Raw genomic sequence first — 115,343 nt, 5'->3', positions numbered from 1 at the left:
GCCGGGCCGCCAGGCGAACCGCACCTGCAGCTCCGGGATGTGCGCACGGCTGAACAGGTAGCGCAGCAGCCGGTCGCTCTCGTCGCGGTCGAGTCCGACGATGTGGGTCGTGAAGGCCTGGTTGACGAACAGCGTCCGCCTGCCGGTCTCCGGGTGCGTGCGGACGACGGGATGTTCGACCGGCGGGAAGGCATCCTGGTGGCGTGCCAGGAAATCCGGGTCGGAGAACCGCGCGAACCCGGGGATGAAGTCGTGCACGGCGGTCAGCCCGTCGATGCGCGCCCGGACGTCTTCGGGCAGGTTGTCGTAGGCGGCGGCCATGTCCGCCCACAGCGTGTCGCCGCCGAGCGGCGGAACCTCGATCAGCCGCAGCACCGAGCCGAGCGCGGGGTTCGGGCGGAACGTGACATCGACGTGCCAGATGTTCTCGAACGCGGGCGCGCTCGCCGAGCGCGCGAACCGGGTGACGTGCTCGGTGTCGCCCTGGGGGATGAACGGGTTCGTCTCCAGCTCACCCCAGTGCGCGGCGAACGCCCGCTGCTGCGCCGGCGTGATGTCCTGGTCGCGGAAGAACAGCACCTTCCACTCGAGCAGCGCGCGGTTGAGCTCCTCGCGCAGCGCGGGCGTGAGCGGCTCGGCGAGGTCGACGCCGCCGATCTCGGCGCCGATCACCCGGCCGAGCGGCCGCACGGTGAACAGCTCGTACGGCCGCTCTTCGACGCCGTCGGGCAGCCGCCGCAAGACACGCGTGCCTTCGAGGATTCCGTGCGAGGGCACGGTCGCCGACCGGAGGCGGGCGGGAAGTTCTACGGACACATCACCATGCTGAGAGCGGTCCAGTGCGTGGTCAAGCCGGTCCAGCAGCCGGGAACTTGATGAGCGGCGCGTCGCGCGAGAACTCCCGGAACCCCACGCCGTAGTACAGCCCGCGTGCGCTGGGGTGCCCCGGCGCGCCCAGGCAGGCGACCGTCATGTGGGTGGCGCCTGCGTCACGCGCCAGCAGCATCCCGTGCAGCAGCATCGCCCGCGCCAGCCCCCGCCGCCGATACCCCGGATGCGTCCCGACCGGCTCGAACTCGGCGGTCTTGTTCACCTCGTCGAGCCACATGATCGCCGAGCACGCCATGGTCCCGTCGGGCGCTTCGACCAGCACGTGCAGGTCGCCACGATAGCCCGCGGTGCGCCGGACTCCCTCGTACGCCTCGGCCGTGTAAGCCGAGGGGGCCCAAGCGTCCACATGCGCCTGAACGGCGGCCTCCGGCCCGGCCTCGCCGGCCGTGCGGAACCGGTATCCTGCGGGCAGGACCGGCTGTTCGACGTCAACGAGATCGCGCTCGTTGAGCTGGGTCCACGACCCTGTGTCGCCGAGCGCCTCGGGGTCGTCCTCGTAGCCCCGCGCCAGCCACCGCTTCAGCGCGAACTCGTCGGCGGCGCCCGCCAGCACGGTGCGCTCGAGGCCCTCGGTTTCGGCTTCGTACCAGTCGATCAGCTCGTCGACCAGCTCGCCGTGGCCGGGATGGACCTGGTGCGCGAGGTAGGCGCCGGTGATCTTCTTGACCACACCGTCGTTGCGCGTGATCGAGCGCGGAAGCTGAGCCCACCCCCAGGCCACGAGGCTGTCGCCGTCGAACCACAGCCGCTTGCGCCAGGCGGCGCCCTGGGCGGCATGGCCCTTGCCCCAGTTCCAGGCCAGCTCGCCGTACGATGCGTCGCCGTTCACCAGCTCGGGATGGGTCGCGGTGATCCGCTGCGCCAGATCCTGCATGAGTTCGACATCCGCGGCGGTCAGCAGCTCGGCGTTGGTCATAGTGCGTCACTGTGGCAGCACCCTGCGAGGCCGTCGAATCGTTTTCGGTCGTCAAGAGGGCGGAAGCGCCAATAGACGGACCCATGATCCTCTCTGGAGACTGGCGTTCCATGTCATTGGAGTGAACCAGGAGACGGAATGTCCTCATTGCGGAAGTTCGCGGCGCTCACCTTGCTCGCGGCGGGGATCACCCTGGCCGGTATCGGCGGCGTGGCTTCCGCGTCCGAGACCACGCCGTCCGACAGCGGCGCGACCACCTTGGGCGTCCTCTGCGCCGAGCCCTGGCACTCGGCCTGCTGGTGACCCCTCGTGAGTGCTCCGGCCGGTGCTAACCCAATGCCGGGTAGTTGAGGCTTGGCTTGCGTTGTCAATCGGCGCGTGAGCACGCGAAACCCGAGTTTGGGCCATCCAGTGGCCAAAACTCGGGTTTCGCGAAGTCCGGACCACCGTCGGCGCCCGAGCAGAACGTAATGAGCGGGGCGTATGCGTCGCTCAGCGTTGTGAACGCCCCGTTCACAACGTTCAACCGGCCCTTGCGGCACCCGCCGGGCGGCCGGTTCTAACCGGCCGGAACACTCACGACCTCGGTCAGCGGGGCGCCGCGCTCGACCAGGTCCGAGCCGCGCTCGTAGTCGTCGTCGGCTTCGTGGGTGAGCACGCCGACCGTCGTGCCGCCTCGGCCGTACCAGACGGTGAAACCGTTGTCGTGCTTGATAAAGCGGGCTTCGTCGAAGCCGTCGCCCCAGGCGGCGTACTTGAGCGTGCGGTCGCCGATGGTCGACCAGAAACCGGGCACGCTGTCCCAGGCCGCCGGTGCGCCCGCCGCGGTCCGCCCGGCGATCCCGCCCATCTTCTCGGCTTCGCCCCAGTGCTCGACCTTGAGCGCGCGGGCGGCCGCGGTGTTGTGCGCGAACGCCAGGTCGCCCGCCGCGAAGACGCCGCGGGCGCTCGCGCGGAGATGCTCGTCGGTGCGGACGCGGCCCTTGCCGATGTCCAATCCGGCTTTCTCGGCGAGTTCTACCCGAGGCTGTACACCGGTGGCGAGCAGGACGAAGCCGACGTCGAGCACGGGGATCAGGTCGGTGCGGATGCGGGTGCCGTCCTCGATTGCGAGCAGTTCGGTGCCGGTCAGGACGCTGACGCCCTCCAGCTTGAGCCAGCGCGCGAGCTCGCGCCCGGCGTCTTCGCCGAGCCGGGCGTGCTGCGGGAACGGCTCGGGGCAGATCATGGTCACCTGCAGGCCGAGACGGGACAGCGACGCGGCCGCCTCGCAGCCGATGAAGCCGGCGCCGACCACGACCGCGCTGCGCACTCCATCAGCGGCTTCGCGCAGGCGCCGCGAGTCGGCGGCCGTGCGCAGGGTCAGCACGTCAGGGTGATCCGCGCCGGGGATCGGCGGGCGTGCCGGCTCGGAACCGGTCGCCAGCAGGCACGTCGTGTAGTCGATGACCTCGCCGCCGGAGGTGGTGACGGTGCGCGCCTCGGTGTCGAGCGCGGTGACCTCGGTGCGCAGGCTCAGGTCGATCCGCTGGTCGCGGTAGAACTCGGGCGACTCGATCGGCAGGTCGTCGTCGGTGGCGTCGCCGCGCAGGAACTCTTTCGAAAGCGGGGGCCGGAAGTAGGGCGCTTCGGTGTCGGCCGAGAGGATCCGGACCTGCCCGGAGCCGCCTGCTTCACGGTAAGCGCGCGCGGCGGACAGGGCGGCGGGGCCGCCGCCGATCAGGACGAACCTTTCGTCGTTGCCAACCATGGTCTCGCGGGTACCCGGCGCGCCGGGCCGCGAAACGGCGTCAGGCGCCGAGAATGGCGTCCGCGAAGGCATGCGGATCCTGGTACGGGAACGCGTGCGCGCGCCCGTGGACGGTGACGAGCTTGCCGAGCGACGCCGCCCATTCGTCCGTGCACAAAGGATCCAAGGAACCCCGGACCACGGTGACCGGGTGGGGAACGGCCATGTCTTCGAGGTGGTGCTCCAGCATGGACCGGGTGAGCGTGAGAATCCGCCGCGGACCCGCGCGAAGCCATTCGCCGACTTGGACGCGCGTCATGACGGGCGACTCGTGGCGGCCGTCCTTGACCCAGTTGAGGAACATCCGGCCGATGCTCCGCGAACCCGGGTCCACGGTCGGGCTGCCCAGCACGACCCTGGACACCGGCAGACCGGGCGCGGTCGCCGCGAGTGCCGCGATCTGCGTGCCGGAGGAGTGCCCGGCCAGCACCACCTCTTCGTCCCGTCCGCGCAGGTAGTCGGCCACGACGGCGGCGAACCCGGGGATGTCCAGCGGCTTCGGCGGGTTCTCCGCCCGGCCGAAGCCGGGCAGTTCGAGCAGCTCACAGGCGGCGCCCGACGCGGCGAGTGCGTGCGCGGCGGGCCGCAGGTATTTCGAGACCGCCAGTCCTTGCACGAGCACCACCGGCGGCGCGGTCGCACGATCGGGCTCGGTCCGGTAGACGGCGGGCCTCATATCCCGAGCCCCTCGATCACGGCTTCGATCGAGGACTTCAAGGTGATGTCCCGGTCGGCCATCCGGCCGATGGCCGACCCGTACTCGGCCAGTGCCCGGAAGTCGGCAGGATAGGTTTTCCGGTCTGTGGCGGGGAAATTGACGCGCTCGGCGAGCGCGAGCCAGTCCTCGGGCTCGGCGATGCCCGCCGACCGGACGCCATGCGGGAACAGGAGCACCTCGAGTTCGGTGAACGGGCGATCGCGCAGGTACTCGGCCAGCCGGTCACGCGCGCGGCGCACGGGGAACGGTGTCCAGTACGGAACCAGCCCGGCACGGGCGGCGCCGACGGGATCGAGCAGGACGAACGACTCGACCAGCAGCCGGGTGGTGTGCACGCCTTCGCCGGTGAGCCACTCGCGGTGCAGGTCGGCGACCGGTCCCGAAAGGTCTTGCGGGTCCTCGAAAGCAAGCCGGTGCACGGGGTGCCCGTGCTCGGCCGCCCAGCGCTCGACGGCGGCGCCGAACTCGGGGGAGAGGCCCCACTCGGCCTCCGGCGCCGTGTCGTCGGCCTCGGGCGCGTCGAACGCGGTGAGCTCCGAGCCCTGTTCAGCGAGGAAACGCTCGACCTGCGGACTGCCTCGCAGGTACTCGTAGGGCTCCAAGCCGCCGTACGCCCCGGTTTGGAAGTAATGGCGTTCGGCCACCTTCGTCACCGGCCACCGCAGGGTGCAGTCGAGCAGCACGATAGGCGCGCCCGGAGCCAGGCGTTCACTCAGAAAGCGTTGGTACGCGGCCGGAAGCTCAAGCCACTTGAGCCGGAAGTAGCTCATCGCGCTGATCATCAGGCGGTCCTGGTTGCCGTCGTGCATGTGGTGCAGCGCCAGGTCAGGGTTGTTGTGCAGCAACGCGGTCGCGGTGTCACGGCCGAACTCCATGGCCGCGCGCGGCCGGTCGGGGTCGTTGTCCGGCCACTTCACCGGCACCAGGACGGTGTTCGGCAGCCACGGCACGCCCGCGACGGCGCCCAGATGCACGGCCGCGCCGTTCGACGAGCCGATCAGGACCCCGGGGTAGCGGTCGTGGCCGTCGTAGTGCCCGGCGAGCCACTCGGCGACCTCGGCGAGGTCGAGTTCGCCCAGTTCCTCGGGCTTGGCCCCCTCCGCCGCGCCCGCGATGCGGTAGATCCCGGTGCGCGCGGCTTCGGGCAACCAGCGCGAGAGCCGCAGCGGCGCCTCGGCCACCTTCGGCTGTCCCAGCGTCGTGAACCGCTCACCACGCAGTGCGGCGGCGAGCGCGCGGACCATGGCGGTGGCGGAGTCGAAACCCGCCACGGAATCTTGCGCCTGTCGCTTGGTCATGCTCGCGGGCTTCCCCGAACCCCGGAGGATCAATCGCGCCGGGGCGCGGGCTCCGGCGTGCGGGGCTCGGGAAGGTGGACATCTTCGACGCAGCCCTCGAAACGCCTGACGCCCGCCGGGTTTCCGCTGGAGTCCTCGGGTCCCATGTCTTGAAGGTGTTCATGCTTCGTCTCACTCATACACGATCGGGTTCCCACTCGGCGGCGAACTATGCACGCCGGATGTTTACCGCCGCGCCCGCCGGGTACCGGGTACTCGCCACGAACATGAGGGAGTCACCGATGGCCGACGCCGGGGATTTCTTGCCGGACACCAGGTCGCTGGACGCGCTGCGCGCCGCGGCCTCGGGGTGTCGCGGGTGCGATCTTTACCGCGACGCCACGCAGGTCGTCTTCGGCGAGGGCGCGCGGTCCGCCCAGGTCATGCTGGTCGGCGAACAACCCGGCGACAAGGAGGACCTCGCGGGTGAGCCGTTCGTCGGCCCGGCCGGGCGGCTGCTGGACAAGGCGCTGGAAGAGAGCGGTATCGGCCGCACCGGCGTGTACGTGACCAACGCCGTCAAGCACTTCAAGTTCACCGAGCGCGGCAAGCGGCGGATTCACCAGAAGCCTTCGCGTACCGAGGTGGTCTCGTGCCGCCCGTGGCTGGCGGCCGAACTCGACGCCGTCCACCCCGAGCTGGTCGTGCTGCTCGGCGCGACGGCGGCGCAAGCCTTGCTGGGCACCGGTTTCAAGGTCACTCAGCGGCGCGGCGAGGTGGTCGACCTGCCGGCGGAGTTCACCGGCACGCACGCGGTGGCGACGGTGCATCCGTCGTCGGTGCTGCGCGCGCCGGACCGCGACGAGGCCTACGACGCGTTCCTCAGTGACTTGAAATCCGCGCGCTCGGCGTTGTCTCGGTCTTCCGCATGATCAGCGCGGTCGCCGCGACCACGGCCAGCCCGCCGACGTAGCCGATCACCAGCTGCACGATCCGGCCGCTGAAGTTGCCCGCCAGCGGCGGGATGACCACGGCGAACACCACGCTCAGGCCCGCCAGCGCGATCCGTCCTCTGTGGACGTCCACGGCGCAGGCCAGCGGGATCACCGCCCACAGCAGGTACCACGGCTGGATGACCGGGCCGAGCACGGCGACCACGGCCAGCAGCGCGCCGAGCGCGGTCACCGGGCCGATCTGGCCCTTGAGCTGCCGCTGCACCAGCAGCACGCTCAGCACGGCGATGAAGACGTACCCGATGATCTTGCCGACGCCGATCATGGTCTGCGTGCCGGGCCCGAGCGGGCCGGTGAGGAAGCCGAACCAGTTGGTCGGCGCCATCCAGGAGTTGACCGAGCCGGAGGTCGTCATCGTCCGCAGCCAGCCGAACCCGAGGTCGCTGAGCCCCGAGACGACCACCGCGACCAGCACGAACACCCCGGCCGCCGCGGCGCCCATCCCGGCGAGCCGGGGGTAGGTCGCGCCCCGGCGCCGGAGGAGTGCGACGCCGACCACGGCGAGCGCGACGATCGCGGGGAACTTCACCAGCGCGCCGAGGCAGATCAGCAGCACGCCCGCGCCGAGCCGGACCGAGTCGAGCGACTCGCCGATCGCGGTGAGCGCGCAGGCCGTGCCCGCGAGCATCAGCCCGGCCATCAGCGCGTCGTTGTGCGCGCCGCCGAGGAAATGCCACAGCACCAACGGGTTCAGCACGCCGAGCCACAGCGCCACGCCTTCGGACACGCCCGCGAGCCGCGCCAGCCGGGGCACCGCCCAGACGGCCATGGCCAGCCCGGCGACCGCCGCCAGCCGGTAACCGAGCACGCCGAGCACCGGGTTCTCACCGGCCACACCGGCGATCCAGCGCTCGACCGCGCTGAACACCGGCCCGTACGGCGACGGCGCGTCCTGCCAGTACTCGCTGACCCGGCCCGTGATCGCGGACGCGGCGCCGAGCCCGGCTCGCGGACCGACCGAGTACACGTCGAGACCGCGCGCGGCGATCTCACCCTGCGCGAGGTAGCTGTAGACGTCCGAACTGAACAGCGGCGGCGCGGCCAGCAGCGGCGCGCCCCAGAGCACGAGCGTGCGGCGTGGCCAGCCCGCGCCGGCGTCGCCGGTGAGCAGGATCCGGCCCGCGAAGGCCCAGGCCAGCACCACCAGCCCGACCCCGGCCACCCCGGCGGCCAGCACCGCGGCGGCGGCGCCACCCGGCAGCGTGAGGAATTTCCCGGCCAGCGCGGCGGCCGTGAGCAGCACCGCCCCGGCGAACCCCACCCACTGGACTTGCTTCAAGTACCCCGATTGCACGTGAGACTCATTCTGCTCGGCGGAACGTCCCGATGATCCAGAGACGCTAGTCGGCCCGTTTCGTTGCCCGCGCGCACGGGTAGCCGGTTCCCACGCGCAGGTGAGGAGGCTTCATGAGGATCGGCTACACCTTGATGACCGAGCAGGCAGGCCCGTCGGACCTGGTCCGCCATTCGGCGGCCGCCGAGCAGGCGGGGTTCGACTTCGAGGTGATGAGCGACCACTATTCGCCCTGGCTCGCCTCCCAGGGCCACGCGCCGTACGCGTGGAGCGTGCTCGGGGCGGTCACCCAGGCGACCGAGCGCGTCGAGCTGATGACGTACGTGACCTGCCCGATCATGCGGTATCACCCGGCGGTGGTCGCGCAGAAGGCCGCGACCGTGCAGGCACTGTCCGGCGGCCGGTTCACCCTCGGCCTCGGCGCGGGGGAGAACCTGAACGAGCACGTCGTCGGCCGGGGCTGGCCTGGCGTCAACGTCCGCCACGACATGCTGGCCGAGGCCGTCCAGATCATCGCCGGGCTCTTCGACGGCGGCCATTTCGACTACGAGGGCAAGCACTTCCGCGTGGACTCGGCGAAACTCTGGGATCTGCCCGCGCTGCGGACGCCGATCGGCATCGCCGTCTCCGGCTCGCAGTCGGTCCGGCGGTTCGCCCCGGTCGCCGACGCCATGATCGCGGTCGAGCCGAACGCGTCGCTCTGCGAGGAGTGGGACGCGGCCCGCGTCGGCCCGCCCGCCCGCAAGATCGCCCAACTGCCGATCGCGTGGGACACCGACCGTGACGCGGCCGTGAAGCGCGCCCACGACCAGTTCCGCTGGTTCGCCGGCGGCTGGAAGGTCAACGCCGAGCTGCCCGGCCCAGCCGGGTTCGAGGGCGCGACCCAGTTCGTCACCGAGGACGACGTCGCGCAGCGGATCCCTTGTGGACCGGACGCCGAGCCGATCATCTCGGCGGTCCAGGAGTTCGGCAGGGCCGGGTTCACCGATCTCGCGCTGGTCCAGATCGGGGGAGACCGCCAGGACGAGTTCCTCGGCTTCGCGCGGAAGGAGCTGCTCCCCGCGCTGCAGGAAGCCCCCTAAGCCGTGCCTTAAGTCGTGCGCAGCGCCGCGACGGCCTCGACTTCGACGAGCTGGTCGCGGTAGCCGAGCACCGTCACCCCGAGCAAGGTGCTCGGCACGTCGTGCGCGCCGAAGTGCCCGCTGATGACCTCCCACGCGGTCGTGAGATCTTCGCGGTCGGTGGTGGCCACGTAGACCGTCGTCTTGACGACGTCGGTGAGGTCGGCGCCCGCGGCGGCCAGCGCGACACGAAGGTTCGCCATGACCTGCTCGGCCTGCGCCGCGACATCACCGGCGGCCACCGTTTCGCCGTGCTCGTCGAGCGGGCACGCGCCTGCCGTGAACACCAGCTTGCGCACGTCCGAGGCCACGGCGGCGTAGGCGTACGGGGCCCGATCGGTGAGCAGGGGTGTCCGGATGAGGTCGATGGCGTCACGCATGCGGCCGACAGTAGCCAGATCCTCAGCCGGGAGCGAACTCGAATCGCAGCGACGGGTCGTCGCGCAGGACGACCATGCGGTCGGCTTCCGTGTCGCTGTCGGCGCGTGACCAGGTCGTGGGCAACAGGAAGTACTTGTCGGCCGCGCGGATGAACAGCCTCAGTCCCTCGCAGCGGAACCGGTAAGCCTCACGCGGGCCGGTCAGCTCGGTGCAGGTGACCACGGCGGGCAAATGCAGATTCTCCTTGCTGTAGACGATCACGCCCTGCCGTTGTGCCAAAGTGGTGGTCATGTACGCGGCGTCCTTCTCGCCGAGCAATGTCACCCATTTGTCGGCACTCGAAAGGACGCCGAGGAACAAAAGGATCATCACCAGCGCGGTCGTGGTCCTGGCATGCCCGCCCGACACCAAAGAGAAGGAATAAACCAACAAGGCGACCGAGAAAGCCGTGATCGAGTAAACGGTCAGATAGGGCACGTCGTAAATGACGTCGGACAACCATCTGTCGACCGGTGGTATCAGCAAAGAAATGAGCATCACGATCAACACGAGGACGCTGATCACGGCAAGCACGCGGGCGATCTTGGGAATCGCGCGCTCCGAGCGTTTGATCACCAGATGCGCCCCGGCGACGATGATCGATCCGAGCACGAGCGTGAACACGACCTGCCCCGCGCTTTGCCAAGCGCGCAGGAGATAGTCCTGCGCGCTGTACTGCAGCAGCGTTTCGTCGATGCCGAGGTACTGGGTGTAGCTGTCGGTGCGGCGCCATCCGATGTACAGGCCGAGAGCGGTGAGGAGAGTGGCGGGCGCGATCACCGCGCCCACCGTCTCCAGCGCGTCCCGCGCCGCGTTTCCGGCCTTCGCGGGCGGTTTCGGCCGTGGCTTCAGCCCGGCGACCCGTTTGGCGGCGCTCACCTGGGCCGGGCGGCCGAGTCACAGACCCCTTGGACGACCCGGCCGGTCCCCTCCTGGCTGGTCGGCTGCATCATCGCGCGCAACGCCAGGCAGTCGCGCACCCGTTCATCGGCGGCCGCCCGCTCCTGCCGTTCCTTGTCGGCCGCGGCCGCCGCCGCGGCTCGTGCCCGCTCCTGTTCTTCCGCGAAGGCGCGTGCTTGCCGCTCGGCCTCGGCCCGTGCCTGGGCTTCCTGGATTTCGATCTGCTGGCGCTGTCGTTCGGCCTCGAGTCGTTTGGCTTCCTCGGCCGCGGCTTGAGCCCGCGCCGCCTGCGCTTTGGCCGCGTCGGCGGCGGCCTGCTGACGGCGAGCCTCGGCCTCCGCCACCTTCCGCTGCGCCTCCAGCTGGGCGGCCTGCGCCCTAGCCGCGTCCGCGGCCGCCTGCTGACGCCGCGCCTCGGCCTCCGAGGCCTGGCGCCGTGCCTCCGCCTGCGCGGCTTCCTTCCGCTGGGCTTCGGCACGGGCCTTCAGCGCGTCTGCCTGCGCCTTCTCCTCGTCGGCCTTCCGCTTTTCTTCCGCGACCCTGGCGTCGGCGGCGACCTGTTTCTGCTTCGCCTCCTCGGCGGCCCGCGCCTTTTCCATCCATTGTTCTTCGGACGCCACCGCCCGGTCGTACGCCGGCTTGGCCTGTTTCGGCACGTCCTGGGGTTTTATGTCTTTCCCCAGCGCCGGAACATGACTCTGCGGCAATCGTGATTCAGGTGTCGGCTCCACCGCGCATCCGGCGAGTGTCACCAAGATCGAGAAGCTCGCGAGCGCAGGACGAATTTTCATTCCCTCTCCCCTCGGACGCTCGGAATTGTACACAGCGTCCGCGCTCGCGCACTTCGCGTCGAATAGCGAAATGATCGTCCTGTTTTACGGCGTCACGCGCCGACCATCAGAACCTCGTAAGTCGGGCTGGTCGGCGGGTATCCGCTGAAGATATGCGAATTGATCACCGCGAGCTGATTTCCGACCTTGGCCGCCGAGACCGGCTGATCGAACAGATCGTCCTTGATCGTCCCGGCAGCGACACCGTGGCTGAGATCGCCGTCCAGGCACCAGCGGCTGATCGTGTTGTCGAGCTGCACCGCCCAGAGCCGTCGCCCTTCGAGCACCAGGCTGACCACACTGGGCGCGTTGACTCCGGCGATTTCCTTGCTGACCCCGGTGATCGGGTTGACCGTGTACACCTTGCCCGGCGTGGTGGCGGCCACGAGCAGGGTGTCTCCGGAAGGCGTGGCGATGACGTCGTTCATGAAAAAGTTCCCGGGGGAGCCGCCCGCGCCGGGACCGCTCAGCGCCAGCGTGCGCGGTGCACCGAGTACGCCCGCCACGACAGGCACGAAGAACAGCTGCGGGTGATACGAGTCGGTGAACCACGCGCCGTACGGGGTCACCGCGACGTCGTTGACATAGGTCGTCTGCGGGTCGCCGAACGTGTAGTCCGCGACCTTCGCCTTGGTGCGGGTGTTGTAGACGTACGCCTTGCCGTCCTTGCCACCCGCGACGAACAGCAGGTCGTGGCGCCGGTCGAGGTCCAGGCCCGCGGCGCCGGTGCCGGGCGGCACCTCGATGAACCGCTCCGCGGTGCCTTTACGCACGTCCTCGCGGAAGATCGTGCCCGCGACCAGGTCGCCGGTGTAGAACGTGCCGCCGCCGGCGTCGGTGATCCCCTCGGCGGAGGTGGCACCGGGCAGCACGATCACTTTGGTCGCCGCCACCGCAGGTCCTGATACGCCCAGTAAAAGCGCGGACACCACCAGTGGTATAGCCAGAATTTTGCGCATGGGAAAGTCCTCCAGTCGCCCCAGTCCCCCCGGCGACATCCTGCCCTACCGGTCAAGAGCGCGGAGCCCGATCAGCGCACAAATACACCCTGCTCCTTTGTGGACATTGGCTGGCTTGTGATTGGCCGCCGATCTTCGCGAAACCCGAGTTTGGGCCAGTGGATGGCCCAAACTCGGGTTTCGCGCGCTCACGCGTCGATCGACGACGCCAGCCAAGCCCTAGGAGGCGCCGCCGCCACCGGTCTGCGGCGCGCCCTTCGGCTTGACCGCGCGTGCCCCCAGACCGCAGATTTTGCTGTTGCCCGAAGAGACGCCGAAGGAATCCGGCGGTTGCCGCTGATGCCGGTTCGTGATCTTCGTGGCGAAGACAGCCGGATTGAAGGTGCGGACGGCGGGTGGTCGTCGCCAGGCTGGTGGCCGGAGGACGAACCGGGAGGAAGCCCACATGACGAACACCGACGGCCGTGTCTGGCTCATCACCGGCTGCTCGGCCGGTTTCGGCAGGGAGATCGCGCTGGCCGCGCTGGCGGCGGGGGACCGGGTGCTGGCCACCTCCCGGCGCCCGGAAACGCTGGCGGACCTCGAGGGCAAGGGCGGTGACCGGATCCGCACGGCGGCGCTCGACGTGACCGACGCCGGCCAGGTGGCGGCCGCGGTGAAGACCGCGATCGAGGCCTTCGGGCGCATCGACGTCGTGGTGAACAACGTCGGCCACGGCGCGCCCGGCGCGATCCACGAGCTCGCCATGAGCGAGTTGCGGACGCTGATGGACGTCATGTTCTTCGGCGCGGTCGAACTGACCAAAGCCGCGTTGCCGCACCTGCGCGCCCAGGGCGACGGGACGATCGTGCAGATCAGCTCGATCGGCGGCCAGGTGTCGTCGCCCGGCTTCGGTGCCCACAGTGCGGCGAAGTTCGCGCTGGAAGGCCTGTCGGAGGCACTGTCCGCGGAGGCCGCGGAGTTCGGGGTGCGGGTGCTGATCGTCGAGCCGGGGGAGTTCCGCACGGAGGCAGGCGGCACCCAGCCCGGTGACCCGGCGAAGGCCGCCGCGGCCGTCCTGCGCGCGGTCGGCTGCCCGAACCGGCCGCTGCGGCTCGCGCTCGGCGCCGACGCCGTCGACACCATCCGGGCGCATCACGAGGCGATCGCCACGGACCTCGCCAACTGGGAGAAAGTAAGCCGCGGCACGGACATCGAGTGAGCGTTCCCCGGATTTCGCCGACCCTGTAACGACTTCGGAGTACACCCGACTCGTTACAGCAGACGCGACAATCGAGGGGGCCGGCGTGACGGCAGAACTGCTGGCTGGCGAGAAGACCTATCCGCTGCGGCCGCTGGCGAACCGGCGGCTGCCGCAATGGCGGGTGGCCGGCGACTGTACCGAGCTGACCGGAGATCGCCGGCCGGGTGGCGTGCTGCCGCTGAACTACGTGCTGCTGCGGCACAATCAGACACCCGTCGCGTTCCGGGTTCCCTTGGCGGTGGCCGCGTCGGCGGTGCCGGACCTCGGCGCCAAGCTCGCGGGCGGTGGCGCGCCCGCGTTGCTGCCCCTGGTGCGCACCGAGGTGGAGGGCCTGTCCGCGCCGGGGTCGGACTTCGTGATCCTGTGGCCCGATCTCGCGCAGCTCGCCGTCTTGGACGAACCCGACCGGAAGCGCGTTGTGCTGCAAGGCGACCGTTTTCCGGTCGTCCTGCCATCGGGCGAGCGTCTGTCCCACTGTCACGCCTATGTCGACGAGACCGGGCTAGCCGACATGGAACCGGCTACAACGATCACCTGCTACGACGATGTGCTTCCCCTGCACGAGGTTCCCGGCGGCGCGCTGCGGGTACGGCGTTCGGAGGACGACTTCGACCGCGACGGCGAGCCGACCGTGCGCGTCGCGCGGGAAGTCGCCGAACGGCTCGGCGCGAAGCATGTGCTGGTCTCGGCCCACGGGGCGGACCCGGGCATTCAGGCGCTGGCACGGATCGTCGTCAACACCCGGTTGGAGAGCCCGGCCGAGCTGGAGGTCGACCAGCTGATCCGGAACTCCATCGGCGTCGAGATCGGCGAGGACGTGGTGGTGACCCCGGTCAAGGCCCGGCGCCACCGGCTGTCCAGGCTGATCGTCGGCAAGCCCAACTACGTGGTGTGCCGCGTGCAGGCCGCCGACCTCGCCACGGTCGAACAGGAGGTGTGCCTGCTCGACGAGCTGACACTCGGCCTGCTCGGCGTGCCCGCGGGCGACCAGGTGATCGTCGACGGCGTCGCCGAGCCCGGCGGGCGGGTGAAGCAGGTCCGGATGAAGGCGCTCAAGACGAGCGAGGCCGTGCAGCAGCGAAGGGAATCGCTGCACGGCGGCAATCTGTCGTGCCGGTTTCCGAGCGCGCGCGACGCGCTCGCCGTCTACCCGGATCTGCCGTGGATCTTCCTCGACAGCGCCACCCGCACCGCGCTCGGGCTCGCCGACCGGAAACTGTCCACAGTGCGCCTGCGCCCCAGCCGCGGATACCAGCTGCGCAAGGAACTCCGCGAAATGATGCTGCTGATCGGGGTGGCGTTCATCGGCGTGGTGTCGATCGTCAAGAGCGACACCACGCAGTGGGTCATGCTGGGTGCGCTGGTCCTGTTCGCTGGCGGGGTCGTGACGATGCGGATGCGGGGACGGCTGAAGCACGAGCTGCGGATTCCCCGTCGGCAGCGAGCGAAATGAGCTCCTCGTCCGACCAGAACCCGCTCACCCCCGGCAGTGGCGCGAGATACTCGGCGATCTCCCGCGACGACCAGTTCTGCGCCTCGCGCAGCCCGGCGATGAGCATCCGCAGGTAGGGCGCGGACGGCGGGTTCAGCTCGACGTCGCGCGCCGACCACGGCGCGGTGAACGTCAAGACGGGATGCCCGTCCAGGTCACCGATGTGCAGCAGCGTCTCGTACCGGCCGGGCCCGAGCCGGTCCCGCCCGGTCGCCAGCGCCACGCTCACATCCAAGTCCTGCGATGGCTCCCGATACATCTCCTGCGCCGCGACGTCGGAGAACTGCCCGAGCGTCACCAGATAGCACCGCATCGCGGCCATTCCGTCCATCGCCGGGTCGTAGAACGCCCGGCCGCCATGCCACACCGGCGATTCGGTGGCGAAATAAACCCCACCGGGGAATTCGCGGCCCGCCACCTCGAGGAACATGCCGCGGTCCCGGCACCCGGGGTACCGGCGCCCCGCACCGGGCGGAACGCCACCTTCGAGGTAGCAGCGAAACCGCTCGACGTGCATGTTCGACCCATAGCTGGCGTACCAGACCAGCCGCGGCGAAGCCTGACTCATCCCCACACGATATATCGCCCAGCCGCCCTTGACACACTGATCGCGTGTGGATGAACTCGCGAGCCTGGCCCTACCGCTTCGACGAGGTCCCGTGGGCCGAAATCGCCGGGTGGTTCCACGAGATGGCGGCGAAGCACCCGGAGTTCCGCCCCATGGCGGACATCGCCGACAGCGTGCTGGCCTGCGAAGGTGAGCAACGCCTGGCGGGGCTCACCTCGATGCATGATCTGGTGGTCACCGCCCGGCCAGTGCCGGAGCATCCGCCGGTCGAGGTCGTCATCGTCCGGTCGCCTTCGTCGGGTTACGTGGGCGCGGGCGGTGTCTTCATCGAGCACCGGTCGGTGACCGGCCACGATGATCGGATCTTCCGGACCGCCGACGAGGCGGTGCCGTTGTTCTGGCGGTTCATGATCGAGAAGTTCGGCGTGGCGCCTCATCGGCCCGAGTGACGCGGTAGGGGAGACGTTGTTACCGGTCACAACACCCGGCCCTCAAGTCTGAGTGTCGTCCCATGCCGCGGACGGCTGGTTGTGCCACATCATGAGCTACCAGACCTACTCACGGGTAAGCGGAGGCGAAGATGCGGGTTCGGGTCACCAACGGCGGTGCCACGAAGACCAGGCGGATCCTGACCACCCTGATCGCGGCGGTCACCGCCACGATCGCCGCGCCGGCGGTCGCGTCCGCCGCCACGCACAGTGGCTGGAACGACTGGTCGTGCACGCCGAGCGCGAGCCACCCGCGGCCGGTCGTCCTCGTGCACGGGCTCGGCGCCACCGACACCGTCAACTGGTTCTTCCACGCGCCGAAGATCGCGAACCAGGGCTACTGCGTGTTCTCGCTGACCTACGGCACCGGCGTGCTCGGGCCGTTCGCCGGCGGCCTCGCCTCCATGCGCGACAGCGCGGCCGAACTCAGCCGGTTCGTCGACCGGGTCCGCACCACGACCGGCGCGTCCAAAGTGGACATCGTCGGGCACTCCGAAGGCAGCACGATGCCCGCCTACTACCTGAAGTTCTTGGGCGGTGCCGAGAAAGTCGAGCACTTCGTCGGCTTCGGCGCCAACTATCGCGGCACCACGCTCGGCGGCCTTTCCGCGCTCGCCAACGCGTTGCTCGCGACCGTGCCGGGCCTGCGCGGGATTCTCCGCACGGCGTGCGGGGCCTGCGGCGAATACCTGGCGCCATCGGCGTTCCTGACGGATCTCGCCCGCGACGGCGTGAGCGTGCCGGGCCCGTCGTACACCAGCATCGTCAGCCGCTACGACGAGGTCGTCACGCCTTACACCAGCGGCGTTCTCGGTGAACCGGGAACGACCGACATCGTGCTGCAAGATGTGTGCGCCAACGACTTCGCCGGGCACCTGAGCCAGGCGATCGACCCGAACGTCACCGCCCTCATTCTCAAGGCACTCGACCCCGCGAACGCGCCCGCCCCGCGCTGCACGCCCTTCTATCTGCCGCTCTGATCAGTCGTTCGAGCCGGTGAGCTGCGAAGTGCCTGCGATGGCCAGTTTGGAGAACAACCGCCCGGAGAAGCCGAACAGCAACGCCAGGCTCAGCGCCAGCGCGGTGGTGGGGTGCTCCCATGAGTTGTCCCGGAGCACGGGGCCGAGCACGTTGACCTTGTCGTCGGAGAGCAGCCTGACCAGGAGCAGCCCGCCGATCGCGGTGAGCGCCCCGCCGACCGGGCTCAGCACCATCACGCCCCACGACGCCGCCCGCTGGCCGTTGTTGATTTTGACCAGAGGTGCCAGGAAACCGCCGATGGCGCCGAGCAGCAACGACGGCTGGTGGGCATGGGTGCCCAGGCTCAAGGTGAACACGAAGAGCAGCCCGACCCCGGCCAGCCAGAGCGCGATGCGCTGGTTTTCGAGTTCGGCGGCGAGTTCGTTCTCCGACTGGGCCTGGCAAAGCGCGTGCACCTGCCGGATGAGCATCCGCCTGCTGGCGTCGTCGTTGGCGCTCTTGAATTGTTCGCGCAGTGTCTTCGCCGCCTCCGGATCCACGGCGTCGAGCCGGAGAAAAAGCGGTTCCGCGTAGTCGTCCAGCGCGTCCGCGGGTATCAGTTCGACGAGTGTCCGCTTCGCTTCGTTCATGGCCTGCGTGTCCGGATACAGCGTGGTCAAGGGCGACTCGAACAGCCAAGACCGCTTCTTCTTTTTCCCGCTGGGTGTCGTCGGTGGCGGGGGCTTCGCAAGCAGGCTGTCAATCGAACTTTGAACCACAGTGGCCGTGGCTTGGTTACCGCAGTTCGCCACCAGGACCTTGAGATCGGCTCGACAGCGAGCTTCTTCCTTGTCGAGCACACGCCGAATGGGAGCGGCGATGAAACCGCGGCTCGTCACAATGACAATGGTGAAATACAACGCACACAATGTGAAAGGTATGGGAATCCACAACAGTTCCGTCATAGCCGCCTCCCACGCTCCGCTGCAGAAAGGTCGGCACCGGATCGGCGCTCGTTACACCGCGGCCGCCCGCGCGATGTCTTGGCGCCGCACCGCGTCCAAAACGAGATTGACCGCGGCCCTCGGCGGACCCCCGCGCCGCACGGCCGCAGTGATCGTCCGCGTGACCGGAGCGGTCAGTTCCCGCGTCACCACGCCATAGCGCGGATCGACGGCCAGCCCGGGCAGCAGCGCGACCGACAGCCCGGCCTCGACGTGCTGCAAGGTCATCAGGTAATTGCTGAACCGGCACACCACCCGCGGCTCGAACCCCGACTCCCGGCACAGCCGGATGGCCAGATTCGCCATATACGACTGCGGCATATCGAAAGCCCACGCGGCATCGGCATACGCGCCAAGGTCGACCGGCCCCCGCCCGGCATGGTCCCCTGGCAAGACGAGCACGACCGGATCGGTCCCCAGCTTCACCAGGTCGACGTCGGGTCCCAGCGGCAGCTCGACGAAGTCGGTGGTCGTGATGATGACGTCCGCGTCCCCGCCCCGCAGCGCGGGCATGCTCTCGTGCGGCTCGAGCTCCAGCAGCTCGACCTCCAGATGCGGATGCGACTCGCCAAGGCCGCGTACCGCGGGCACGGCCATGGTGTGAATCGCGCTCTGAAAAGCCCCGAGCCGCACCAGCCCGGCCGGCTCCCCGTTGAGCCCCCGCAGCTCGGCCTCCACCTCGGCCATATGGTCCAGAATCGCCCGTCCCCGCCGAGCGAGCACCAGCCCGGCGGGCGTCAGCCGCACCCGCCGCCCCCTGCGTTCCAGCAACCGCGTCCGCGTCTCGGCCTCGAGCACAGCCAGCTGCTGCGACACGCTCGAAGCGCTGAGGTTCGCATCAAGCGCGACCGCCCGGACGGTGCCCAGCGTATCCAGCCGGCTGAGCAGCTGAAGCCGCCAAGGATTGAGCGTCATAAGCCCATTCTTGTACGGCTCTGCCGAACAGCAACCCCAGATTTGTGAGCTGGACGCGCCCAGCCGCCCCGACTTAACGTCGATCGCATGACCACTCAGTTCTGGGCCGACGCCGACCGCCATCTGGTCCGCTACCTGGGCGCGGGCACGTTCACCCGCGAGATCATCGACAGGGCGTCCGGCAGCTTTCTCTACACCGAGGACGGCCGGAAGATCCTCGACTTCACCTCGGGTCAGATGAGCGCCATCCTCGGCCACTCCCACCCCGAGATCGTCGCCACGGTCCAGCGCCAGGTCGCCTCCCTGGACCACGTCTTCAGCGGCATGCTCACCCGCCCGGTCGTCGACCTGGCCCGCAAGCTCGCCCAAACCCAGCCCCTCGAGAAGGCCCTGCTTGTAACAACGGGCGCCGAGTCGAACGAGGCCGCGCTCCGCCTCGCCAAACTCGTCACCGGCAAGCACGAGATCGTCTCCTTCGCCAGGTCCTGGCACGGCATGACGCAGGCAGCGGCCTCCGCGACCTACAGCGCCGGCCGCAAGGGCTACGGCCCCGCGGTCCCCGGCAACTTCGCCATCCCGGTGCCTGCGGGCCCCGCCTGGCAAAACCAGCTCGACCTGGCCTTCGACCTCATCGACGCCCAGTCCGTAGGCAGCCTCGCCGCCTGCATCGTCGAGCCCATCCTCAGCTCAGGCGGAGTCATCGACCCACCCCTCGGCTACCTGGCGGCCCTGCGCGCCAAGTGTCGCGAGCGCGGCATGCTTTTAGTGCTCGACGAAGCCCAGACCGGCCTCTGCCGCACCGGCACCTGGTACGCCTTCCAGCGCGACAACGTCGTCCCCGACATCCTCACCCTGTCCAAGACACTGGGCGCCGGCCTCCCGTTGGCAGCGGTCCTCACCACCCCCGAGATCGAGCAGGAAGCCCACGACCGCGGCTTTCTTTTCCTGACGACCCACGTCTCAGACCCCCTGGTCGCAGCGGTGGGCAACACGGTCCTCGACGTCCTCACCCGCGACCACCTCGACGACCGCGCCACCCAGCTCGGAGCCACCCTCCGCACCGGCCTCGACACCATCGCCACCCGCCACCCGGCTGTAACCGACATCCGCGGCCGAGGCCTCCTCGCGGGCCTCGAACTGGCCGCCATCGGCGACCACAGCGCCGACCTCCTCGGCGCCACGGTCACTCAGCGCTGCCTCGAGCTCGGCCTCCACATGAACATCGTCCAGCTCCCCGGCATGGGCGGCGTCTTCCGCATCGCCCCACCCCTCACCGTCACCGACGAAGAACTGGCCCTGGGCCTGGCGATCCTCGACGAGGCCCTCACCGACGCCACCAAGCGCCTAGGCCTCTGAACTGCAAGATGCCAAACCGCAAGATCATGCCAGCCCCGGCTGCAGCGCGTAACTGGACCCCCATGAAAACGGCCTCGAAGCGGCGTATAGTCTTCTTACATCAAGTCCGGGTGGCGGAATGGCAGACGCGCTAGCTTGAGGTGCTAGTGTCCTTAACGGACGTGGGGGTTCAAGTCCCCCCTCGGACACCAACGTTAGACACACGCAAAGAGGCTCTCACATCGAGGGCCTCTTTCTTGTTGTTGTAGACCACTTGTAAGCCCAGGTCGCGGTAGACCTGCGTGATCCGCTCAGGGTTTCGCGAGTTGAGATGGCGTGCGACGTCGCCGAGCGAGTCGAGCATGGCGTAGACCTCGGCCGCGTCTACCGTCGCCGCCTCGGGCAGGTGCTCCAGTTCTGCTTGCGCGGCCTTCTTCTCCGCGTGGGCAAGGTTCATCGCGTCGACCAGCGCCGCTGGGTCTACTCCCGCTTCGATTGCTGCCTGATGCCGCCGCAGCCGGGCCTCTGCGTCCTTCAACTGCTTCGCGACCACGCTCCGGCCTGTATCCGGCTTGTCCTGCTGCGTGCCGACCAAGGCGGCCACCGTCTCATCACGGTTGGCCAGGTCGAAAACCTGACACAGCCACGCATTGACGGGTGGCGTTATGACGTCCTCGCGCAGGTTCACTGTCTTCGGGTGGTCGGCCAGCACCGCCGAGCCCGGCGCCAGCGTACGTGCGAGGCACCGGTAGTAGATGCCTGTCCGGATCTTCGCGCCCTGCATCTTCCGCGTGCAGATCTCACAGCGCACGAGCCCCTTCATCAGGTAGGTGTGCTTCGTGGCGGGTCGCTCCCGTTCCAGCTTCGCGATGCCACGCATCCCACCTGCCGCCCGCGATCGACGAACGAGCTGCGCCTGAGTGAAGGTCTCAACGGACACGATCTCCGGGTGCGCAGATCGTCGGGATCGCACAACCCGGTCAGGCTCCGCTCGCCGGAACCGGACGACGTGACCCGCACCCACGTCGTCCGGGTTCAGCAACGTCTCGTGCTTGGTCCACCGCCCGAAGATGGCGTACCCGGTATAACGCGGGTTCTCCAGGATCGACCGCACAGTCCCGCCTTGCCAGCCATCGGCAAGCCGATGCCGGTTCTGGTCCGGCCGCCGCTCAGACGGACACGGCACCCGATCCAGGTTGAGCCCCTTGGCGATCGCCCGGTCACCCCGACCTTCCAGGTACTCGGCGAAGATCCGCCGCACGACATCGGCCGACTCGTCCTCAACCACCAGCACCCGCAAGCGGAACCCTTCCGCAGCCTTACGCGGGTTCGGGTGCGGTCCGCCATCAGCCACGACGTACCCGTACGGCGCACGCCCACCCTGATGGCGTCCCTCGTTGATCACCTGCGCATCCATCGCCGCGCGAACGCGAGCCTGGACGTGCTGGCGCTCCGATTCGCTCATCCCGCCGAGCACGCTCATCAGCATCTTGTGCGACGGATTCCGCGCGTCGAACTTCCCGCCCAGTTCCGGCACCCAGAGGTCGACCCCGTAGGCCGCGAATCGTGGCGCAATAAGGGAGAACTGGTTACCGAACCAGCAACGCGTGCCCTCGCCGACCACCACGGCATTCCACCCTCGCCGCGGGTTCTTCAGCTCCGCAAGCAATCGCCCTGCCTCGGTCCTCCGCTCCCACGGCACAGAACGCGACTGCCCGACATCGAAGAACTCCGTGACGATCTGCCCGCCGAGCGGCTCGACGAACTTGCGTGCGTTCCCGACCTGCCAGCCGCGAGACGTCTCCGGGTCCTGGTTGTCCTCGGTCGAGCATCGCCCGTAGACCGCCAACGCCCCGATCCCGTCGTCGACCGGGTCGGCCACCTGGAGCCCCAGCATCTCGTCCAACGTCGACCAAGGGTCACTGCTGATTTCAGCGGTCACGGTTCACCTCCTCGACCGGTCCGTCCAAGACCGGCACCTCAGTAAGCTCGATCAGAATGGCCAGCAACCCCCGCGCAACAGCAGGCGTCAACTCGGGCAATCCCACAGGTAGCGTAACTCGAATCGAGTGCTTGTCCGAGCGATCGGTGCTCATCGGGCGCCGTCCCCGTCGACCAGCGACGAGCCGCTGGTCAGCCGCTCGACCGCACTTCTGATTTCAGCTGTCAGGTAGCCACGGACTTGCCGCGTCTCGCCTTCCTCGGTCGTCACCCGGTCCCGCGTCGGCCGAAATCCCAGCTCAGCCATCTGCTCGGCGAACGTTCGCGAATCGAGCCCGACCAACTCAAGCAGCTCCGCGGTCGGCACGAACTTCCGATCGTCGAGGTCGTCTCCCAAGTAATCGACGATCGCCAAGAGAGGTTCGGGCAGCGGCTGAGTCGGCCCGCCCGTCGCGCCAGCGCCGATCGCCTTCACCACGGCCGCATGGTCCAGCAGTGGCGCAGTGTCCTGTCCAGCGGCGTGCCCGGTCAGCGTCCCAGCGGCCTCGCGGAGAGCGCGGCCACGCTGACAGATGGTCTGCCAGTCCTCGTTCGGCATGTAGTACGTCCGCACGGTCATCGCCAGCACATCGGCACCGGCCGCCGTATCGCCGTCCGGCCGCAGGATGCCCACGCCCTTGTGCGACGGCAGCAGCCGACTGGAGTCGAACCCACGGGTGTTCATCTGCTCGCCGAGCACGATGTTCGAGTCACGCCAGTCCATTACCCGCAGCGCGAACCGCGACCCGAGCACCGCCCGCAGCCCGGACGGAATCGTCTTCGAGTCCGGCCGCTGCGTGGCCAGCACGAGCACAATCCCGGCCGCTGGCCCCTTCTTCGCCAGCCACGTCAACAACTCGCCGACATACTCACCCGCCATGAGCTTCTTTCCCTGCACCTCAACAGGAGTCCGGTCCTCCAACGGCACCTGGACCTCGTCGATGAAGATCGCGGTGATCGGCATGTTCAACGCCGAGTCGCGAGACATCTCCGGCGTGACCTTCGACTCCGGGCACGTCAGGTCGTCCAGGTCTCGCATCCGCCTGAACCGGCCCTGAACCTCCGCGACCAGCTCAACCAGCCAGCCGACCAGCGCCAAGACGTGTTCGGGTTCGTCGCCAGCCATGAACCGGTGCGCCACCTGACCCGCGGCGTCCCAATCCTTACCCGCCTTGAAGTCCGCCACATACAGCCGAACCCACGCGTCCAGAATCAGCCCAGCCGCCGCAAGCCTCGCGGCGAACGTCTTGCCCTGCCTAGGAATCGCGCCAACAAGCAGCGACGTCCACACCAACGGGAGATCGATCCGCCGATCACGCGCATCCCGTCCGAACGGCACCGGGCGCCACGCATCCCACCGCGTCACCCCGAGCAGGGGAGTAGGCAGCGGTGGTGAGGCGTACGGGTCTTCATCAGCAACCCACATCGCCACCCGTCCGGCATGACCGCCGTTGCCGCGGACGCGTTCGACGATCAGCTGGACTTCGTCCACCGCGAGCGCCGACGCGAGCGCTTCTCTGTTCTTGACCACGTCGGCCGCCTTGCGCGTCGCTGGCAGATCGACGGTGACAGCCCACCCATCACCGATGCGAGTCGCCCGCTCGACCAGCCGCAGAGTCTCGTCCTTGCCGATCAGCTTTGCGTCCCGGTAAGCGTCCACGAGCACTTGCGGGTCCATCGTCCACGTGAGCGTGCGCGGACCGGCCAAGGCAGGCTTTCGTCCCGGACTCCCGTCTTTCCTCCGACCGAGCACTGCCAGCGTGACCGACACAGCGGCTCCACCGATCCACAGTGGATCGGCGCCGTACACGAGGTGGACGACCGCGGTCACTATCGCAACGACCGCTAGCACAGCGCCCGTCACCTTCCAGCGGAACAACGTGAGCGCCCGGATCTCCGCGAACTTGTCAGCCAGCTTCTCCGACTCCTCGGCCGCCGTGCGGTAGTCCCGCACCGTGACCCAGCTACGCCACCACCGGGCACCAACCACGATCCCGCGCACCACCGCGCCGACGAACCGCCACGGCGACTTCACCAGCCACACGACCGCGTCCTTCGCCGCCTGCCTCGCGTGCGCCCCGTTCTTGAGCCAGAGCGGCACCCTCGGCGAGTGCCGCCACCACAACGTGAACCAACTCTTCTCGCGCGGACGCGGTTGCGGCAACGTGTCGTCGATCAGCTCGGCGCCCAGCACCGGGCCCGCCTTCACCGGCAAGGTGTTCTCAGGCATCGGTCACCTCCGCGACCAGTGCTCGCGCCACTCGCGGTGACAGTCCACGTGAGCAGCCCGTGACCTGCCGGACCCAAGCTGGCGTGACCTCAACTCCCGGCTTCCAGCTCGTCCTCGCGTCAGCCAAGTAGTCCGCGAACAGCTTGCGCCGCCCCGGCTTCACGGCTTCGACGTGAACGCTTCGCCGTTCACCGGCCGCCGCCATCACGGCATCGGTCAGCTTCTCCCGTAGATCGGTGATCGCCTCGACTGCGACGAACACGACCAGCGGCGGCACCGAGTGCAGCACGATCGCGGCAGGCGAACCGTCCGCATAGGACGTCCACGTGTTCATGACGTACGTAGCCGCGAGCGTGAACCACTTCGCGCGTCGCACCAATCCGCCGGTCCGCACCTGGTACCGAGCAGTCACCTGCTCGGCTCGCAGAATGGCCAGCAGCACGAGCGAGACCGTTGGGTCCAGCACCCAAGCCGCGAGCCATGGCAGCGACCACGGCCGAGTCCCGGCCGACGCGAAGGTCTGCACGTTGGTCATCGTGAAGGCCAGCCCGAGCACGATCCCCGACCAGCACATCCAGTCCACCTGCCGACGCACCCGCTCGACGCGCAGCGCCACGACGTCCGGATCGGTCTGGTACGCCCGCACCTCCGCGGCCTCGGCCGCATCCTTGGCCAGCTGTTGCGCCCGCGTCATCGCCGACCACCCCGCTTCGAGGTGTCGACCGTGGTCACAGTCATCGCCTTGGTCAGCGCGTACGAGGCGAACAGCGCAGGCAGCCCGAGAACGGCGAGTAGCAGCCACTGGTTGCCCGGATGCGTGATCACAACCCACTGAACAGCCACGATCAACCCGGCGTTGAACAACACCCGGCCGACCAGTGAGACCAGCCGCGCACCACTCCGCGTTGCCTCAGCGGCCGCCTTCGCACGGCACGCCCCGGCTCGCCAGACCCAGAACAGCACCAGCAGCACACCGACCCCGGCGAGAAGCTGCGTCGGCGTCACGTTGATGCCGTTCATCGGACACCCCGCTCGACTCGTTCGCCGCGCCGCAGCCAGTGCGGATGAAGCGCCCGACGATCGTCATCGGTCATCCCGCCCCAGACTCCGACCGTGTCCGTACCAGCCGTGCGCAACTCCAGCTCCAGGCACTCGTCCTGAACCGGGCACCCACCGCAAACCAACTTCGCCAGCTCGCAGTCAGTCCGCGCGTCGGGCGGTTCCTCCGCCGGTGACGGCGCCATACAGAGTCCGTCGCTGGTCACGACGTCGGACAGGACGTCCGAGGGAACCCACCGCAGGCGGTCCAGCCGCCATGCGATGCCAATCAGCCAGAGGTCGTCGGCGTACATGCCGCACCTCCGTCCCGCTTCGGGGCGCCGAGCTGTCGAGCAAGCTCGGTCGACGACACCCGCAGACCGGACCGGCATCGGGTAGCCCGCAGGTCGCCCATCCGGATCGCCCGGCTCACGGCGGACCGCGAGACACCCAAGATCCAGGCGGCTTCGTGAATGGTGTGGAAGGTCAATTGCGTGTTCATAAGTAAGACCAATCTGATGATTTCAAGACTATGTTGTTGATTTCAGCGCTCGTGAGAGCGCGTTTGTCCGACGCGCCGCCCGCAATGCACTAGGCGATGCCGCAAATGCTCGAAGAACCGCTAATCTCAGCGCTGAGGCGGAGCGCGGAGGAATACGTGACGGAAGATTGGGCGGCAGTCGCCAAGGCGATCAGCATGCGCGTGAACGAGCTCGGTTGGCGTCAACGCGAGCTGGCCGAGCGATCGCACGTCTCGCAGGCGATCGTCCGCGAGTTGCAGCACCACACCGTCGAGCGGCGCCGCAGCGCCCGCACGCTCGAAGCCTTGTCGTCGACCTTGGGCTGGCACCCGCAACATCTGTTGGCAGTGCTGCAAAACCGCACGCCCCCGCACCCCGACGAACCCGTCGACGACGGCCACGAACTGTGGTCCAGGCTCGACGCGCTCGAACAGCGCATGGTCGACATCTCGGACCGACTGGAGGACGTCCAGTCGAGCCTCGCGACCGTGGTCAAGCATGTTCAGTCGAAGCGATAGAGCCGGGCGATTCGACTTGGTGAACCAGGTGATTTCCATACCTGAAATTCAAGCCCGAATAGGCGCGCGTTCCCATGCATCACCAGTGCACAACCAGTGCACGACTACTGCATATCCGCTGCACACAGCCATTCCGGCGGCTCAATGAATCGGTCAGACGACTGGACCGGACAAACCGCATCAGCGCTCCAATCAGCGCTGCGCATGAGCAACGAGAAATTCGCGACGAAGCTAGGAATCGGCGTGCGAACAGTCGCGTCCTGGCGCCAGAAGCCAGACCTTCGCCAGCAATCCGACATGCAACAGATCCTGGACACGGTTTTCGAACAGGCGACAGACGCCGAGCGCGCACGCTTCGCCGAGCTGACCGGCGAAGCTCCAGCCGCAGACAGCTCGGCGACCACGGCCGCCGACGCACGCATGGCCGCCGACCCCCACATCGGCGCGGCACTCGAGTGGATCGACCGCCACGCACGTTGGGCGCCGGGCACAGCCCGCCGCGCGGTCGCCTCCCGCGTCGGCGCGATCGACAGCCAAGCTCTCCGCGACCGCGCGACCCGACGCGGTTGGGTCAGCAGGCGCGACGTCGCCGACGCCTTGACTACCTACTACGGCGGCCGCGTCGGCGACCACGGCCTGTACACCGGCAACGTCGGCGCGAACACCGTGAACACCAGTGTCTTGACCTGCGCCGATTGGCTAGACCTGGACTGCGAGCTTCGCCCGCCGCACGACCGGCTGGGCGTCGCCAGCGCGCGGCCCGAACCCGACTTCGAACTCGATGCGCACGCCGCGGACCGCGCCGTTCAGCGGCTCGCCGAGACGCTATCCATGAACACTCGGCTAGCTGACAGCCCGATCTATCGCCTGCTCAGCACTGATATCCGTGAACACCAGCTCGGCGGCTCGTTCGGCGTGGCCAACTTCGTGCACTACGCCCTGACGATGGACCTGCTCGAAGCCGAGCTGGTGGACGCGATCGCCGCAGGCTCGTCGTCGATGCCGCTCCGAGACGACTACCTTCCCGATCTCCAGGCTGTCCTCCACGTCGGCGACCGACTCTGCGCCGGTGGCGTCCTCGCGCTTACCGCGATCGCTCGCCCGGCCGACCCGTACCGCGGCGAGGCGGACTACCTCCTGCTGGTCCAGGAGCGGTCCGGCCACGTCCTGAACGCTGCTCGACGCCTAGCCGTGATCCCCAAGGGCTTCCACCAGCCGCTCACGGACGTCCGCCGAGACGCGCAGGTCGGCGCCACGCTCCGTCGTGAGATGGAAGAGGAGCTGTTCGGCCGCCCCGACATCGACAACACCTTGGGCGACTCGCTGACGGCGGACCCGATGCACCCGACCAGGCTGTCCGAACCGATGCGCTGGCTGATGGAGAAGCCCGAGCGCTTGAGGATGGAGTGCACCGGCTTCGGCCTGAACCTGGTCAGCGGAAACTACGAATTCGCCAGCCTCATCGTGATCGAAGACGAGGAATTCTGGACGCGCTACGGCGGCGTGGTCGAGGCGAATTGGGAATCCGCGACCCTGCACCAATATTCCACCCAAGATGAGGAACTCGTCACCGAGTTACTCGGCGACACGGCATGGAGCAACGAAGGCCTGTTCGCTATGCTGCAAGGACTTCGACGCCTCGCAGAAGTCGGCGGCGCCCGCGTGAAGTTGCCCCCGATCGAATGGGAGATCAGCAGGTGAGCGACGGCTGGACCGCCGGCAACGCCAACGAGGACGCAGCCGGCACCCGCGGCTGGCTGGTCGGCCATTTCATCGACCCATCGCAGGGCGTCCGGTCGTCGAAGGACGTAGAAGTTAAGTGGGCCAACCACCCCGCAGGTGACAAGCGTCCCGAGTGGACCTCGGACGACCAGCGAACCACGCTCGTCATGCTCGTCTCGGGCGAGTTTCACATCGAAGTCAGCGGTGGCAGCAAGACCATGTCCCGCCAGGGCGACTACGTGATGTGGGGACCAGGAATCGACCATTCCTGGGAAGCGTTGGCGGATTCCGTCGTCCTGACGGTCCGCTGGCCGTCAGCAACTTAGCTCGACGGTGGGGATCTTCACCCGATCCCCACCTATTTCCGAAAGCCGACGTAAGCCTTGAAGTAGCGCGAACAGGCCTTCGTTGGTCCACGCCTCATCCGCGACCAATTCCGCGATTAGGTCACCGTCGAGCGTCGAATACGAACGCAGCCCGTCCGCCTCCCAGTTCGCCTCGATGCTCCCGCCGAACCGCGGCCAGAACTCCTCGTCGTCGACCACGACCACGCTCGCGAACTCGTAGTTGCCGCTCACCAGGTTGAACCCGAACCCGGTGCACTCCATCCGCAGCCGTCCCGGTTCCTCGGTCAGCCAGCGCATCGGCGCCGACAGCCTGCTCGGATGCATGGGATCGGCCGCGCGCAGTCCACCTGCGGTGTTGTCGACGTCGGCGCGTCCGAACAACTCCTTCTCCAGCTCACGCCGCAGCGTCGCCCCGATCCGCGCGTCGGCTCGCTGGTCAGCAAGCGGCCGGTGGAACGCCTTGGGGATGACCGCCAACCTACCCGGCGCGTTCACCACACGCCCGGATCTCTCCTGGACGAGCAGCAGATAGTCCGGCCCGCCTCGATTCGGGTCGGCCGGTCGCGCGATCGCCGTCAACGCGAGCACGCCACCTGCGCATAGTCGGCCACTTGGGTCGAGCACCGCCGCCAAGTCCGGCAAGTACCGATCCCGCAGCGGAACGCTTCCCGCTCGCAGCTGCTTTCCGGCAGCAAGGCGATCGGTCAGCTCTCGTTCAAGCAGATCCGCAGTCAGGGCGTACTCAACGAACGGAGCCAAGCCGACCTTGCCTGCGATCGAGCTTGGTCCGGCTTCGAGCTGCACCAGTCTGTAGATCGGGACATCCGCGATCCGCACGCCGTCGGCCGCAGCTTCCGCCAGCCGCCGAACCGCGGCGCCCTCGTCAACGTTTCGCCGCGGCTGCTCAACGTCGGGCACCAGCGCAACTCGGTCGCTCTCGAAGTTCAGCGGACACAACAGCTCAGTCCATTCCGGCCTCGTCAAGATGCTGGTTTGCACCTCGATCTGCCCGCAGCGAGCCTGATACATCGCGTGGTCAGCAGGTGGGTTGCCGTAGTAGCACGCCAACGCTTCACCAACGCGGCGCCGGTCGGCGACCTGCGCCGCACGCCGATTGGGCGCCTGCGCCTCGACTCGACTGCGGGTCGTGCCCGGCGTCCAGTTGGCGTGCCGATCGAGCCAGCTGAACGCAGGCCCTAGCTCCGACCCCAGCGTCAGCGGGCCCGATGCCTGGCGCACGTCGATCAGGTCCCGCACTTCGTCCGTCGACCGGCCGAGCACCCTCGCCAGCTTCGGCCACTGGAACGGCAGCGGAGCGTACTCGCCTGCCTCCCAGCGGATGACCGTCGAGCGATCGACGCGCATGACCTCGGCGAGTTTCTCCTGGGTGAGTCCGGCCGCCTTGCGAGCTGAAACAAGCTCTATGCGCCGTCGAACACCGACCACCAGGACACCTCGCTCTCGTTGATGTCGACTCAGCGTAGCAGCCATATCTGCAGGTGAAGACGCTGAGTGCCACATCCGCGCCACTGAAGTCCGACGTTTCTGCTCTGGGTCGCTCGGCGCTTCAGCGTTTGGATGATTTCAACATATCCAACGGCAAGAGGGGCGACCGTGACCAGCGGCGACCGCGGCAAACGACAGCCGCGTCTCTACGTGACCTGGCATCGCTGCATGAGCGACGGCCAGGACCACGCAGTGACCGACGAGAAGATGGCTCTCGGAGTCGAACGTAGCGAGGGGCGCTACGACTCGGTATGCGGTCACGTCCTCCTGATCGCCTCGTCGCTGCTCCCGCCTGCCCGCCAATGCCGACGCTGCCATGCCTTCCTCAACGCCCGCGCGAGCCTCCCTGTCGTTGAGCGTCGCCTGAGGCGTCCGACTCGGCACCGCAAGCCGGGACGCATACGCCAGCTGTTCGGGCACATTGCCACTCCGGCACCCCGGCAGCCCGAGACTCCGGTCGAGCCACGACCGGAGAGCCCGGCCGTTCCGCAGCCCCGCTCCGCCTTTGGCGGGGCGTCGAGCGCGAGGCGCGACGGCCGGATGACTCCGGCGGGGACAGGTGGGACGACACCTGCCCCCGCCGGACGTCACACCTTGCGAGGCGCATGATGGCGCTCTTCAAAGCGCGCCCCATGTCGGGCGTGGTTGGCGAGACCAAGCGCATGGTCCACCTGTTCGAAGTGTCACCGATCGACGCTCCAGTTCCTGAACGGCTTACGGCTTTGTGCGGCGCTAGCTTCGGACATGGTGAGTTGGAGCTATTGACCGTGCTGGCTGGCATGCCGTGCTTCGCGTGCTTACAGAAGACTCCCCGGCCGTCGAGGCCAACCAAAGCTGCATAAAAGCAGGCGCTGCGCACCTCCGTCCGGGTAGACGGAACTCAGGCGCGAGTGGCTAACTGAACACAACATCACGCTGCAGAGCATCGTCACCACAACCTGTCAAGTTGTTGGCTAATGCGGCGGCCAACGCGGGCTGGAGGGTCGGCGTCGCAGCATGTGACGGGTATCCAGAGGTGTGTCAAATTTGCTGTTCGACGCTGCGTTGGCATCCCCGTGACGGATGCGGGCAAGCCGACCCGCCCGTCACTGCTGCTGTCTCTGCAGTTCGGAGTGCATGCGGACCCGTCACGCCGAGCATATGACGACTGACAGCTGCACTTTCTAGTGTGACGGCGGCCGACACTGGCCATGCTCTCGGGCTGGCCGAGGCGGACCCGGCGTGACACCCACGTGAGCTGTTCCTGGGTGGGCGGCATCGCCCACCCAGGAACAGCGATTTCGGTCACGTGGACATTACGTCTAGGCGCCGATCGACAACGAGCAGTAACGCAATTGGCGAGCCGGAAGACTGGTAATCACGTCCGCTTGGCCTAGTCGGGGAGCCATCATTTGAAGTCCGAAATTCGCCCATCGCAATTAACCGAACTGCGCGAAAGGGTACTTAAGCAAAACTATAGAAAGTATCTCCGCAAGGTTCATATAACACGACTTCGAGCTTTAACGGATGCGACGGTTAGCTTCGATTTTCCAGTTACGGCTATTGTCGGGCCGAATGGCGGGGGCAAGACGACGGTAATTGGGGCTGCCGCATGCGCCTACAAGAGTATTCTGCCACGACGCTTCTTTGCGAAAAGTGGCAAGTTTGACAACTCGATGGCAGACTGGCAGGCAGAGTATGAGATCCTTGATAGAGATTTTCCTCAAGGAGTTATACAAAGAACGGCGAGCTTCAAGTCGGTTCGCTGGAGGCGGGACGCCCCGGATAGGGTCGTTCTGGTATTCGGCGTGTCGCGAACAGTTCCCGCGAACGAACGGCCAGAGTTGCAGAGATGCGCATCTCCAAGCTTTTCCGTTCCGGAAATCAACATAAAAAACCTTAGTGTTGATACAGTTCATGCTGTTGGCAAGATCTTAGGCAAGGATATTAGTTCATTCTCGCAGATGAGCATTGACGAACAGGGAAGAGTCTCCTTGTTGGCGGGCGTGAATGGTGTTGGCGAGTCTTACTCCGAGTTTCATTTCGGCGCAGGTGAGTCGAGTGTCATTCGCATGATTGCTGAGATTGAGCAGGCGCCAGACTACAGCATGGCGCTCATCGAAGAGATTGAAAACGGTTTACATCCCGTCGCAACGCGAAAGATGGTTGACTACCTTATCGATGTTGCGTCGCGAAAGAAGATTCAGGTTATTTTTACCACTCACTCTGAGGGCGCCCTAGAAGCATTGCCAGACTATGCCGTTTGGGCTGCACTAGATGGACGTGTTCAGCAGGGAAAACTCGACATAGAGGCTCTCCGTTCCATAACGGGAAACGTTGATTCGCGATTAGTTCTCTACGTTGAAGATGACTTCGCGAGGGACTGGGTAGAAACTTGTCTTCGCTACTATGGCAACGTTGCATTGGATGCAATTCAGGTGCATAAGATGAACGGATCGTCGACCGCCGTTCAAGTCCAACGAGCCCGCATGGAAGATCCAAGCATCTCAGTCGAGAGCTTCTGCTATCTCGACGGCGACGCCGCAGAAGACGAAGACGAAAATTCTCATATAGTCAAGCTGCCAGGGTCCTCGCCGGAGCTGCATGTTTTCAATACGGTTCTCGACGCGGCGGAGGAGCTGGCCCCGAAGATTGCACTCGCGCTCCATCTGCCAACTTCCCAGCAAGCGGAGGTGTTGCGAATCTCTAAGGAAGTTGCCATGTCCAATAGAGATCCACATCTGCTGTTCGTTCAGATTGGGGATCGGTTGGGCTTCATTGCTGAATCTATTGCCAGAAGCGCCTTTCTTTCCATCTGGGCTCAGCATGTCCCAAGCGAAGTAGAAAGTATTGTAGAGAAGATCGGAGAATTCCTGCCGGTAAGCGGACCTCGTGCTCCATTGCTTTCCTAAATTTGTAACAGCATTGCCCTAAGTCGGGCGCCTGGCCACCTGTCAAGGCGCCCGGCTCGAACATGTCGCCGCCGTCGTGGCCCGCCTCGTTCAGGCGGGCGAGCTATACCAAAGACGCCCTGAGCTGCCGGCAGCCCACCCTGTGACCATCAACTCCGCTGAAGCGGTCGCCATCGCGTTGCCGATCGCTACGAGGTGGGCGGCTAGCCACATACCCGCAGGCGTGGCGCCTTCCCAAGGCATCTGTTAGGCCGGACCCTCTCTGAGATCGTGGGCCTTCGAAACCCCTGACTCTGTGCACGCAGGGCCTTTATGGAGAAGCGACTTCGGAGCCGCGGGCACGCGCCCATGCCGCAGCACCGCGCGCATCGTCGCCACGCAGTGATCCCGAGCATGATCAACGGGGCTACGGTCATAGTGCTCGTCAAGATTCATCTCGGCGTCCTCGGTGCGCACCGGCTTCTGCCACACTGTCTTCATCTGTCCACCGACCTGGACCTTCGCCTCGTTCGCTAGCAGCCTGTAGGCGGCTGCGACTTTGGGCGCCTCGATGTCGAGCAGTGCCTGTTGAAACGCGAGCCGCGAATAGATCCGGCCCACCTCCTGCGCATCCACAGCCGCTCGCACTCGGGCCTGCACATGCTGACGTTCCGACTCGCTCATCCCACCGAGCACACTCATCAGCGTCTTGTGCGACGGGTTCCGAGCGTCGAACCTCCCGCCGAACTCCGGAACCCACAGCTTCACTCCGTAGGCCGCAAACCGGGGCACGATAAGCGAAAACTGGTCAGCAGTCTGAAAATACCCAACGTGCAGACCTGATTGGCCTGGGCAGAATTAAACCTTAACGACGATAAGTGTTGCTCCATTCGTGTATTTTTGACACAAAGATCTGGCAATCTCGCTTTGGCGGCTACATCCTGATGTGTTCTAGGAGGCGGATGGGGAGTTGATCGTGGCAGACCATGTTCCAACGCTGCAGGAGCTTATCCGGCGGCGCCAGACCGGCGGTTTTGTGGGGCGGCGAGAACAGCTAGATCAGTTTGAAGCCAATCTGTTCCTGCCGATGACGGATCCTCGCCGACAATTCCTGTACAGCCTACACGGTGCCGCTGGAGTTGGAAAAACGTTTCTCATGCGGCAGTTCTCTCGGATCGCTCGGGAGAACAAGATGCTGACTGCGTATGTCAACGAGTCGGTTTATGACGTGCCGACTGCGATCGAGACGGTCGTCTCAGATCTGGCTAGTCAGGGTGGGCGGTGTCGCGAGTTTCCCAGCTTACTTTCGGACTATCGGCAGCGTCGACACGAACTAGAAACAGATCCAACCATGTCGCAAGAAATCTCGTCAATACTTGCGCGTACGGTTTTGAGAGTTGGCCTGCGCGTCGCTGGAGATATTCCCGTACTCGGAGCGGTTGCGAAAGAAGTGAGCGGGGACGCTGTCGCGGGTCAGTTCGAAAAGCTTCGAGACTTTCTGGTTGGAAAGTTCCGAAACTATGAGGACGTGCGATTAATTCTGTCGCCAGTTGAGGTGTTTACCACAGCACTCGTTCGCGACTTGACGGCTATTGCGAGCAGTCGATCATTTGCGCTATTTGTTGACACCTACGAACAGACTGGCGCTTTTCTGGAGCGTTGGCTGTTGGACCTCCTTGCGGGCCGATATGGACAATTGCCAGGTAATTCTCTAATTACGATCGCAGGACAAGGCGCTCTGGACGCGAATCGATGGAGCGACTACCTGCCGATTCGGACTGACTATCCGCTGGAACCTTTCACCAATTCCGAAGTGTGCCAACTTCTCAACGACCGAGGCGTTACCAATGCCGAAGTAGTTGAGGTAATCCTGGAGCTATCGGGACGCCTTCCAGTCTGGGTGGCCGCACTTGCGAGCGCTCAGCCGGAGGCTGTGGACGCGATTGATGACCCCAGTGGCAGTGCGGTAGAACGATTCCTGAAGTGGGAATCTGACCAGAACCGCCGCACTGCTGCAGTTCATGGTGCACTACCTCGTCGGCTAGATCGGGACGTTTTCGCGGCAGTCGCGGGTTCTCAGTCCGCTGACGAGCATTTCGCTTGGCTTCGGAAGTTGCCATTTGTGATGGAACAGGCGGATGGCTACCGTTATCACGAGGTCGTACGAACTGCAATGCTCAGGGTCCTTCGTCGACATTCGGTGGTCGAATGGCAGAATCGACATCAGAGTCTTACGGCACACTATCGTGCAGCGAAGGATTCTCTGGCATTATCCGGTCGTGCTGCCTTGAAATCTCGGGACTGGCAGCAATTTACACTGGAGGAATCATACCATTTCCTTTGCGCTCAGGCGACAGCTGCACTGCCGGAGGTGCTGGGCGGCCTCGTTGATGTAATCGCGTGGCATCCAACTTTGATAGGTCCATGGACGCAGATGATCGAGCAAGCCGGCAAGGAGACTAATAGTGCCGCCGTTGCGGAGCTGGGAAAAGCGCTTCGTGATTCATCATCTGCTAACAACAAAGATATTATCGCTTTGCTGACTAAACTAGTAGACGACCCAATGCTTGACATTCGACGCCGGGCGACGGCACGCCACGAGCGAAGCATTGCATACCGGGAAACCGGGCGACTCAAGGAAGCGCTAGATGATGCGAATGTAGCGATTGAGATCTGCCCGGATGACGGCTCAATTATTGCTTGTCGAGGTCGAATATACGAGCTTATGAAGCAATACGAACACGCGCTTTCCGATTTTGATCGCGCTATCGACCTTGACCCCAAATATACATGGGCAATCATTAGTCGCGGCAATACATATCGATTGATGGGTCGGCATCAGGAGGCGCTAGCCGACCTTGATCGCGCCATTAATCTCGACGCACGGCATGCATGTCCTATTGCTGACCGGGGTCATACATACTTGCTCATGGGACGATACGAGGAAGCAATTTCAGATTTCAGTCGAGCCGTCGAACTTGACCCGAGTCATGCGTCGGCCATTGTCAACCGTGCTCAAATCTTTCGCTTGTTGGGTCGACACGAGGAAGCGCTATGCGATCTCGATCGCGCCATAACCCTCGACGCAAAACATGTTTGCCCAATAGTTATTCGAGGTGAAGTTTACTTGTCGATGGGGCGAAATGAGGATGCCCTTGCAGAGTTCGACCGCGCTGTCGATATTGAGCCGAGATATGGATGGGCGCTATACCTGTCCGCACTTGCTATGCTTGCCCTTGGTGGCGCTGACGCGGCGTACGTTCGATTGCGATTGGCGATTGACTGTGAACGAGAAAAAATAGATACAGGCTCGCTGGTCAATTTGCGGGCATTCAATATTTCAGTTTATCAGCTCGCGCTCGGCAATAGAGAAGAAGCGTTCGAGCAGGTGCGCAATACTCTTGCTTGCGGTGCTGAACCGGCTGATATCCGAGCGGTCTTGCAGGATTTCCGTCAACTGCATGCTGTCACGGGATGCGATGTTGATGAGCTGACGACGCTTTTGACGTCTAATTTAGATTAGGCGCGTCATTGGCGTTAATTTAAACTTTTGGCGCCTTTTGGGCATGTAAACGCCGCCTCGTGCGTCCGGTCCAACTTCGCCGCTGGATTGGATTCTGCGCCGAGTGGTCAGTGGCGCAGCTGCGGCGCTCTTCCGCTGCGATGTGCGCGCTCGCTTTGCTTCTGCAGGGCTGGGATTGCGCGATCATCCTCGCATCAAGGAACCTTCTCTGTCATCGTAGAGGCATCTCCGAAACAGGTTGCCGTCAGGTTTAGCTAGACTTGCGAGTCGCTGGGTGCAAATACAGTCATTCGGTGCCAGGCAAAGTAAGGTTCGGAGTCGACGCTGTGGGCTGCGCAGCCTCGACCTTGCAGATGCAGAAGTCGATTTCGAAAGATTCCTTCGGGGAAGCTGTCACCTGACCGCGTTTGCACGATACCGTGCTGATCAACAGTGACCCAGCCTAATTCGTAGAGCGAGTCACAGCCGAAGGAGCACGCCAGCATCGCGACGTGCAGCAGGTCCCTTCGCTCTTGATCAGTGCAGATGGCGCGCTTTTTGATGTGCGCGGCGATGAGGAACGTCAGCGGGTACTGGTCTCCGCAAAGCGCGCACACCGCGGACGTCGCGCCCCGAGCCAGCAACTTGCGCAGCTTCGCCTGCTCGGTGCGAACCTTGACCTTGGCGACGGCATCGAGTTCGCCGAAGTGGAGATCTTCTGCCACCTCATCGCCGGACGGCTCGTCGAACGTCACCTCAGCGGGCGAGCCGGTGAACCGGGCGCCGGGCAGAGTCGCCAGCACCGCACCCACGAACGCGCTTCGGTGGCCCAGCTCGTCGACCGTCACCCGGACCGACCCGTGTTCGGCGAGCTTGTCCAAGCCGCGCTGGACCTCGCCGATGTCGACCACTTGGCCGTCGGGCGAACGGTCCGTTTTCACCAGCACGTGAGCGACGCGCACCTCAAGCACCGTGTTCGGGCGGCCGGCCACGGTCCGGATCTCGACCCCGATGAGAGCGTCGAGCAGGTCCTTCGCCTCAGGCAAACCGTAGGCTTTCACCGGCTGGCCGGTCGTGACGGCACTCGGGGCGGCGAGGTCCGCGGCGAGCTGTGCTGCGTCGTCGAGGCCGTATCCAGGCACGTCGAGCCGAAGCTGGATCCGCTTGCGGTTGTTGCCTTCCTTTGACGCTCCTGTCGGCAGGCCGACGCGGCCTTGAGCACTGGTGATTTCGAGTCGCAGCTGCTCGATGTCGTCGACCTCAGCGAGTTTCCGCGGTCCCTTGACAAGTGTCCGTTCCGCTTCGGACAGGCCGGACACTCTCGTGGAAGCAACCAGGGCCGAGAGCAGGACGGCCTGCTGATCGCGCAAGCGTGTCAGTAGCAACCTCAGTGCCGGAACGTACTGATGGTTGCGCGGACGATCCGCTCCGGCCGCCCTCCCGCCGGCACTCTCCAGCACCAGATTCAAACATCCGCCTGCGGCTTCCACACTGAAGTCCGCGTTCAGTTCGACACCGTCGTCATCACGAGCACGCATGCCATCAGCGTCGCACGAGGCTCCGACACTTTCACGGCCGGGATCGAGAGGCTGCTTGGCCGACCGACGTGCAGTCCCATGACAGAACGAGTGCCCAAGGACATAAGGCCAAAGGTGTGCGGCACGGCTCCAAGGGGCTGTTGTGCCGAGCGGGGATGTGGTGCCCATGCCTCTGTCGGCGGTTCGATCTCACGCGGGAAGCTAGCCGTCACTGAGGCAACTTCAAGCGTGTGGTTAGTGTGCAGCTCCGTCCTCGGACACAAAACTTGGTGAAATTTCCCCGGCGCGATCAGCGCCGAAGGATAGCAGCTCACAACCCGATGACAGCGTTGACTGTCGTCGGGTTTTGGCGTTTCGCCGGTTCCCGGCGGTGGTCGGCATGACCGGGCCTGTTTCCACTCTTCTCCTCGATGCCCGGCGGCCGGGGTTGCCGCTGGTCGAGGTTCCGGATCTGGCTCGTACGGGTGCGTTGCAGTACGGGCTGGGCCGGATCGATGCCCCGGGCCGGGTCTCGGACAGCTCGCTGTTTCGGGCGCTGGGCTGGGTTCGCGGTCAGCGTCTGATGCTCAGCGTCCTCGGGACGGCTGTCGTGGTGCAGCCGCATCCGGCCGGTCTGCTGGAAGTTCGTGGCGGCCGGTATGCCGTGTAGCCTGCGGCGGTGCGGCGGCGTTGTGCTGTGCGGGCGGGGGACCGGGTGCTGCTGGTCGCCGACCCGGTGCAACGGGTCTTGGTGGTGCATCCGATGGCCGCGCTGGACGCGATGGTGGTCGGCTACCACGAGACGCTGCTCGGCGGTGAGGACCGGTGACCACTGACCTGTCCCCGGAAGTCCTCGACGCGGCACGACTTGTCTTGTCCCGCATGGGCGTGGACCCGCTCGATCTGATGTCCACGGCCGCGCCGAAGCCGGCGGTGCCGACGTTCCGCGAGTACATTCCCGAGATTGCCGCCGCGCTCGCGCCGCTGATCGCCCAGTCCTACGGCTCGTACTGGAAGGTGCTGGAGCAGCGGTGGGGTGACCGGCGGTTGGACGAGCCGAGTCCGACCGAGATCGAGCAGCTTGCCGAGCATGCCCGCGTGCACGCTGTGGTGCGGCGTAACTCGCGGGGGAGGCCGCAGCGCCAAGGAGAATTTCATCGCGGCGGTGCGGTGTATCTATCGGCACGCGGAGAACGACGAGCTGATCATGGAGATGGCCAACCCGGCGCGGAAGGTCCGCAAGCCGCGGCGGTCGCCGTTGAACCGGCGTGCTCTCTCGGATGCGGCGCTACGGGAGGTGAACGAGGCCGCGGCCACGACCGGCGACGATCCCGAGCGCGACAGCCTTCTCCGTCTGCACAGCGAGACCGCGTGCCGTCCGGTCGGCGCGCTGAACCTGCGTCCACGGGATCTGGATCCGGTGCAGTGCCTGGCGTATCTGCGGGAGAAGGATGGCAGCAGTCGCTGGCAGCCGGTCGACAATCCGGGCACGGTGCGGGGTGCTCGCTGTGTCGGAGTCGAGATGCACACCGGAGATGATGCCTCTATCAGCCCCGCGCGCTGACACCAACCCGGCGCACGCGACCAGTTCGATAGTCGAAGTGGCAGGGCGCCCACCGTGTCCGCACGACAGCGGTGACCGGGAGCGAGAGACACGACGAGGCGAAAAGAAGATGGAGGATACTGACACAGCGGCAACGCCACCGCCGGTGTTCCTCCGGTGTCGTTCATCGGCTGTGTTAGCGCGTGGGCCCCACCGGCTCTGCGCTGTTGTGCCCACACGGGGTGCTCTCAGCGTCGATATCATCTCGTTACCAAACGTGGGAACCTTCGTCCGGGGTGGGCGTCTTTAGGGGTGTTGGAACGCTGAAGCGCGGTTCCGGCGCTGGGATTCAGGGGAAATACTTAATTCACGCGGGGTTATCCGTGTGCCTATCAACTGGGGAATTGAAATGATTCGCAAGTCTGTTGTCGTTGCCGGTGCCGCCGCTGGTTTCGCTTTGCTTTCGCCGGTCGCGGCGCTGGCCGGGAACGCGCCGTTGCACCAGGAATCGCTTTCGGTCAGCATTTCCGGCAGCACGGTCACGTTGCACGCCACCTGCGCGAAGCCCAACGAGGAGGCGGAGGGGATGTACGGCCAGCACGTCGAGCTCGGCGCCGGTGTCATCGAGCGCGCACCGATGAAGGCGGACGGCTACAAGCAGACCGTCTCCTTCAAGAACTTGAAGCCGGGCAAGTATTACGCGTTGGCTTTGTGCGGCAGCGACACCGGTGGCAAGGGCCCGGCCGTCGACTTCACGATGCCCGCGCCGGCAAAGGAGACCGCGAAGCCGAAGCCGCAGCCCGCCGCTGAGACCAAGGCGCCGCAGGTCGCGGCGAAGCCATCGGGTGCTCCGCAGACCGGCGGTGGCACGTCCGCCGACGAAGGCGGGATCGGCACGGCCGCGATCGCCGGTGGCGCCGCCGCAGTCGCCGGGGCTGGCGGACTCGGCTTCTGGGCCCTGCGCCGCCGTCGCACCCAGGCCTGAGGGCGCTGTGAAGGCCACGATCACGGCACTGTGTGAGGCTTGCGCGGTGGCCTGCCGCCAGGCACTTTGGCCGAGATCGTGGGCTTCACGGCTCTTGGTGGACTCGCTGTCGCGGACAGCCGGACGGCGTGGGTACCTGGTCATCGGGTCGGTCAAGAGGATGAGTCGTCGCATGTGGCTTTGAGTATCGCGGGCGCGTCGAAAAATGTGGCGCGTCTTTGCGATCAAGTCGCAAAGACGCTGTTCAGCGCAGTGTCGTCTATGGCCTGTCGCATGACCACGTATCAGGCCGAAACCGTGTACAGAAGTCGAGCTTGTACTCATACGCCCAGGCAGACCCGGTCGGTAACCTGCCGCCATCGGGTTTGGCCAGCATCGGATTCACCAAGGCGGGGACGGCCGACCGGTCGCCGCGAGGGGTGCGCGCCATGGCTGACCTCCGTCCTCACCTGCGGTGGCCACCCGTGAGCAGTCCGGTGTGGACCGTCGGCCGCCCCTCGCCAATGGTCAGCACCCGTCCATTCTGGACTCTCTCCCTGGGGGAGAGTCCACGGCTTGACCCTCCCACGCCGCGAGGCCACACGATGGGCTCATGACACAGCACACCGATTCCCAGTCCGATCTGCTCCCGGCCACCGTCCGCGAGTTCTTCGCCGCCCACATCGTCCACGACGCCGACACCGCCTCGTCGCTCCTCACCGAGGACGCGGTGATCGTCGATCAGGACGAGACCTTCCGCGGCCGAGAGAAGACCTACGCGTTCCTGCGGGACGCCGGGTCCGAGTTCGAGTACACGACCGAGCAGACCGGCGCTCACCGCGTCGACGACGCCCACTGGGTGGTGACCGTGCGGCTCGAAGGCACCTTCCCGGGCGGCGTCGCCGAACTCGATTACCGGTTCACGGTGCGGGATGACCTCATCGCCGAACTCGTCATCGCCAACCACACGGCCTGACCGAACCCACGTCATCTCAATCTTCGACGGAGAAAAATCATGAAGACTTGGTTCATCACTGGTGGGACGCCCGGAGGGTTCGGTCTGATCTACGCCGAGGCCGCACTGGGCCAGGGCGATCGAGTCGCGGTGACCGTGCGTCGGCCTGCTGAGCTGCGGGAATGGGCTGAGCCTTACGGCGACCGCGTGCTGGTTCTTGAGCTCGACGTCACCGATGCCCAGCAGGTGCGTGCGGCGGTCAAGGCGGCGGAGGAGCGTTTCGGCGGAATCGACGTGCTCGTCAACAACGCTGGCCGCGGCTGGTTCGGCTCGATCGAAGGGGCCCCTGACGAGACGATCCGCCGCACGTTCGACCTCAACCTGTTCGCCGTGGTCGACGTGGTGCGTGCGGTCCTGCCGGGTATGCGGGCACGCGGTGGCGGCTGGATCGTGAACATGTCGTCGGTGGCGGGCCTCGTCACCGCGCAGGGGTTCGGCTACTACTCGGCGGCGAAGTTCGCGGTCGAAGGACTGTCGGAGACGCTGCGGCTCGAGGTCGAGCCGTTCGGTGTGCGGGTGCTCGTCGTAGAGCCGGGAGCAACACGCACCAAGGCCTTCGCCGGCTTCCAGGACCAGCCCGTCAACGAGGTCGTCGACGCTTACGTGCCGATGGTCGAGAGCGTCAAGGCGGCGTTCGTGGACCACAACGGCAAGCAAGAGGGCGATCCCGTGCGGGGAGCGCGAGCCGTGATCAGCGCTATGAACGCACCCGTTCCGCCGCGCCGGATCGTGCTCGGCAACTCCGGCTACGACGTCGTCACCGCGATGCACGAGAACGCCCTCGTGGAGCTACGCGCCAACGAGAAGCTTTCACGCAGCACGGACTTCTAGCCCAACGGCTGCGGACCGCTCGTGCTCGCGCAGGTACGCGCCGGGGACGCTCCGCCTGCCGGCGTGGTGTGCGCGGCGAGTCGACGAGTCGGACGCCTTCCAGGCCTACACCGCTTCGCTGCATACACGGCTGACGACGATCGGCGTGTCGACAAAGCCCACTACAACAGTAGGCCGAGGACGCTAGCGGAAGTCGCGAGAAGCTCCCAGAGCGATGTCGCAGTATCTGATGCCGCTCGCGCGGGCCTTCACATGCCGGGGCTGCTGGGCTGGTCGTCGGGCTTGTCGGTGGGGGCCTCGTGCAGGGGGACGATCGCGCCGGAATCGGTGGCCGTGAGGGCGTCGATGACGCGCGTGGCCTGTTCTTGTCACCGGTGCACCGCCGCAACGCGGTCGGCGGCGGGCCGTCCGGGCCTCGGGGCCGCCGATGAGCTCGGGCGCGTAGAGGTCTTTCGGCCACACCGCCACGGGCGTGTCGCCGAGGATTTCGGACAGCAGCACTTCGGCGGGCCGGATCAGCTCGTCCGGAGGAAAGCCTGGTTGTCCTCGTAGCGCGTCGGCTTCTGCGGCGGGCCAACGCCGGTTCCAGGGTCCGGCGGACCCGAACCGCCCTCGCCCGAACAGCGTGACGTCGCTGAAACCTGGCACCCGATGGTGATCCAGCACCCGGTAAGGGGTGTGCTGGATGAACGTCATCTAACGCCCCAAAACCCACACACCCCAGCCGATCGGCGTCGTGAGCGCGCCTCACCAGCCAGCCACACTTGGCCTTCCGCGCCTCAGAACCGGCGGGAGCACTCACGAGCAACGCCGGGCTGCTCAGCAGCTGTACCAGTAGGACCAGCCTTCGGGCACGCGGTAGCTGACGCAGCGATAGCGGCCGCCGGAGATGGCCTTCACCTGCCGCGAGCTCGGCTTCCGGTACGCGCCGACCATTTTGTCGGCGACCCCGTTGGTGAGCTGGACCGGCTGATGCCCTGGCCAGACGTGCATGACCTTGCCGACCTCGATGAAAAACGACTCATCCGGCCGCCCGTCACCGGTCCAGTCGGCATCCATGACCGACGTGGAGCATGGGTAGATGAACCTGTAGCCGGGTCGTTCCGCCATGCAGGCTGTCTGCCCGTCCTGCGACGCCTGCGCGGCAGGAGACATCATCAGGCTGGCGGCCGCCGCGGCCGCGAGCACGAGAATCCTGGCGCGCCTCATCAGCAGCCACCGCAGCCGAAGGGGTTGTTCGCGGGCTTCGTGTAGTACTTGTTGCCTGGCTTGGTGGAACCCCAGAACACGATCTGCACGCTCTTGATGAACTCCGCGTACCCGATGCGCATGTTCCCGTACAGCTTGCACGATTTCTCGAACTGCCTGACCCGCATCTCCGTCGGCGCGAGCCGGCTGGTCCCGTCCACCATGTTGACGCGGAAGTACGCGACCGCCTCATTGGTGTTCCTGGGATCCCCGTCGCACAACGTCACGGAGATATGGTCCATGTAGTTGGCCGATTCATAGGTTCCTCCCCAGGTCACCAAGATCCCGCCGCCATCGCCGCCGGGATATGTCTGCGCGTACGCGGCCTGCGGCACGGCGACCAAGGCCGCCGGAATCGCCACCGCCCAAACCGCACTCGCGATCGCCCGTTTGACTCCCATTTCAGCACCTTCCCCAAGTTCCGGACTGAGGCAGCCGCCAAGGACCCCTTCCCCGATTCCCAGGCGGCATCAGGCGAAACCATGCCGACCCGCCTGCCCAGATCCCGCCCAGATCCCGCCCCGGGCGGGGCCGCCACCCGGAAAGCCGGTCCCGCCGGATCACAGCGACATGACAAAAGAGAGCCATGTTCGCGCTTTCCGCGAACAGGGCTCTCTTTCGATTCGGTGGGCGCAGTAGGGATCGAACCTACGACCGCTCGGGTGTAAACCGAGTGCTCTCCCGCTGCGCGACGACCTAGGTCAAGGTCACGGTGTTCTTGGCTTGTTCGTACGCCTTGATGCTCGCTTCGTATGCCGCGGCGTTGCTCTCGCCCATGATCTGGAGGACGACGACGCCGTCTCGGTAGGGCACGGCCAGCATGCTGCTCTTGGTGAGCCGGTCGCCCCAGTTGATGACGTAGGTCAGTTCGGTCGCGGTACCGGCTGTGACGGGGACCTGTTGGTAGACCTTGTTTTCCGCGCCGGGGAGAACGTCGCTGAGCGGTTCGAGTGCCGCCTTCGAGTCGGCGGTGCCTGTGACGCGGTAGATCCGTAGGGACCCGGCATCCATGGTGGGACCGAGCAGCATCTGACAGAGCACGTCGCCTTGCCGTGTCTTCAGGGTTTGGCGAACGCCGCGCCAGCCGTCGAGCAGCTGAAAGGTGATCGGCATCGGGCAGGCGGAGGTAGCCGGGCCGAGCTCGTTGCGTTTCGGCTGGGGTTGTGGCTGGCCCTCGACATCTGATCCGCAGCCGGCGGCGAGCAGCATGGTCACGAGAAGCGCGAGCCGCTTCATGATCCCCCCATTTGTCATCTGAGCATCATAGATGCTACGTCTACCAGGTTTGTTATCTGTCCACTGTCCGCACTCTTCCTCGCATCGTTCCGACTTCAGAGTCAGAACGCGCCGCCTTCGATGAGGATCAGAAGCCCAATCCCGATCAGGACGATGGGTGGCAGGATGTGTCCCCAGCGGGACAGCGGACGGGTGATGACCGGGCGGCTGGCGAACAAGCGGCCGCCACTTTGGGTCTCCGAATCCCGCGCGCGGCGTGCGCGACCCGCAGGCGAGCCGCACGTAGACCTTCAGATCAGCGCGTGAGTGGGACAGCGATTCGGCCGGGGAACCGCGGGTTCTCAGCTTCGTCGAGCATCGCGGCGGCAACGGTGTCCCGGCTCACCATGATGCGGAAGATGCTCTTGGGGGAGGCATCGAGCCCGACGGTGCGCCGGTCCGGGCTGATCGGTTTGTTCGACAGGGGCCCGGCGTGGAAAACCGTCCCGCCGGCTTCGGTGACCAGGGCGTCCGACTCGACCTTGTCGGCGACCTCCGCTCCGAGTCCTTTGAGGACCAGCCGGTTGAGCGCGCTTGCCACCGCGGCCGAGGGGCCTGTGCCGTAAGCACCCAGCCAAATGACGCGGGCGCCCGACGCCACCGCCGACCGGGCGCCCGCGGTCAGCACACCCGGCTTCGTCCCCTTGGGCACACCCAGCCCGGACAGCACCAGTTCGCTGCCTTCGAGCGCCGAGTCGATCTCGCTGGTGCGGAACACGTCCGCGACGATCTTGGTCAGCCCCGGGGCGTCCGGAACGGTGATCCGGTCCGGATCGCGGGCGATGGCCCTGACGATGTGGCCACGTTCGAGTGCCTGCCGGGTAAGGGAAAGTCCGGTCGGGCCGGACGCGGCGAGAACGGTGAGGTGCATGAAAATCCACTCCTGAGGGTCAATGCGTCTGCCGAGCCGGATTTCAGCCGAGGATGTTCAGCTGTGCCGTTGCGTCCGGGGCATCGACCGGATCGAGGTAGAAGCGGACCGCTCCGGCGCGGCCGTCCTCGACCCGGATGATGACCGTGCCGCGGATGGTCTCAACGACCCCGTCGGCCCGCGTGCCGACCATCTCCCACTCCGTCCACACCCGGTCACCGTCCACCACGGAGTCGATGACCCGGGCGTCCAGGCCGTTCGAATACCGGGCGAAGATCGTCGTGTAGTTCGCGCGAACCTGGTCGGCACCGCGGAAAGACCGATCAGGGTGCACCGGCATCACGCAGTCGAAGTCGTCGGTGTAATTGGCCACCAGCTTTTCGACGTCACGATCGGACATCGCCGCGGCCATGCGAAACGGAACGGCGCGCACGTCGTCGGGCGATGCGCTCACTTCTCTCCCGCCTTTGCCCGCGGCCCCCTTGGCGATCGCGTAAAGCTCGGGGTTGCCCGCGAAAGGGGCCTTCCGCACGACGCGGATGCGCCTCAGCCGCCATTCATTATCGATCCGCTGCAGGTCGACGTGCCAGAAAGCACGCACGACGAGCCAGTCGACCTCGTCGGCGGGAACGTGGTGGTAGGCCACCACGAAACTCCGGTAGGTGGCGTGGTCGCCCTCAACCTCGACGATGACGTTGGAGGTCGAATGGTGAGTACTCTGGAACCCTTCCAGCATCGCCTGGCTGGCGACCACGAAATCATCGGCACTCAATTCTTGTGACGGCGCGCCCAAGTGCTCGGAGACGTCCATCGTGACGGTGTCGGCGAGGATCGCGCGCAGACCGGCCCAGTCCTTGAGATCCTGTGACCAAGCGAAATGGGCCACGGTCTCGGCGACAGCGACCCGGTCAGCGAGGTAGTTGACATCAGTCATGAAAATTCCTTCATCGAGAATACGATCGGTAAAACATCGAGAGCGGAGTGCGTTTCAACACGGATTCGCGCGTGCTGTCTCCGTCTTGCTGGTGGTTATTCTTCCGGGTTTCGGCCGCCGTAGCGGGGGCCAGGATGTCCCCTCCTGGCCCCTGCCGCTGATATTCTTCGGTCATGTCGGACGCGAGCACTTTGGGAACGGTGTTGCGGGAGCGACGTGAACGCACCCAGCCCGAACAGGTGGGTGTCGTCGGTCACGGTCGCAGGCGCACGGGCGGCCTGCGCCGGGAAGAGCTCGCCGAATTGGCCGGCGTGTCGACGGATCACCTGAAACGCATGGAGCAGGGTCGCCGGAATCCCTCGCCCGGCGTGTTGAACGCCTTGGCCCGAGCACTCCGGATGAGCAGGGCGGAGTACGAGCACCTGTGCACGCTGGCCGGTTACGCGCCGGTGGAAGGGCGGGTGCCACGGCGGCTCAGTGATGGCGCGCGCCGGCTCGTGGACCGGATAGAGAGCACGCCGGTGTGCGTGCTCGACGCCACGTGGACGGTCGTCGGCTGGAACCAGGCTTGGCAAGCGCTGGCCTGCGGGGTGCCCTCGCTCCACCCGCGCGAAGGCAACATCCCCTGGCGGGTGTTCGTCGGCCAGGGCGGCCAGGTGCGGCGATCCCCAGGTGACGACGCGCGCTTCCAGCGCCTGCTGGTGGCCGAGCTGCACGCGGCCTCGACCCGCTACCCCGCGGACGAAGACCTGGCATCGTTGACCGCCGACCTCCAGCGCGCCAGCTCCGTGTTCGCCGAGCTCTGGGCGAGCACGCCCACAGCCGGGCAGCACGACAGCCGGATGCTGGTGCCGCATGAGGATCTGGGGCAGATCGCGCTGGACTGCGACACCGTCCACATTCCCGACGGCGATCTGAGGGCGGTGGTGTTCACGGCAGACCCGGGCTGACGAACACTTCGGCCGGTGATCACTTCCCAGCGCTGCTTCCTGACCGGGCCGATCGTATCCTGCTGGTCACGACGTGTCGCGTGCCCTGTGGTCACCCACTCACGAGGCCGCGGGTGGGGGAGTCGGGACGAGGTGGTCGAAGGCCAGGCCGCTCGAAGCCTCGCCCCGGCCGATGCCCCGCCGAGCGCTCAGCCAGACCACGACCCGGCCGTTACGCCAGCGCGTGCGGTTGTAGGCCAGAGTGAGCCGGGTGCCGGACGGCGGCACTTCTTCCTCGTTCACGAAGTAGGACCGCTTCGGAGCGGTGTCGAGACCTTCGCGCAGCAGCGACGTGCGGGGGCGGACGGGCTTGGCGTCGACGACGCCCGGCATGGCCGCGCGCTGGAGGCGGATCGAGCGTTTGCCCGCGTCGGCGTGGACGGCGACGAAGGGGATCCAGTTCTCCGGCACCGAGTTCATGGCCTCGTACGCGACGGGGGCGCGGGGGTCGGTACGCGGCGGGAGCGGGTCGAGGCTGAGGCGGTGCGCGAGGAGTTCGGCGGCGGCTTCGCTGCCTCGGCGGGGTTCGCCGGTGGCGAGGGGGATGGTCTGCTCGATGCCCCAGACCAGGTTGGCCTGCTCGTCGCGGACGAGGAGGACCTCCTCCAGCACGGGCCCGTCCGCGACCTTCGGGACGCTCGGGGGTAGGAACATGGCGGTGTCGGCGGGGATGTCGTCGGTGCCGATCGTGTCGAGGGTGAACATCGACCAGCGTCGCCAGTCCTCGTCCCTGCCAGCCACCGCCGGGGTGATCCACTGTGAGATCCCGAAGACGTCGGTGATCGACAGGCCCTGGATGTCGGCGAGCGTGCCTGCGGGCAGATCGCACGGCAGCTGGTACCAGTCGTTGCTGAACACCAGCGCGAACTCGAGGAAGATCAGCCGCGCGAGGTCGGTGCTGTCCGGCCGGACCGCCGCGAAGTTGGTGCGGCCGTCCTCCAGCGCCCACCAGCGTGGCAGCGGCATCCCGGAGTACCGCACCGGGATCGGGAAGACGGTGCGGCTGATCGGCGGAGAGGCGGGCTTGGCGCCGCCGACGACGGTCTTCGAGTCGATCGAGAACGCGTGCCAGTCGAGCTGGCCGCCTGGATACTCTTGCGCGGTAAGGACTTTCTCCTTGCCGTCCGTGGCCGCGGCGGACACCGAGAAGTGATGTTCGAGATGCGCGGGGTCCCAGGTGGCGTCGCTGCCTGGCTGGTCGATCAGGTCGTCGAACCAGGCGACGAGGTTCCGGCCCAGCTCGTTGAGGCGTTGGTAGTGCGGGTGGATCGGCCCGAGGTCGTCGATCCCGTCAGAAGCCTTGTGACGCGTGTCGTCCTTGAGATAGCGGTACAGCAGGTAGCCGTCCATCTGCCGCCCGGCGATCGTCTGGATCGTGGCCCACACCTCGGGATGGGCCACCCTCGACGCGTCGCTGACGGACTTCGGGTTCGGCAGCGCGATGGGGTAGAGCTTGATGTACTGCGCGCGGAAATCCTGCAGCTGGCCGAGCAGGAACCGGCGGATCAGCTTGAACCACCGGTGCCCGATCGTGAGCCGGAGGTCGAACGACACCGGGTCGGCACCGAAGGCGAACGGCAGCGGCCTGCGCTCGGCGACGGACTCCAGCGGCCGGTCCGGGGGCACGTCCTCGGCCGGGCCGTTCGGCGGCCGGAACCGGTTCGGCGTGCTGCCTGCCACCGAATACGTCGCGGTGACCGGTGAGCCTGCGTCGGCGCCGCGGAACTCGCCGAGCTGCCATTGGCGGGTGAGCAGCCACAGCGGATCGCGGATCTCGGCACGCAGCGCGCGGTCGAAATCCTTGGTGCGCGGCCTGCCCTCCAGCCGGTTCCACAGCCCGACCGTCGGTTCGAGACGGTCGGTCAGCGCCTGGGGGAAGTCGAGTCGGCCCGGCTCAGTCATGGGTGGCCTTCCAGCGGAGGTTGGCGACGGCGAGGTCGGTGCTGATGGTGATCGGCTTCCTGGTCGCGGACATCACCGTCGCGGGCAGCAGCTGCGCGTACGCGGTGTCGTCGAGATGCTCCGGCTCGACCGCGCGCGCCTTGGCCAGCGCGAAGGTCTCGTGGATCGCGGCGAGCAGGTCGCCCGGCTGCCATTTGTGGTCCGCCGCGGGCGGCACGACCAGCAGCAACGCCTGGGGCGGCTCGGAATCCGGCCGGTCGTAGTGGACGGCGATGCCGGTCGTCTCGGTCTCGGCCGGGATTACTTCGGTCCACTCGTCGAACAGCAGCCCGCAATGCCTGCCGTTGCCCAGAATCGGCTCGGCCGCGTAGTGCGCGGTGAACAGCACGCGGTCCTCGTTGAGCTTGGGCTTGGGTTTGACGGAGAAGTCCATCGCGAGCCAGGTGTCGTCGTCGCGGTAGGGCAGCTGGATCGGGGTCAGCTCCGGCTCGGTCCAGCTGGGCAGCAGCCCGCCGGACCCGAGCAGCGCGTCGGCGAGGAAGACCGTCTTTTCCCACAGCCGTGGCTTTTCCCTGATCCTGGCCATGCCGTGCAGCCAGTCGTCGACGGGATAGTCACGATGGTGCGGTGCCTCTTTGAGATGGTCGATCAGGTCGTCGCTGGCCCGGCGGGCGTCACGCCAGTCTTCGGCGAGCTGCTCGGACGGCGTGAACTCCGGCACCGTGAGCACGTCGGCGCCGAGCAGCGCCTTGAGCGCGTCCGTGCCCGCCTCGGCCCGGTCCGCGCCGGTGACGGCCGCGTCGTAGGCGACGAGTGCCTTGCCACAGGCGGTGACGCGGCCCTCGATCTCCTTGCCCAGCTTCTTCGTCCTGGTCAGCAGCTCGCGGCCGTATTCGACGACCCGATCGCCGAACGGGGCCAGGTCGAGCCCGGTCTGGTCGAAGTCGGTCACCGGCGGCTTGGCCGAGGCTTCCGCGAGCAGGCCGCTCAACGTCGTCTTCGTCGTGACGGCGGCCTTCGAGAGTGCCTGGAGCTTGGTGTTGAACGCCTGGCGTTTCGCGACGACGGCGGTGCGCATCTTGGCGGGTGTCGCGTCACGAGGCCCCGGTGTGGTGGTGAGCAGCCGCAACGCCTGCTCCAGCAGCTTGAACCTGGCTTCGTCCGAAGTGGACGGTGGCAGCCTGCCGTACTGCTCGAGCAGCAGATCGGCGGCGGCCAGCGACTTGGTCATCCGGGCGACGGTCACCGCGAGCGCGTCGAGCACCTCGCGGAACACTCCTTGCCGCCACAGCGTCAGCTCGCCCCAGCCACTGCGCAGCAGCCCGAACCGGCCCGCTCCGGCCGCCAGGCCCGCGTAAGTACCGAGGAACGTGTCGATGCCGGTGAGCAACTTCGCCCGGTCGGGCACCTCGGGCAGCAGCGGCGTCAGCGTCGCGTCGAACTCCTTGACCTTCTTGAGCAGGTCGTTGAGCGACTCCAGCACCGCGACCGGACGCTCCTTGGGCAGCGTGACGGTGTCGTCGGCGGTGCTGTCGGTCGTCACCAGCCCCGCGCCGGGCACGAGATCGGCCGCCCGCAGCGGGCGCGACGTGGTGAACAGCGTGCGCAGCGACGCGATCAGCGGCGACAGCTCGAAGAAGGTGACCTTCTCCGGGATCCGCGTGGAGTAGACGATCTTCAGCTTCGCGTCCGGGCGCGGCTGGTCCTTCGCGACCACCACGCCGACGATCCGGTCGTCCAGATCGGTCAGCTCACCCTCGCCTGCGGACCGCACGGCCCAGAGCAGGTCGATCGGCTGCAGTCCGAGATCCTCCATGGTGACCACCCGGTCGGCGGGCTTCTTGGTGATCGGGTCGGTCCAGGTGACCCTCGCCGCCACCTTGGACGCGGGCGGCAGCATGTCCTTGAGCCACGCGTTGACCGCTGGCTCGGCGCGGCCACGCGGCCCGTTGCGCCCGAGTAGCGGCGCGCCGCTGTCCGGGCCGAGGCCCGGCGTCAGCTGCAGGCCGAACCGGTGCGTGAGCGTGATCCCGCTGCGCGGGGTCTTCACCACCTCGGGATCGGGCGGGAACCCCTCCTTGGCATAGGAATCCAGCGTCGCCGACGCACGCTCGGTGTTGCCGAGCAGCGCCTGGTGCGTACCCTCGGCGACGGCCAGGTCGCCCAGCGCGTCATGGATCGCGAGTAGGTTCTGGACCTCCTCGTTCATGGCCTTCTTCTCGTCGTCCGTCACCCCGGTCTCCGGCAGGCCGGTGGCGCCGAACGGATACGTCGGCGTGGCCGGGACGCGAGTGGCGCGGCGGACGAGTTCCAAGCCGTCGACGACGTTGCGGGCCTCGACCAGCTTGACGTCGTCCGGAGCGCCGCTCTCGGACAACTTCCCGGCGCGCAAAGGGAAAGCACCCCGCAGCGGCTGGAGGAAACGGTCCAGGTTCAGGTCCGGGTGACCCTCGTGCAGCCCGCGTTCGAACCGGTAGCCGAGCAACGCGCTCAACGTCTGGCCTTGGCGCAGGCCGTCCAATATCGAGAGCGCGACGCGGACCCGGTCGGAGCTCAGGTTCACCGCGAACGACTCCGGGTGCGTGGTCGTCCGGTTGGCGAGGTAACCGGCACGCAGCACGGCCGCGGTCCTGGCCTGAGCGGGTGACGGCGCGTGGATGTAGCCACCGTTGTTCTCGTCGTGCGGCAGCTCGTCGGCGCCGAAGACCGAGGCCAGCCCGTCAGGCACCGGCTTGGTGGGCAACGTCCCGTCCTTCGGCTCGATGTTCTCGAGCCAGCCGTACGCTCCGATGTGGACACCCCGCCTGGCGGTGCCCGTCGCGTAGCGCAGCTCGTGGAGCCGCTCGGTCGCCAGCCCGAGCCGCCAGGCGTCGAGCCGATAGGTCGCGAGGTCGAGGTGTTCGGTGAAGACCCGCTCCAGGCGGGCGGTCGGCAGCTTCGCGAGCGCGGCCAGCGCCCGTACCTGCTCGGCCAGCTCGGCGGTGGCGGGGTCGGTGCCGAGCACGCCGGGGATGTACTTGTGCAGCGGCTCGGCGTTCCCGGTGATGTTCGGGTCGGGGGAGTAGAGCTGCCGATAGCGGCTCTCGCTGGGCAGCTTGATCTCGGGATGGCCCGGCACGTCCGCGATGTGGATGAACGGCGGGTCGGCCGGGCTGGGCACGGCCGACCCGCGTGCCTGAGCGAGCCGCCGCCCGGCCTCGGCCCAGCCGAGCAGCACGGCGTGCCGCAGCATCAGGTACAGCAGCGCGGACGGCCGCGCGTCGCCCTCGAACCCGTTCTCCTGCCTGATGATCTCGAGATCGGCCGCGTTCGCCGCGAGCCAGGCCAGGTAGTTTTTCGCGGGCTTGGGGGAGTTGCCGATCAGGTCCGTCTCCGACAGCGGCCGGTCGTCGATCAGCGGCGGGATCAGCGGATGCTGGTCGCCGACGAACAGCCTGCCCAGCAGGTCCGGGTCGCCGGTGGCGCCGAGCCTGCGCAGCAGCGCCTTGATCGGTGGCGCCATCTGCAGCCGCTCGATGATCGAGAGCACCCGGTGGCCCTCACCGCCGAGGTTCTCCCGGTTGAACAGGTCGTCGACGCTCTGCGCGTAGCGCTGGTAGAACTCCGCGGAACCCGGGTGCAGCGCGAGGATGTCGAGCAGCGATTGGTGCGGATCGGTGTGCTCGCCGTCGAGATGGGTGACCTTGGCGACGGCCTTGTCCCAGTCCGCCGCGGCCGCTTGGAGCAGCGCGTGCAGACCGGGCCGGTGCGGGGTGCCGACCGGCCATTTCAGCCTGGAGAACGCCGTGGTCGCGATGACGCCGTACGGCTGCCTGCCGATCTTGACCGCCGGGATCGGGCCGCGGCCGGAGACGTACCGCAGGAAGAAGTCGCGGGTCTGCGCGATGACCTGCTCGCTCACGATCGGGTTGAGGGTGGTGCGCAGGAAGTTGCCCCAGGTGGCGGGCCACAGCGCGGTGTTGGCCGCGCGGGCGTCGGCTTGATCGGTGCGGTCCGCGTTGGGCATCCCGTCGAGGCTCGCCGGGTCGATGCCGAGCAGCTCGGCGAACCACTGGCCGTCCTTGGTGGACTCTTCGCCGGTGAACCCGGCCATGGACCGCAGCGCGGCCGTCGCCTCGTCCTTGGTGTGCTGACCCGCCGGCGCCTGCTCGGTGTTGTTGGTCGGGGTGCCCTGGGGCAGCAGGCTGAACCCGGCCGGGCTGTGCAGCTGACGGCCGAACAACGCGGCCAGGTCCTCGGCGTCCCGCTGCGGTGTCGACCGGCCGCGCAGGCCGAGCACCACCAGGCGGGTCAGTCCGTGGGGGACCCTGGCGTCGACCTCGGAGTACTTGATGCGCAAGCCCATGCCGATGTCGACCGCGCGCTGGAACTCCGTGAGCCACCGCAACGCGTCCGGCACGTGCAGTGAGCCGTCGTCGTTGATCTTGGGCTTGTCGTCGGCGCCGGGGTCGGGGCTGACCTCCAGGTCGCCGGTGATCTGGGCGCACGGCAGCGCGAACACCTGGTCGTCGCCGATGTAGCCGAACACGGTGAAGTGGTCGGGCAGCAGGGTGGCCTTGGCGGGCACCGTCCATGACTCCGGCGCGATCTTGGCTGGCGGAGGCGGCTTGACCACCAGGAACGCCACGACCACGTCATTGCCGGGTGTCACGGCCGCGGCGTCGATCCCGGCCGGCCGCCGCGCCCGGATCGCCGCGGCCCGGTCCGGTCCGACCGCGGCGCGCAACGCGATCTCGGCATCGCGGAGCCGGGCCCGGTCGCCGTGCGCCCGCCAGACCGCGGTCCAGTAGGCGACCGAGGGTGCCCGGTCGCCCGCGGCGACGGCCTGCTGCCCGAACACGATGAGCACCGTCGTCGTCGCCTGCACCCCGGCAGGCTTGTCCGCCGGATTGTCGGGCCGGTGATCGCGCAGCAGCCAGGTCGCCCGGCCTGCCGGGATCCGCCCGGCGAGTTCCTGCCAGGCGGCCTGCTCGCCCGCGGCGTTCCCGCCGGCGCGCCAGAACGCGATCCAGTAGGCGTCGAGCGCGCGCAGTTCCGCCTGGGTGGGCAGTTCCTCGATCTTGTCGATCGACCAGTCGTCCGGGAAGATGCGGACGAGCAGCTCGGTGGCGGTGAACCGGGTCTCGACGCGGACCGGCCCGAGCAGCACCGGGAAGTCGTCGCTGACTGGGTCGGTCATTTCGGCAGCATCTCCTGTGCGTGAACGGCCATCAGCACGGGCGCCTGGAAGAGGATGTAGGCGATGTCCGCCGCGCTCAACCGGCCCGACCAGGTCGGGATCGCGGTGTCCTCACCGTGCTGAGCTTCCTTCTCGACGTCGTCCACCGCGTCGCTGAGATCCACGATGGACACTTCGGCGGCACCGTCGAGCTTGATGAACCCGTTGCGGCCACCCGGATCGACGTTCTCCCAGGTGAGGTCGTTCCAGGTCTCCAGGTCGGTCGGCTTGCCCTCGTCGACGCCGAACCGCGGTTCGCCCGGCCGTTCCTTGATGACGAAGAACCAGCCGGGATCGCCCTTCGGGTCCGCGGCGGTCGGTGGCCTGCCCTTGGCTTCGGTCTTGGTCAGGTCGAAGCCGAGCAGCGTCAGGTCCGGGTCCACTTTGGCCTCGTAGATCGGCAGCCTGATCTCGTCGAACGTAGGCTTGTCCGGGTCACGTGGCTCGACGGGGAACCGTTCCTGCTTGGGGTCGGGGTGGTCGTTGTCCGGCCGCCAGGCGGCCCGCTGCGCGTAGATGGCCGCGTTCGGGTACTTCTTCAGCAGCTCGCCCCTGATGACCAGCACGAGTTCGTTCTCCTGCTTTTCGCCGGGCAGCTCACGGTTGTCGTGCTCGCCGAGTTTGCTGAGCGGATCCCACTTGTCGAGCGCGGGGATGTCGTAGAGCTGTTCGCGGGTCGTGCGGCCGTCGCCGGGACGCGGGTCCCAGAACTGCCGGAACGGCGTGCCGCGCTGATCGGTCGGGTACTCACGCCACAGCAGCTCACGCGCCATCTCGTGGTTGAGGCCGACCATGAACGCCTCGATGAACTCCTGGTCGGTTTCGAGCAGGGTGACCGTGTTCGGCGGGATCAGGCCGAGGTTGGGCACGAACTTGTCGGTCGACAGCTGCCGCAGCGCCTCGTACATCGGCAGGTCGATCACCGGGTACGCCATCGCCTCGATGAACCGCTCGGCGAACGGCGCCAGCCGCGCCGACTCCATCTTCACTGTGCTGAGCAGGGTTTTCGTGACGGTCTCCGTCGAGCTGAGCTTGCCGAGCACCCGCGCGGCGAGCGGGGCGACGCCGACCGGGTCGCGCGGCGTCGTCCGTGCTGCCGCGTCGGCCGTGTTCCAGCCGCCGTGCAGGTCGCGCAGCGCGTCCTTGAACGCGCTCGCCTGCGAGCTGTCCCGGTGCAGCGGGTCGGCCGTCGGCGGGACGCCGGGCGCGTCCGGTGACTGCAGGGTGAAGTCGAAGCTGTTCGGCAGGCTTTCGACCGGATCCGGCAGCGGGACGGGATGCAGCTCGCCGGTCACCTTCGTCGACGTGACCACGGCAGGCGGCGTCCGCTTGGCCGCGGCGGCGGTCACCGCGTTGACCGGAGCGTCCATTTTGGGCAGCAGCGCCTCGACCGGCTTGTCCGGGCTGAACAGGCTGCGGACGAGCCTGGTGCCCGGCCGGGTGATCCGCCGCATGGCGGGCGACACCGGCGCGGCGGTGAGCTTGCTGACCGCCACCTGGAAGCCGACCGCGAGCTGCTCGGCGACGCCGTCGTCCGCGGTGCTCACGACCGGTGTCGTCACCCGCGAGTGGGCGGGCGCGGTCAGCGCGAGCGTCCGGCCTGCCGGACGCGGCGGCTGGGCCGCGAAGCCCGCCATGGTCGCGGGCGAGCCCAAGTGCTTGTCCTGCAACGCGTAGCCGACCTCGACGGCGAGCTGCGCCGCCCGGATCCGCTTGTTGGCCTCGAGCACGTCACCGAGCTGATCCCACGCCGCCGCCATGAACTCCTCTTGGCGTGCTTGGACGATCTCGGTGCCGAAGTTCGCCGCGACCCGGAAGCGCGGGTCGAGGTTCAGCCGGTGCACCCAGTTCTTCTGCTCGGGCGTCGGCCGCAGCCGCGAGGTGCGTGACGGCCAGCGTCCGTACAGCGGCGGCGTGATCACCGGATCGACCTCGTCCGCCAGCCCGATCACGGCCGGGCCGTCCTCACTCGCGAGCCGGGCGTGCGCGATCGCGGGCGGGTGGTCGAGATAGTCGTCGGCGAGGTTGATCAGCTTGGCCAGCGCCTCTTGGAAGGGATGCGGGAAGGTGACGTCGGGCGGCACCTCGTGTCCCTCGGCCGCGGTGAACCGGGCGTCCCAGTTGTCCCAGATGTCGTTGTCGCGGGGCGCCCGCAACGCGCCGCCGAGCTTGAGGATCCCGCCGATCTTCGCCGGGGTCTCGATCGGCGGCAGCAGGGGACCGGCCTGGTTGTGCACGTCGAAGTCGAGCCGCCCGATCCTGTCGTCGGCGTCGACCGGTTCCAGCAGCCGCACGAGGTACTCGAAGTCGCCCGCGGTGCCCGTGGTGAAGGACCAGCGGTGGTAGTACGGCATTCGGCCGTCGACGTTGTGCGAGCCCCAGCTGGAGTCGAGCGCGCCCACCCCCGTCTGCTCACGGCCGAGCCCGGCCAGCCTGCCGGTTTCGAACGCGGGCACGAGAAACGCGTGATACGCGGTGCTCGGCTGAAGGTGTCGCGGGCAGACGAGCCGCGAGCACGCGTTGTCGGGATTGGTGCGCAGCAAGGAATCCAGCGCGTTCAGCGGACCGGACATCGACTCGGTCTGCACCGCGCCCGCGACATCGCCGTTGACGTGGACGTGTGCCCAGGCGCCCTGCTCGGCGGCGGACGGCAGCTTGGCGAGGTCCTTGATGGTGATGAACGGCAGCGGCCCCTCGGGAGCGCCGCCCTCACGGAACTCGCCGCTTCCGGGGTCCTGCGGGTCCTTCGGCCCGGCGAGCACGAGCAACGCCAGCCACGGCCGCACCCGGCCGTGGTCGCCGGGCGGGTCGGGGCTGTATCGCCAGGCGAAATCCTCTTCGTAGAACTCGATGTGCGCCAGGTAGTTCGGCTCGACGTTGGTGATGAACGGCCGCGGCTCCATCCGGGAGATCGCCCGCGGGTCGATCCCGATGACGTCACCGGGCCCGTACAGCTGGATCGGCCGGTCGATGGTCTTTTCCAGCGGCTTGCCGGTGAGTGCGTCGCCGCGCAGCTTCAACGCCACCGGGATGCTCGCGCGACGCTGGTCCGGCGCGGGCGTCGTCTTGATCTCGGTGCTCAGCCCGGTGCGCAGCCACGGCAGGAACGAGTACGAGGCGTCGGTCATACGTCGCTCCCGGCGGTGAAGATCTCCGTCCCCGCCGCCAGGTCCTCGGCGGGCGGGTTCGCCGCGGCGAGCCCGGCGGCGGTGGACCCGCCGGTGACGAGCACCTCGGTCACCGGCGCCTCGGTCAGCGCGGCGGCGGCGAACGCCCAGCGCCCCTCGGCGAGTCCCGCGACCGGCTTCCAGCTGTCGGCGCCCGAGTCGTAGACCAGCGTGCCGCGGTACCCGGTCTCGCCAGCGGTACCGCCGATCACGAGCACCTTGCCCGAGCCGAGGAAGATCGCGCGGTGCCTGCCGCGCCCACCGGGCAGTGGGTTCGCCTTGGCCGTCCACGTGCCCTTGCCCGCGTTGAGGTCGAACACCTCGACACTCAGCTTCGTGTACGCGTCGAAGGTGCCGTCGCCGGGGACACCGGGCGTGCCGCCGCCGACGACCAGCGCGGTGGTCGCCGACAGTTTCACGGCCTGGTGCAGGAACCGCGGCTCGCTGAGGTTGCCGGTGGCCGTCCACTTCTTCGTGGCCGGGTTGTAGATCTCGCAATACGCGAGCGGGGCGAACGCGCCGGGCCCGATCGCGGTGCTGCCACAGCAGACGAGCACCCGGCCGTCGCCGAACTTGAGCGCGGCGTGCCCGGCGCGAGCGTCGAGCATCGGCTCGATCGTCGTCCAGGTGCGCTTTTCGGGGTCGTAGATCTCCGCCGAGTTCAGCGCCCGGACGGTGTCGTCGGAGCGCAGCGCGAAGCCGCCCGCGATCAGCACGCGCTTGTCGTCGAGCAGGACGGCGCTGTGGCCCCAGCGGCCCTCGTTCATGCTGGGCACCGGTTTGGTGTCCCACTTCTTGTCCTGGGCGAGGAACACGGCGGCGGAGGTGAGCGCGGGGGAGAGCGCGGCGGAGCCGAGCCCGCCCGCGACCAGCACGTCGCCGTTGTCGAGCACGGTGACACTGTGCTGACGCCGGGCCACGGCGAGCTTCTCGGCGGTCACCCACTTCTTCGTGGCGGGGTCGAACAGCGCGGTCCGGTCGAGCGGCGCCGCCGCGGCGTCCGCGCCCCCGGTGACCAGGATCTCCTTGCTCTTCAACAAGACCGCGCCGTCGTGCTGGCCATGCCAGGACCCGAGCGTGGGGAGCTTGTCGGTGGCGTTCCACCGCGAGGTGGCCGCCAAGGTCGAAGCGGTCATGGCGTCGATTCCTCCGTTGTCGTGGTCACGGCGTGAACACCTCGGCGGTGCCGGTCGTGGTGGATGGCGCCGGCCTGCCGCCGACGGCGAGCACCCGGCCGTCGGCCAGCGCGACCGCGGCGAGGTCGGCGCGGCCGGCGGCGAGCGCGCCGGTGGTGGTCCAGGTGCCGGTCGACGGCTGGAACCGGAGCACCTGGCGGTACCCGGCCGTGAAGGTCGGCCCGGTGGTGCCACCGAGCACGAGTACCTCACCCGAGCGCACCGGCACGGCGGCATGGCGGCTGCGGCCACCCGGCATGTCCGCGACCGGTGTCCAGACGTCGTGGCCGGGGTCGTAGATCTCGGCGGAGGCGAGGCTGCCCGCGGCGATCCGGCCGTGCTCGGGCAGGCCGGTGGGATCGCCGCCGGTGACCAGTATCCGGCCGTCCGGCAGCGTGGTGGCCTGGTGCCCCGCACGCGGGCTGTGCATGCTCGCGACCGGAGTCCACTCGTCGGCGACCGGGTCGTACCGCTCGCAGAAGGCGATCGGCGTACGTGCGCCGCCGGTGTCCACCGCGCCGCCGATGACGAGCACGTGCCCGTTCGCCAGCGGCACGGCCTGGTGCCCGGATCTGGCGGCCGACATCGGCTTCGCGTCCGTCCACAGTCCACTGTCCACAGAGAACACTTCGGCCGACCGCAGCGTCCGCGTGCCGCCGGTCTCCCGTCCGGCCGACCCGCCCGCGACGAGCACCCTGCGGTTCGGCAGCACGGTTGCCGTGTGCTCCCAGCGCGCGGTGCCCATGGGGTGCTGCTGCGTCACGCAGGTGCCCGCGATCGGGTCGTAGATCTCGGCCGAGTCGAGCCCCAGCCCGCCGGTGAGCAGCACCCGGCCGTCGTCGAGCTTGGTGGCCGCGTGCGCGCCTCGCGCGGTATTGAGGTCGGGGCCCGCCGACCAGGTGAGGTTGACGGGATCGAGGAGGCCGGTCGTCTTCACGGGCTTGTCGTCGACACCGCCCGCGAGGAACACCTTGCCGGTGTTGAGCCGGACGAGCCCCGGACTCGCCACGGAAGCGGGTGCCGGATTGGCGGTCGAAGCCCAGGCGCCGGACACGGCCGGGGTGCCGAGCGCGTCCGACTCCGGGATGGGGTGCAGTTTCCCGGCGAGACCCGGGTCGGCGGTCACCCACTCCGCCACTGCGTCGGCCGCGGTCGCGAGGCTGCGGAAGGTCGCGGTCGACGGCAGCGCCGTGCCGGTGACGCTCGGCGGGAAGGCCTGCACGTTGTTGCGCCGGTACGCGATCACGAACCGCTGGTCCTCGATGCGCACCGTGTCCTCCGGCGGGAACGGCTGCCGCCGCTCGGTGTCCACTTTGGACAGCGGGGAGCGCGCGGTGCTGCTGCCCTTGAGCAGCTGGGTGAACACCGCCGGGCTGACGCTGACCAGCTTCTTCTTCGGCGGCGCCTCGACGGCGGCCGCGAGCGCGGGCGTCGTGGCGGTCTTGCGCGCCTTCTTGTCGATCACGATCTGCTCGTAGCGCGCCGCCCTGCGCACCACGCGCGGCGAGTCGATCACCTTCTTGCCCGCGGTCAGCTCGATGCCCGCGTCCTGCTGCTCGTACGCCGGGCGTGACAGCTTCGCCGCGTCGTCGAAGTCCTGGAACTGGGCCATCGCGAACTTGTCGCCGGTGACCGACACCTTGGTCAGCACGCTGTCCGCGGGTTCGACGCTGAACCGTTTGCCGTCCGACGGCCGCTGCGCGCCGATCCGGTCGATCCGCACCCCGAGCGGGATCGCGCGCTGCTGGATGAACAGCGTGCCGAGCGGGTGCAGCACGAGCTTGTCGGAGTCCGGCAGCTGCCGCAGCGTGACCAGCGTGCGGGTACCGCCCGACGGCAACCGCGTCTGCCAGCCCTCGACCTTCGAGATCTCGGTCTCGAGCAGCGGGAGCACCCGCACCGGCGGCAGTGTCGTGTTGTGTTCCTCGCCCCACGAGATGTCGAAGTCCGCCGAGATCTCGAAGAACAGCAACGAGATCGAGCCGCGGCCGTGCGCGCGCCACGGCGCCGGGCCTTCCAGCTGGAAGCGCAGGTCGATGCCGAACAGGCCGACCCCGAACGCCTTGAGCGAGATGCCGGCGGAGATGTCGATGACGAACGCGAACGGCGAGAACCGGAACAGCGCGTCGAACCCGAGGTGTCCCTCGATCCCGAAGTCGCTGAACCCCAGCCGGAGTTCGGCCAGCGCGCCGAACTGGACGGTGTTGCTGGTGACCGCGAAGTAGCCGGAGACCCGGATCAGCCGTCCCGGGGAGTTGAGGATGTCGATCGACAGCCGGGGCGGGATCTCGAACGGGAGCTCCGGCGGCGTGAACGAGGGATGGAAACCGCCGACCGTCAGCACGAAGTCGGGATTGTCGCCCCACGCGACCAGCAAGCCCATCCCGCCGTCGATGGTCATGGTGAGGATGCGCGACTCGAACAGCTGCGCGTAGAACCACAGCCGCGACCTGTCCACCTGGAGCGCGCCGATGAACTGGACCTGCAGCACCAGCAACGGCAGCTGCTCGGTCGGCAGTACGCACTTCAGCACGCCGAGGATGGCGACGTTGCCGGGCGGGATCTCGACGACGACGCCCAGCGAAATGCTCACCAGCGTCGGTGTGCCCCAGCCGATCTTCGCCATCGGCCCGATCAGGAACCGGCCGTTCTCCGGCGGGAAGAACTGCCGCAGGTCGGACAGGATCCGCGGCGCGTTGGCGACCACGTCCTTCGGGAACATCACCGATTCGATCGAGCCGGTGCGCACCCCGTGGCCGAGCGCGTCGAGGTCCATCCGGCGGTTGATGCCGATCAGGCCGCCGACGGCGAGCAGGGTGAACCCGTAGCCGAGCTGCAGCCCGCCGCCCCCGAACTCGGTGGTGATCACGATCAGCATCGAGAAGCCGTCCGAGCCGTCAGGCATCCTCGTGCTGATCAGCCCGATCGCCTGCAACTCCAGGAAACCCGCGAACTCCAGCGCGAGCGCGCCCGCGTACTCGCCGCGCTCGCGGTCGACGTAGAGGTACCCGCCGCCGGAGACGATGCCCGCGTCCAGCTCCAGCCCGACCCCGTTCGGCGGCTTGAACGCGAAATCCAGATCGAGCGGCCCAAGGTTCCCGCCGTCGCCGAGCTTCGTCGTGACGATCACGCCGACCCGGTCCACCGACGCCGTGATCGGCCCGATCGCGGCCTTGAAGCTGCCCGAGATCTCCAGCGGGATCTTGCCCTGGCTGATGCCCGCGTTCAGGTACAGCATGGTGACCTCGACCGGGCCGAGGTCCAGATGCGCGGGGATGGCCAGTTCCAGCCCGCCGCCGCCCTCGAACCGCAGGCCGCCCGACGGCGACCACAAGGCGTCCAGATCGAACTTCGCGTCGATCTTCCCGCCGCCGGTGATGGTGCTGATGAACCCGTCTCCCGACGAGAGGTCGATGAGCACGCGCCCGCCGTCGACCTTGATCTCGGCGGCAGGCTCGGCCCCGGCGGCCCCGTCCGCCTCGATGCCCAGCTTGACGGAGAACCGCTGGACCTCCACCCGTGAGCCGTCCGCCTGCCCGATCAGCAGCATCGGCTTCTTGTCGGTCCGCTCGGCGGCAAGCTCGGCCGAGGCGTCGATGTGCAGCGCGCCATTCGGCTCGAACGTGAGGTGCAACGGCGGCGAGAGCTTCGCGCCCAACCCCGCGGCGAACCGGGTCTTCGACGCGAGCGTGAGCTTCCACGTCTTGCCGAGTTCCACGGTCCGGCTGAAATCGGCGGCGGCCGGCACAGTGAACCGCGCGGCCACCGAAGGCGGCGACGTGCCCTTGTCGACCTCCAACAGCACCAAGAACGCGTCAAGGCTCTCGGGCCGGTCCGGGGGAGTCAGGTACAAAAAGGGCTGATCCCGGTCGAGCAGGTACGCCCCGACGCGCCGCAGTAGTTTCGCACCGTCGAAAGTGGACTTCCCGAAGTCGAACACCTCGTCGAGCATCCCGCCGGGGTTCGTCAGCAACGCGAGCAGCCGATCGAACCGCACTGTCCGCCTCGGCACCGGCAGCACGGTCGGATCGGCGAGATCGAACCCGCCCCCGACGGTGTCGATGATCCCGAGCATCCCCAGCAGCCGCGCCGCTTCCCGGCTCTTGCCCTCGACATAGGTGATCAGCACATAGTCGAGCAGCCGTTGCGGCAACGCCCCCGCTTCGCCCCGCAGCCGTGCCCGCTGCGCGTCGGTCAACCCACCCGAGCCGTCGACCGCCTGCTGCAGTGCCGGTCCGACCTTCCCGACCGCCTCGAAGGTGCCCTTGAGCGCGCCGAGCAAGGACACACCCAGCTCGACGATCCGCGCGACGTTCTCGCTCTCGATCGCACCGGTCAGGTCGGCGATGATCGGCCCCAGCCCGGCCGCCTGCGCGGCGGCGGTGGTGAGCGCGGCGGCCGCGGGCCCGATCCCGCCCGGCACCGCGAATCCCAGGCCGAGCAGGAATTCGTCCCGCTTCGCGGTGCTGAGATGCTGTTCGAGCGGCTGAACCGCTTTGGCGATCTCCCGTGCCACCAGTTCGAGCGTTCCCCCGGCCACGTCAGCCCACCTCCGCCTGCTCGTCGAGATCGGCCAGCCGGGTGCCGGGCAACGTCAGCACCAGGTCGCGATACTGCGCGATGTCCGCACGCAGCTCGGCGCTCCCGGCGTCCACGAGCACGTCCAGCAACCTGGAAATGCCGTCCGCCACCGGTTTCCCGCCCCAGGTCTCGGGAAGCGGTACCGCACGTCCCGGCTCACCGAGCACGAGCCGGAGCAGTTCAGGACCACGCATCCGATGCCAGGCCACGGTGACGCGGCGTTCGGCGTCGATCAGCCGTCGCACCTCGGCGGTGTGCCGCTCGATCAGGACGGCGAGTGTCCGCCCGGTCGGCGTCTCCTCGGCGCGGCCGCGCAGCGCGGCGGCCTGGTGCTCTACGGGCGGGTATGCCGACGCGGGCAGCACGAACTCCCGCGGAGTCGGGGCCGCGGCCTTGACGGCCTCGACCGGGTCCACCCGGCCCGCGCCCCAGCCCGCGAGATCTTCCGGGGGAGTGCCCGCGGGCGGCTTGACACAGGTGGCCATCAGCTTTTCGGTGATCTGGCTGTAGCTGAGCGCCGGATTGGCTTCGAACATCAACGCGATCACGCCCGCCACGTACGGCGCGGCAAGGCTGGTCCCGAAGTCGCGGCGGTATTTCAGCAGCAGCGGGGGGCGAGGCGTGACCGCCGTGACGATGTCGACACCCGGCGCGCACACCTCGGGTTTCACCCGCTGGTCGGCGAGCACGGGCTCCAAGGTCGGGCCGCGGCTGGAGAAGTCGCCGAGCCGGCCGGTCCTGGCGTCATAGGCGCCGACGGTCAGCACGTTCCGCGCGGTCCCGGGTGAGCCGACCGTCCGGCTCCGATCCTGCCGGTCGGTGGGGAACAGGGCGTTGGGCTTGCCGGTGAGCCAGGCGTGGAACGAGGTGGGCGCACCGGTCGTCTCGTGCAGCGTGACCCGCCAGGTGCCCATGCTCAGCGGAAGGTGATCCGGTCGTTCGACGCGGAACGCGAGGTGGCCCTTGTGGTAAACGCCGGTGTCGCCGGACGAGGCGACGGTGATCGAGTGTTTGCCGAGTGGCACCGTGTGGATGGCGGTGTCCGGCTGGAACACGGGTGTCGACTCGCCGCCGGTGGCCAGCGGGGCGGTCACCGAGAAGCTGAGCCGTCCCGGCCCGGAGGTCCAGACGTTGAGCTGGGTATAGGCGAAATGGAGGTGCTCGATGACGAACTCGACCGTGGTGTTGCCCGCGGCGGCCACCGTGCCCGAGCTGTGGATACCACCCTCGTTGTGATACCTCGGCACTCGCGGGAGCGTGGTGACGAGCGGAATCGGGTCGAGCGCGGCCTCGTTGCCCGCGGCCGCGACGATCGCCCGCCTGGTGGTGCCCGTCAGCCGCTTTTCGAGGAACACGTCCAGGCAGTCGGAGCCGTCGTGGGATCCGGCGTGCCCGGTGAAGCTCATGGTGACCACCACCGGCTTGGCCGCCGTCGCGCCGAAATCCAGCAGGAACTGGGTCCCCAGCATGACTCCGTCGTCGAAGAGCGGAGTGCGGACGATGACCAGGTCCGCGCCCGGCGCGCTGCCACCCGCGGTCGAGTGGCACGCGTCGGTGGACACCAGCGCGCCTGCCGCGACCGAGGCGGTGATGGTGCCGTGGCCGTCGACGTCATGGAACGGGAACTTCGTGTCCGAGGTCCGCAGCGCCTCGTTGATGTCGTCGCGGCTGTGGGCGACGCCGAAGGGCCCGACGGTGAAATCGGGAACGCCGCCCGGTGATGGCGGGTCGGCGACGCACTCGATGACGGGCAGTGTCGTGCTGTCGCAGGTGTCCGTGTCGAACTTCCCGGTGAACCTGATCGTGATCGGCTGGGACGGCAGCGGCCCGCCGCGCACCTCGATGTCTTCGGGCTTGATGTCCGGGTTCTTCAGCCACTCCGCGCGCACGGCGTCGCTGGTCGCGGGGAGGGGCAGCCGGGCGATCACCGGGGTGGGCAGCTCAGGGGGCGCGATCGCGGCCAGCGGCGCTTCCCAGCGCATGGTCATCTTGGTCGCGGTGAGATTCGGGGCGGCGCTGATCTTCTGAGCCGTGCTGAGGTCGAACAGCGCGGCGATGCGGGTGGTAGGCGGGGTGCCCTCGTGGGTGAACGCGGGGTGGAAGATGTCGATGCCGGAGTCGATCACCCCCAGCACCACATCCTTCCCGGTCACGGTGGGCACGGTTGCCGCGCGACGGGTTCCGGCCCCCTGACCGGGCTCGGCGGCGGGGTACCGCACCGGGCGCGACTCGCGGTTGCTCTGGATCGCCACTACCGCACCGAGTTCGGCCAGCCGGGGCAGATCCCGCACGGCGATGGTGCCCACGAGGATCTCGCCCGCGTCGAACTCGACGACGAGGCCTGCCTCTTCGAGCGGCTTGGTGTCACCGGTGAACTGGACGAGCACCTTGACCGGCGCGGGCCAGCCGGTGCCGCCCTGTTCCCGTGCGGTCTCCAGCGCGCGCACCTTCGTGGCCAAAGCACCGTCGAGCTTGCTGCTCACCATCCCCGTGCCCCCTCGCCAGGTGATCGACAGCGGTCAACGCTCCGCCCCGGAGACACGGCCCGTCAATGGATCTGCCCGATGGGGAAGCGATGTCGGCCCTACCGCGCGGCCGGGCAAGCAGGCGGTGCGGCCACCCGAAGGCGGGCCCGTTCCGGCACTTCGCGGTCACCCGGCCGCGCTTAGCGTCGGAAGGACCGACGAAGGGAATCACCATGTCTGACAAGGAAAACGACGCACATCACGTCGTGACGGTGAACGTCGCCGACCCGACGGCGCTGCGCATGCTCGGCAGGCGCGGGCTCGACCTGTTCTCGGCCACCGCGCGGCGGACGGCGACGGGCGCGGCCATCGAAGGCAGGCTGAGCGAGCGGGAGATCGCCGGTCTGCGGCAAGACGGGCATGAGGTCGAGGTCCATCCCGGCGTCGACACCCCGCCGCTGCCGATCGCGCCGGACACCGAGGGGCTCCGGCTCGCCGACGGGCAGGCGGCCGTTCCGGCCGGGTATTCGGACTCGTCCCAGCTGTACCAGCGGCTGCGGATCTACGCGGACGCGCTGCCGGGCGCGGCCTCAGTGATCGAGTTGCCGGAGCGATCGGTGCAGGGCACCAAGATCCCGGTGCTGCGCTTCCGGCGGGGCACGAGAACCGACCGGCCGGGGGTGCTGCTGCTCGGCGGCGTGCACGCGAGGGAACTGATGAACCCCGAGATCCTCGACAACTGGATGTTCCGGATGGCCTACGCGATCGAAGCGCAGACCTCGGTCAACTACCAGGGCTCGCAGTACGGCTACTCCACGATCAGCCTGCTGATCGATTCGCTCGACATCTTCGTGGTCCCGCTGGTGAACCCGGACGGCCACGACTACGTGATGGCCGCCGAGAGCCAGCGCTGGTGGCGCAAGAACCGCGCGCCGCTGCCCGTCGACCTCAATCGTAACTACGACTTCCTGTTCGACAGCGGCATCGGCACGAGCACCGACCCGAACTCGGAGGTCTACCGCGGCAGCGCCGCGTTCTCGGAGCCGGAGACCCGCAACATCCGCTGGCTGCTGGACACCTTCCCGCACATCACCGCGGCACTCGATCTGCACTCGTACAGCGAGCTGATCCTGTACCCCTGGGGTGACGACGACGACCAGACCACCGACCCGGCCCAGAACTTCCGCGTGCCCAACGCCGACCGCGGCATCCCCAACGACGGCCGGTACCGCGAGTACATCCCCGCAGGCGACCTGAACTGGTTCGTCAGGACCGGCAACCGCATGCGCGACGCGATCAGCAAGGCCCGCGGCCGCGCGTACACGGTCCAGCAGAGCGTCGGGCTCTATCCCACGACAGGCACCGTCGACGACTACGCCTTCTCCCGCCACTTCGTGAACCCGGCGCTCAAGGACGTCAGGCTCATCTGCGTCGAGACCGGCATCGCCCCGCCACCGGGCGGCGACGTGCTCGCCGCCTTCCAGCCGCCCGGCGAGGAACTCCGGCGCGTGCGCGACGACGTCGGCCCCGCGCTGATGGAGTTCCTGATCGAGGTCATGTGCCCGACCGGCTCCGACGCCCAGGTGCTCTCGGCCGCCCAGTCGGTGCTCGAACGGCATCTCCCCGGCACCGGCGACGCCCGCGCCCTGCACGACGGCCTGGTCGCTCAGGGCCCGGCGATCCTGCGTGCGCTGGGCGAGAACCCGCGTGCGCGCGTCCAGGCGACCACGGCACTGAAACGCCTGATCGCGGTGTCCGAAAAGGACCACGACCCGGTGCTGGCCAAGGACGTCACCGACAAACTCGCCGAGGCCGCCACGTCCGTAGCGGCCGTGCTCCCGGACTCGGGTGACCTCCTGCACGCCTTCGCCAAACTGACCAAAGAGGCCGAGGGCACCCGGCTCAGCGCCTTGCTCGCTTAAGCGCTGGGGGTCGTGAGTGTTGCGGCCGGTTAGAACCGGCCGCAACACTCACGACCGCTTAGTGGGTCGCAGCTCGCCGATGGTTCGGTAAACCGCCGCCACCACATCTGGGTGGCCTAGCGGCAGCGGTGGCGGTACCCGGTCCAGTTCGCCTCCTCGGCTGTGGGCGATCACCCGCACTTCGACACCGGCTTCATCCAGCTTCGCGAGACGGGCCAGGTGATCCGGTTCCCATGCGGGGTCGACGAGCATCACCGCGCGTACGGCAGGCGGATGCCTTGCGGCCAGTCGCAGTGCCTCTTCGGCGACCGGGCCCGAGGCTACGATGTCAACGACGAGAGCGCTGTCGTCGTCCGCGTCGCCGAGGAGCTCCTCCGCCGCGCTGAGCGCACCTTCCGCGGGAATGCGGCACCAGAGGATCTGCCGCTGATCCGTGAACGGACGCCAGGTCGCGGGCACCTCATCGTGTTTGCCGAGGCCTGCGGGGTCGAGCACGATCAGCGTCTGGCCGCCGGGGTCGCCGTCGGCGACGACCGGTGGCCCCGCGGAACGGACTGGGGACGCTGCTGCGTTTTCGTTCACAGGCATGTGAAGGCGCGTACCCGGGTTGAGCGGGCGCGAAACGCGGCGCCTGGGTATTCGCAGGAATGTCGTCAAGAGCGCGCTCACCACGGCCAAGCCATGGCGGTTAGCCCGGAAAGCGATGGGTATCCGGCCGCGACGGACAGTTCTGGCGAAGGAGGATTTCGTGCGCGCGATGGTGTATCGGGGACCGTACAAGGTACGGGTCGAGGAAAAGGAGATGCCCGCGATCGAACATCCGGGTGACGCGATCGTCCGGGTGGAGCTCGCCGCGATCTGTGGCTCCGATCTTCATCTGTACCACGGGATGATGCCGGACACGCGGGTCGGCATGACGTTCGGGCACGAGTTCATCGGCGTGGTCGAGGAGGTCGGTCCCGGTGTGCGGAATCTGCGGCCCGGTGACCGGGTGATGGTGCCGTTCAACATTTTCTGCGGCACGTGCTGGTTCTGCGCGCGTGGCCTGTATTCCAACTGCCACAACGTGAACCCGAACGCCACGGCCGTCGGCGGGATTTACGGGTACTCGCACACGTGCGGCGGTTACGACGGTGGGCAGGCCGAGTTCGTGCGGGTGCCGTTCGCCGACGTGGGGCCCGTCGTGATACCGGACTGGATGGAGGCGGAGGACGCGGTGCTGCTCACCGACGCGCTCGCCACCGGCTATTTCGGCGCGCAGCTCGGCGACATCGTGGAGGGCGACGTGGTGGTCGTCTTCGGTGCCGGGCCGGTCGGCCTCTACGCGGCCAAGTCGGCGTGGCTGATGGGAGCGGGGCGGGTGATCGTCATCGATCACCTCGAGTACCGCCTCGAGAAGGCCCGCGCCTTCGCGCAGGCGGAGACCTGCAATTTCACCGAGTACGACGACATCGTGGTGCGGATGAAGAAGCTGACCGACCATCTCGGCGCGGACGTCGCGATCGACGCGGTGGGCGCCGAAGCGGACGGCAATTTCGTCCAGCACGTGACCTCGGCCAAGCTGAAACTGCAGGGCGGCTCCCCGGTGGCCTTGAACTGGGCGATCGACTCGGTCCGCAAGGGCGGCACCATCTCGGTGATGGGCGCATACGGCCCGATGTTCAGCGCGGTCAAGTTCGGTGACGCCATGAACAAGGGGCTCACGCTGCGGATGAACCAGTGCCACGTGAAGCGGCAGTGGCCGAGGCTGTTCGAGCATGTCCGCGCCGGCTACCTCAAGCCCAGCGAGATCGTCACCCACCGGATCCCGCTGGAGCACATCGCCGAGGGCTATCACATGTTCTCGGCGAAACTCGATGGCTGCATCAAGCCGCTCATCGTCCCGAACGCGAGCTGAGAAGGGAAACGCCATGACCTACACGTCGGAGCGTCCGCCGCTCACCGAGTCGAGTGAGCAGCTGCGCGCCCGCATTCCCGGCTGGGGCGCGGACCTGAACCGCGAAGACCGGCCGTCGGTGCCGAAGCTGCTCCGCACCGCGGACCGGACGGGCGACGAAGGGGAATTTCCCGAGCGCCAGCCCGAAAAGTGGCCGAGGGAACGCTCGATCGAGCACAAGTTCCTGACCCCGGTGTTCGGCACCAGCTGCCCACCGCGCGGGCTTTCCGGCGCGCTGCGCAAGTTCTCCTACCGGAGGTTCAGTGAGGGCCGTGCCGCGCATTGGCTGCTGTTGCTCGGAGCGGACCGGGTCGACGCCTGGGAACACCATCTGCGCTCGTTCGCCACCCTGCGCCCGGACAACCCGGTCACCGAGACCGGTGTGCTCAGCGAGTTCACCCGCCACGGGATCTCGTCGCGGTTCGGCAAGAAGCGCGCCGATGTCAAGCACCAGTGGCTCGACCCGCTGATCGTCGCGGGGCCTTGGGTTCTGGTGGCCGCACTCGTTTCCTCGGCCGTCCGCAAGATACGACGCTCGCACTGAACCGCTCCACGGACTGGGTTTGGCCGCCACCGCGGCGGGTAGCCGAATCCGCATGACCGAGACCGAAAACCGGACCCGGCGGTATCCGCCGCAGTTCGCCACCGCTGCCGTCGGTGCCGTCTTCCTGCTGGTGGGCGTGCTCGGCTTCATACCGGGCATCACCACCGGCTACGAGGACCTTCACTTCGCTGGGCCGCATTCGGGCGCACTGCTGTTCGGCGTGCTCGGTGTGCTGGCCGCCCGGTCCCGGCGCGGCGCGCGGGCCTTCCTCATGATCGGCGGCGGGCTCTACCTGCTGCTCTGGATCTACGGAGTCGGCGTACCCGATCACAGCTCCGCCGACTTCGGTCCGTTGAACAGCGCCGACAACTGGCTGCACCTCGGACTCGGCCTCGGCATGATCGTGCTGGGACTGGTCACCACGGCGCTCGAACGCAAGCACGGCGACTACCCCGAACCCGAGATCCAACACCAGTGACGAACGCGGTGCCGGTGTTCGTGGCAGGAGCGGCTGTCCGGCCAGGTTGGATGGCTGCTCCGGCCACGCGGTGGGTATCCGGTCGAGGACCGAGTCCCGGACGGGACCGCAAGTTTTCGCCCAACTGGTACGGGGGAGCCCCAGACCACTCGAAGAAGGAAGGTGGCCCCGTTGACCGAGCCCAGTCAGCCGTATGACGCCCCGCAGGACACCGGCGCGCCGGATTCCGTGGAGACCGACCCGGCCGCCCTTACCGCGGCTGAGGACTTGGATGAGGACCGGCTTCGTGTCGATCCCCTTGATGAGGGCATGGACCCGCCCGAGCATTGGTCGGGTGTCACTAAGCACGGCATGACGCCGTGGGAGGAGGCGCACCCGCGGCCGCTGGGGGAGCGCCTCGCGGAGGAGCGTCCTGACCCGGTCACGGAGCTCGCACTCGGTGCCGAACCGTCCGAAGAGGACGCTGCCGATCAACGGTATGCCGAGGACACCGGGATTTCCGCCGACGTCGCCGGTGGTTCGATGGCCGCGGAAATCCGCGAGCCACCGCGAATGTCGACAATGGACACGGTCGATGCGGCACGACCATTCGGATCGGAACAACAAGAGCGGCTCGAACTCGACCGGGATCCGGAACCCGGCGGCCTCGACTCGCGTGCCTGGGATCGGGATGATCCGGACGCCACGGCGTCGTCCCGGGAGCCGGTCCAGCTGCGGCCGGTCGAGGGCGACGGCCCCCCGGTCGATACCGAGCCCGACGAAGTGGCGGTCGAGGCCGGTCCGGCCTTGGCGGCGGGGCCGGAGCAGGCGGCACTGCACGTCGAGGACGAGCACTGACCGTGCGTTGTTTCCGCCGGACGGGCGCGGGTATTCGCGGCGAATGACAAGAAGACGCGATGAACTCCAGCAGATGGCGGCGGAGAAATCCGGATATCCCACCGTCGTCGAGGTGGCGCGGATTGTGATGCGACGGCGCTGAGCTTCAGCAGGGCCTGAGCAACTGCTCGGGGCCCTGCTGGGTCACGCCGCTTGACGCTGGAGCCCACTTGGGGGTCACGCGAAGACTTCGGATTCCGCGGTGACCAGGTTGTCGGCGGCAGGCGCCGCGAGGGTGCCCGACGCCGTCATGCCGCCCGCGACCACCACCTGGCCGTTGGTGAGCAAGGCCGCGCCGAACCAGGCCCGGCCCGTCCGCATGCCGCCGGTGTCCGTCCACACGCGACCGAGCGGGTCGTAGACGAACGCGCTCAGCTGGCCGAGCACGAAATCGGCCGCGTCGAAGCCGCCTGCGATGAGCACCTTTCCGTTGGGCAGCAGCACTTGCCGGTGCCCGCCTCGGCCCCACGGCAGGTCCGGCGCCTGGCTCCACGTCCCGGCGGTCAGGTCGTAGCGTTCGGCGGTGCGGAGGCTGTGCCCGTCGAACACGGGCCCGGTGATGCTGGACGGGCTGCCGCCACCGGTCACCAGCACGCCCCCGCCGGCCACCACGGTCGCTTGGTGGGCCGATCGCTGGTCGCGCATCGTGCCCGCGGGGGTCCATGTCCCGGAGCGCGGGTCGTACAGCTCGCACAGCGCGAGGCTGACGCCCGAGGCGCGGCCGGTGTAGAGGTCGCCGCCCGCGACCAGCACCCGTCCGTCCGGCAGGAGGGTCGACGTGTGGTCGACGCGGGCGTCGGTCATCGAGCCGGTGACCGTCCACTTGCCACTGCCGGGGTCGTAGATCTCCGCGGTGGCCGAGGAGGCGTTCGACTGGGACGAGCGGTCGGTCGCGCCGCCTGCTACCAGCACCCGGCCGTCGGCCAGCAGAGTCGCCGAGTGGATGCACCGCGGTTCGGTCAAGTCACCGGTCGGCGTCCAGGTGAGGTGCTCCGGGTCGAAGATCAGCGCGCTCCGCAGCGCGGCGTTCGGCAAGGCGAACCGGCGGTCGGTACCGCCCGCCAGGAGGACCCGGCCGTCGGCGAGCCGGGTGATCGAGTGCAAATGCCGGGGTGACGGCATCGGCGGGCAGGCCGTCCAGGTGAGCAGGTCCGGATCGAACACCGCCACGTCGGCCACCGGGCTCAGCGTGCCGTTCGAGCCGCCTGCCGCCAGTGCCCGGCCGTCGGCCAGCGCGACCACGCCTTCGTGCACGGCGGTCCAGCACACCGCGGTCGGCAGATTCTTGGCTGGGGACCAGCTGTTCACGGGGTGAAGACCTCCGAGACGGTGGCCAGGACGGACCTGGTCTGCGTGATGAGGGAATACCCGCCGCCGACGAGCACGCGGCCGTCGGCCAGTGCCACGGCGGCGAAGGACGCTCGCCCGTCCGCCAGGCCGCCCGCGCCGGTCCAGACCCTGGCGAGCGGGTCGTAGATGATCGTGCTCGCGTAGCCGCTCGCCTGGGTCGCCTCGTCGGTGCCGCCGGTGACGAGCACCCGGCCGTCGGGCAGCGGCACCGCTTTGTGCCTGCCACGGCCGAACGGCATGCTCTCCGCGGGGGCCCAGCGGCCGGTCTCCGGGTAGTAGCGCTCGGCACTGGCCAGGCTGTGGCCGTCGAACACCGGCCCGAGCATCACACCTTCGCAGTAGCCGCCGGTGGCGAGCACACTCCCGTCCGGCAGCGGCGTCAGCTGATGGATCGCGCGCGGGGTGGTCATCGTCCCGGTCGGTGTCCAGGTCCCGCCGCCGCGCGGGTCGAAGATCTCGCAGAAGGCGAGACAGGTGTACCCGCCACCGATGTTCAGGTTTCCGCCCACGACGAGCACTCGGCCGTCGGGCAGCGGCGCGGCTTCCGCGCCCAGCCGGGCATCGGTCATCGGGGTGGCCGGTGTCCACGTCTTGGCTTCGGGGTCGTAGATCTCCGCCGTGCGCAACGCCCCGTTCGTGTCCGGCGACCGCAGGCACTCCCCGCCCGCGACCAGCACCCGGCCGTCGGGCAGCAGGGTGGCCGTGTGTACGGCGCGCGCTTCCCGCATCGGCGTGGTCGGCGTCCAGGTGCCCGACCCGGGGTCGTACAGCTCGGCCGTGGCGGTCGGCGGGGTCGGGTACCGCCACGGGCCGAAGATCCCGCCCGCCGCGAGCACCTGCCCGTCGCGCAGCAAGGTCAGCGAGTGCAGCCGTCGGCCGGTGTTCAGCGCACCGCGCGTCTCCCAGGCGCCGGTCACCGGGTTGAACTCCGCGGTGGCGGCGATCGCGCCCCAGTCGAGATCGGTGCCACCGGCGAGCAGCACCCGGCCGCTGTCCAGCCGCACCATGGCGTCCTTCTGGTGCAGGCCGCGATTGGCGGCTGGCACTTCGCCCGCCACCGTCCAGGCACCGGTCATCTGCCGTCCTCCGGCGGGGTGAAGATCTCCGTGGTCGTGGTCAGGGTGTCCTGGTAGATCGTGTTGCCTCGGTCCACGTACTCGACGCCGCCCGCGGTGAGCACCCGGCCGTCGGCGAGCAGGACGGCAACGGCCGCCCAGCGCCCGGTGCGCAGGCCCGCCGCCGCGGTCCAGGATCGGGTGAGCGGGTCGTAGATCTCGGCGCTGCGGAACCCGGCGGTCAGGCTCGGCGCGTTCGCGCCGCCGAACACGAGCACCTTGCCCGAGCGCAGCAGTACCGCCTGATGCCAGGTGCGCGCGCTGGACAGGTCGGCGTCCGCCGTCCACTGCCCGGAGGCCGGGTCGTAGCGCTCGGTCGTCCAGTCGGCGCCGGAGTTGAATACCCAGTCGTTCACCATGCCCGGCCAGCCGCCGCCGGTGACCAGCACCGTGCCGTCGGTCAGCACGGTCGCGGTGTTGTTCCACCTCGGCCGCGCCAGCGTGCCGGTCGGCGTCCAGGCGCCGGTGGCCGGGTCGAACAGCTCGCAGAACGCCAGCCCGGTGTACTCGCCGCCGCCGGTGGTCGCGATGCCGCCGATCACCAGCACCCGCCCATCCGGCAGCAGCACGGCCTGATGCCCGGAGCGCCGGTCGGTCATCGGGCCGGTGGCGGTCCACGTCTTGGCCACCGGGTCGTAGATCTCGGCCGAGGACAGCGTCGTGCCGTTGCCCGGTGAGCGCACGCCTTGCCCGCCGGCGACCAGCACCCGGCCGTCGCCGAGCAGGGTCGCCGAATGGCTCCAGCGGCCCGCGGTCATGGTGCCCGCCGGTGCCCAGGTGCCCGCCACGGGGTCGTACCGTTCCGCGGTGTCGCTGCCCTGCGACGGGAAGGGCGCGCTGCCTGAGGTCCCACCGGCGGCGAGCACGCTGCCGTCGGCGAGCCGGGTGGTGCTGTGGCACCCGCGCGCGATGCCCAGTTCTCCGGTCTGGCTCCACTTTCCGGTCGCGGGCTCGAAGACCGTGCATTGCCGGAAGGTCGCGAGATGGGTGTCTTCGCCACCCGCGATCAGCACCCGGCCGTCGGCGAGCAGCACCGCGTTCTCCGCGACCGCCTGCCATTCGCCCGCCAGCGGCAGTCTGCCCGCTTCGGTCCAGTCGCCGGTCGCCACCGCCGTCGCCTCGGTCATGGGGTGAAGACCTCCACGGTGTCGGTGAGCAGGTCTTCGCCGATGGTCGGCGCCGACGCGCCGGAGCGGACGATCCCGCCGGCGACCGCGACCTTGTCACCGGGCAGCACTGCCGCGGCGGGCACCCAGCGGCCGACGGTCATCCCGGCGGTGTCGGTCCAGGTCTTGGCGGCGGGGTCGTACAGGGTCGCGTTGGGGAAGCCCGCGTCGAACGTGCCGTCGTCGGTGCCGCCGATCACGAGGACCTTGCCGGACTCGAGGCAGACCGCACGGTGATGACTGCGTCCCCAGGGCATGTCGGTGTCCGGCGCCCAGGCCCCCGTGTCGGGGTGGTAGCGCTCGCAGGACTGCTGGCTGTACGGGTAGAAGCTCCAGCCGGACATCGTCGTGGCGATGTCGCCGCCGCTGACCAGCACCGTGCCGTCCTTGAGCTGGGTGGCCTGGTGGCCCTTGCGCGGCGAGGCGAGACTGCCGGTGGGCGCCCAGGTGCCGGTGGCGACGTCGAACAGCTCGCAGTACCCGAGTGGCGCGTACTGGCCGATCCCGGCGGACACGATGCCGCCCGCCAGCAGCACCTTGTTGTTCTTGGTCAGCAGCACCGCCGGGTGCCCGAACCGGGCGTCGATCATCGGGTCTTTGGTCGGCGTCCATTGGTCGGTGCCCGGGTCGTAGATCTCGGCCGTGCGCAGCGCGCGGTGCGTCTGCGGTGAGCGGAGCGCGCACCCGCCCGCGACCAGCACCCTGCCGTCGGGCAGCTTGGTGGCGGAGTGGGAATACCGGGCTTCGTTCATCGACGCGACCGGCGTCCACTTGCGCGCCACCGGGTCGTAGATCTCGGCCGACGTGATCGGCGTGGCGGGCAGCGAGAGCGGGCCGGCGATCCCGCCGGTCACCAGCACCTTGCCGCTGTCGAGCTTGGTGATCGTGTGCAGCCGCCGCGCGGTCCACAGTGGACTTGTCGGCGTGCAGGTCCCGGCGTCGACATCGTAGAGCGTCGAGTTGCCGAGCGCGTCGCGCTTGCCGTTCTCACCGCCCGCGAGCAGCAGATACCGCTTGTCGTCCACTTTGTCCAGCAGCACGGCGGCGCCGTCGGGCTGACCCCAGTACGCGGGCGCCGGCAGCTTTCCCGCCGCGGGTGTCCAGCCGCCGACGCCGGCCGCCGCCGCTGCCGGTGCCGCGGGCCGGTCGGCCGCGCCGAGTGCCGCTCTCATCGGAAACGTCATGGTCGAGCGGGCTCCTTCAAGGTGTAGTGGCAGATGAGCATCAGATCGAGCACGGCCTCCGGATCGACCTTGCCGTCGCGCAGCAGCCGGGGGTCGAGCTGGTTCACGGGCAGCGAGACCACCCACTCCTGGCCCGATTCGGCGAGTTCGACCGAGACGTTCGAGAACGTCACCCTCGGCTGCTTGGCCAGCGCGGGATCCGCGACCAGCGCGGCTTCCGGAGGGTTGACGCCGGGCGCGGTCAGTTTCGCCTTGACCGCCGAATAGCAGTCCACGTACCTCGCGGTGCCGTCGGGAATGAGGTCCTGCGACAGCACCAGCACGATCTGCGGGTCGTCGAGGGTGAACTTCTCGTCCCGGAACAGGTAGGGGAACCGGCTCTTGGCAAGCGTGAAGGTGATCTTGCCGGTGCCGAGGAACCTGTTCCACTGATCGGAGAACTCGCGACGCGCGCTGAACCCGCGGAACAGCCCCTTGCCGGTGGTGTGCGCCCAGCCGGTCAGCGCCTTCCGCAGTTCGCGGACCGCGGGCGCGGCCAGTGCTGACCCGCCGTCCCGCGCGGTGTAACGCAGGTGCAGGACGACATCGGAGATGGAGTCGTAGTCGAACTGGCGGAACTCGTCGGGCAGTGACAGCTGCCATTCGCTGACCGCGCCCGCGCCTTCGAACGGGAGGAACCGTTCGTCACGCAGGTTCGTCTCGAACAGCCCGGAGTCGTCCTGCCCGGTGCTGGTCACGATCGACTGGATCGGCCCGGTGTAGTCGCGGAACCGGGTATCCGCGCGCTGCCGTCCGTACTGGTCGTTCGACAGCCGCGGATCGACGCGCACGGTGCTGCGCAGCAGGGTCGCCGTGAGGTTGACTCCGGTGTAGGGCCCGGCCACACACGGCACGGTGATGCTGAGGCTCTTGATCCGCCGCCGGTAGTGGCCAGGGGTGTCCAGATCGAACAGTGCCTCCGGCAGCGACACGAAGCACTTCCCGGTCTCTTTGAGGCTGAGCAGCGCCTTGGTGTCCAGCTGTGCCAGCGAGATCCGCTTCGACAGCTCGAATTCTCGCGCGTTGGCCTCGAGGAACGCCGCGTCCATCCGGTTGAGGTCCGCGGCCAGCCGTTCCCCGGCGAGCAGTCCTTTGTGGAGGCTGTCCCAGTACCCGAACTTCACGAAGTTCGAGTCCTCGGCGCCGAGCTCGTGCCGGAACGCCCGCTCGGCCCGTTTCGCCACGTCGTAGGCGAGCTGGTAGGCCTGGAAGTAACTGGTGGAGAGCTGGCCGACCATCCAGTCGTAGAGCTCCTGGTTCGTGTACTTCTCGTGCAGGAACCGGTCGGCTTCCTTCGTGTTCTCGATCTGCTTGTCGTGGTTCGCCAGTTCCGTCTCGGCGACGACCTTGCGGATCTCCGCGCCGGCGATCTGGCTGTCGAGCTGGGTCATCTCGAGCTCGGCCTGCCGGGCCTGGAACCGCCAGTCCTCGAAGCGGCGGTCGAAACCACCGAGGGTCGAGGAGAGCGACGCCCTGCTGTGCTTCATCGCGGCGCCGGTGGCGATCGCCTCGGAGATCCCGCGCAGGCCCGCGATGATGTTGCTGCTGCCCCAGGTCGCGCCGATGGTGGTCGCGGTGCCGATCTTCACGTCGGGCAGCGCGCTGATCACGCTGGCGATCATGTTGAACGTCCTGGACGTCTCCTGCTGATCGAGCGCTTCGGTGGTGAGCCGCTCGAACGCGTCCTCCCGGTCGTTCGTGCGCTTCTTGCGGCCGTAGTACCGCTTCTTGTCCGCCGCGACGGCGTGCGACCTGCGGACGCCCTCCAGCACCTCGGTGGCGTCCCGCACCTGCAGCGCGCGTACCTGCCTGGCTGCTTTGAGCACGGAAACCTCGTGTGACGACCGGAGCCTGCCCAGTGCTTCGGTGTCCCGTTTCTCGAGTGCCGACAGCAGAGCGCTGCCGAACGCCTTGACCTCGTTCGCGAGTTCCTTGGCCTTGGCGACCATCGGCCCGAACCGGTAGTGCGGCAGCGGACTGCTGATGTCGTCGAGGACCGCCGCGAGGTCCAGCCCGGCCGCGGTCGCGCGGACGAGCAGGCTCGGGTCGATCGGGACGCCGAACAACGCGAGCGCGCGTTCCACCCCGTCGATGTTCTGCCCGTGGCGGATCTTGAACAGCCGGTCGGCGACGGTGTCCCAGTACCCGGCGAGCTTCTCGTTGCGGGGAATCCGGAAGTAGTTCAGCCAGGACAGCCCGACATTCGGCGCGATCGCCGGTGCGACGGTGTCCGCGGCGGGCACGAGGTTCTCGACCTGGGTGACGGCGGCGGCGTGGGGCGCCGCCTGCAGTGTGCGGTAGCTGGCGGGGGCGGGCACTCGCTCCGGCACGTCGTCGGGCCTGCGGCCCAGCAGTTCGGAGGCGAGCAGGTAGAGCTGGCTGGCCGCGTTGATCGATTCCAGCGTGTCCTGCCGGAACAGCTGATCACCCCAGGCGATGAGGTTGTCGAGGTACTTCATCACCACGGCCTTCTGGTAGGCGGTGGTGCGGAGCTGGGCGATCGCGTCCGGCTGGAACGGATGCCGCAGCCAGTTCTCGACGGCGCCCGCCTCGGCGGAATCCCCTTCGGCGAGCCGCTTCAGGATCTGCTCGATCCGCTCGCGGTAGTAGGTGATGTCCATGTTCGGCGCGATGAACGGCTTCGTCTGCCAGAACCGGTCCGGCGCCGGGCCCGGGCGCCGGGTGGTCGGGTCGAAGATGAGGTGGAACCAGCGCTGCGCCTCGGCGAAGCGCTGGTTGACCGAGAGCCGTTCGGCCACCAGCAACGGCGAGTGGAAGAACAACTCCCAGTTGTACGGCGCGTACGGGGTTCCGTAGGTGAAGTCGACCTCTTCGATCGGATACGGCTGCTTCACATAGTTGGCGTTCGGCGGGATGTATCGGGAGGTGAAGTTGTCGGCACGCAGGAGCTGGGTCTCGCGGCTGAGCACCCCCGGGATACCGGAGCCACCCAGCACTTCGATGAACCTGTTCACATAGGGGTGATAGAAGGGGATGAACTCGAACGACGCGCTGATACCCGTCGTCACGTCGGGGTTCCACACCTCGGCCGCAGAGCCGACGACCTGGTAACTGCGCTGGTCATCGGTGAAGAATTCGTTGAAGAGCCGATAAGGCTCATTCAGGTGCGTCGAGGCCAGCACGTCGATCCAGAGCGGGTCGGTCTCGAACTCCGGCATGAGCGGGCGCAGTGGCCTGCTGAGCTTGGAGGTCACGGCGTTGGCGACGAACTCGTTGTTCTCCGTATGGGTGTCCGGCGGCGCGAGCACGCCCGGCGTGTACCGGAACAGCCCGCCGAGGTCCGCCGTCCACCGGAATGGTGTGACCGTGACCGAGCCGGTGCGCAGGCTGAGGTCGAACCTGCCGACGACCCAGCCGGGGACCCGGCTCGGAGTGTCGGTCACCGGATCGTTGTACACGCACTCGAGCCGGAGGGTTCCCTGGTAAATGTTGGCTTGGAAGCGATACGGGGCGGTGGCACGCGGGTCGAAGCCGGTCGATTTCGCGGGGATGTACTGCACGTAGTTCGTCTGCAACGTCTTGCTGGCTATCTTCTTCGGCTGCCAGCGGCCGTTGAAGTACTGGGTCCAGTTGAGCTGCAGCTTCCAGTATTCGGCGGGCCCGGGGATCGGGGAGCTCGAGTTCGGCACGATCGGGACGGAATCGGCCGCCTTGGTGAAGCTGATCCAGAACAGGTACAGCCTGCCCTGGAACATGGCGGGCGCCGGCGTGTTGCCGTCGAGATCCAGGTCGATCCGCTCCCAGGGCCGCCATTGGCCTTCACTGCGTTCCCGGAAGTAGTAGGTGTAAGGCGCCGATTCGGTGCGGGCGAAGAGGTAGCTCCCGGCCTGGCCGCAGGGCAGCAGGCGGTCGACCCCGTCGAGCTTCTCGAGATAGTTGCGCACCGAGGTGTCGCCGGTCTCGTCCGTCACCTCCTGCTGCATCAGCTCGCCTTCCAGCTCACGGAAGAAGGGCGACTTCCCCTTGCGCAGATCGGGTTCGAAGTAGTTCTCCGGGTAGAGGAAGACCTTCTGGTTGGCTTCCCAAAGCCGGTACTGCTTCATCCATTCCCACTGGGCCCACAGGTCGCCGCTCGTGGTGGTGACCTGGTTCTCCAGATTCAGCAGGCAGCGCTGGACGAACAGCTGCACGCTGTAGATCGCCTGGGCGATCCGGGTGGTCTGCTGTGTGGGGCCCATTTCGACGTCGAGCAGGTAGTAGTCGTGCAGCCCATTCGCGTTCGTCCATTGTGGAGTTCCGTCCGCCGACGGCAGCGGCTTCGCCACCAGATAGGACACCAGCGCGGAGCGTTGCCGCTCACGGATGCGGTCGCGCATCGGCGCCGCGACAGCCGGCCAATCCTCGCTCGCGTGGCGCGCCTTCGCCGCCTGCCAGGCGGCTTCCGCTGCTTCGAAGGTCAGGTCGGCACCGAGCCACGAGGTGACCCGCTCGGCCGAAACACCGAGCCGCTGGATGAGCCGGATGCCGGCGAGCAGCGACAGCAGGTTGCGCTCGCTGGCGAAACGGACGGGCAGCACCAGGTCGAGTTGGGTGGCCACGCCGGCGACGTCGGCGGCGTTCCACCCCGTCCGCTCGGCCAGTTCGGTCACGACCTGGCCGGTGGTGGCGCCCGGGGTGGCGGCCACGGCGAACACGGCGGGCAGGGCGCGTGCGCCCGCCGGGATGGAGTCACGCAGCCGGATCAGGTCGAGCAGGCGGACGAAGCGGCCGAACAGCGGCGACGCCCCGCTGACCGGCGCCGAAGGCAGCAGGCTCGGGTCGAGCCACCCGGCGGTGCCCGCGTGGCCGAAGACGAACGGCAACTCGGCGGCGCTCACGCGCAGCTTGCCGATCAGCAGCGCCACCCGGTGGATCAGCGCGAGCGCGCCGAACTGCTCGCCGAACGCCGCGCGCCCGATCGGGACGGCCGGATCGCTGCCGATGAACTTCGGCATCAGGAAGTCGTGGAGCACCACCGACCCCGACGCCGAGCGCAGCCAGGTGCCCAGCAGCAGGTCGGCGGTCGCCGGATCCAGGCCCGCGGCCTGCCCGAGCTGCTGCTTCACCGTGGTCTCACTGAGTGTCCGGCGCAGCAGCGGCCCGACGATGCCGAGCACCCGGCTGAACCTGGCGGCGGGCGTGCTGAGCGCGGAGTCGAAGAACGCGTCGGCGTCGGCCTTGGTGAGGAACTGGTTTTCCGGCGCGACAGCGGCTTCCTGGTTCTTCTGCAGCAGGCCGACCGCCGCCTGGAAACCGGGGTCCTTGGTGGCGGACTGCAGTGCCTCGACGTCGGCGGCGGTGAGGAAGCCACGGCATTTCAAGGTGTGATCGCTGATGTCGAAGAAGATCTTGCCGGTGAACGCCTCCGGCAGTTGCAAGTCGGCAGGCATCGCGGTCAGCGGTGCGGCGTACACGGGGACGCGCAGCGCCTTCATCCTGGTGACGACGAAGTCCCTTGGCGCGTCGTGCAGTGTCTTCAGCGCCTTGAGGTACGTGCTGTCGCCGGAAAGCCGCTGCAACGCCTGATACTGCTCCGCGTTCATCGGACCGGTGAACTGCAATTGCTCTTCTGTGACGTTGTGGAACACCGGGATTCCCGGCGGGAACGCGACCTTGTCGGGCAGCGCCTTGAGATCCGCACGGTAGGTGACGGTGCCGAGCAAGGTGGCGACCGCGTCCTGCGCGAGTGCCGCGTCCCAGCCGAGCAGGGCCAGGTCCTTACGGGTCAGCTCGCCCTTTTCGTCGACGGTCTGCGCGGTCTGCTGGTACACCGCCTGCAGCGCGGCGCGCAACGTGGTCAGGGTGGCCGCCAGCAGGCCGTCCTCCGGGACGGCGCCGCCGTGTTCCGGGACGACGTCGGCGAGCACGGCGTTGAGGTCCTCGACGCTGAACCCCGCGGCCTGGATCGCCGCCACGGCATCGAGAAAGCGCTCGGTGAGCCCGACGAGCGCGTCGGTGGGCGGCAGTTCCCCGACGGTCCCGAGGAAGGCGGGTGGCCGGATCGGCGCTCCCGCTGCAGGCTCGCTTTCGGCGCCGTCGGTGAAGGACGGCAGGCTCTGGTCGACGGACGGCAGCATCGGCGCGCCGGCGCCGAGCTCGGTTTCGGCATCGTGCCGCCGTGTGCCCGTCAGCGGGTCCGGGAACGGGCCGCCTTCGCCGTACAGCTCGATGAGCCGCAGTAGGTCCGGAATGGACATCGACAGCGCCTTCGCCAGCGTGACCGTCCGCACCAGCGCGGACAGGCTCGCCAGGCTGAGGACCCGGGTGGGCTTGACCGCGGTGAGCGCGGTGTAGTCCTCGTCGGTCACCTGCAGCACGCCGAGCAACGCGGCCGCGACCTCCGGGGCGTCCAGGCCGCCGATGACCGCCAGCTCGGTGCGGTCGGGACGCAGCGCGAACGGGTTCGGGTCGAGGCTGACGACCTTCGGGTCGAGGAACAGCCGGTCGTAGCGCGGCAGCTCGTCGCCGGTGGCGTAGCGATGGGTTTCCAGCGGGTTGTAGAAGGTCAGCACCTGCTCGATCGGCAGGTCGAGGCGCGCTGCCAGCCCGCGGATCGCCGCGATGCTCCGCAGCGCCGCGCGGTCGAGCCTGCCGTGATCGTGGCAGGCGAACAGCACCCGGTCGAGCAAGGTGGCCGACCAGCCGAGCACGCGGCGCAGGCGGCCGAACCGGTGCAGCCGGTCGAGCGCGGCGGTGTCGAGGCCGTCGACGGTCATCCGGGTCGTGTCGTAGGGCGACGCCTCGTCCGGCTTGATCCGCAGCACCCCGCCGGGGTTGACGAACCTGGTGCCGAGCAGCTCGGTCAGTTCGCCGTACCGCATCGAGCCCGAGTCGAGCAGCGCACGCACGATTCTGAGACTCCCGAGGGGGTCGGCGCCCGGTGCGAGGCCGTAGTGCTCGGCCAGCGTGCGCGGCGGGGCTGTCTGCTCGCCGCTGATGATCGTCGCCGCGACGGTGCTGAGCCCGAGGCGCTCGTTGGTCAGCAGATCGGGGGAGAAGGGCGTGGGGCCGAGCACGCTGAGCAGGTTCTCCCTGCTGACGCCGAGATGGGCCAAGGACGCGTCGGTCTGCTCACGCCACAGGTCGAACGGCAGGTCCCAGGGGTACACCGCAGTGCGCAGCTTCTCGTAGGCGCCGGCGTTCACGTGCTGGGGCTGCACGCGCAGGGTCGCCGCGTCGCCGCTGCTCTGCCGCTGCTTCGCGGGTACGGCGGTGTCCGGCGCGATCGCGCTTTCGAGCACCTCGTTGACCAGGTCGACGTACGGCAGGCTCAGGTTGGTGTTCTCACAGGTCAGCTCGACGTCACGGAGGTCGTCCCTGCGCCGGTACAGCGTGTCGGCGACCGGGCCCTCCGTGGTGCCGCCGGGCAGTGGCGCCACGCCGGCGCCCAGCCGTTTGAGGTAGTACAGCAGATCGACGAGGTAGGCGGCCTGGCTGTAGACGGTCCGGCACTCGTCGCAGGCGCAGTAGTCGGCGGAGCCGAACAGCGATTCCCAATCGGGGATGCGCGCGGTCGCGGTGGCGTCCAGGCTCGGCAGCCACGGCAGGTCGAAGTGGCCCGCCGTGCGCAGGTCGGCCAGCAGGTTGACGGCGGCGGCGTGCACGCGTGTCGCCTTCGCGTGGATCGCCTCGGCCTCGTCCTGCCCCACGGTGCCGGACACTTGCGCGGCGAACGCGTCCCTGCCGATGCTCGCGACGGCATGCGCGGAGTGGAAACCGTTGTCCCGCAACGACTGCATGGCTTCGAAGCGCGGCGCGATCTTGAAAGCGCGCTGGATGCCCGCGAGCTCGGCCCTGGTTTCGGGATCTTCGACGCTGTGCTCGTTGACCGGGGTGCGCACGAGGTCGAACTCGGGGTTGTCCGCGAGGAAGCGGGTGGACAGCGGGTCCACGTGCTCGGGGGTGAGCGACAGCTGATGTGCGACGTAGGCCGTCGGATAGGCGTTGGTCACCCGATCCCGCAGCACGCCCGCGTAGCGGTCGAGGTCGTCTTCCCCGGCGGCCACCGCGAACGCGGCGGGCGCCTGCCTGACCAGCTTCGGCCATTCGCCATGGAGCTTGGCGAGGTCACGCAGGTGCGCCAGCTCGCCGGTGTCGAACCTGGCCAGCAAAGCCCGGACCAGTGGCATGTTGTCGCCGGTCAGCGCGCCGAGCTCGAAGACCAGCCGCAGGCGTTCCAGACGCGGTGCGGCGACGGGGTCTTCGGCGAGCTGCTGCCAGAACCCGGCCATGTCGCCGGTCCGGGCGAGGTAGACGGAGTAGACGTGCTCCCTGGCCGCGCTGTCCTCGATGGCGGCCGTGAACAGCTCGCCGATCGGGGGCAGTTCCGCACCATCGGCGGGGTTGACGCCCGCCTTGACGGCCGCGTGATGCAGGCCTGCCAGGAATCCCGCGTCGTCGGCCTGCTGGGCGATGTACTTGGCGTCAACGGCCGCGTAGAGCGCTGACTGCAGGTCGGTACGGGCTTCGTTGCCCAGCCCGATCAGGTCGGCGGGGTGCCCGCGGCGCAGCAGGCCGAACAGCGGCTCGGCGGGCAGGCCGGTGGCGGTGCTCAGCCGGGCCGCGGCCGCGAGCTCGCCGATGACCGGCTCGCCGCTGCCGCTGGCCCTGGCGAGATACTCGACGTCGTCCTCGCCGAGCTCGCCGAGTGTGGCGCCGTCGAGCAGCGGGGTGACCGCCGCGAGCACGGTCTCGTACTCGGTCCGTTTCGCACCGGGCAGTACCAGGTCGACTGTCGCCTCCGGACCGGCGCCGAGCGCGACGCCCTCGGCCAGGTGCCCGCCCGCGCTCGCGCTCACCACGATGTCCACAGTGGACTCGGGAGCCAGGAACTCGATGCGATAGCGGCCATCGGGACCGGTCTGGGTGTCACCGAGCGGGGTGGCCGAGCGCAGCCGCCTGGCCGACACGGTCACGGCGACACCCGATGCGGGGGTGCCGTCGTCGTGGGTCACCCGTCCGGCGGCGGCGTGCCGCTCGATGAGTTCGGTCGGCTGACCCAAGTCGGTGCTGCCTGGCATGACGCTCCTTGTTCGGGTGCGGAGAGAAAGCGGGGCCACCGGGTGCTCGGCAGGGCACGGCTTTCCTCAGCCGGGTGGCACCGAGGAGTCTGGTGCACGGCATAGTCAGGCCTGAGGTCTCAAGGACCGAGCTAAAGGTCAACGCTCACAGCCTCATCGGGCAGCCCGGACGGACTGAAAGGCCGGTCGGGTCGACATTGGACAGAGCCACCGCGTGGAGAAGGCTGCCGATGTCGCCGGACCACACCTGAGGAGCGAGGCCGCAGTGGACGAGATCAGCTCGGGCCTGTCTGTGCCCGCTCGAAGTGCCCCGCCGTCCGGTTCGGATAGCGCCGGCCCGGCAGACAGTCCTTCCTTGTCCTTGCCAAAAGCGGGCGGGGCGATACGTGGAATGGGGGAGAAGTTCTCAGCGAATCCGATGACTGGAACGGCTTCGCTGTCCGTACCGGTCGTCGTGACCCCCGCCCGGGAGGGCGCTACTCCGCAGTTGACGCTCGCGTACGACTCAGGCGCAGGGAACGGGCCGTTCGGGCTGGGCTGGTCATTGGACGTCGCGTCGGTCTCCAGACGGACGGACAAAGGACTCCCGCGATACCTCGACGACGGCGCGGAGGCCGACGTCTTCCAGCTGACCGGCGCGGAGGACCTGGTGCCGGTGCCAGGAGGAACCTACCGGCCGCGCACCGAAGGGCTGTTCTCGCGGATCGAGCGGGTGCGCGATCCGCTCTCCGGTGCGCTGTGGTGGCGGGTGACGTCGAAAGACAACACGGTGAGCAGGTTCGGGAGCACCGCTCGGGCGAGAGTCGCCGATCCGACCGATCCGGCGCGCGTATACCGCTGGTTGCTCGAAGAAACCTTGGACGAGCACGGCAATCTCGTTCGGTACGAGTACAAAGCAGACGGCGCTCAGCAGTACCTCAAGCGAGTCCGGTACGGCAACCGGACGCCGGATGGTGATTTCTGTTTCGAGCTCGTCCTCGACTATGGCGAGCATGATGAGGTTGCTCCGTCGGTGGCCGAGACCTCACCGTGGAGCTCGCGGCAGGACGCGTTCTCCACCCGTCGCCCCGGATTCGAGGTGCGCACCGCGCGGCTGTGCCGCCGCATCCTGCTGTTCCACGACTTCGCCGAACTCGGTGCCGCGCCGGTGCTGGTCGCTTCCACCGACCTGGCCTACGCCGAAGACCCTGCGTCGACGAAGCTCACGTCGGTGACCCACACCGGCTACCTGCCCGATGGTGACGGCTACACGAAGGACCACCTGCCGCCGTTGACCTTCGGCTACACCCCGCGAGTGGTCTCGCCCGTCGAGGGCACGGTGACGCCCGGTCCGGGTGACTCGCCGCCGCGCGCGGACGGCGCCTATCGATGGGCAGACCTCGACGGAGACGGCCTTGCCGGTCTGCTCGCGGAGCAGGATGGTGCCTGGTACTACCGCGCGAATCGAGGCGGCGGAGCCTTCGGCCCCCCGCGGGCCGTCGATCCTCTTCCCTCGGGAAGCGGGCTTTCACGTGAAAGCAGACTGCTCGACCTCGCCGGGGACGGCCGTCAGGTGCTCGTCCGCCTCGCTGGTGCCGCGCCCGGGTACCACCGGCGCACCGAAGACCGGAACTGGGCCGGCTTCCGGCATTTCGAGCACCTGCCGCGACTGGACTGGAACGATCCGAACCTCAGGTTCGTCGATCTGACCGGGGACGGTCTCGCCGACGTGCTGCGTACCGCGTCCGATGGTCTGACCTGGCACCCGTCACTCGGCCTCGACGGCTACGCGGACAGCCGGTGGCTCCCCGCCGCGAGGAACGAGGAGCGTGGGCCGCGCCTGGTCTTCGCGGATCCGGTGCAGAGTGTGTACCTCGCTGATATGACCGGTGACGGCCTCACGGATCTGGTTCGCGTGGGCAACGGTGAGGTCAGCTATTGGCCAAACCTCGGCTACGGGCGATTCGGGCCGAGGATCGTGATGGTGGCGGCGCCGCTGTTCGACCACCCAGACCGGTTCGAGCAGCGCAGGGTGCACCTGTCCGATGTGGATGGCAGCGGGCCTGCGGATCTGGTGTACCTGGGCTCGGACGGTGTCCGGGTGTGGTTCAACCAGGCGGGGAACTCCTGGAGCACCCCGGAGCCGATAACGCGCGTCCCGATCCCCGAACCGGACGGCACCGGAGTCTTCGACCTGCTCGGTGCGGGGACCGCGTGCCTGGTCCGAGCCGAACAGCGGCCGGACAGTGAACCCCAGATCCGGTACCTGGACTTGATGTCGGCCGGTAAACCGCACCTGCTGACCACCGTGGACAACGGCATGGGGTTGACGACCACAGTCCGGTACGCGTCGTCGACGGCACTCGCACTGGCCGACGAGGCGGCAGGCCGCCCGTGGTCGACCCGGCTGCCTTTTCCCGTGCTGGTGGTGGCCGAGATGACGGTCGAAGACGCGGTCGCGGACACGACGCTTGTCACCGGCTACCGCTACCGGCATGGCTTCTACGACAGCGTAGAACGCGAGTTCCGCGGGTTCGGCTACCTCGAGCAGCGTGACGCGCTGTCTTTCGGCGGCCAGGCCGATCGGCTGCGGCAGCCGCCAGCGGTGGTGAAACGCTGGCAACACACCGGATGGTATCCCGATGCCGACCGCATCAGCACGCAGTTCGCCGCCGAGTATTGGCACAAGGGCTTTCAGGCACTCTTATCCGACACGGTCGTCCCACCCGGACTGTCGACTGAGGATGAAAGGGAAGCCGTCCGCGCGCTGCGCGGGCGTGTCCTGCGCGAAGAGGTGTTCACCGAGAACGAGTTCGGCGAGCTCCAGCATCCGCACACCGTGACCGAGACCAACTATGGCCTGCGCGTACTCCAGCCGCGCGGTCGCGGCACCAACGCCGTCGTGTTCGCCTGCGCGGGTGAGACGGTCACCGTGCAGGTCGAGCAGGACTCGGACGACCCAAGGATCGGCCACACGCTCACCCTTGACGTCGATGACTGGGGCAACGTGCTGCGGACGGCGAGCGTGGCTTACCCACGTCGTGGCGCCGGTGATCCCGAGCAACTACGCCAGCACGTCACCTTGGCCGAACACGACGTGCGCAACTCGGTGACCGGCGCCGAGAACTGGCGGGTCGGCATCAGCGTGGAGAGCCGCAACTTCGAGGTCGGCGGGCTCACCAGGAAACACGAACTGTTCACAGCCAAGGAGATCACCGATGGCCTGCTGACCGCCGCGGACATTCCGTTCCACGAGAACCTGTCCGGCGACGCCCCGCAGCGCCGCTTGCTCAGCCGCGACCGGCAGACGTACTACGCGGCCGACCGTCAGGCGGAACTCCCGCTCGGCCGATTCACCGCCCCGTTGCTGGCCTGCCGCAGCTATCAGCAGGTCTTCGACCCCGAGCAGGCACGCCTGCTGTACGGCGGCCGCGTGACCGACCAGATGCTCGCCGACGCCGGATATCTGAAAGCCGACGATGCCTGGTGGCTGGCATCGGGCAGGCAGGTTTTCGATCCCGAACAGTTCGATCTGGCGACTTCGTCGATCGACTCGTTCGGCTCTGTCTGGCAACTCGGCTATGACCGCCATCTGCTGCGCCCGACACGTATCGCTGACCCGGTCGGTAACGCCAGCCAGGTGTCGCTCAACTATCGGGTGCTCCAGCCTTGGTTGCTCACCGACCCCAACGGCAATCGCACCGGCGTGCGCTTCGACCATCTCGGCATGGTCGTGGCGACAGCGCTGCTGGGCAAGGGCGAGGGCGACAGCCTCGATCTGTCCACTGTAGAGGCCTCAGCCGCGGACAGGCCGACCTCGTGGCTGCGCTACGACCTCGTGGCGCGGCCGGTCCGGTTCGCCGCGTTCACCCGCGAACGGCACGTGGCCGCCGACAGCCCGGTCCAGGAATCGTGGACCTACGGCGACGGCACCGGGCGGACCGTGCTGACGAAGGTCCAAGCCGAACCCCCGGCCTCGGGAGGTCCGCCGCGCTGGATCGGCACCGGGCGCACCGTCTATGACAACAAGGGCAACCCGATCATGAAGTATGAGCCCTACTTCGCCGCCGACAACGGGTACGACACCGATCCGGAACTGGTCGAGCGTGGCGTGACCACGATCCTGCGCTATGACGCGCTCTCGCGGCCGATCGGCACGGAGTTCCCGGACGGCACGCTGACCCGCGTGACCCTCCACGCCTGGGAGCGTGAGGACCACGATCGCAACGACACGGTGCTCGACAGCGACTGGTACGCCACGAGAGCCACGCTGCCCGCGACCGACCCGCGCAGGCAGGCGGCCGACGCCGCGGCCCAGCATGCGGGTACCGCGCTGCGGACGTTCTTCGACACGCTCGGCCGCGCGCACATCGTCCGCGCGGACAATGGCGCCGAGAAACTCGACACGGTCGTGGACCGGGATGTGCAGGGAAACGAACTCGCCACCACCGATCCGCGTGGCGTCGTGGTGCTGCGTCAGGAATTCGACATGCTCGGCCGGGTCGCGCACGCGGTCAGCCCGGACTCCGGCGAGCGCTGGGTGCTGGCCGATGTCATGGGCAAGCCGCTGTACACATGGGACGGCCGGGGTACCAGGACCCGGATGGTGTACGACCCCTTACGCCGCCTCACTCATTCCTACGCCATGTCCGCGGACACCGTCGAATCACTGAGGGTTCGCACCTTCTACGGAGAGCAGGTGACGGACGCGGCGGCTCGCAACCTCAAGACCCGGCCCTGCCTGGTGTTCGACGGCGCCGGGGTGCAGCGCACCGTCGAGTTCGATTTCAAGGGCAACCCCTTGGCGAGCGAACGGCGCCTCGGCATCGATCCGCAAGGAGAGCCGGACTGGACGCCGCTCGCGGAGATCACCCGGCCGGAGGCGGCGATGACCGCCGCGACTGCTCAACTCGAGACCACGGCCTACACGACCGCGACCGTCTATGACGCGCTCGATCGGCCGACTCTGGTCACCAGCCCCGACGGCAGCCGGACCCGGCCGCGCTACAACGTCGGCGGCAAGCTCGAAGCCATCGACGTCCAAACACGGGGCTCGTCGTCGTGGACGCCGTTCCTCACCAACATCGACTACAACGCCCGCCGCCAACGGATACTGGTCGAACGCGGCAACGGCGCACGCACGGTGTTCGGCTATGAGCCCGACACGTTCCGACTGGCGTCAGCGGACAGCAAGGACGCCACCGGCGGTGTGCTCCAGTCGCTGCGGTATACCTACGACCCGGTCGGCAACGTCATCGCCGCGGCCGACCCCGCGCAGGACACGGTCTTTTATCGCAATTCCGCGGTGAGTTCGGTCAGGAACTACCGCTATGACCCGCTGTACCGGCTGCACACCGCGACTGGCCGCGAGCACATCGGCCAGACCGGCCAGCCTTCACCGCGAGAGCTGGACTTCGGGGACCTGCCGCACGCGAACGACGTCGGTGCTGTGCGCGCGTACACCGAAACCTACGGCTACGACCGGTCCGGAAACCTCATCGAGCTGGCACACGCCGCAGCCGGCGGCAGCTGGACCAGACGTCACTCGATCGACGCGACCAGTAACCGCCTGCTGGGAAGCAGCATTCCCGGCGACGAAGCCGGCACCTTCTCAGCCCGGTACTCCCATGACCCTGCCGGCAATATCCGTGCCATGCCGCATCTGTCCGCATTGGACTGGAACGTGGACGATCGACTGGCCCATGCCGATCTCGGCGGCGGAGGTGACGCGTACTACCAGTACGACGCGACCGGCGCCCGAATCCGGGCGACTGTGACCCGTGGTGGCATGACCGAGACCCGGGTGTACCTCGGCACCACCGAGCTGTACGTCAAGGCGGTCGGCGGGGCCACCCGGATCCGCAAGGAGACCTTGCACGTCGCGGACGGCGCGGACCGCGTCGCACTCGTCGAGACGACCACGGTGGACAACGGAATCCCGGTTCCCCGCGCTGTTCCCGTCCTGCGGTTCCAGCTCGGCGACAGCCTCGGATCGTCCACGATCGAATTGGACGAGGCGTCGGCGATCCTGACCTATGAGGAATACCATCCGTTCGGCACCACGTCCTTCCACGCCGTGACAAGGCAAGACCTCAGCCACAAACGCTACCGATTCACTGGGAAGGAACGAGACGAGGAAACGGGGTTCTACTTCTTTGGAGCTCGGTACTACGCGCCTTGGCTGGCGCGCTGGACCGCGCCTGACCCGGCAGGCCTGGCAGACGGCCCAGGTCGCTACAGCTATGTGCGGAACAATCCGGTCCGGCTGATCGACCCGAACGGCGGGCAAAGTCGCCCGGCCGAAGCCGACGCCGGAGCTCCGGAACCACCGATACAGGACGGCGGAGCCGGCACGGCGCCACCAGGCGGCGGTGTGAAGACAGGTGAGGGTGGCTACGAGTTCTATGATTCGACGCTCGACCTCAACCGCATGGAGGAGACCGAGCAGACGCTCCAAGGAGTGAAGGCGGGAATCGCGAACTCCGCGATCGAACTGGCCGCGCATTCGTTGAAGAGCGCGGTGCGCAGCCCGGTGAAACAGCTGAGCGGCGGACTCATCCCGGATGTCGTGCTCGACCGGCTGCCCTTGCTGAGCGGGGCTGAGCGGCACATCGACGCGCTGGCCGAGAAACTGCATATCGACGCGCCCAACACGCAGGCGGGAGTCACCGGGCTCTGGGCGGGAATGACCATCTTCAACACCGCGTTGAACATTGCGACAGGGCTCGGGATGCGCGCCATACCCGGCATGTCCGGCGGGGCGTCCGCCGCGCCGAAAACCCCCACGGTGGAGTCGCCGGCGTTGCCGCCCAAGGGAACCCAGCTCAGTCTCTTCCCGGACGAACCCGCAGCGCTTCCCGCCGCCGAACTGCCCGCTGCCACAGAAGCCACCACAACCCAGATTCCGTTCCGCATCGATATCGCTGAGATCAAGTCGACGAACTGGTCAGCGCAGCGGACCTTGAACTATGGAGGCAAGTTCATCTTCCGGGAAGGCCTCGACCTCAATGGCGGCGTCCAAGCCTCCGCCCGCTACACGGCCGACGGCAAGCTGCTCGTCGACCTGCATGAGCTTGGTGGAATGGAAGAGCAGATCGGCACGACCTTCGAGCTGCAGATGGACCCCTCCAGGTTCCAGAGCGCCACCGCGGGGAAGATCTTCGGCCGTTCCGAATTCGGCAACGCCGTCGAACCGCTCGCCGTCGAGACCTTGTCGAAGGCGACCGGTCAAGCGCCGGTGATCCGGCCGCCACAACAGGGCGGTGCCGATTTCCTTCCACAACAGCTCAATCTCCGGGCTCCGGGAATCCTATGGTGACTCTGCTGTCTCCGCCGGTCGCGGCGGGACCGAACACATCGGGTTTCGATCAGTCTCAGCGTTGCCAAGCGAGCGATAAGACAGCAGAAACGCGGCTTCGACGCTACGGTCACCGACTCGGAGTTCGCTGAGCCGTCGGTGTTCGTCACGCAACCGATCTGCCAGATGCGCCACGGTCCACGACGGGTGCTCGCGCCTTGGCGGCGGCGATCCGGACTGCGAGTGGAAGGAATCCGCATAGCCGCAGTACTTCGGCGGTGGAGCCGGTTTCCTCGCCGAGCGGCTTGCCGTGGGCGCGGGCGAAGAGCGCCGCCGCGTCGGACTCAGGCAGGACATCGAGCGAAAGGTGACCCGCGCCTTCGACGCTGGGCAGCCGGCAGCGGCTGGTGACCAGCGTCCGGTTGTGTCGTCCGTTGGGCAGGAGCTGGCGCACTTGACCCGCGTCGGCGACGTTGTCGAGCACAACGAGCAGTCGCCTGCTGCCTGCGAGCGCACGCCATAGCGTCGCGCAGTCGTCTACTCCCTTGGGTATGCGCTCGCCTTCGACCCCGAGCTGGCGCAGCAGGCTTTCCAGTGCGTCCCGTGCCGCCAGCGGCTGCCTGTCCGTGGTGTGCGCATGCAGGTCGAAGAACAGTCCGCCATCGGGATAACGTGAGGCCAGCGCGTGTGCCAGATGGACAGCCAGCGCGGTCTTGCCGACGCCCGCCATGCCGTCGATCACGGTGACCGCGCTAGTGTCGTCCTCGCCGAGCAAAGCCCGGCATTCGTGGTGCCGTCCAGTGAAATCAGGGACATCGCGCGGCAGGCAATTACCGCTGGACGTCTTCGCTGGCACCTGGCCACGCAGCACACTGAGGTGCGCGGCGCGTAACTCCGCTCCCGGTTCCACGCCCAGCTCGTCGCGCAGGCCGCGGCGTATGTCGGTGAACAGCGTCAGTGCCGCAGCCTGCCTGCCCATACTCGCCAGCACCAGCATGAGCTTGGCCTGCAGACCTTCGTGCAGCGGTTCATCAGAGACGAGCGCTCGGAGATGAGTCGCTGCCTGCTCGTGCGAGCCTTCAGCCAAGGCCAGGTCGGCATAGGCCAGTGTCGCGGACAATCGCCGATCGGACACCGCGATGGCGGCCGGATGTTGCCGCAGCCGCTCTGGCAAGTCGGCGAGCACTGAGCCGCGCCAGCAGGCGAGCGCGGCGGCGAAGAGGGTGAGCGCCTCGGTGTCGTCGCACGCCTGACGGGCCCTCGTGGCCAGCTCGTCGAAGCGGAGCAGATCCACACCAGAGGTATCGCGCCACGCCGACCAGCTTAGATCATACAAAGTGGCCTCGAATGTATGAATGAACGCGGTGACCGTCACGAAGCCGACCGTCACCATCTGGAGGAGTGCGGGGATGATGATCTGTCGGGTACGTTCGGAGGAAGGCGCTACTGGGGGCGCCGGCACTGGGGAGCTCGTGGGGGCCATACGGTGAATGGACATGTCGCGGACCCGGCTTCGCGGGGCGAGGCGCTGGGCCGTGTCGTGCGCGATCTGCTGGTGGCCAAGTACGGCCGCCGCGGCGTGCCCGGTGTTCGGCGGATCTCCGCGGATATCGCGCTCGCCAACGACGGCGAGACCATTTCGCACGGGCATGTGCACAACATCCTGAACGGCACCGCGGACAACCTGACCGACCGGACCACCCGCCTGCTCGCCCGGTTCTTCGGCAAGCCGGTGTCGTTCTTCCAGCCATCGGACGAGACCGGCGAGCACCAGGATTCCGTGCAGGCGCTGGCCGCCCGGTTCGCCACGTTCGACCCGGCGCAGATGGACGCGATCAGGGCCGCCATCCAGATCGTGACCGAACGCGAGGAGCGCCGGGCCCGCTAAGCACCACACCGAAGGACGGGGATGTGCTCGTGAACGGGGAAAGTGACGAGGTGCGGTCCGAGACGGACTCGTTGATCGCCGCGCTCCCGCCGCTGCCGACACCGTGGAATGTCGGCGAACTATGCCGCAGGCTCGGCGATCGGCGGGGGAGACCGGTGCTCGTCCACTCGGTCGACGTGCCGGCGCTGCCGTCCGGGCTCTGGTTCGACGACGGGGTGGCCGACCACATCATCTGCCGCAGCGGCATCGTCGGCTATCACCACGATCATGTTGTGCTGCATGAGATCTGCCACATGCTGAGCGGTCACAACTCGGCACTGCCGCCCGGCGGCGAGTCCGCCGGGCCGCTCGAATGCGCCGCCGTCACCGGCGGCACCGGCTATGAGGAGGAACTCGCGGAGACGTTCGCGTCCACGGTATTGCGGCTTGTCTACCACCGGTCAGCCTCGGCGGTCAGCGCGTTCGAACGGCGGGCGGCGGGCATGTTCGGTGTCGCATGACATTCGAGGAAGCGGCGCGGCGGCTGATCCTCGTGGTGGTGTGGTGTGTGCTGATCCTGCGTACCCCGGCCATGCTCCGCGACGCGCGCCAGCGGCCGCTGTGGTTCGTGCTCGCGGCGTTCGCGCTGGGCTCGGTGGTCATCCAGTCCTCGGTCGGCGCGACGATCAACCGGCTGAGCGGGGACCCCCAGCTCAACAACCTCGTCCAGGGGCTGTGGGGGATACTGGTCACGGCGATCATGCTCGAATTCGTGCTGCGGCTGGCGAATCCCGCCCCGGAGGGGCGGAGCCGGACCGCCCGGATCGCCTGGGCCGCGGTGACGGCGTGCGCGATGACGGCGGCGTACGCGCTGTGCGAACCGGAAGGCAGGTTCAACCCGAAGCCGTCCGGGGATATCCCGTTCACGGCGTATGCCTTGTTCTCAGCGATTTATCTGGTCGGCTCCGTGGTGCTGATGACCTGGACCCTCTGGTGCCACCTGGCTTTGGTGAAAGCGCGGACGCTGGTCGCCGGGCTGGCGATGATCGCGCTCGGGAACGCGGCCCAGATCCCGTTCGTCGCCATCCGCACGCTGCAGCGGGTGACCACCGAGGTGCCGCCCGGCTGGGGGCGTGCCGCGTTCATCCTGAGCAGCGTCTGGTTCATCGCCGTGCCATTGGGTTGTGTCGTGGCCGCGCTCGAACCCGTCCGCGTCGCGATGGTCTATTGGTGCCGCCGCACGCGGGTCTATCCGTTGTGGCGCCGGTTGCGCGAGGCCACCCCCGAGCTGGCGACCGATCCGCCGCCGTCGTGGCTGCGTGACGCCGTGGCGACCCGCCACCAGTGGGAACGGCTGCACCGGCGGGTCGTCGAGATCCGGGACTCCATTGGCTTTCTGCACGACGCCTGGGCTTCGCCGGAACTGCTGGAACGCGCGCGGCGCCATGCCGAAACCGAGGCGGCTGGCGATCGCGAGCAGATCACACTGGCGTGCTGGCTGGCGGCGACCGAACGGCTCAGCGTCACCGGCGCGCCGAAGCTCTATGTCGGGCCGGATCGCGCGCTGCTGCCCGGATCCGCGCAGGAGGCGTCCACCGCGCGCGCGGAAATACGCAGCCTGCTCCGGCTGCACCGGCACCTGCGTTCCCGTCAGGTCAAGGACTTCGCGGGCGACCAGTGTGAAGCACACCTGTGTGCCGACGGTTTCAAGTGTGCCTGAAACACCCTGTCCAACGGCGTCCAATCAGGTTGACAGTTTGTCAGGTTCTGTTATGGTCGAACTGTGACAACGCGCGTTGCACCCGGCTAGTCGTTCAATCCACGAGGCAAATCTTCTCTTTCGTGCGCGCGCTCTGGGGTTGTTTCGTTAAATGGGGGTTGCGAATGCGTCTGCTGGTTGTGGAAGGGGAAGAAGAAATCGAGGCGATACCGGTCGACGGGCTGCGGCGGTCCGGACATCAGGTCGTCGCCGTGACCAGTGGTATCCGGGCGCTGGAAATGCAGTGTGAAACGGACATGGTGCTGCTCGACCTGGGGCTGGCCGATATGAGCGGGCTGGAGCTGTGCCGCCGGATGCGCCGCGCCTGCGACACGCCGATCATCGCCTTCACCGAGCGCCGTACCGAGACCGATCGCGTGCTCGGCCTGCAGGCGGGCGCCGACGACTGCGTCGACAAGCCGTGCGGGTTCTGGGAGTTGACCGCCAGGATCGAGGCCGTCATGCGCCGCGTGCGCGGGCAGGCCGAGCTCGCCGAACCGCTTGTCGTGCAAGGGGCGCTACGCATCAATACCGCCACCCGCGGCGTGCATCTCGAGGGCAACGCCGTCGAGATGACACGCAAGGAGTTCGACCTGCTGCACCGGTTGGCCAGTGAGCCGGGTGTGGTGTTCTCGCGCCGTCAGCTGATGGCCGAGATCTGGGGTGACCCGATGACGTACACCAAGGGCACGAAGGTGAGCCGCACGGTCGACACGCATATCAGCGTGCTGCGGCGCAAGCTCGGCTCGACCCGCTGGATCCGCACCGTGCGCGGGGTGGGTTTCTCGTTCGCCGCCGATTCGGATGTCCTAAGTGGACGTTGAGTCCGCGTATTCTTGCCATTTATTTGTCGATTCCCTGACGCTGCCGTCATGCGGTTAATCGAAGCACTTTGCAGTCTTTTGTATATCTCTGTGGCCTGGGGTTCTTGACGCGTGCCCGGCTCGCGAAGAATGATTTCAGCAGATTCCCGTAAAACGTCTGCCCGGATCCCGGGGTCGAATCCACGCTGTTTCAGCGCCAGCAGAGGAGAGATACATGGATGCGCCAGTCGTCATCGCAGGCGCGGGGCCCGCAGGCCTCATGCTCGCCGGGGAACTGCGCCTGGCCGGGGTCGGGGTCATCGTCCTCGAACGGCTTCCGCGCCGCACCGGTGAATCGCGGGGCCTGGGTTTCACCGCACGCACGATGGAGGTGTTCGACCAGCGCGGGCTGCTGCCACGCTTCGGCGAGATCCAGACCAGCGACCAAGGACATTTCGGTGGTATCCCGGTGGATTTCGGGGTGCTCGACGGTGCGCACCAGGCGGCGAAGACCGTTCCCCAGTCGCAGACGGAGGCGGTGCTGGAGGCGTGGGCCGGTGAGCTCGGCGCCGACATCCGGCGCGGGCACGAGCTGCTCGCCGTGCGCGACGACGGCGACAGCGTCGAGATCACCGTGCGCGGGCCCGGCGGCGAGCACACGCTCCGCTCGCGCTGGCTGGTCGGCTGCGATGGCGGGCGCAGTGTGGTGCGCAAGGCCGTCGGCTTCGACTTCCCCGGCACCGCGGCCACCAGGGAGATGTTCCTCGCCGATCTGCGCGGGGTCGAGCTCGAGCCCAGGATGATCGGCGAGAGCCTGCCAGGTGGCATGGTGATGGTGGGCCCGCTGCCCGGCGGGATCACCCGGATCATCGTGTGCGAGAAGGACAATCCGCCGCGCAAGCGCACCGAGCCGCCCGCGTTCCACGAGGTCGCCGACGCGTGGAAGCGCATCACCGGCATCGACATCTCGCACGCCGAGGCGGTGTGGATCAGCGCGTTCGGCGACGCCACCCGCCAGGCGACCGAATACCGGCGCGGCCGGGTGCTGCTCGCCGGGGACGCCGCGCATATCCACCTCCCGGCGGGCGGGCAGGGGATGAACGCGAGCATCCAGGACTCGGTCAACCTCGGCTGGAAGCTGGCCGCGGTCGTGCGCGGCACCGCCGGGCCAGGCCTGCTCGACAGCTATCACGACGAGCGGCACGCGGTGGGCAGGCGGCTGCTGATGAACACCCAGGCGCAGGGGCTGCTCTTCCTCAGCGGCGCGGAAATGCAGCCGCTGCGCGACGTCATCGGCGAGCTGGTCGGCTACCCCGAGGTCAGCCGTCACCTCGCTGCGATGGTGAGCGGCCTCGAGATCCGCTACGACGTCGGCGGCGGCAGTCATCCGTTGCTGGGCAAGCGGATGCCTCGGCTGGCGCTCACCAGGGACGGCCGCGCCACCAGCACCTCTGACCTGCTGCACCCCGGCCGTGGCGTGCTGCTCGACCTGACCGGAAACCCCGTTCTCCGCGCGAAAGCCGCCGGCTGGCAGGACCGCGTCGACGTCATCGTCGCCGAGCCCGCGACCGAGGTCACGACCACCGCGGTGCTGATCCGCCCGGACGGCTACGTCGCGTGGGCGGCACCCGGCAGCCACTACGACCTGCCGATGGCACTGGACCGGTGGTTCGGCCCGAGCCGCGCGGACCACCGCTGAAACCCAAGGAGGAAACGCGAATGCACAGCACGCTGATCGTGGCCAGGATGGAGCCGGCCGCGGGCGGGGAGGTCGCCGAGCTGTTCGGCGCGTTCGACGCGACCGGGATGCCGCACCGGATGGGCACCCGCCGCCGACAGCTTTTCACCTACCGGGGCCTGTATTTCCACCTGCAGGACTTCGACGAGGCCGATGGCGGCGAGCGGATCGAGGACGCCAAGGCCGACCCGCTGTTCGTCGGGATCAGCCAGGACCTCAAGCCGCACATAACCGCGTTCGACCCCGAGACCTGGCGCTCGCCCAAGGACGCCATGGCCGAGCGGTTCTACCACTGGAGCGCGCGATGACCCGGCGGCGGGTGGTGGTCACCGGGTTCGGGGTGACCGCGCCTGGCGGGGTCGGGGTGAAGAACTTCTGGAGCCTGCTCTCCGACGGTCGCACCGCCACCCGGCGGATCAGCTTCTTCGACCCGGCAGGCTTCCGCTCACAGATCGCCGCCGAGATCGACTTCAACGCGGAGCTGCTCGGCCTGCGGCCGCAGGAGATCCGGCGGATGGACCGGGCCGCGCAGCTGGCGGTGGTGACCGCGCGGGAGGCGGTCGCCGACAGCGGGCTCGAGTTCGCCGGGCTCGCCCCGCACCGGATCGGGGTGACGGTCGGCAGCGCGGTCGGTGCGACGACCGGGCTGGACGAGGAGTACCGCACCGTCTCCGACGGCGGGCGGCTGGAACTCGTCGACCACAACTACGCGGTGCCGCATCTGTACAACTACTTCGTCCCCAGTTCGTTCGCGGCCGAGGTGGCCTGGACGGTCGGCGCGGAAGGCCCGGCCACGGTCGTCTCAACCGGCTGCACCTCCGGGCTGGACGCACTCGGCCACGCGACCGAGCTGATCCGCGAGGGCAGCGCCGACGTGATGGTCGCCGGCGCCACGGACGCGCCGATCAGCCCGATCACGGTCGCCTGTTTCGACGCGATCAAGGCCACCACCCCGCGCAACGACGACCCCGAGCACGCTTCGCGGCCGTTCGACGCGACCCGCAACGGGTTCGTGCTCGGCGAGGGTTCGGCGATGTTCGTGCTGGAGGAACTGGAAAGCGCGCGCCGCCGCGGCGCGCACATCCACGCCGAGATCGCCGGGTTCGCCTCCCGCTGCAACGCCTACCACATGACCGGGCTGCGCGCGGACGGCAAGGAGATGGCGAAGGCGATCGGCGTCGCGCTGGACGAGGCCAGGCTCACGCCGCAGGACATCGACTACATCAACGCGCACGGCTCCGGCACCAAGCAGAACGACCGGCACGAGACGGCGGCGTTCAAGCTCAGCCTCGGGCAGCACGCCTACCGCACGCCGGTGAGCTCGATCAAGTCGATGGTCGGGCACTCGCTCGGCGCGATCGGCTCGATCGAAGTGGCCGCCTCGGTGCTGGCCATGCAGCAGCACGTCGTGCCGCCGACGGCGAACCTGCACACGCCCGATCCCGAATGCGACCTCGACTATGTCCCGCTCACCGCGCGGGAGCACCGCACAGACGCGGTGCTCTCGGTCGGCAGCGGCTTCGGCGGCTTCCAGAGCGCGATCGTGCTGGCCAGGCCGGAAAGGCGTACGGCATGACCGAGGGCACCAAGGTCGTGGTGACCGGGCTCGGCATCGCGGCGCCGACCGGGATGGGCATCGAGGACCACTGGCGGGCCACCGTCGGCGGTGTCTCGGCGATCCGCCGGATCTCGCGGTTCGACCCGGCAGGCTACCCGGCGCGGCTGGCAGGCGAGATCACCGGGTTCGAACCGGCCGAGCACCTGTCCGGCAGGCTGCTCCCGCAGACCGACTGGATGACGCAGCTCGCGCTGGTGGCGGCCGACACCGCGCTCGCCGACGCGAGCCTCGACCCGGCCAAGCTGCCCGGCTACGACATGGGCGTGGTCACCGCCAGCTCCTCCGGCGGCTTCGAGTTCGGCCAGAACGAGCTGCGCAACCTGTGGAGCCGGGGCGGGAAGTACGTGAGCGCGTACCAGTCGTTCGCCTGGTTCTACGCGGTCAACAGTGGCCAGATCTCCATCCGGCACGGGATGCGCGGGCCCAGCGGCGTGGTCATCAGCGACCAGGCAGGCGGGCTGGACGCGGTCGCGCAGGCACGGCGGCAGATCCGCAACGGCACCCCGGTGATCGTCTCCGGCGGGGTGGACGCCTCGATCTGCCCGTGGGGGTGGGCGGCCCAGCTCACCAGCGGCAGGCTGAGCACCGGTGACGACCCGGCGCGCGCGTACCTGCCGTTCGACGCGCGCGCGGCGGGCCATGTGCCCGGCGAGGGCGGCGCGCTGCTGATCATGGAGGAGCTCGAACTCGCCCGCCGCCGCGGCGCGCCGCGGATCTACGGCGAGATCGCCGGCTACGCGGCGACGTTCGACCCGGCGCCGGGCTCCGGCCGGGAACCGGGACTGCGCAAGGCGATCGACCTGGCGCTGGCCGACGCGGGCGCCGAGCCCGGCGAGGTCGACGTCGTCTTCGCGGACGCCGCCGCGGTGCCGGAACTGGATCGGATCGAGGCGGCGGCGCTGGCCGGGGTGTTCGGCGCCTGCGGCGTGCCGGTGACCGCGCCGAAGACGACGACCGGGCGGCTGTACTCGGGCGCCGCGCCGCTCGACCTGGCGACCGCGTTCCTCGCGATGCGCCACGGCGTCATCCCGCCGACCGCGCACGCCACGCCGTCGGGGGAGTACGGGCTCGACCTGGTCACCACCGCGCGGCCAGGCCCGGTGCGGACCGCGCTGGTGCTGGCACGCGGCTACGGCGGCTTCAACTCCGCGGTGCTCGTGCGCGGTGCCGAGACTGTCCACAGTGTACTTAACTGAAGGGTAAAGCATGCCGGACAAGGAATTCACTCTCAACGACCTCAAGCGGATATTGCGTGAGGGGTCGGGCGACGCGGCCGAAGCGAGCCTCGACGGCGACATACTCGACACCGAGTTCGACGCGCTGGGCTACGACTCGCTCGCGCTGCTCGAAACCGGCGGCCGGGTCGAGCGCGAGTACGGCGTCACCCTCGACGAGTCCGCGCTGGCGGACGCCGTCACCCCGCGCGCGCTGGTCGACGTGGTCAACGAGCACCTGGCCCGCGTGGCCTGATTTCCCGCCCACCTAACGATTCGGAGCAGACCATGACCGAACAGCGTGTGCGCACCGCCCTCGTCACCGGAGCGACCAGCGGGATCGGGCTCGCGGTGACCAGGCTGCTGGCGCGGGATGGCCACCGGGTCTTCCTCGGCGCCCGTACCGCGGAGAACGTCACCACCACCGTGAAACAACTGCGGGACAACGGATTGGAGGTCGACGGCGCTCCGTGCGACGTGCGCTCCGGCGAGGACGTGCGCGCGTTCGTGCGTGCCGCCGTCGACCGGTACGGGCCGGTCGACGTGCTGGTCAACAACGCTGGCCGCTCCGGCGGCGGCGTGACCGCCGACATCGCCGACGAACTCTGGTTCGACGTCATCGACACCAACCTGCACAGCGTGTTCCGGATGACCAGGGAGGTGCTCACCGCGGGCGGCATGCGGGGCAAGACCACCGGGCGGATCATCAACATCGCCTCCACCGCGGGAAAACAGGGCGTGGTGCTCGGCGCGCCGTACTCCGCCTCGAAGCACGGGGTCGTCGGTTTCACCAAGGCGCTGGGCAATGAGCTGGCGCCGACCGGGATCACCGTCAACGCGGTGTGCCCAGGCTATGTCGAGACCCCGATGGCCGAGCGGGTGCGGCAGGGCTACGCCGCGGCCTACGCGATCACCGAGGAGCAGGTGGCCGAGAAGTTCAAGGCCAAGATCCCGCTCGGCCGCTATTCCACCCCGGACGAGGTCGCCGGGCTGGTCGGCTATCTGGTGACCGACGCCGCGGCCGCCATCACCGCGCAGGCGCTCAACGTCTGCGGCGGACTGGGCAACTTCTGACGAGCGGGGAGAGGAAACCATGACCCAGCGCGAAGTCGAGCACGATGTCCAGGTCGAGGCGGCCGCGGACGAGGTGTACCGCCTGATCGCCGAAGTGGAGAACTGGCCGCGGATCTTCCCGCCGACGATCCACGTCGATCATGTCGAAAAGGGCGCGGAAACCGAACGTATCCGGATCTGGGCCACCGCCAACGGTGAGCCGAAGAACTGGATCTCGCGGCGCACACTGGACGCCTCGGCGCGGCGGATCACCTTCCGGCAGGAGGTTTCCGCGGCGCCGGTCGCCGAGATGAGCGGCACCTGGATCATCGAGCCTGACTCGGAAAAGTCCTGCCGGATCCGGCTGCTGCACGCGTATCGGGCCGTCGATGACGACCCCGGCAAGCTCGAGTGGATAGACCGGGCCGTCGACCGCAACAGCCGGTCCGAGCTGGCCGCGCTGAAACACAACGTCGAGCTCGCGGCGAACGCGGACCTGACGATGTCGTTCACCGACAGCGTCCAGGTCGGCGGCGCGGCCAAGGATCTGTACGACTTCGTCAACGAGGCGCGGCTGTGGCAGACCCGGCTGCCGCATGTGGCGGCGGTGGAGCTGCGGGAGCCGAGCCCCGGCCTGCAGGTGCTGCGCATGGACACGCTCACCCGCGACGGCGCCACCCATGTCACCGAGTCGGTCCGGATCTGCTTCCCGGACAACCGGATCGTCTACAAGCAGACCACGTTGCCCGCGTTGATGAAGGTGCACACCGGTTACTGGGAGTTCACCGAGGAGCCCGACGGGACCACCACCGCGACGTCTCAGCACACCGTCGTGCTGAACACCGCGAACATCGCCAAGGTGCTCGGCCCCGGCGCGGGAGTGCCCGAGGCGCGTACCTTCATCCGGGAAGCGTTGGGCGGCAACAGCCGGGCCACCCTTGGCCACGCGAAGGACTACGCGGAAGCGCGGCGCTGAGCGATGCCCGCCACCCGAACCGAGGTCGACGTGGTCGTCGTCGGCGCCGGCCCCGTCGGTCTGTTCCTCGCGCTGGCACTGCGGGCCGGCGGCGCGACGGTGACCGTGCTGGAGGAACGGACCGAGCCGGTCACCGAGTCGCGGGCGTCCACTTTGCACACTCGAACGATGGAGCTGTTCGCCGAGCGTGGCCTGCTCGACGCGCTCGGCCCGCCGCCAGCGGGGCCACCGGGGCATTTCGGCGGCCTGCGCCTGGACCTGACCGCGGCCGATCCCGGCCATCCCCATGCGGGGCAATGGAAAGCGCCGCAGACGCTGATCGAGTCGGTGCTGTGGCGGCGAGCCGTCGCGGCGGGCACCGACCTGCGGCGTGGTCACCGGTTCACCGGCTTCACCGAGCATCCCGATCGGGTCGAGGTCGAGTTCACCGGCGCCGACGGGGTCGCCAGGCGGCTCAGTGCGGGCTACCTGGCCGGCTGCGACGGCGAGCACAGCACGGTCCGGCGGCTGGCCGGGTTCGAGTTCCCCGGTACGGACGCCACCAAGGAGCTGCTGCGCGCGGACGTGCGCGGCATCGAGGTGCCCGACCGGCGGTTCGAGCGGCACCCCGCGGGGCTGGCGATCGCGGCGCGCGGCCCCGGCGGCGTCACCCGCGTGATGGTCCACGAGTACGGCGCCGAGGTACGCCCGCGTACCGCGGAACCGGACTTCGCCGAGATCGCCGCCGTCTGGCTGCGGGTCACCGGCGAGGACATCTCGCACGGGGAACCGTTGTGGGTCAACGCTTTCGGCAACACCAGCCGCCAGGTCACCCGTTACCGCCGCGGCCGGGTGGTACTCGCCGGTGACGCCGCGCACCGGCAGCTCCCGGTCGGCGGGCAGGCGATGAACCTCGGCCTGCAGGACGCCGCCGAACTCGGCGCGCGGCTCACCAGAGCCGACGCGCCGCTGGACGGCTACCACGACATCCGGCACGCCGTCGGCAGGCGGACCTTGGCCAATATCGCGGCGCAGGCCCAGCTGCTGCTGGGCGGGCCGGAGGTCGAACCGCTGCGTGCCGTGTTCGGCGAGCTGCTCGAACTCGGCCCGGTACAGCGTCATCTGGCGAACATGATCAGCGCGCTCGACACCCCGCGCCCTGCCGCGCCACCGCGGCGGGCGCCAGCCACTCACAGGAGGATCGCAATGGGCTCACTCACCACGAAGACGGCCTTGGTCACCGGTTCCAGCCGGGGCATCGGCCGCGCCATCGCCATCCGGCTGGCCAGGGAAGGCGCGCTCGTCGCCGTGCACTACGCGGGCAACGAGCAGGCGGCCAACGAGGTCGTCGCCGCCATCGAGGGCGACGGCGGCCGCGCCTTCGCCGTGCGTGCCGAGCTGGGCGCGCCGGGCGGTGTGCACGAGCTGTTACTCGGGCTTGAGCTCGGGCTCAAGGAACGCACCGGCGGCACGGACCTGAACATCCTGGTCAACAACGCCGGCGTGATGGGCGGGGTCGCGCCGGAGGAGGTCACCCCCGAGCAGTTCGACCGGTTGTACGCGGTCAACGCGAAGGCGCCGTTCTTCATCGTGCAGCGTGCGCTGGCGAACATGCCGGACGGTGGCCGGATCATCAACATCTCCTCGGGCCTCACCCGGTTCGCGAACCCGCAGGAGGTCGCCTACGCGATGACCAAGGGCGCGATCGACCAGCTGACCCTGCACTACGCCAAGCATCTCGGCCCGCGCGGCATCACGGTCAACAGCGTCGGCCCCGGCATCACGAACAACGGCTCGCCCGTGTTCGGGATTCCCGAGGCGGTGGCGCAGATGTCCGCGCTGTCGGCGTTCAACCGCATCGGTGAACCCGACGACATCGCCGGCGCGGTGGCGTTCCTGGCTGGCGAGGACGCGCGCTGGATCACCGGGTCCTATGTGGATGCCAGTGGCGGGACCCTGCTCGGTGGCTGAGCCGGTGACGGGCACCCGGCCGTCGTGGGCGCTGGTGGCCGTGCTAGCCGGGAACATGCTGCTCGACGCGCTGGAGGTGTCGGTGGTGCTGCCCGCGCTGCCGGGCATCGGGCTGCCGCCGCATCAGGCGCAGTGGATCATGAGCGGTTTCGCGCTCGGCTTCGCCGCGGTACTGCTGGCCGGGCCGCGCGTCACCGCCAGGTGGGGGCGGCGCCGGGTCTACCTGCTGGCGTTGCCGGTGTTCGCCGCGGCTTCCGTCGCCGGTGGCCTCACCACCGACTTCGGCGTGCTGGTGGCGACCAGGGTGCTCAAGGGCGCGTGCGCCGCGCTGACCGCGCCCGCCGGGCTCGCCGTGATCACCACGGTGTTCCCCGACGGGCCGCGGCAGCGGCGCGCGGTTTCGGTATACGCGTTGTTCGGCGCGGCCGGGTTCACCAGCGGGATACTGCTGTCCGGCGTGCTCGCCTCCCTCGACTGGCACTGGGTCTTCCTGGCTCCCGCCCCGATCGCGTTGGTGCTGCTGGTGTTCGCGGCGCTGCTGATACCGCCGGACAGGCCGGGCGCCGTGATGCGGCCGTTCCCGCGCGCGCTGCTGCGCAACGGCGCGCTGCTGCGCTCGGCGTTCGGCGCGGCCGTGCTGAACGGCACCTACCTGAGCGCGTTGCTGCTCACGACGTTCGCGCTGAAGCCGGACGGCATGGGGCCGATGACGGCCGCGCTCGCCTTACTGCCCGCGTGCCTGCCGGTCGCGCTGGCCTCGCCGTTCGCCAGGAAGACGGTGGAACGGTTCGGCACGGCCAGGCTGATCTCGGCGGGCACCGCGTTCATGACCGCGGGGTACGGGTACCAGCTGCTGCCGTCGGACGGCTCGTATCCGATGCGGGTGCTGCCGACGCTGATACTGGTCGGGCTCGGGTTCGCGCTCGCTTTCACGGCGCTGAACATGCAGGCCATCGCGTCGGTCGAGCCCGCCGACCGTGGCTGGGCCGCGCCGCTCTACCAGTGCGGCGTCCAGTGCGGCGCCGTGCTGCTGTTGTCACTGACCACCGCCGTGCCCGGCCCCTGGGTGGTCGTCACGCTGGCGGGCGCGGCGGGCGTCGCGGTCGCCGCCGCCCGCTGAGACCTTTGTGGAGGAACCCGCATCATGCGAGAAGGCCTGCAAGAGCTGGCAGCCAACCGGGAGACCGCCTGCCGGGGACCCGACCCGAGAGCCACCGACCGCCAGCACGCCAAGGGAAAGCTCACCGCACGCGAGCGGATAGCGCTGTTGCTCGACGAGGGCTCGTTCCAGGAGCTCGAGCAGCTGCGGCGGCATCGCGCGTCCGGGTTCGGACTGGAGGACAAGCGGCCGTACACCGACGGCGTCGTCACCGGCTGGGGAACCGTGTTCGGACGGACGGTTTTCGTGTACGCGCACGACTTCCGGATCTTCGGCGGCGCGCTCGGCGAGGCGCACGCGGAGAAGGTGCACAAGGTGATGGACCGCGCGATCGCCGCAGGCGCGCCACTGGTCTCGCTCAACGACGGCGCAGGCGCGCGGATCCAGGAGGGCGTGACGGCGCTGGCCGGGTACGGCGGCATCTTCCGCCGCAACACCGCGGCCTCCGGGGTGATCCCGCAGATCAGCGTGATGCTGGGGCCGTGCGCCGGCGGCGCGGCCTATTCGCCTGCGCTGACCGATTTCGTGTTCATGGTCCGCGACACCGCGCAGATGTTCATCACCGGCCCCGACGTCGTCCGGTCGGTGACCGGCGAGGAGATCACCCACAACGGCCTCGGCGGCGCGCAGGTGCACGGCGGTGTCTCGGGCGTGGCGCACTTCGTCTACGACGATGAGCAGACCTGTCTGGAGGAGGTCCGATACCTCCTCTCGCTGCTGCCTTCCAACAACCGCGAACTGCCACCGTCCACTCCGAACGGAGACCCGGCAGGCCGCGCCACCGACGCGCTGCGCGAACTGGTGCCTGCGGGCGGACACCAGCCGTACGATGTCCGTGACGTCATCGCCGAGATCGTCGACGACGCCGAGTACCTCGAAGTGAGCGAGCTGTGGGCAACCAACATCGTCTGCGCTTTCGCCAGGCTCGACGGTCATCCGGTCGGCGTGGTCGCCAACCAGCCTCGGTCGCTCGCGGGCGTGCTTGACATTCATTCCAGCGAGAAGGCCGCACGTTTCGTGCAGTTCTGCGACGCATTCAACATCCCGCTGGTCACACTGGTCGATGTGCCCGGCTTCCTGCCGGGTGTCGACCAGGAGCACGGCGGCATCATCCGGCATGGCGCGAAACTGTTGTACGCCTATTGCAACGCGACGGTGCCGAGGGTTTCGCTGGTGCTGCGCAAGGCATACGGCGGTGCGTACATCGTGATGGACTCCCGGTCGATCGGTGCCGACGTCACGCTCGCCTGGCCTGCCAACGAGATCGCGGTGATGGGCGCCGAGGGCGCCGCCAACGTCATCTTCCGCCGCGAGATCGAAGCCGCCGACAATCCGGCGTCCGTGCGTGCCCAGCGCATCAAGGAGTACCGGGCCCAGCTCATGCATCCCTATTACGCCGCGGAACGCGGACTCGTCGACGACGTGATCGATCCCGGCGAGACCAGGCGGGTGCTGGCGCGCTGCCTCTCCATGCTGAGGCACAAGCACGCCGAGCTGCCCGGCCGCAAGCACGGGAACCCGCCGCAATGAGCGCGCCGCTGATCGTTGTCCACAAAGGAAACCCCGATGACACCGACCTCGCCGCGCTCACCGTGGTCGTCGCCGCGCTGGCCGCCGCGCCCGTCGCGCGCCCGCCGGGCACGAGCCACGCGGGGTGGGCCGCGCCGCGGTTTCGCGGCGCGCACAGCTGGTCACAGAAATTCAACCGCGTGAGGAGCGATGGATGAACGACCGCAGGGACCTGCTGCTCGACGAGGTCAGGAACTACCACGAGGAGAACCGGCCCGATCGCGAGTTCGTGCCGGGGATGACCGAGATCTGGCCGTCCGGCGCGGTGCTCGACGCCGACGACCGGGCCGCGCTCGTCGAGGCCGCGCTCGATCTGCGGATCGCCGCGGGCGCCTCGTCCCGGATGTTCGAATCGCGCTTTGCCCGAAAATTGAAGCGCCGCAAGGCACATCTCACGAACTCGGGCTCCTCCGCCAACCTGCTGGCGATGACGGCGCTGACCTCACCGCTGCTGGAGGAGCGACGGCTGCGGCCCGGCGACGAGGTGGTCACGGTCGCGGCAGGCTTCCCGACGACGGTGAACCCGATACTCCAGAACGGCATGGTGCCGGTGTTCGTGGACGTCGAGCTGGGCACCTACAACACCACCGCCGAACGCGTCGCACAGGCGGTCGGCGAGCGGACCAGGGCGATCATGATCGCGCACGCGCTCGGCAATCCGTTCGAGGCGGCCGAGATCGCGCGCCTGTGCGAGGAGAAGGGCCTGTTCCTCATCGAGGACAACTGCGACGCCGTGGGGTCCACTTACGACGGTCAGCTCACCGGGACCTTCGGCGCTCTCGCCACCGTCAGCTTCTATCCGGCACACCACCTGACCATGGGAGAGGGCGGCTGTGTGCTGACCGCGGACCTGCGGCTCGCCCGGATCGTCGAGTCGTTGCGGGACTGGGGCCGGGACTGCTGGTGCGAGCCCGGCGAGACCAACAAGTGCCTCAAGCGGTTCGACTACCAGCTGGGCACGCTGCCGGCCGGCTACGACCACAAGTACATCTTCTCCCACGTCGGCTACAACCTGAAGACGACCGACCTGCAGGCCGCGCTCGGCCTGACCCAGCTGGCCAAGCTCGACGACTTCTGTGCCGCCCGCCGCCGCAACTGGCAACGGCTGCGGGACGCGATCAGCGGGCTGCCGCACCTGATCCTGCCCTCGGCGACCCCGCGCAGCGACCCGAGCTGGTTCGGCTTCGCGCTCACCGTCGAGGCGGACGCGCCGTTCTCCAGGGCCGAGCTGGTGGACTTCCTGGAGTCGCGCAAGATCGGCACCCGCCGCCTGTTCGCCGGGAACCTCACCCGCCACCCCGCGTACGCCGACGCCCGCTACCGGGTGTCCGGCGACCTGGTCAACAGCGACATCGTCACCGAGCGCACCTTCTGGGTCGGCGTCTACCCGGGCCTCACCGACGAGATGATCGACTACATCTCCTCCTCGATCAAAGAATTCGTCGGCTCGAAACGATGAAGGGGATCATTCTCGCCGGCGGGACCGGCACCCGGCTGGGGCCGGTCACCAAGGCCGTTTCGAAACAGTTGCTGCAGGTTTACGACAAGCCGATGATCTATTACCCCCTTTCGGTGCTGATGCTCGCCGGGGTAAGGGAAATACTGGTCATCGTCACCCCGGACGACCTCGCGGGTTACCGGCGGCTGCTCGGTGACGGCTCGGCGCTGGGGCTGGAAATCGGGTACGCGGTGCAGCACGAGCCACGGGGTATCGCCGACGCGTTCGTGCTCGGCGCCGGGCATGTCGGCGACGACCAGGTCGCCTTGGTGCTGGGCGACAACATCTTCCACGGCCAGGGTTTCTCCGGCGTGCTCGCCGACGCGGTCAAGAACCTCGACGGCTGCACGCTGTTCGGCTACGCGGTCGCCGATCCCGAGCGGTACGGGGTCGGCGAGGCCGACGCCACCGGCAGGCTGATCTCGCTGGAGGAGAAACCAGCCGTGCCGAAGTCGCGCCGGGCTATCACCGGGCTCTACCTCTACGACAACGACGTGGTGGAGATCGCCGCGCGGCAGCGCCCGTCCGCGCGCGGCGAGCGGGAGATCACCGACGTCAACCGGGCGTACCTCGAGCTCGGCCGGGCGAGCCTGGTCGACCTCGGGCGCGGGTTCGCCTGGCTCGACACCGGGACACCGGACTCGCTGGCCGAGGCGGCGAAGTACGTGCAGATCATCGAGAACCGCCAGGGCGTCCGGGTCGCCTGCGTCGAGGAGATCGCCTTGCGGATGGGGTTCATCGACGCAGAGGCCTGCCGCCTGCTCGGCGAAGAGCTCGCGAACTCGCAGTACGGCCAGTACGTCATGCGGGTCGCGGCCGAGTCGGGCGGGTGACTCCCGGGTCGTGGGACACGGAAGTACAACGCCCGTTGCAGTAGGTAAAGTACAACGTGTACTGTAACGGCAGTGTCGTTCCGCGACCGGAAAGAGAGTTGGCTGATGAACCTAAGCGCACCCCAGCGGGCGGGGCGACGGGAGTGGATCGGGCTGCTGGCGCTGACCCTGCCCACGCTGCTCGTGACCATGGACATGACGGTGCTGCAGCTCGCGGTGCCGAACCTGAGCACCGCGCTCAAGCCGAGCGGTTCGCAGCTGCTCTGGATCACCGACATCTACGGCTTCGTGATCGCCGGCTTCCTGGTGCCCATGGGCACCTTGGGCGACCGGATCGGCAGGCGGCGGCTGCTGCTGATCGGCGCCGCCGGGTTCGCCGTCGCGTCCGCGCTCGCCGCGTTCGCCCCGAGCGCGGAGCTGCTGATCGTGGCCCGCGTGCTGCTCGGTGTGGCTGGTGCGACGCTCATGCCGTCCACGATGGCGTTGATCCGCAACATGTTCCTCGACGAGGCGCAGCGGATGCGGGCGATCGGGATGTGGATGACCAGCTTCATGGTCGGCGCCGCGATCGGCCCGGTCGTCGGTGGCGCGCTGCTCAGCGCGTTCTGGTGGGGCTCGGCGTTCCTGCTCAACGTGCCGGTGATGGTGCTGCTGCTCGTGGTGGCCCCGTTCCTGCTGCCGGAGTATCGGGAAACCAGCGCACCGAAGATGGACTGGTTCAGCGCGTTCCTCTCGCTGGTCGCGGTGCTCGCGGTCATTTACGGCATGACGCATATCGCCACCGAGGGCGTGAGCTGGCCCGCGTTCGCCGCCATCGCCGCCGGGCTCGTGGTCGGCTACGTCTTCGTCCGCAGGCAGCGGACGCTGGCCGAGCCGCTACTGGACCTGAACCTGTTCGCCGGCGCGAAGTTCAGCGTCGCGCTCGGCACGCTGACGTTCAACACCTTCGTCATGATGGGCTTCAATCTCTTCGTCGCCCAGTACCTGCAGATGGTCGTCGGGCTCGACCCGCTCGCGGCCGGGCTGTGGACGCTGCCCGCGACGGTCGCGGGCATGGCGGTGCTGTTCTTCCTGCCCATGCTCGTCGGCGGGGTCCGTCCCGCCTACGTGATGGCAGGCGGGCTGGTGTTCGCCTCGGTCGGGTTCGTGCTGTTCACCACGGTCGCCGTCGACGGCGGGCTGTCGATGCTGGTGATCAGCTCGATCATCATGTTCGCCGGGCTCTCCTCAGTCGGCGTGGTGGGCACCAACATGGTCATCTCGGCCGCTCCGCCTGAGCGGGCGGGCGCCGCGTCCGCGATCCAGACGACCGGGAACGAGCTGGGCGGCGCGCTCGGCCTCGCGGTGCTCGGCAGCATCGGAATCGCCGTCTACCAAGGGAAAATGAGCACGACGACGCCGGCAGGCCTGCCGGACGCCGTGGCCGAGCAGGCGCGGGAACAGATCGGCGGCGCCGTGGCGGCGGCACCGCGCTTCGGCGACGAACTGCTCGCCGCCGCCCGTGCGGCCTTCACCGCCGGGATGCACGTGACGGCGATCGTCTGCGCCGCGATCGTGCTGGTGCTCGCCGCACTCGTCCTGTTGCTGCTGCGCAACGTCGGCGCGCCGCTCGGCGCCCGCACCGAGACCACCGACGAAGAGGTGACCGCGGACCCCACCGCGGACCGCGTCGGTTGAGAGCGGCGAAGGCGCGTCTCACCCCCCAGTGGCGCGCCTTCGCCGCGCCAAAACAACGACGGCTGATTTGTCGTTGATTTGACGAGTTCTTGCGAATGGTTTGGCGTGGCCGATCTTGACGGTCACTTTTCGATCCAAGAGGATAGGGAACAAGAATTGTTTTCTCGCCGTATCATGGCCCCTCCCATTCAGCAGAACGGATCCCGCATGCGCATCCTGTTCACAATTCTTCCGGTGACGTCGCATCTGCTCCCGCTCGCGCCGGTGGCCTGGGCACTGCAGAGCGCGGGACACGAGGTCCGCGTCGTCACCCACACCCATCCGACGATGCCAGGGGTCATCTCCGGCGCCGGGCTGAACGCGGTCTCGCTCGGTGAGCGCATCGACCTCGCCGCCGCGGTGCGCGCCACCTTCGAAAACGAGACGCTGCAAGGGATCGCCGAGGCGCTGGCGATCGACCCCGAGGACAGCAACCTCTGGCAGATGGTCCGGCACTACGTGGTCTCCACGTTCGGGATGTACTTCCAGCCCGACGGCGGCCACCCGATGGTCGACGAGCTCATCGAGTTCACCGAGTCGTGGCAGCCGGATCTGGTGATCTGGGACCCGCTGTTCTTCCCTGCCCCGATCGCGGCCCGTGCCTGCGGCGCGGTGCACGCGCGCCTGCTGTGGGGCCTCGACCGGTTCGGCTGGATTCGTTCGGAGTTCCGGAAATGGCTCGCCGAGGACGCGTCGCGGCCGGATCTGATGGCGGCGGCGATGAAGCCGACGCTGGACCGGCTCGGGCAGGAGTTCGACGAGGAGCTGCTGGTCGGCAAGTGGACCATCGACCCGACCCCGCCGGAGATGCGGCTGCCGACCGACCTGACTTATGTGCCCGTCCGCCCGGTTCCGTACAACGGCGCGGTCGAGGTGCCCGCCTGGCTGCTCGAGCGGCCCAGCAAGCCACGGGTGTGCCTGACGCTGGGCACGAGCGGGCGGGAGTTGTTCGCGGAGAACGAGATCTCGGTCGACGAGGTGCTGCGGTCGATGGCCGAGCTCGACATCGAAGTGGTCGCCACCTTGAACGCGACCCAGCTGGCGGCGGTGGAAACAGTTCCCGCCACTGTGCGGACGATCGACTACCTGCCGCTCAACCTGCTGCTGCCGACCTGCTCGGCGATCGTCCACCTGGGCGGCACCGGCACCCTCGCCGCGGCCGTGGCGCAGGAGGTGCCGCAGCTGCTGATCCCCAAGGACGGCTCGGAGTACGTGGACTTCGCGAACTTCGTCGCGAGCCGCGGCGCCGGTGTGGTCATCGAGCAGCGGAACCTCACCACGGATCTGGTGAAGGAGCAGCTGGTCCGGTTGCTCGGCGAACAGTCCTTCAAGGACGGTGCGGCCACCTTGCGCAAGGAGATGATGGCCACCCCCAGTCCGACGGAAATCGTTCCGGTGCTGGAGAAACTGACCGTCCAGCACGGGCGGTGAGCGCCGTGAAAGCCGCCAGGCCGCGGATCGGCGTGCTCGGCTGTGCGGCGATCGCGGCCAGGCGCATGCTGCCCGCGATCAACGCGAATCCGGACGTCGAGCTGGTCGCGATCGCCAGCAGGGACCGGGAGAAGGCCGAGCGGTTCACCGCCCGGTTCGGCGGCGAGCCGGTGACCGGCTATGACCGGCTGCTCGAACGGGAGGACGTCGACGCCGTCTACGTTCCGCTGCCGGCGTTGCTGCACGTGGAATGGATCGACCGCGCGCTGCGCGCCGGTAAGCACGTCCTCGCGGAGAAGCCACTCGCGCCGACGGCGAAGGAGGCCGCCGCGCTCGTGTCGCTCGCCGAAGAACGCGGTCTGGTGCTGCTGGAGAGCTTCATGTTCCTCTGCCATTCGCAGCACGCCGTCGTGCGGCAGCTGGTCGCGGACGGCGTGATCGGCGATTTGCGCACGCTGACCGCCGAGTTCGCCTTCCCGGCCAAGTCGCCAGCCGACATCCGCTACCGGCCGGACGTCGGCGGTGGCGCGCTGACGGACATCGGGGTCTACCCGGTGCGCACGGCTCTGCTGTACCTCGGCCCGGAGCTGGAGGTGCTCGGCGCGTGGCTGCACCACGACGCCGGGCGCGGCGTCGACCTGGGCGGAGCGGCGCTGCTCGGCGGCCCGGACGGGGTGTCGGCGAACCTGATCTTCGGCATGGAGCACTCATACCGGTCCCGCTACGCGTTGTGGGGCAGCTCCGGCCGGATCTCCGTGCAGTGGGCCTACACCCCGCCGCCGACGCATTCCCCGGTCATCCGCGTCGAGCGGCAGGACCGGGTCGAGGAGCTCACCCTCCCGGCCGAGGACCAGTTCGGGGCGGTCGTCTCGGCGTTCGCCGCCCGGATCACCCGCGGCGTCTTTTCCGGACTGGAGGGTGAATCCGTGGTGACACAGGCCGAACTCGTCGATCGCATCCGGGACAACGCGGTCGTGCGGCCGCTCGAAGCTAGGGGGACCCGTGTTCGCTGACCTGTCCGAGTTCTACGAATGGTTCGACGAACGGCGCGGCAAGAACGACTACCGGGTGACCAAGACCGCGCTCGACCGGATGGCAGGCTGGCGGGTCGACCCCGGCGACGGCGGCATCCGCCACCACAGCGGGAAGTTCTTCTCGGTGCTGGGCCTGGAGGTCGCCACCGACCACCGC

General features: G+C 68.2%; 87 protein-coding genes and 2 tRNA genes (1 of these 89 running past the window's edge). 48 read left to right on the top strand and 41 right to left on the bottom strand.

The window, feature by feature from the left end; genetic code table 11:
* Nucleotides 1-816: the 5' portion of a TauD/TfdA dioxygenase family protein gene (locus BLV57_RS37045; RefSeq protein WP_091297803.1), read on the bottom strand. Its footprint begins 111 nt before the window's first position; only the first 816 of its 927 coding nucleotides appear in the window; its start codon is at nt 814-816; the stop codon falls past the left edge of the window.
* A 31-nt stretch (nt 817-847) separates the two neighbouring features.
* Nucleotides 848-1,807: a GNAT family N-acetyltransferase gene (locus tag BLV57_RS37040; RefSeq protein WP_091297801.1), complete on the bottom strand. Its 960-nt coding sequence runs from the start codon at nt 1,805-1,807 to the stop codon at nt 848-850.
* Nucleotides 1,808-1,945: 138 nt separating this feature from the next.
* Here BLV57_RS37040 and BLV57_RS43510 point away from each other — a divergent pair, with 138 nt between their 5' ends.
* Complete coding sequence (locus tag BLV57_RS43510; protein WP_176968979.1) at nt 1,946-2,110, top strand: hypothetical protein; 165 nt, start codon at nt 1,946-1,948, stop codon at nt 2,108-2,110.
* Nucleotides 2,111-2,366: 256 nt separating this feature from the next.
* Here the strand turns inward: BLV57_RS43510 and BLV57_RS37035 are convergent, their stop codons facing one another.
* From BLV57_RS37035 to BLV57_RS37025, 3 genes are read right to left on the bottom strand one after another with little or no spacing between them, the layout of a single operon-like run.
* The gene (locus tag BLV57_RS37035; RefSeq protein WP_091298140.1) at nt 2,367-3,557 is read right to left on the bottom strand and encodes an NAD(P)/FAD-dependent oxidoreductase; all 1,191 of its coding nucleotides are present in this window, start codon (nt 3,555-3,557) and stop codon (nt 2,367-2,369) included.
* A gap of 40 nt (nt 3,558-3,597) precedes the next feature.
* Nucleotides 3,598-4,272, bottom strand: coding sequence for an alpha/beta fold hydrolase (locus BLV57_RS37030; protein ID WP_091297798.1), 675 nt, complete (start codon nt 4,270-4,272; stop codon nt 3,598-3,600).
* Complete coding sequence (locus BLV57_RS37025) at nt 4,269-5,612, bottom strand: hypothetical protein (RefSeq protein WP_091297796.1); 1,344 nt, start codon at nt 5,610-5,612, stop codon at nt 4,269-4,271. Before BLV57_RS37025 ends, BLV57_RS37030 begins: the two co-directional genes overlap by 4 nt.
* Before the next feature lie 161 nt (nt 5,613-5,773).
* Between BLV57_RS37025 and BLV57_RS37020 the strand changes: the two genes are divergently transcribed.
* The gene (locus BLV57_RS37020) at nt 5,774-6,523 is read left to right on the top strand and encodes a UdgX family uracil-DNA binding protein (protein WP_091298139.1); all 750 of its coding nucleotides are present in this window, start codon (nt 5,774-5,776) and stop codon (nt 6,521-6,523) included.
* Here the strand turns inward: BLV57_RS37020 and mptB are convergent.
* Nucleotides 6,474-7,883, bottom strand: a complete 1,410-nt coding sequence (gene mptB, locus BLV57_RS37015) for a polyprenol phosphomannose-dependent alpha 1,6 mannosyltransferase MptB (RefSeq protein WP_143047245.1) — start codon at nt 7,881-7,883, stop codon at nt 6,474-6,476. The genes BLV57_RS37020 and mptB overlap by 50 nt on opposite strands.
* A gap of 128 nt (nt 7,884-8,011) precedes the next feature.
* Here mptB and BLV57_RS37010 point away from each other — a divergent pair, with 128 nt between their 5' ends.
* A complete protein-coding gene (locus tag BLV57_RS37010; protein WP_091297790.1) occupies nt 8,012-8,980 on the top strand; it encodes a TIGR03557 family F420-dependent LLM class oxidoreductase in 969 nt (322 codons plus the stop codon).
* Nucleotides 8,981-8,988: 8 nt separating this feature from the next.
* Here the strand turns inward: BLV57_RS37010 and BLV57_RS37005 are convergent, their stop codons facing one another.
* The 5 genes from BLV57_RS37005 to BLV57_RS36985 all read right to left on the bottom strand — a co-directional run bounded on the left by BLV57_RS37005 (nt 8,989) and on the right by BLV57_RS36985 (nt 12,605).
* Complete coding sequence (locus tag BLV57_RS37005; protein WP_091297787.1) at nt 8,989-9,399, bottom strand: RidA family protein; 411 nt, start codon at nt 9,397-9,399, stop codon at nt 8,989-8,991.
* 22 nt (nt 9,400-9,421) lie between these two features.
* Nucleotides 9,422-10,318 (bottom strand): hypothetical protein, encoded by an 897-nt coding sequence (locus BLV57_RS37000; RefSeq protein ID WP_091297784.1) that lies wholly within the window; start codon nt 10,316-10,318, stop codon nt 9,422-9,424.
* Nucleotides 10,315-11,130 (bottom strand): hypothetical protein, encoded by an 816-nt coding sequence (locus BLV57_RS36995; RefSeq protein WP_143047244.1) that lies wholly within the window; start codon nt 11,128-11,130, stop codon nt 10,315-10,317. Before BLV57_RS36995 ends, BLV57_RS37000 begins: the two co-directional genes overlap by 4 nt.
* A gap of 92 nt (nt 11,131-11,222) precedes the next feature.
* Nucleotides 11,223-12,062: an SMP-30/gluconolactonase/LRE family protein gene (locus tag BLV57_RS36990; RefSeq protein ID WP_218134960.1), complete on the bottom strand. Its 840-nt coding sequence runs from the start codon at nt 12,060-12,062 to the stop codon at nt 11,223-11,225.
* 285 nt (nt 12,063-12,347) lie between these two features.
* Nucleotides 12,348-12,605: a hypothetical protein gene (locus BLV57_RS36985; protein WP_143047243.1), complete on the bottom strand. Its 258-nt coding sequence runs from the start codon at nt 12,603-12,605 to the stop codon at nt 12,348-12,350.
* Here BLV57_RS36985 and BLV57_RS36980 point away from each other — a divergent pair.
* Both BLV57_RS36980 and BLV57_RS36975 read left to right on the top strand, forming a co-directional pair.
* Nucleotides 12,574-13,329, top strand: coding sequence for an SDR family NAD(P)-dependent oxidoreductase (locus BLV57_RS36980; protein ID WP_091297771.1), 756 nt, complete (start codon nt 12,574-12,576; stop codon nt 13,327-13,329). The two genes, BLV57_RS36985 and BLV57_RS36980, sit on opposite strands and share 32 nt — an antisense overlap.
* A gap of 85 nt (nt 13,330-13,414) precedes the next feature.
* Nucleotides 13,415-14,824, top strand: a complete 1,410-nt coding sequence (locus tag BLV57_RS36975) for a hypothetical protein (RefSeq protein ID WP_091297768.1) — start codon at nt 13,415-13,417, stop codon at nt 14,822-14,824.
* On the opposite strand, the gene BLV57_RS36970 is transcribed toward BLV57_RS36975, so the two are convergent.
* Nucleotides 14,718-15,431 (bottom strand): histone deacetylase, encoded by a 714-nt coding sequence (locus tag BLV57_RS36970; RefSeq protein WP_245757666.1) that lies wholly within the window; start codon nt 15,429-15,431, stop codon nt 14,718-14,720. The genes BLV57_RS36975 and BLV57_RS36970 overlap by 107 nt on opposite strands.
* A 44-nt stretch (nt 15,432-15,475) precedes the next feature.
* Here BLV57_RS36970 and BLV57_RS36965 point away from each other — a divergent pair, with 44 nt between their 5' ends.
* Both BLV57_RS36965 and BLV57_RS36960 read left to right on the top strand, forming a co-directional pair.
* On the top strand, nt 15,476-15,880 hold the full coding sequence (locus BLV57_RS36965) for a hypothetical protein (RefSeq protein WP_143047242.1): 405 nt from the start codon (nt 15,476-15,478) through the stop codon (nt 15,878-15,880).
* A gap of 131 nt (nt 15,881-16,011) precedes the next feature.
* Nucleotides 16,012-16,899: an esterase/lipase family protein gene (locus tag BLV57_RS36960; protein WP_091297761.1), complete on the top strand. Its 888-nt coding sequence runs from the start codon at nt 16,012-16,014 to the stop codon at nt 16,897-16,899.
* Here the strand turns inward: BLV57_RS36960 and BLV57_RS36955 are convergent, their stop codons facing one another.
* Together BLV57_RS36955 and BLV57_RS36950 are read right to left on the bottom strand one after the other, a co-directional pair.
* Nucleotides 16,900-17,559 carry a hypothetical protein gene (locus BLV57_RS36955; RefSeq protein WP_091297758.1) on the bottom strand — a complete coding sequence of 220 codons (660 nt, stop codon included), beginning with the start codon at nt 17,557-17,559 and terminating at the stop codon, nt 16,900-16,902.
* Nucleotides 17,560-17,895: 336 nt separating this feature from the next.
* Nucleotides 17,896-18,798: a LysR family transcriptional regulator gene (locus BLV57_RS36950; protein WP_091297754.1), complete on the bottom strand. Its 903-nt coding sequence runs from the start codon at nt 18,796-18,798 to the stop codon at nt 17,896-17,898.
* An 87-nt stretch (nt 18,799-18,885) separates the two neighbouring features.
* Between BLV57_RS36950 and BLV57_RS36945 the strand changes: the two genes are divergently transcribed.
* On the top strand, nt 18,886-20,154 hold the full coding sequence (locus BLV57_RS36945) for an aspartate aminotransferase family protein (protein WP_091297751.1): 1,269 nt from the start codon (nt 18,886-18,888) through the stop codon (nt 20,152-20,154).
* Between the two features lie 104 nt (nt 20,155-20,258).
* Nucleotides 20,259-20,345: transfer RNA gene (locus BLV57_RS36940), tRNA-Leu, on the top strand.
* Here BLV57_RS36940 and BLV57_RS36935 read toward each other — a convergent pair.
* The 5 genes from BLV57_RS36935 to BLV57_RS36915 form a co-directional block, all read right to left on the bottom strand.
* Nucleotides 20,324-22,075, bottom strand: a complete 1,752-nt coding sequence (locus BLV57_RS36935; protein ID WP_091297748.1) for a recombinase family protein — start codon at nt 22,073-22,075, stop codon at nt 20,324-20,326. The genes BLV57_RS36940 and BLV57_RS36935 overlap by 22 nt on opposite strands.
* A 150-nt stretch (nt 22,076-22,225) precedes the next feature.
* Nucleotides 22,226-24,343, bottom strand: a complete 2,118-nt coding sequence (locus BLV57_RS36930) for an FtsK/SpoIIIE domain-containing protein (protein WP_091297746.1) — start codon at nt 24,341-24,343, stop codon at nt 22,226-22,228.
* Complete coding sequence (locus tag BLV57_RS36925; RefSeq protein ID WP_091297741.1) at nt 24,336-25,037, bottom strand: hypothetical protein; 702 nt, start codon at nt 25,035-25,037, stop codon at nt 24,336-24,338. The genes BLV57_RS36930 and BLV57_RS36925 overlap by 8 nt, the downstream gene beginning before the upstream one ends.
* The gene (locus BLV57_RS36920) at nt 25,034-25,363 is read right to left on the bottom strand and encodes a hypothetical protein (protein WP_091297739.1); all 330 of its coding nucleotides are present in this window, start codon (nt 25,361-25,363) and stop codon (nt 25,034-25,036) included. Before BLV57_RS36920 ends, BLV57_RS36925 begins: the two co-directional genes overlap by 4 nt.
* Nucleotides 25,360-25,695 (bottom strand): WhiB family transcriptional regulator, encoded by a 336-nt coding sequence (locus tag BLV57_RS36915; protein ID WP_091297737.1) that lies wholly within the window; start codon nt 25,693-25,695, stop codon nt 25,360-25,362. The genes BLV57_RS36920 and BLV57_RS36915 overlap by 4 nt, the downstream gene beginning before the upstream one ends.
* Before the next feature lie 344 nt (nt 25,696-26,039).
* Between BLV57_RS36915 and BLV57_RS36905 the strand changes: the two genes are divergently transcribed.
* From BLV57_RS36905 to BLV57_RS36895, 3 genes are all read left to right on the top strand, one after another.
* The gene (locus BLV57_RS36905; RefSeq protein WP_091297725.1) at nt 26,040-26,420 is read left to right on the top strand and encodes a helix-turn-helix domain-containing protein; all 381 of its coding nucleotides are present in this window, start codon (nt 26,040-26,042) and stop codon (nt 26,418-26,420) included.
* A 204-nt stretch (nt 26,421-26,624) separates the two neighbouring features.
* Nucleotides 26,625-28,121, top strand: coding sequence for a transcriptional regulator (locus BLV57_RS36900; RefSeq protein WP_245757665.1), 1,497 nt, complete (start codon nt 26,625-26,627; stop codon nt 28,119-28,121).
* Nucleotides 28,118-28,468: a signal peptidase I gene (locus BLV57_RS36895; RefSeq protein WP_091297723.1), complete on the top strand. Its 351-nt coding sequence runs from the start codon at nt 28,118-28,120 to the stop codon at nt 28,466-28,468. The genes BLV57_RS36900 and BLV57_RS36895 overlap by 4 nt, the downstream gene beginning before the upstream one ends.
* On the opposite strand, the gene BLV57_RS36890 is transcribed toward BLV57_RS36895, so the two are convergent.
* Complete coding sequence (locus BLV57_RS36890) at nt 28,457-29,935, bottom strand: helix-turn-helix domain-containing protein (RefSeq protein ID WP_281244461.1); 1,479 nt, start codon at nt 29,933-29,935, stop codon at nt 28,457-28,459. The genes BLV57_RS36895 and BLV57_RS36890 overlap by 12 nt on opposite strands.
* A gap of 1,451 nt (nt 29,936-31,386) precedes the next feature.
* On the opposite strand from BLV57_RS36890, the gene BLV57_RS36880 reads away from it, so the two are divergent.
* Nucleotides 31,387-32,886, top strand: a complete 1,500-nt coding sequence (locus tag BLV57_RS36880; protein WP_091297719.1) for an ATP-dependent nuclease — start codon at nt 31,387-31,389, stop codon at nt 32,884-32,886.
* A 246-nt stretch (nt 32,887-33,132) separates the two neighbouring features.
* On the opposite strand, the gene BLV57_RS44090 is transcribed toward BLV57_RS36880, so the two are convergent.
* Nucleotides 33,133-33,549 carry a hypothetical protein gene (locus BLV57_RS44090; RefSeq protein ID WP_245757664.1) on the bottom strand — a complete coding sequence of 139 codons (417 nt, stop codon included), beginning with the start codon at nt 33,547-33,549 and terminating at the stop codon, nt 33,133-33,135.
* Between the two features lie 292 nt (nt 33,550-33,841).
* Here BLV57_RS44090 and BLV57_RS36870 point away from each other — a divergent pair, with 292 nt between their 5' ends.
* Nucleotides 33,842-36,388 carry a tetratricopeptide repeat protein gene (locus BLV57_RS36870; protein ID WP_176968977.1) on the top strand — a complete coding sequence of 849 codons (2,547 nt, stop codon included), beginning with the start codon at nt 33,842-33,844 and terminating at the stop codon, nt 36,386-36,388.
* Nucleotides 36,389-36,642: 254 nt separating this feature from the next.
* Here BLV57_RS36870 and BLV57_RS36865 read toward each other — a convergent pair whose 3' ends face one another.
* Nucleotides 36,643-37,905 carry a hypothetical protein gene (locus BLV57_RS36865; RefSeq protein WP_091297716.1) on the bottom strand — a complete coding sequence of 421 codons (1,263 nt, stop codon included), beginning with the start codon at nt 37,903-37,905 and terminating at the stop codon, nt 36,643-36,645.
* 379 nt (nt 37,906-38,284) lie between these two features.
* On the opposite strand from BLV57_RS36865, the gene BLV57_RS36860 reads away from it, so the two are divergent.
* The 6 genes from BLV57_RS36860 to BLV57_RS36840 all read left to right on the top strand — a co-directional run bounded on the left by BLV57_RS36860 (nt 38,285) and on the right by BLV57_RS36840 (nt 42,237).
* Nucleotides 38,285-38,554: a hypothetical protein gene (locus tag BLV57_RS36860; RefSeq protein WP_143047241.1), complete on the top strand. Its 270-nt coding sequence runs from the start codon at nt 38,285-38,287 to the stop codon at nt 38,552-38,554.
* A 9-nt stretch (nt 38,555-38,563) separates the two neighbouring features.
* Entirely contained in the window at nt 38,564-38,713 is a 150-nt protein-coding gene (locus tag BLV57_RS43500; RefSeq protein ID WP_176968976.1) for a hypothetical protein, read from the top strand.
* A 261-nt stretch (nt 38,714-38,974) separates the two neighbouring features.
* Nucleotides 38,975-39,448 (top strand): hypothetical protein, encoded by a 474-nt coding sequence (locus BLV57_RS43495; RefSeq protein ID WP_176968975.1) that lies wholly within the window; start codon nt 38,975-38,977, stop codon nt 39,446-39,448.
* Between the two features lie 388 nt (nt 39,449-39,836).
* Nucleotides 39,837-40,412, top strand: coding sequence for a hypothetical protein (locus BLV57_RS36850; protein WP_091297711.1), 576 nt, complete (start codon nt 39,837-39,839; stop codon nt 40,410-40,412).
* A gap of 592 nt (nt 40,413-41,004) precedes the next feature.
* Entirely contained in the window at nt 41,005-41,367 is a 363-nt protein-coding gene (locus BLV57_RS36845; RefSeq protein WP_091297709.1) for a nuclear transport factor 2 family protein, read from the top strand.
* 39 nt (nt 41,368-41,406) lie between these two features.
* Nucleotides 41,407-42,237, top strand: coding sequence for an SDR family NAD(P)-dependent oxidoreductase (locus BLV57_RS36840; RefSeq protein ID WP_091297707.1), 831 nt, complete (start codon nt 41,407-41,409; stop codon nt 42,235-42,237).
* 819 nt (nt 42,238-43,056) lie between these two features.
* On the opposite strand, the gene BLV57_RS36830 is transcribed toward BLV57_RS36840, so the two are convergent.
* The 6 genes from BLV57_RS36830 to BLV57_RS36800 all read right to left on the bottom strand — a co-directional run bounded on the left by BLV57_RS36830 (nt 43,057) and on the right by BLV57_RS36800 (nt 46,565).
* A complete protein-coding gene (locus BLV57_RS36830; protein WP_143047240.1) occupies nt 43,057-43,446 on the bottom strand; it encodes a hypothetical protein in 390 nt (129 codons plus the stop codon).
* On the bottom strand, nt 43,446-43,886 hold the full coding sequence (locus BLV57_RS36825; RefSeq protein ID WP_091297700.1) for a hypothetical protein: 441 nt from the start codon (nt 43,884-43,886) through the stop codon (nt 43,446-43,448). The genes BLV57_RS36830 and BLV57_RS36825 overlap by 1 nt, the downstream gene beginning before the upstream one ends.
* Nucleotides 43,887-44,112: 226 nt before the next feature.
* Nucleotides 44,113-44,178: transfer RNA gene (locus BLV57_RS36820), tRNA-Val, on the bottom strand.
* A gap of 3 nt (nt 44,179-44,181) precedes the next feature.
* The gene (locus BLV57_RS36815) at nt 44,182-44,721 is read right to left on the bottom strand and encodes a lipoprotein (protein WP_091297697.1); all 540 of its coding nucleotides are present in this window, start codon (nt 44,719-44,721) and stop codon (nt 44,182-44,184) included.
* A gap of 295 nt (nt 44,722-45,016) precedes the next feature.
* Nucleotides 45,017-45,631, bottom strand: coding sequence for an NAD(P)-dependent oxidoreductase (locus tag BLV57_RS36805; protein WP_091297694.1), 615 nt, complete (start codon nt 45,629-45,631; stop codon nt 45,017-45,019).
* A gap of 43 nt (nt 45,632-45,674) precedes the next feature.
* Nucleotides 45,675-46,565, bottom strand: coding sequence for a nuclear transport factor 2 family protein (locus BLV57_RS36800; RefSeq protein WP_091297692.1), 891 nt, complete (start codon nt 46,563-46,565; stop codon nt 45,675-45,677).
* 173 nt (nt 46,566-46,738) lie between these two features.
* Here BLV57_RS36800 and BLV57_RS36795 point away from each other — a divergent pair, with 173 nt between their 5' ends.
* Nucleotides 46,739-47,515, top strand: a complete 777-nt coding sequence (locus BLV57_RS36795) for a helix-turn-helix domain-containing protein (RefSeq protein ID WP_218134959.1) — start codon at nt 46,739-46,741, stop codon at nt 47,513-47,515.
* 99 nt (nt 47,516-47,614) lie between these two features.
* Here BLV57_RS36795 and BLV57_RS36790 read toward each other — a convergent pair whose 3' ends face one another.
* Genes BLV57_RS36790 through BLV57_RS36765 form a run of 6 tightly spaced genes read right to left on the bottom strand, consistent with a single transcriptional unit; the run spans nt 47,615 to nt 66,083 of the window.
* On the bottom strand, nt 47,615-49,456 hold the full coding sequence (locus tag BLV57_RS36790) for a hypothetical protein (RefSeq protein ID WP_091297689.1): 1,842 nt from the start codon (nt 49,454-49,456) through the stop codon (nt 47,615-47,617).
* Nucleotides 49,449-54,635 carry a hypothetical protein gene (locus tag BLV57_RS36785; protein WP_091297687.1) on the bottom strand — a complete coding sequence of 1,729 codons (5,187 nt, stop codon included), beginning with the start codon at nt 54,633-54,635 and terminating at the stop codon, nt 49,449-49,451. The genes BLV57_RS36790 and BLV57_RS36785 overlap by 8 nt, the downstream gene beginning before the upstream one ends.
* The gene (locus BLV57_RS36780) at nt 54,632-57,802 is read right to left on the bottom strand and encodes a hypothetical protein (RefSeq protein ID WP_091297685.1); all 3,171 of its coding nucleotides are present in this window, start codon (nt 57,800-57,802) and stop codon (nt 54,632-54,634) included. Before BLV57_RS36780 ends, BLV57_RS36785 begins: the two co-directional genes overlap by 4 nt.
* Nucleotides 57,799-58,977: a Kelch repeat-containing protein gene (locus BLV57_RS36775; RefSeq protein WP_091297683.1), complete on the bottom strand. Its 1,179-nt coding sequence runs from the start codon at nt 58,975-58,977 to the stop codon at nt 57,799-57,801. Before BLV57_RS36775 ends, BLV57_RS36780 begins: the two co-directional genes overlap by 4 nt.
* Nucleotides 58,978-59,002: 25 nt before the next feature.
* Nucleotides 59,003-63,556, bottom strand: a complete 4,554-nt coding sequence (locus BLV57_RS36770; protein WP_091297680.1) for a DUF6603 domain-containing protein — start codon at nt 63,554-63,556, stop codon at nt 59,003-59,005.
* A 1-nt stretch (nt 63,557) separates the two neighbouring features.
* A complete protein-coding gene (locus BLV57_RS36765; protein ID WP_091297677.1) occupies nt 63,558-66,083 on the bottom strand; it encodes a S8 family serine peptidase in 2,526 nt (841 codons plus the stop codon).
* Between the two features lie 212 nt (nt 66,084-66,295).
* On the opposite strand from BLV57_RS36765, the gene BLV57_RS36760 reads away from it, so the two are divergent.
* Nucleotides 66,296-67,984, top strand: a complete 1,689-nt coding sequence (locus tag BLV57_RS36760) for a M14 family zinc carboxypeptidase (RefSeq protein ID WP_091297675.1) — start codon at nt 66,296-66,298, stop codon at nt 67,982-67,984.
* A gap of 48 nt (nt 67,985-68,032) precedes the next feature.
* Here BLV57_RS36760 and BLV57_RS36755 read toward each other — a convergent pair whose 3' ends face one another.
* Entirely contained in the window at nt 68,033-68,572 is a 540-nt protein-coding gene (locus BLV57_RS36755) for a hypothetical protein (RefSeq protein ID WP_091297672.1), read from the bottom strand.
* A gap of 169 nt (nt 68,573-68,741) precedes the next feature.
* Here BLV57_RS36755 and BLV57_RS36750 point away from each other — a divergent pair, with 169 nt between their 5' ends.
* From BLV57_RS36750 to BLV57_RS44450, 4 genes are all read left to right on the top strand, one after another.
* Nucleotides 68,742-69,881: a zinc-dependent alcohol dehydrogenase gene (locus BLV57_RS36750; protein WP_245757677.1), complete on the top strand. Its 1,140-nt coding sequence runs from the start codon at nt 68,742-68,744 to the stop codon at nt 69,879-69,881.
* Nucleotides 69,882-69,894: 13 nt separating this feature from the next.
* Entirely contained in the window at nt 69,895-70,464 is a 570-nt protein-coding gene (locus BLV57_RS36745) for a hypothetical protein (protein ID WP_091297667.1), read from the top strand.
* 52 nt (nt 70,465-70,516) lie between these two features.
* Nucleotides 70,517-70,942, top strand: coding sequence for a DUF4383 domain-containing protein (locus BLV57_RS36740; RefSeq protein ID WP_091297664.1), 426 nt, complete (start codon nt 70,517-70,519; stop codon nt 70,940-70,942).
* Nucleotides 70,943-71,113: 171 nt separating this feature from the next.
* Complete coding sequence (locus BLV57_RS44450; protein WP_425426073.1) at nt 71,114-71,779, top strand: hypothetical protein; 666 nt, start codon at nt 71,114-71,116, stop codon at nt 71,777-71,779.
* A gap of 216 nt (nt 71,780-71,995) precedes the next feature.
* Here BLV57_RS44450 and BLV57_RS43490 read toward each other — a convergent pair whose 3' ends face one another.
* From BLV57_RS43490 to BLV57_RS36710, 5 genes are read right to left on the bottom strand one after another with little or no spacing between them, the layout of a single operon-like run.
* On the bottom strand, nt 71,996-73,126 hold the full coding sequence (locus BLV57_RS43490) for a Kelch repeat-containing protein (protein ID WP_091297661.1): 1,131 nt from the start codon (nt 73,124-73,126) through the stop codon (nt 71,996-71,998).
* Nucleotides 73,123-74,244 (bottom strand): Kelch repeat-containing protein, encoded by a 1,122-nt coding sequence (locus BLV57_RS36725; RefSeq protein ID WP_091297659.1) that lies wholly within the window; start codon nt 74,242-74,244, stop codon nt 73,123-73,125. Before BLV57_RS36725 ends, BLV57_RS43490 begins: the two co-directional genes overlap by 4 nt.
* Complete coding sequence (locus BLV57_RS36720; RefSeq protein WP_091297657.1) at nt 74,241-75,410, bottom strand: Kelch repeat-containing protein; 1,170 nt, start codon at nt 75,408-75,410, stop codon at nt 74,241-74,243. Before BLV57_RS36720 ends, BLV57_RS36725 begins: the two co-directional genes overlap by 4 nt.
* Entirely contained in the window at nt 75,407-76,633 is a 1,227-nt protein-coding gene (locus tag BLV57_RS36715) for a Kelch repeat-containing protein (RefSeq protein WP_091297654.1), read from the bottom strand. Before BLV57_RS36715 ends, BLV57_RS36720 begins: the two co-directional genes overlap by 4 nt.
* Complete coding sequence (locus BLV57_RS36710; RefSeq protein WP_091297652.1) at nt 76,630-85,692, bottom strand: Tc toxin subunit A-related protein; 9,063 nt, start codon at nt 85,690-85,692, stop codon at nt 76,630-76,632. The genes BLV57_RS36715 and BLV57_RS36710 overlap by 4 nt, the downstream gene beginning before the upstream one ends.
* A 418-nt stretch (nt 85,693-86,110) precedes the next feature.
* Here BLV57_RS36710 and BLV57_RS36705 point away from each other — a divergent pair, with 418 nt between their 5' ends.
* Nucleotides 86,111-92,989, top strand: coding sequence for a SpvB/TcaC N-terminal domain-containing protein (locus tag BLV57_RS36705; RefSeq protein ID WP_176968974.1), 6,879 nt, complete (start codon nt 86,111-86,113; stop codon nt 92,987-92,989).
* 145 nt (nt 92,990-93,134) lie between these two features.
* Here the strand turns inward: BLV57_RS36705 and BLV57_RS36700 are convergent, their stop codons facing one another.
* A complete protein-coding gene (locus BLV57_RS36700) occupies nt 93,135-94,361 on the bottom strand; it encodes an AfsR/SARP family transcriptional regulator (protein ID WP_176968973.1) in 1,227 nt (408 codons plus the stop codon).
* 93 nt (nt 94,362-94,454) lie between these two features.
* Between BLV57_RS36700 and BLV57_RS43485 the strand changes: the two genes are divergently transcribed.
* The 21 genes from BLV57_RS43485 to BLV57_RS36595 all read left to right on the top strand — a co-directional run.
* The gene (locus BLV57_RS43485; protein ID WP_176968972.1) at nt 94,455-94,856 is read left to right on the top strand and encodes a hypothetical protein; all 402 of its coding nucleotides are present in this window, start codon (nt 94,455-94,457) and stop codon (nt 94,854-94,856) included.
* Between the two features lie 29 nt (nt 94,857-94,885).
* On the top strand, nt 94,886-95,356 hold the full coding sequence (locus tag BLV57_RS36690; protein ID WP_143047238.1) for a hypothetical protein: 471 nt from the start codon (nt 94,886-94,888) through the stop codon (nt 95,354-95,356).
* Nucleotides 95,353-96,555, top strand: a complete 1,203-nt coding sequence (locus BLV57_RS36685; protein WP_091297640.1) for an MAB_1171c family putative transporter — start codon at nt 95,353-95,355, stop codon at nt 96,553-96,555. The genes BLV57_RS36690 and BLV57_RS36685 overlap by 4 nt, the downstream gene beginning before the upstream one ends.
* A 164-nt stretch (nt 96,556-96,719) precedes the next feature.
* Nucleotides 96,720-97,418 (top strand): response regulator transcription factor, encoded by a 699-nt coding sequence (locus BLV57_RS36680; RefSeq protein ID WP_091297637.1) that lies wholly within the window; start codon nt 96,720-96,722, stop codon nt 97,416-97,418.
* A gap of 214 nt (nt 97,419-97,632) precedes the next feature.
* On the top strand, nt 97,633-99,096 hold the full coding sequence (locus BLV57_RS36675; RefSeq protein WP_091297634.1) for an FAD-dependent monooxygenase: 1,464 nt from the start codon (nt 97,633-97,635) through the stop codon (nt 99,094-99,096).
* Nucleotides 99,097-99,116: 20 nt separating this feature from the next.
* A complete protein-coding gene (locus BLV57_RS36670) occupies nt 99,117-99,443 on the top strand; it encodes a TcmI family type II polyketide cyclase (RefSeq protein WP_091297632.1) in 327 nt (108 codons plus the stop codon).
* The gene (locus BLV57_RS36665) at nt 99,440-100,711 is read left to right on the top strand and encodes a beta-ketoacyl-[acyl-carrier-protein] synthase family protein (protein WP_091297629.1); all 1,272 of its coding nucleotides are present in this window, start codon (nt 99,440-99,442) and stop codon (nt 100,709-100,711) included. Before BLV57_RS36670 ends, BLV57_RS36665 begins: the two co-directional genes overlap by 4 nt.
* Nucleotides 100,708-101,949, top strand: a complete 1,242-nt coding sequence (locus BLV57_RS36660) for a ketosynthase chain-length factor (RefSeq protein WP_091297626.1) — start codon at nt 100,708-100,710, stop codon at nt 101,947-101,949. Before BLV57_RS36665 ends, BLV57_RS36660 begins: the two co-directional genes overlap by 4 nt.
* 10 nt (nt 101,950-101,959) lie before the next feature.
* Nucleotides 101,960-102,223 (top strand): acyl carrier protein, encoded by a 264-nt coding sequence (locus tag BLV57_RS36655; RefSeq protein WP_091297624.1) that lies wholly within the window; start codon nt 101,960-101,962, stop codon nt 102,221-102,223.
* 32 nt (nt 102,224-102,255) lie between these two features.
* Nucleotides 102,256-103,041, top strand: a complete 786-nt coding sequence (locus BLV57_RS36650; RefSeq protein WP_091297622.1) for an SDR family NAD(P)-dependent oxidoreductase — start codon at nt 102,256-102,258, stop codon at nt 103,039-103,041.
* 19 nt (nt 103,042-103,060) lie between these two features.
* A complete protein-coding gene (locus BLV57_RS36645; RefSeq protein ID WP_091297620.1) occupies nt 103,061-103,996 on the top strand; it encodes an aromatase/cyclase in 936 nt (311 codons plus the stop codon).
* A 3-nt stretch (nt 103,997-103,999) separates the two neighbouring features.
* Nucleotides 104,000-105,946 (top strand): SDR family oxidoreductase, encoded by a 1,947-nt coding sequence (locus BLV57_RS44345; RefSeq protein ID WP_091297618.1) that lies wholly within the window; start codon nt 104,000-104,002, stop codon nt 105,944-105,946.
* Complete coding sequence (locus BLV57_RS36635; protein WP_218134958.1) at nt 105,939-107,066, top strand: MFS transporter; 1,128 nt, start codon at nt 105,939-105,941, stop codon at nt 107,064-107,066. Before BLV57_RS44345 ends, BLV57_RS36635 begins: the two co-directional genes overlap by 8 nt.
* A gap of 24 nt (nt 107,067-107,090) precedes the next feature.
* Nucleotides 107,091-108,635, top strand: coding sequence for an acyl-CoA carboxylase subunit beta (locus BLV57_RS36630; protein WP_091297616.1), 1,545 nt, complete (start codon nt 107,091-107,093; stop codon nt 108,633-108,635).
* Nucleotides 108,632-108,832, top strand: coding sequence for an acyl-CoA carboxylase epsilon subunit (locus BLV57_RS36625; RefSeq protein ID WP_091297613.1), 201 nt, complete (start codon nt 108,632-108,634; stop codon nt 108,830-108,832). Before BLV57_RS36630 ends, BLV57_RS36625 begins: the two co-directional genes overlap by 4 nt.
* Nucleotides 108,829-110,133, top strand: a complete 1,305-nt coding sequence (gene rfbH / locus BLV57_RS36620; protein WP_091297610.1) for a lipopolysaccharide biosynthesis protein RfbH — start codon at nt 108,829-108,831, stop codon at nt 110,131-110,133. The genes BLV57_RS36625 and rfbH overlap by 4 nt, the downstream gene beginning before the upstream one ends.
* Nucleotides 110,130-111,005, top strand: a complete 876-nt coding sequence (gene rfbA / locus BLV57_RS36615; protein ID WP_091297608.1) for a glucose-1-phosphate thymidylyltransferase RfbA — start codon at nt 110,130-110,132, stop codon at nt 111,003-111,005. The genes rfbH and rfbA overlap by 4 nt, the downstream gene beginning before the upstream one ends.
* 105 nt (nt 111,006-111,110) lie before the next feature.
* On the top strand, nt 111,111-112,682 hold the full coding sequence (locus BLV57_RS36610) for an MFS transporter (RefSeq protein WP_091298128.1): 1,572 nt from the start codon (nt 111,111-111,113) through the stop codon (nt 112,680-112,682).
* A 207-nt stretch (nt 112,683-112,889) separates the two neighbouring features.
* On the top strand, nt 112,890-114,152 hold the full coding sequence (locus BLV57_RS36605; RefSeq protein ID WP_091297606.1) for an activator-dependent family glycosyltransferase: 1,263 nt from the start codon (nt 112,890-112,892) through the stop codon (nt 114,150-114,152).
* Nucleotides 114,149-115,165 (top strand): Gfo/Idh/MocA family protein, encoded by a 1,017-nt coding sequence (locus BLV57_RS36600; protein WP_218134957.1) that lies wholly within the window; start codon nt 114,149-114,151, stop codon nt 115,163-115,165. Before BLV57_RS36605 ends, BLV57_RS36600 begins: the two co-directional genes overlap by 4 nt.
* Nucleotides 115,155-115,343: NDP-hexose 2,3-dehydratase family protein (locus tag BLV57_RS36595; RefSeq protein ID WP_176968971.1), on the top strand; the 189-nt coding region annotated here is incomplete at its 3' end. The genes BLV57_RS36600 and BLV57_RS36595, both read left to right, overlap by 11 nt.

Source organism: Amycolatopsis xylanica, from assembly GCF_900107045.1.
Taxonomy (GTDB): domain Bacteria; phylum Actinomycetota; class Actinomycetes; order Mycobacteriales; family Pseudonocardiaceae; genus Amycolatopsis; species Amycolatopsis xylanica.
The sequence above is the reverse complement of the archived record's forward strand: the minus strand, read 5'-3'. Positions and strand labels throughout refer to the sequence as shown.

Excerpts from the sequence above, each read along its gene's own strand:
- BLV57_RS36795 (WP_218134959.1), top strand. The coding sequence starts at position 46,739 with ATGTCGGACGCGAGCACTTTGGGAACGGTGTTGCGGGAGCGACGTGAA.
- BLV57_RS44090 (WP_245757664.1), bottom strand. The coding sequence starts at position 33,549 with ATGAGCGAGTCGGAACGTCAGCATGTGCAGGCCCGAGTGCGAGCGGCT.
- BLV57_RS37005 (WP_091297787.1), bottom strand. The coding sequence starts at position 9,399 with ATGCGTGACGCCATCGACCTCATCCGGACACCCCTGCTCACCGATCGG.
- BLV57_RS36685 (WP_091297640.1), top strand. The coding sequence starts at position 95,353 with ATGACATTCGAGGAAGCGGCGCGGCGGCTGATCCTCGTGGTGGTGTGG.
- BLV57_RS36860 (WP_143047241.1), top strand. The coding sequence starts at position 38,285 with ATGACCGGGCCTGTTTCCACTCTTCTCCTCGATGCCCGGCGGCCGGGG.
- BLV57_RS36720 (WP_091297657.1), bottom strand. The coding sequence starts at position 75,410 with ATGACCGAGGCGACGGCGGTGGCGACCGGCGACTGGACCGAAGCGGGC.
- BLV57_RS36900 (WP_245757665.1), top strand. The coding sequence starts at position 26,625 with ATGAGCAACGAGAAATTCGCGACGAAGCTAGGAATCGGCGTGCGAACA.
- BLV57_RS36765 (WP_091297677.1), bottom strand. The coding sequence starts at position 66,083 with ATGGTGAGCAGCAAGCTCGACGGTGCTTTGGCCACGAAGGTGCGCGCG.
- BLV57_RS36960 (WP_091297761.1), top strand. The coding sequence starts at position 16,012 with ATGCGGGTTCGGGTCACCAACGGCGGTGCCACGAAGACCAGGCGGATC.
- BLV57_RS36625 (WP_091297613.1), top strand. The coding sequence starts at position 108,632 with ATGAGCGCGCCGCTGATCGTTGTCCACAAAGGAAACCCCGATGACACC.
- BLV57_RS36850 (WP_091297711.1), top strand. The coding sequence starts at position 39,837 with ATGATTCGCAAGTCTGTTGTCGTTGCCGGTGCCGCCGCTGGTTTCGCT.
- BLV57_RS36700 (WP_176968973.1), bottom strand. The coding sequence starts at position 94,361 with ATGGTGACGGTCGGCTTCGTGACGGTCACCGCGTTCATTCATACATTC.
- BLV57_RS43510 (WP_176968979.1), top strand. The coding sequence starts at position 1,946 with ATGTCCTCATTGCGGAAGTTCGCGGCGCTCACCTTGCTCGCGGCGGGG.
- BLV57_RS36750 (WP_245757677.1), top strand. The coding sequence starts at position 68,742 with ATGGTGTATCGGGGACCGTACAAGGTACGGGTCGAGGAAAAGGAGATG.
- BLV57_RS36945 (WP_091297751.1), top strand. The coding sequence starts at position 18,886 with ATGACCACTCAGTTCTGGGCCGACGCCGACCGCCATCTGGTCCGCTAC.
- BLV57_RS36675 (WP_091297634.1), top strand. The coding sequence starts at position 97,633 with ATGGATGCGCCAGTCGTCATCGCAGGCGCGGGGCCCGCAGGCCTCATG.
- rfbA (WP_091297608.1), top strand. The coding sequence starts at position 110,130 with ATGAAGGGGATCATTCTCGCCGGCGGGACCGGCACCCGGCTGGGGCCG.
- BLV57_RS36705 (WP_176968974.1), top strand. The coding sequence starts at position 86,111 with ATGACTGGAACGGCTTCGCTGTCCGTACCGGTCGTCGTGACCCCCGCC.
- BLV57_RS36780 (WP_091297685.1), bottom strand. The coding sequence starts at position 57,802 with ATGACCGACGCCTCGTACTCGTTCCTGCCGTGGCTGCGCACCGGGCTG.
- BLV57_RS37030 (WP_091297798.1), bottom strand. The coding sequence starts at position 4,272 with ATGAGGCCCGCCGTCTACCGGACCGAGCCCGATCGTGCGACCGCGCCG.
- BLV57_RS36605 (WP_091297606.1), top strand. The coding sequence starts at position 112,890 with ATGCGCATCCTGTTCACAATTCTTCCGGTGACGTCGCATCTGCTCCCG.
- BLV57_RS36755 (WP_091297672.1), bottom strand. The coding sequence starts at position 68,572 with ATGCCTGTGAACGAAAACGCAGCAGCGTCCCCAGTCCGTTCCGCGGGG.
- BLV57_RS36920 (WP_091297739.1), bottom strand. The coding sequence starts at position 25,363 with ATGAACGGCATCAACGTGACGCCGACGCAGCTTCTCGCCGGGGTCGGT.
- BLV57_RS36665 (WP_091297629.1), top strand. The coding sequence starts at position 99,440 with ATGACCCGGCGGCGGGTGGTGGTCACCGGGTTCGGGGTGACCGCGCCT.
- BLV57_RS36790 (WP_091297689.1), bottom strand. The coding sequence starts at position 49,456 with ATGACTGAGCCGGGCCGACTCGACTTCCCCCAGGCGCTGACCGACCGT.
- BLV57_RS36800 (WP_091297692.1), bottom strand. The coding sequence starts at position 46,565 with ATGACTGATGTCAACTACCTCGCTGACCGGGTCGCTGTCGCCGAGACC.
- BLV57_RS37010 (WP_091297790.1), top strand. The coding sequence starts at position 8,012 with ATGAGGATCGGCTACACCTTGATGACCGAGCAGGCAGGCCCGTCGGAC.
- BLV57_RS36660 (WP_091297626.1), top strand. The coding sequence starts at position 100,708 with ATGACCGAGGGCACCAAGGTCGTGGTGACCGGGCTCGGCATCGCGGCG.
- BLV57_RS36760 (WP_091297675.1), top strand. The coding sequence starts at position 66,296 with ATGTCTGACAAGGAAAACGACGCACATCACGTCGTGACGGTGAACGTC.
- BLV57_RS36740 (WP_091297664.1), top strand. The coding sequence starts at position 70,517 with ATGACCGAGACCGAAAACCGGACCCGGCGGTATCCGCCGCAGTTCGCC.
- BLV57_RS36830 (WP_143047240.1), bottom strand. The coding sequence starts at position 43,446 with ATGAGGCGCGCCAGGATTCTCGTGCTCGCGGCCGCGGCGGCCGCCAGC.
- BLV57_RS36825 (WP_091297700.1), bottom strand. The coding sequence starts at position 43,886 with ATGGGAGTCAAACGGGCGATCGCGAGTGCGGTTTGGGCGGTGGCGATT.
- BLV57_RS36680 (WP_091297637.1), top strand. The coding sequence starts at position 96,720 with ATGCGTCTGCTGGTTGTGGAAGGGGAAGAAGAAATCGAGGCGATACCG.
- BLV57_RS36655 (WP_091297624.1), top strand. The coding sequence starts at position 101,960 with ATGCCGGACAAGGAATTCACTCTCAACGACCTCAAGCGGATATTGCGT.
- BLV57_RS36985 (WP_143047243.1), bottom strand. The coding sequence starts at position 12,605 with ATGAGCCAGACACGGCCGTCGGTGTTCGTCATGTGGGCTTCCTCCCGG.
- BLV57_RS36630 (WP_091297616.1), top strand. The coding sequence starts at position 107,091 with ATGCGAGAAGGCCTGCAAGAGCTGGCAGCCAACCGGGAGACCGCCTGC.
- BLV57_RS36950 (WP_091297754.1), bottom strand. The coding sequence starts at position 18,798 with ATGACGCTCAATCCTTGGCGGCTTCAGCTGCTCAGCCGGCTGGATACG.
- BLV57_RS36715 (WP_091297654.1), bottom strand. The coding sequence starts at position 76,633 with ATGACGTTTCCGATGAGAGCGGCACTCGGCGCGGCCGACCGGCCCGCG.
- BLV57_RS36865 (WP_091297716.1), bottom strand. The coding sequence starts at position 37,905 with ATGCGTGCTCGTGATGACGACGGTGTCGAACTGAACGCGGACTTCAGT.
- BLV57_RS43495 (WP_176968975.1), top strand. The coding sequence starts at position 38,975 with ATGCCCGCGTGCACGCTGTGGTGCGGCGTAACTCGCGGGGGAGGCCGC.
- BLV57_RS36930 (WP_091297746.1), bottom strand. The coding sequence starts at position 24,343 with ATGCCTGAGAACACCTTGCCGGTGAAGGCGGGCCCGGTGCTGGGCGCC.
- BLV57_RS36725 (WP_091297659.1), bottom strand. The coding sequence starts at position 74,244 with ATGACCGGTGCCTGGACGGTGGCGGGCGAAGTGCCAGCCGCCAATCGC.
- BLV57_RS36610 (WP_091298128.1), top strand. The coding sequence starts at position 111,111 with ATGAACCTAAGCGCACCCCAGCGGGCGGGGCGACGGGAGTGGATCGGG.
- BLV57_RS36980 (WP_091297771.1), top strand. The coding sequence starts at position 12,574 with ATGACGAACACCGACGGCCGTGTCTGGCTCATCACCGGCTGCTCGGCC.
- BLV57_RS36925 (WP_091297741.1), bottom strand. The coding sequence starts at position 25,037 with ATGACGCGGGCGCAACAGCTGGCCAAGGATGCGGCCGAGGCCGCGGAG.
- BLV57_RS36745 (WP_091297667.1), top strand. The coding sequence starts at position 69,895 with ATGACCTACACGTCGGAGCGTCCGCCGCTCACCGAGTCGAGTGAGCAG.
- BLV57_RS36840 (WP_091297707.1), top strand. The coding sequence starts at position 41,407 with ATGAAGACTTGGTTCATCACTGGTGGGACGCCCGGAGGGTTCGGTCTG.
- BLV57_RS36670 (WP_091297632.1), top strand. The coding sequence starts at position 99,117 with ATGCACAGCACGCTGATCGTGGCCAGGATGGAGCCGGCCGCGGGCGGG.
- BLV57_RS36645 (WP_091297620.1), top strand. The coding sequence starts at position 103,061 with ATGACCCAGCGCGAAGTCGAGCACGATGTCCAGGTCGAGGCGGCCGCG.
- BLV57_RS37025 (WP_091297796.1), bottom strand. The coding sequence starts at position 5,612 with ATGACCAAGCGACAGGCGCAAGATTCCGTGGCGGGTTTCGACTCCGCC.
- BLV57_RS36815 (WP_091297697.1), bottom strand. The coding sequence starts at position 44,721 with ATGAAGCGGCTCGCGCTTCTCGTGACCATGCTGCTCGCCGCCGGCTGC.
- BLV57_RS44345 (WP_091297618.1), top strand. The coding sequence starts at position 104,000 with ATGCCCGCCACCCGAACCGAGGTCGACGTGGTCGTCGTCGGCGCCGGC.
- BLV57_RS37035 (WP_091298140.1), bottom strand. The coding sequence starts at position 3,557 with ATGGTTGGCAACGACGAAAGGTTCGTCCTGATCGGCGGCGGCCCCGCC.
- BLV57_RS36710 (WP_091297652.1), bottom strand. The coding sequence starts at position 85,692 with ATGCCAGGCAGCACCGACTTGGGTCAGCCGACCGAACTCATCGAGCGG.
- BLV57_RS36785 (WP_091297687.1), bottom strand. The coding sequence starts at position 54,635 with ATGACCGACCCAGTCAGCGACGACTTCCCGGTGCTGCTCGGGCCGGTC.
- BLV57_RS36970 (WP_245757666.1), bottom strand. The coding sequence starts at position 15,431 with ATGAGTCAGGCTTCGCCGCGGCTGGTCTGGTACGCCAGCTATGGGTCG.
- BLV57_RS36775 (WP_091297683.1), bottom strand. The coding sequence starts at position 58,977 with ATGACCGCTTCGACCTTGGCGGCCACCTCGCGGTGGAACGCCACCGAC.
- BLV57_RS36995 (WP_143047244.1), bottom strand. The coding sequence starts at position 11,130 with ATGAAAATTCGTCCTGCGCTCGCGAGCTTCTCGATCTTGGTGACACTC.
- BLV57_RS36845 (WP_091297709.1), top strand. The coding sequence starts at position 41,005 with ATGACACAGCACACCGATTCCCAGTCCGATCTGCTCCCGGCCACCGTC.
- BLV57_RS36650 (WP_091297622.1), top strand. The coding sequence starts at position 102,256 with ATGACCGAACAGCGTGTGCGCACCGCCCTCGTCACCGGAGCGACCAGC.
- BLV57_RS37020 (WP_091298139.1), top strand. The coding sequence starts at position 5,774 with ATGCTTCGTCTCACTCATACACGATCGGGTTCCCACTCGGCGGCGAAC.
- BLV57_RS36915 (WP_091297737.1), bottom strand. The coding sequence starts at position 25,695 with ATGTACGCCGACGACCTCTGGCTGATTGGCATCGCATGGCGGCTGGAC.
- BLV57_RS37040 (WP_091297801.1), bottom strand. The coding sequence starts at position 1,807 with ATGACCAACGCCGAGCTGCTGACCGCCGCGGATGTCGAACTCATGCAG.
- BLV57_RS36805 (WP_091297694.1), bottom strand. The coding sequence starts at position 45,631 with ATGCACCTCACCGTTCTCGCCGCGTCCGGCCCGACCGGACTTTCCCTT.
- rfbH (WP_091297610.1), top strand. The coding sequence starts at position 108,829 with ATGAACGACCGCAGGGACCTGCTGCTCGACGAGGTCAGGAACTACCAC.